The following is a 115,343-nucleotide window of genomic DNA, read 5'->3' on the forward strand; positions in this document are numbered from 1 at the left end:
GGCTGTGATAAATCCATCTAAAATTACAAAATTCTTAAAGAACGAAAGCAATTCACAACATCTGCACCAATATCGAAAGACGGTAAAAGGCTGTGATAAATCCATCTAAAATTACAAAATTCTTAAAGAACGAAAGCAATTCACAACACCGTTGTTGGTGTACCTATTGATTTTCAGGCTGTGATAAATCCATCTAAAATTACAAAATTCTTAAAGAACGAAAGCAATTCACAACATACACCGATGAAATCAGCCACCTTGTAGGGCTGTGATAAATCCATCTAAAATTACAAAATTCTTAAAGAACGAAAGCAATTCACAACTTGAAGTTAAGGTATCAAAAAAATCATTACGCTGTGATAAATCCATCTAAAATTACAAAATTCTTAAAGAACGAAAGCAATTCACAACGGGGTGTTTTTTTAAAATGACTTATAACTCGCTGTGATAAATCCATCTAAAATTACAAAATTCTTAAAGAACGAAAGCAATTCACAACTGCCGTGCAAGAGGTAAATAAAAGCAATATGCTGTGATAAATCCATCTAAAATTACAAAATCCTTAAAGAACGAAAGCAATTCACAACAGACTTTTTTAATGCCCACCCAGATGTTGAGCTGTGATAAATCCATCTAAAATTACAAAATCCTTAAAGAACGAAAGCAATTCACAACACATCTTTTCAACGTCAAGTTGACTCATGGGCTGTGATAAATCCATCTAAAATTACAAAATCCTTAAAGAACGAAAGCAATTCACAACTCGGGTTGCGAAATATCGGCAATGGATTTTGCTGTGATAAATCCATCTAAAATTACAAAATCCTTAAAGAACGAAAGCAATTCACAACTTTTGAAAAGCAACATTGGAAACAGTTACCGCTGTGATAAATCCATCTAAAATTACAAAATCCTTAAAGAACGAAAGCAATTCACAACTGTCAGCTGATGATAAAAAAAGATTATCGAGCTGTGATAAATCCATCTAAAATTACAAAATCCTTAAAGAACGAAAGCAATTCACAACAACTGTACGAGATGAAACTCCCCAAGTTTCGCTGTGATAAATCCATCTAAAATTACAAAATCCTTAAAGAACGAAAGCAATTCACAACTTTGTTTAGTTAGTTGATAATCCTCTGAATGCTGTGATAAATCCATCTAAAATTACAAAATTCTTAAAGAACGAAAGCAATTCACAACCTTGCTGATTTTTTTTTGACTGTTCAAATTGCTGTGATAAATCCATCTAAAATTACAAAATTCTTAAAGAACGAAAGCAATTCACAACGATCCTGCCCAGGTTTGTCCGAATGAGTTAGCTGTGATAAATCCATCTAAAATTACAAAATTCTTAAAGAACGAAAGCAATTCACAACATATGGATTCCTATAGTATTACTTGTGCTGGCTGTGATAAATCCATCTAAAATTACAAAATTCTTAAAGAACGAAAGCAATTCACAACAATTAAATCAGTCTTTACTATGCTATTCCCGCTGTGATAAATCCATCTAAAATTACAAAATTCTTAAAGAACGAAAGCAATTCACAACTTTATCGTAATGCGAATGAACAGTTTAACGCTGTGATAAATCCATCTAAAATTACAAAATTCTTAAAGAACGAAAGCAATTCACAACTAGCGGACCTTAAATTCGCAGTTGAATATTGCTGTGATAAATCCATCTAAAATTACAAAATTCTTAAAGAACGAAAGCAATTCACAACTTCTTTGTCTCTGCATAATCGTACCAGCTCGCTGTGATAAATCCATCTAAAATTACAAAATTCTTAAAGAACGAAAGCAATTCACAACAGAGGATTTGATAACAAAAGCACGGATGAAGCTGTGATAAATCCATCTAAAATTACAAAATTCTTAAAGAACGAAAGCAATTCACAACATTACGTAGAGCATTGATGGCGTTGCGAGTGCTGTGATAAATCCATCTAAAATTACAAAATTCTTAAAGAACGAAAGCAATTCACAACAAGCTACATCAACTTCAGTACGTGGTGGTAGCTGTGATAAATCCATCTAAAATTACAATCCCGAAAGCTTTCGGGACTTAAAGAACGAAAGCAATTCACAACGTATCAGCATTAAATGTTGGTGCAAATATAGCTGTGATAAATCCATCTAAAATTACAATCCCGAAAGCTTTCGGGACTTAAAGAACGAAAGCAATTCACAACAAATTAGTGCATTGGTAGAACATATTACGCGCTGTGATAAATCCATCTAAAATTACAATCCCGAAAGCTTTCGGGACTTAAAGAACGAAAGCAATTCACAACGCTAATTCTTTCTGTTCAAAAGCTAATGTAGCTGTGATAAATCCATCTAAAATTACAATCCCGAAAGCTTTCGGGACTTAAAGAACGAATTTTATTATGATTTTAGGCATAAAAAAACGCCCTAATTTCTTAGGACGTTTCTTGTAGCGGATATTGGATTTGAACCAATGTTCTCTTGGTTATGAGCCAAGCGAGATAGACCACTTCTCCAATCCGCAATATATCTTTAAATTAAACCTAGTTCTTTGGCTTTTTTCTTTTCTACTGGATCCATCATCATTAATTTAAAATAGGATTCGGCAGCATCTTCTTTTTCTGATGGAGAATATTCGTTATACTTTATGTGTAACTTAAATGAAGCGGGTATTTTACCCTTAAAGAGTTTTTTCAATTTTTCTAAATAACTATCTTTTTTCATCTTCTGTAACATGTTATGATATATGTAAATTTATTGCTTATTTCAATTATAACCAAAAAACGGAGATTAGTTTTTTTATCAATAACTAAGCTTTCATATCTGTTTTTAGTTTTTTTGGCTTTATTCCATTCCTTTACACTCTTGGCCAACTGCTGTATTCTTACATGCAATAAAGGATGAGAACTTTTATCTTTAATGTGTTCTTCCGCAATGTGTTGGGCGTGTTCTCCATCCCAAATAATGGGGATGTTTCTGCTCCGATGGCTGATGTAACCGCTTTTGTGTTCACTCATACTTCAAATATATCAAATTTACGAATTAACTTCCTTTTTCTACAATATAATATCCCCATCGAGGGTATTCATATCCTTCTGATCGTTTGCTTACGATTTTGAAGCCTAAGGTATGAAGTGCTTTTCCTATTCTGGATTCATGAGTTCGTTCCATCGGTGCTTTTTGTGATAAGATTAGCTTAACATCCGTTGCTGTTTTGAAATATATATCCTGTTCTGCGAATGTATTGTCTCTATAATTATTCATGTTTGGAGGGAAGAAGAAACGTTGAATGAGTTCCTGTTCTACTGAACGTACAGTAAATTTCTTGTTTCTACGTTCGTTTTCGGCTATTTCTGTAATGGTGATTGTTATTCCGTAGCGAACGGAATCTAACCCTATCCGTAACAGTGATTATTAATCCGTAGCGAACGGAATTTAAATCCTTCGTGAAACAGTGATTGAGAGGGAATATCGACTGGATCCTGAATTAGTATAAGTAAAGATTTAGACGGACATATTTTTTGTTTGAGAGATACTTTGTAAATTTATAAATTGAATAAATATACATTTTGTATAATACATTTTGTATAATACATTTTGTATAATACATTTTGTATAATACATTTTGTATAATGTGAATTATATATTATCTTTACGAAAAAAAAACAATGAATCCTTTTTTGATTAATAATTATGTGAGCCCTGATTACTTCTGTGACAGAGAGAAGGAAACAGAATTTCTTATACGAAACATTAATAATCAGACAAATACAACCTTATTAGCCCAACGTAGGACAGGAAAGTCTGCACTGATAAAACATATATTTTATAAACAAAAAAAATCATACAATTGCATTTATATTGATTTATTTCCCAGTCAAAATCTGTCCGACTTCGTAAATCTACTAGCTAATTCTATTTATCAATCGTATCAAAAGAAAAAAATAGGGCAAAGGTTTATTGATACAATAAAAATGCTACGCCCGGTTTTATCGGTAAATGAGTTGACAGGAAATTTTGAAGTTTCCATAGACTTGTCTGAAAGAGGAAACGCAGATAAAACGATAGCCCAGCTATTCACTTATTTAGATGCGCAAGGTGAAAAGTTTGTAATTGCTTTTGATGAGTTTCAACAAATTTTAAGCTATCCTGAAAAGAATATTGAGGCATTATTACGTACTAGTATTCAGAACATGAGCAATTGTTATTTTATTTTTTGTGGTAGCAATACTCATTTAATGAATGAACTCTTCACGAATAGTAAACGCCCTTTCTATTCAAGCACATCAAATATGACTCTACACAATATTTCTTCAGATAAATATATTCCTTTTTGTAAAACACATTTTAAACGCTCCAAACGTAGCATTGAAGAGGATGCCATAGTTTTTATTTTGGAAAGTGTCTCTAACCATACCTATTTTGTTCAGCGGATTTGTCATGAATTATATGCCGATGGGTATTCCAAGATTGGAATTGCTGAAGTTCAAAAAACGATTCAGGGAATTTTATTAAACAATGAAATGATTTTTTATCAATACAGAAGCTTATTGACTATGTATCAATGGAAACTGTTACAAGCAATTGCATTAGAAGGGAAATTGTTTCAACCGTATGGAAAAGAATTCTTGCAAAAGCATCAACTAACAGCTACACATGTAAAACGAGCATTAACTGCTCTTATAGGCAAAGATATGGTGTTTCATCACAATACGACTCAACTTCCTTTTTACGAAGTTCAAGATAAACTATTGGCTTTATGGTTTAAATATCATTAAAATATATTTTTTTTAATACACATCATAAAATGGTTGACATTCTGAATTAGATGTCCACTAATTCTTAATATTTCACTTATTCTTTGAATAAACCCTGTTTATTCCTCTTAAATTTTGTATTTTTGAACGCGAAAAAAGGAAAAATTATTAAATCATGAAAGAAGTATTTATTATATCAGCTGTTCGTACTCCAATTGGTAGCTTTATGGGGAGTTTATCCTCTGTTCCTGCTCCAAAATTAGGTGCTGCAGCTATTAAGGGTGCAATTGAGCGCGCTAACATCAAAGCAGAGAATATTGATGAGGTGTTTATGGGAAATGTGTTACAGGCAAATGTTGGACAAGCTCCAGCCCGTCAGGCTGCTTTATTTGCAGGGATTTCAAATCTAGTGCCTTGTACTACGGTAAACAAAGTGTGTGCATCAGGAATGAAAGCAATTGCATTAGGAACACAGAGTATTATTGCTGGAGATAACAGTATTGTTGTTGTAGGAGGGATGGAAAACATGAGTAGTGTGCCTCATTATTTAGATGGTAGAAATGGTGTGAAATTAGGAAACATGACTGTAGTTGACGGAATGGTGAAAGATGGTTTAACAGATGTTTACAATCAAGTACACATGGGAGTTTGTGCAGATGAATGTGCAACTGAATATAGCTTTTCCAGAGAAGATCAGGATAATTTTGCTATTACTTCTTACGAAAGAGCTGCAAAAGCATGGCAAGAGGGAAAATTCAATAATGAAATCGTTCCAGTGGAGGTTCCACAGAGAAAAGGAGATCCAATTATTGTAAATGAGGATGAGGAGTATAAAAACATTAAGATGGATAAAATTCCACAACTTCGTCCAGCATTTAGCAAAGAGGGAACTGTAACAGCAGCCAATGCTTCTACTTTAAATGACGGAGCTTCTGCATTAGTATTAGCATCTAAAGAAGCAGTTGAAAAATATGGATTAAAACCAATCGCAAAAATTATTGGATACGGTGACGCATCTCAAGATCCTAAGAAGTTTACAACAGCACCAGCTAAGGCTGTACCAGTTGCTTTAGCAAGAGCTGGAAAATCAGTAAGTGATGTTGATTTCTGGGAATTAAACCAAGCTTTCTCAGTTGTGGGATTAGCAAATACTAAAATTTTAGGATTAGATCCTGCAAAAGTAGATGTGAACGGTGGAGCTGTTGCTCTTGGTCACCCACTTGGAAATTCAGGTTCTAGAATCATTGTTACCTTAATCAATGTATTAAAACAAAATGGAGGTAAAATCGGAGCTGCTGGAATCTGTAATGGAGGAGGAGGAGCTTCAGCAATGGTGATTGAAAATATAGATTAATTTCTATTACTAAAATATGTAAAAAGGCTACCTAGGTAGCCTTTTTTATTTTGAACCTAATGTATTAGCCATCTGTTCCTTATCTAAATGTTTTTCCCAATTAGAAACTACAACGCAAGCGACTCCATTTCCAATGACATTAGTAAGTGCTCGAACTTCTGACATAAATTTATCTACACCTAAAATGAGCGTCATACCCGCTACTGGAATTTCTGGTACAACAGCAAGCGTGGCTGCTAAAATAATAAAACCAGAACCCGTTACACCAGCCGCTCCTTTGGATGAAAGCATAGCTACTAATAATAGTACCATCATGTGACTAAAAGAAAGTTCAATATTACAAGCTTGTGCAATAAAAAGAGCTGCCAGAGTCATATAGATATTGGTTCCATCTAGATTAAAAGAATATCCTGTAGGTACAACCAATCCAACAACTCCTTTATCGCACCCCATTTCTTCTAATTTTTTCATTAATCCAGGTAATGCAGGCTCAGAAGAACTTGTCCCTAGAACTAGTAGAATCTCTTCTCTGATATAATAAAGAAATTTGAAAATATTAAACCCATTGTACCAAGCAACGGAACCTAATATAAAGATGATAAAAGCAAAAGAGGTGAGATAAAAGGTAGCCACTAGTTTCCCTAAATAGAATAAGGAATCTAGTCCGTATGCTCCAATAGTGTATGCTATAGCTCCAAATGCACCTATTGGAGCTAATTTCATCAATAATTCTACAATCTTGAAAACAGGAATGGTTAATGTTTCTAGGAAATCTATAATGGGTCTACTTTTATCAGCAGTGAGTGCTAGCGCTACTCCAAAGAGAATGGCAACAAGTAAGACTTGTAGAATAATATCATCCGACATCGGACTAAAGAGAGATTGAGGAATAATATTAAAAACAAAATCAACGATAGAGTTTTCTTCTGCTCCTTTGATGTATTTACTGATTAATGAACTGTCCAAACTATCAGGATCAATGTTAAAGCCTGCACCTGGTTGCACAAAGTGACTAACAGTTATCCCGATAACTAAAGCTAAAGTGGAGAAGGTTAAAAAATAAACAAATGCTTTTAATGCAACTCTACCTACTTTTTTGAGGTCATTCATCCCCGCAATTCCAGTAGTAATTGTTAAGAAGATAACTGGAGCGATAATCATCTTTACCAACTTAATGAAACCATCTCCTAATGGTTGCATCTTTTTTCCAGAATCCGGGAAATAATAGCCTAATAACACCCCAATAATGATAGCAAAAATCACCTGAACATAAAGAATCTGGTAAAACTTCTTCTTTTTAGGAGTTTGGGCTTCTAACGGAACGTGCATGGGATTATATTATAAGAATAAAAAAGAACCAACAGAAAATTATTGGTTCTACCTTATGTTTAGTTATCTTTTTTGGTAAGACTCAGGTCCCTTTGTATAAAAGAAGCTTAGGTTCTTATATGTTTTAAAGAATTTATACATCGCATCCGAGGTGTCAAATGTTTCTTCAATATTATCAGTTACTTCTTGTAATTTGAAGGTATCTGTTGAAGTGAATTCTAATTTGTAGAAATAGTACGTGTCGTTTTGAAACAAATTCAAGAATTTAGTACCATCTATGGTTGTAAAATGTGCCTTATAAGAATCTGTTTTATCGTATTCGGCATCACTTTCATTGTATTCAAATTTCTTTACAGAAAAAGTTTTCCCATCAATATCAGCTAATTGATAATAATAAGGATGTTCCGAGTCATCTGAAACGCTATACCAGTTACCGAATAGACTAGCATCCACTGCCTCCTTTGCTTCTCCTAAAGATATCGAAGAGCTATATGGACAAGCTGTGAAAAGTAAGGTTAAAACAGCAAAAAATGCAGTAAGTAGAAAGGGTTTTCTTTTCATGATTTTAATTTTAGTTATTATCAAAGATATGGATTTATTGAGAAAAAATACTTTCGTGAATAGAAATATTAATTATAAATTCCGATTATCCCACGGCCACTATAACCATATCTTCCCAGTCTAAATATTTTTGGGCGAGTTGTTGAATTTCTTTGGCACTTATTTCATTAATTACTTTCATTAAGTCGTTGTAATATGATAAATTCATTCCAAAGAGTTGAACGGAAATGAATCTATCCATCATAGCTTGTGGTCCATCTGATTGTTCCAGGATTTCTCCAATGATATAATTTTTTACCAATGATAATTCGTCTTCTCCAACTAATTCATTCTGTAATTTCTTTATTTCCTCTTGAATTGCTTGAATTGTAGCATCTCTATACTTCTTATTTACTTCTGTAGCAATATAGAAATATCCCGATTGCAGATTTTGTGAAATGCCTGAATTAATACCATAGGTATAACCTTTATCTTCGCGGATAGAGCTCATTAGACGACTTCCAAAGTATCCTCCTAATATGGTGTTGAGTACCATAAACTGCTTATAATCTGGCTGGGTTTTATTGAAAAGTACACGCCCTATGCGTATCGCAGTTTGTACTGCACCTTCTTTTTCTTGTATAATCTGATTTGGACGATATTGGAAGTTGTAATTTTCAATAGGCTCTTTGTTTGATTTGAATTTTAATGCAAGCTCTTGAATCCTTTGAAGTTCGGAATCAGTTAACGCACCAACTATTGTTACGTAGTCTAACCCTTCTAAAATATATTTTTGGTGAAAGGAAATTAAATCTTCTCGTTTAACTCGATCAAAATCTTCAAGATAGGCTAATCTACCGTATGGATTGTGTTCATAAATGGTATGTATAAATTCTCGTTTTGCAACTGTAGAAACCTTTTCCAAACTTATTTGGAACTTTTTCTTTTTATCTTGGATGAGTTGTATGAGTTCTTTTGAATCGAAGTTAACATGTAGGATAGCATCTACCATCATCTCAGTAAGTTGGACAATATATTCTTTTAAGCCAACAATGCTAACTGACATTCGTTCGGACATCGCTCCAGTGTCAGTGTATCCACCTAAACTATCGATTTCCTCATTAATTTCTGTACTTGTTTTGGTATCTGTTCCAGAGAATAACATACTTGCTGTTAATCCAGCGATTAAAGTATTAGTTTGTAAACTACCGGCATTAAATACAAAATCAATCTTTGCTGTTTTTTCTTCCGTTTTACGAATAGCATATAAAGAAGCATTATTTTCTAAGTGAATTATTTCGGGTTCTTGAAATGAGATACTCGTAATATTCTTTATTTCTGGAGCAATAGTTCTATCCATTTTTTGAAGCTTTAATAATAAGTTGAGAACAGTTTTCTTTTTGGAAGATTTGTTTGGCAACACGTTGAATATCATCTGAATTAATCTTCTCATAAACCTCTGTTTCTGTATTGATAAGATCAATGTTTCCAATCCATTCATACATGCAGAGTGCCATCGCTTTATTTAAGATTCCTTCTTCTCCAAAAGTTTTAGCAGTTTTAAATTTGTTAATGATTTTTTTCAACTCTTTTTGTGGAACTAACTTTTCTTTTAATTCATTGAATACTTCCCAAAGAGCATCGTCAATTTGTTCTAAAGAGATGTCGTCTGAGGGATGAATGGTAACGATTAATAGTCCAGTATCCATAGATCCCATGATATAGGCATTGATATCGGTAACTAATTCTAATTCTTTTTTTAATCTCTTGACTAGTCGAGAGGCTTGTCCACGACTTAAAATATCTGAAATTAAATCGGCTTCATTATATCCTTCATCTGTTCGTCCCATCATTTTGAATGCATAGACATACAAATCAGATGGAACATCTTGCACGATTGTTTTGGTTCTAAACTCAGTTTGTTTTGGTTCTTGAGGAAGGTTTCTAACTTTTTTTTCTCTTGCAGGAATATCATCGTACCATTTTTTAACTAATCTTTTGACTTCATCTAATTCCAAATTCCCTGCGATACATAAAATAGCATTGCCTGGATGGTAATGTGTGTGAAAAAAGTCTTTTACTTCCTGCATGGAAGCTTCTTCAATGTGTTGGATGTTTTTACCAATTGTAGCCCATTGATATGGATGTGTAGTATATGCTAAAGGTCTTAATTCCAACCATAAATTCCCATAAGGTTGGTTCAAATAACGCTGTTTAAATTCTTCGATTACGACATTACGTTGCACTTCTAAACTCTTTTCTGTGAAGGCTAAAGACAGCATGCGGTCACTTTCTAACCATAGTGCTGTTTCTAAATTCTGAGAAGGAACTACGTCATAATAATTGGTGATATCATTATTAGTGAATGCATTATTACTACCACCAGCCTTTTGAAGTGGTCCATCAAAATCTGGGATATTTATAGAGCCGCCAAACATTAAATGTTCAAATAAATGGGCAAATCCAGTCCTCTCTGGATCTTCGTCACGTGCTCCTACATCGTATAGTGTGTTAACAACGGCTAATGGTGTGCTTGTGTCTTTGTGGAAAATGACGCGTAATCCGTTATTTAGAGTGAATTTCTCGTATGTTATCATTAAAAATTAAATTTGGAATGTGTGCTTTGATCGGCAAGGGCTTTTTTGTAGTCTGTAATAATATTTTCAACAATTTGAGCTGCTGGAAGAACTTCATCAATTAATCCTGAAATTTGTCCAATTTCTAGCTCTCCTTCTTCCAAATCACCTTCAAACATTCCTTTCTTGGCTCTTCCTCTGCCTAGGAGTTGTTCTAAATCTTCTTTGGTTTTACATTGGGCATACGCATCTTGCACCTCTTTGTAAAATTTATTTTTGATGAGACGAACAGGTACCAACTCTTTTAGCGTGAGTGCGGTATCTCCGTCTTGTGCTTCTACCACTACTTGTTTGAAATTTGGATGACCAGAACTTTCTATAGAAGCGACGAAACGACTTCCAATTTGAACTGCATCAGCGCCTAAATTCATAGCTGCAAGCATTCCAGCGCCTGTTCCAATTCCACCTGCTGCAATCAGAGGAATACTAATTTCCCTTGCTACCATAGGAATAAGACAGAAGGTAGTAGTTTCATCAATTCCGTTATGTCCCCCAGCTTCAAATCCTTCCGCAACAATAGCATCTACTCCAGCTGCTTCAGCTTTTTTTGCAAACTTCACTCCTGGAACGACATGTACTACTTTAATTCCATGATTATGTAGGTGTTCCGTCCAAGTTTTAGGATTCCCTGCAGAGGTAAAAACAATAGGAACCTTGTATTTGATAATTGTTTCTACATGCTTCTCAATATCTGGATATATTAATGGCAAGTTCACAGCAAAAGGTTTGTCTGTGGCAGCTTTGCATTTCTGAACATGTTCCTCTAACACCTCTGGATACATGCTTCCAGAGCCAATAATTCCTAATCCACCTGCATTTGAAACAGCAGCAGCCAATCTCCACCCCGAATTCCAAATCATACCTGCTTGAATCAACGGGTATTGAATCCCAAACAGCTCTGTTATTCTATTTTTAACCATGTTTTTATCTTAAAGATGCTAGTTTCAAAACTACTAATTTTTTGCAAATAGGGTAGGGATTGAATAGAAACAAATGATAAATTATCTTAACTTCGTTGCAATTTCATTTTGAGTGGGAAAAGGAATAAAGAAAATAGTCATTGATGTCGCAAAGATTGTATTGCCCTTAGGTGTTGGGGTGTATCTTACTTGGTATCTTTTTAGTTCAATGGATATAGCCACTAAAACAATCTTTTATGATGCTATAAAACATGCGAATTATTTTTGGATATTCCTAGCTTTGATATTTGCGTTAGCAAGTCATGTATTACGTGCATATCGTTGGAGATTCATGCTGGAGCCATTGGGTGTCAAACCTAATTTCTGGCATAGATATCATGCGGTTATGATAGGTTATTTGATGAATTTACTAATTCCTCGTGCTGGGGAAGCTTCTCGTGCTGCCATGTTATATCGTACAGATCGTATTCCTTTTGCAAAAAGTTTTGGAACTATCATTGCCGAGCGTGTATTTGATGTAGCAATGACTGGAATTATTTTTTTGTTTGCGATAACAGTTAGTATGGAGGATTTGCTTTCGATAAAGGAAACCGTTATTAAAAATTCTACCCGAGTGGAAGGTGAAACTGGCAACGGAATTCTCTTTATAATTGGGGGAGTGTTTCTACTTGGTCTGTTTATGCTCATTATCTTCTGGCTTAAGTCACCCACTTTTAAAGAAAAAATTATACAATTTGTACGTGGAATGTTCAATGGGATCTTTTCTATTTTTAAATCAAAACATCCATTTCAATTTCTATTTTACACCTTATTGATTTGGTTGTTTTATCTTATAAACTTCAGTTTATGTTTTAAAGCCTTTGAACAAACTCAAGATTTTCCATTGGAGGGCATTTTGGTTGGGTTTATAGCAGGAACTTTCGGTGTTGCATTTACTAATGGAGGAATTGGAGCTTATCCATACTTAGTTGGAATTGTGGTGATGTATTTTATTGGAACACAATATGACTCAAAAGAAATGGTAGAAGGTATTGGAAAAGCGTTAGGAATGATTATTTGGTCTTCGCAAACTATTCTACTCATTATTTTAGGAATAATTTCATTAATTTTCCTACCGCGAAATTATAATAAGGAGCAAGATGAGAAAATGGGATAAGCTACAACGTAAAATAGTTTCATTGGATGAAGCTAAAACAATTTTAACATCATGGAAAAACGATGAAAAAATAGTTGGCTTTACCAATGGTTGTTTTGATATCTTACATAGAGGGCATGTTGTGTATTTAGCTAAAGCTGCATCTCTTTCAGACTATTTAGTTGTTGCAGTAAATTCGGATGATAGCGTGCGTAGGCAAAATAAAGGACCGGAACGCCCCATCAACGATGAAAATTCAAGAGCTGTCGTTGTCGCTTCATTAGAGGTTGTAGATTTAGTTGTGATTTTTGATGATGACACACCTAAGGATGTTATTGAGTATTTGCTACCAACTATTTTAGTAAAGGGAGCCGATTACGATGCCCAAGAAACAAATGAAAATAGTAAAAAGTATATTGTTGGGTCTAAAGAAGTGAGAGCAAATGGAGGAGAGGTCTTTACGATTGACCTGGAAGAGGGGTATTCGACAACCAGTATTGTAGAAAAATTACGAACAAAGTAAGTCCTATTGAGTTAGTTCCTTACTCAATCGTTTAATCACAAACACTTGATAAATCAAAGTAACCCCAAAGAGAATTACAAATTGAATGAGAATTGCTTTAGAAAGATCTGAATATTTTATTTTGATAAATACAGTAAATGCAATGCAAGCAATGAGCTGTATGGTTGTAAAAACCATAAATGTTTGTACAAAATCTATTTTTAATTTTTTATTCTTTAGACTAGTAAATAGAGCGATACGTATTCCTTCTACAAAAAGCAATGTTGTATATGCTAAGATGAGTTCTTTTCCAAAATAAAGGTGAGAATTGATAGATGCAATTCCGTAATGAATTGCAATAATTCCTATAAAAAATAGAAAAGAAACCCAATTATTTTTTAGTATTGCTATCATCTTCCTTTCCTATTTTAATTACTAATCGTATAATTTGGAATAAAGATCCAAAAATAGCCAATAAGGTAAGCACAAGCGTCCAAACGGGAGTTTTATTTCCTTGTTTTTCATCTAACCAGCGACCGCCGAGTGCTGCGACAGTTATTAGAATTCCCATTTGGATAGCAATATTAGAAAATCTGAGATAATTAGAGATACGTTTTTTGTTCTCCTTATTTTCAGTTTCAGACATTCAGTTGCTTATATTAGGATGAGTGAACTTCTTCGTGAATTTGTTCATGAATTTCTTCATGAATAGGGATGTCTTTTGTTACTTCCTTTTTAGGAGAAGGTATTGCATTCTTTTTCTCTCCAGTGAAGATATTACCTTCCAATTTAGCACCATCATCTATTATTAATCGAGCTGTTATTATGTTTCCATAAACATTTGCAGTTTTATGAAGGGTAAGTACGGTAGAGGATTCAATATTTCCTGTTACTGTACCATTTATCTCAACCTCAATAGCTGTAATGTGCCCATCAATGAAGCCTTCTTCTCCTAAGACAAGTTTTCCTTCACACTGAACGTTTCCCTTAATTTTTCCATCTATTCTTAGACTACTCGCTGTAGAGATATCTCCAAAAATTTCTGTTCCTGAAACTAATCTATTTAACTTATCTGGATTTTCAGAATAATTTTTCTTGTTTTCACCTTTAAACATAGTCTCTATTTTTTATTACATAAAGTTTGACTGGAAGAATATACGGTACTCATCCAATTTTTGTTGCTGTAACATTATTTTAATATTCTCTTTTGATATAAAGAAAATCTCATTTGATTGATAATCTTTTACATGTTTAGGTGTTCTTTGGAGGTCTTTAATGTAGGATTCTGCTTCTCCGGAAGAGTTGAATGTCTTCACCAAGATATAGTTGAATTTATCATATATCTGAGGAGAAGTAGATAAATCTATCCTACTGAAATATTCTTTATTAAACATAGAAATGTTGTTGGCCGATGTGTTTACAGTTTGGTTTTCTTTTAAGAAGATAATCACATAGTATTCCTTGGAATCAAGGCTAAATAAATTGTCATTGGCTGATGCATTATCTTCGAACATAGGAATTCCATTAGTGATATAATCGATTAATTCCTTTGCCCTAGCAGCTGATTCAGACTCAGGGAATTCTTCAATAAGTTGATTCAGTACAGGGAGTAAGGTTGTTTTATCCGAATTTATTCTACCCATTGCCATTGCCTTTAGGAGCATGTATTGTTCACGGAATCTGTTGTCTAATTCTTCCTCAATTACTTTATCTGCTTTAATAATAACTGGATAGTATAAGCCTTGCTCATAACGGGTAACAGATCTCAAATAATCTTGTAAGGCTAATTCATCACGTTCTTTCTTCTTTATAAAGTAATCAGGGTCACGCAAGTAGTTAGCATAATCTGAATTTGGATAATTATTTAAAATATACTCTCTATAAGGCTGTTCTTTTCCAGTTCCTTCATAGATCTTATATAATTGGAAAGCAGAAACAACGTTATGTTTATTTTCAATATTTTTATCAATTACTCGTTGGAATTGTGTCGCAGCTAATTGATCTTCACTTAATTGATCTTTGTAGATCCTTCCAGCATTGAATAGTGCTGCTAATAACCGTTCATTACTTGCCACTAGCGCGGAGTCTGTTAAAGGAATATCGCCCATTAAATCACTTGGGGATAGTTCAGCTACAGGTATATTTTTTTGAGATTGAGAAACGACAATGTTTGCTGAATCTGATATGGATGCTGTATCAGCAATAGGAATATTGATATCGACACGATTCGGTTTATTAGTTAATCTCCAGTAATCTGTATTTTCACGTTGCCCCCATGAACGTTTAAAGTCTTCTAATCCCTCCTGCATGGTTTTAGTGTTACTAAAATAGAACTTACTACCTGTTTTGGAGTTTTGTTTTTCATAGGTTTGTTGAAGTTTTCTTAATTGTTCAGCTTTAGCAGCCTCTCTTTCTTTACGTTCTTGCTCATCTTTTTGAAGTTTTTTAATTACGTTTTTCAGGAAAACTTCTCTTTCTTTCTCTCCCAACCCTGCGATGTGTTGCACGCTGTCTTCAAACTCTACAATTTCTATATTTTTTACAAGTTCTGAAAGTTTCTCAGCTTTTTTCTTTATGATTTCGTAATTTACGTATGTTTCTGGAACTACTTGAGCAGAACTATCGTAATAACGCTGAGCTTCAACATAGTGTTTATCCTCCAAAGCCATATCACCTAACTTCTCATAACTAATACCTTTCTGACGTGGATTGTTGATGGAGTAGAATGCTGAGCGAGAAAGATAGTATTTAGCTTGTTTTCTATCAGGTCTTTTTAATTCCACCTGGGCCATTGAATAATAGATTTGATCTCTAAACTCGAAATAACGTTCCTCTTTGGATAAACTTATTAATTCTTTAATCATTTGATCACCTGCTAAATCGCTTACGATAGCACGATTAATCTTTGCATTAAACATCATTTCGAAAGGTGCATTTTTCTTTATAGCTGCAGTATAGTATTCTCTAGCTTCAGGATTGTCTTGTTGTTGTAATAATTGGGCGATGATAAAATTTAATCTCGCTTTGTCTCCTTTCTTTTTAGCTTTAGAAAGAGCAAATTTTAGCTGTTCTAAGGCTTCTTTATTATCATTCTTTTTAAAGGCTAACATTGCCTTAGTCTTTGCAAATTCAAAATCAAAATTCTTAGGGAAGTCTGGCGTTTTACCTGTTTTCTTTGAATTCTTTCCCTTTTTTGAACTTTTACTTTTTTTGGTATCTTTCTTATCCTTATCGTTTTCTACACTTAATTTAAGTTGTTCTATCTTCTGCATAGTTCGTGTAGCATTCGTTAAATCGTTTGTAACGATCTCTGTTTTCATCTTCCACAGTTCTCCCCAATACTTACTAGGCTTATCTGTATAGAATTTACCTACATATTCAAATGTTTTTAAAGCTTTCTCGTAATCTCTGCGTATATAATTAGCTTGCCCAATCATCAACCAGTTATAGTCAATCCATTTCGCATGTTCATCCTTCTTTAACATAGGTTGAGAGGAAGTAGGCATACTGTGTTTGGTGATTACTTTTTGACATTTTACTATAGCAGTATCTACGATAGGATAAATAGATGTTACATCTTCTTCATTTGGGTACAATTCTACAGGGAGTATTTCTGTAAAGTCTTCTCTAGCTTTTTCTCGGTATTCAATTAAACCGATTCGTATCAATTCTTTGGCATTAAAATATCCGTTGTATTTGGCTGTAGTACTGTGGTATGCACGATTTATGAAGGTGTTTTTCTCTGTCGAACACGCACTAAATACAAATAGGATTACGAGCATTAAATAAATGCTAATTCCAATTGATCTGAATTGAAGTTTATACATAAAAAAATTCTAATCCGTTGTAATAACTCGAATCTTACAAAAATATTATTTATTCTTGAATAAAATTGAATTTCTGAAGACATAAAAAAAAGAAGAAACTTTTGGCATCTTCTTTTTTTTATTTTTTTTTAGGTGTATTTTGTTTACTTTTCTGTTTTTACTAATTGCGTAGTAAAGGAAATTGTCACATCTGGCCATAACTTAGATTCATTATCTCCTTCTCCAGTGTGCAGAGCTTTACATTCATTATTTAAAGCTGTAATACCTGTAGTAGCATCCCAATCTTCCACATTAATTTCAGCATTGAATGTAAAAAAGCCATCTTCAGAAAATTCATAAGTACCTTCTACTTCTTTGGATATGTTATTCATGGTTATTGAGATAATTGCTTTTCCAGTTTCTTCATCAATACGAACTACATTTCCAGATATTTTTTCAGTATTAATTGTTCCAAAAAAGAATTCATTGATTTTAGCATCTCTACCAGCATCTTTTGTATCAAGGCTATTGATAGGGATTTCGAAATTTAAACTTCTAACTATTGCCAAAGGATCTTCGCTTACAGTTGTACCAGTCAGGTTGATTTGAGTAAATGCACCCCCAACTCCCTTCTTAGATAAGAATTTGTAAGCTGTAAATTCAACTTTGGCCGTGGCCGCATCCAAAGTATATTGAATTACGTCGTTTTTGATTTCTTCTTCTTTCTCATTAGAGTTGGTACAACTAACCAATATTAATCCACCTAAAATTAAGGCGAATAAGAATTTCATACTTTTTTTCATGACATCAATTTTTTTGTAAATTTATTAAGTCTTAACTTCATTTAAAAGGATTCTATCACTTTTTATTGAAAACAAACAAAGTTCACTTTAGTTTTTTAGAATAATCATTAATTTAGGTGCCAAAGATTTTTTTATGAAAACAACAAACAAACAAAAGGGTATTTACTTTGGTATATTTCTTTTAATCTTTTTTTTAGTAGCATGGATTTCTCAAACAAGTATCGGAGTTGCTGTAGATGAATTTGGACACGAGCTTGGTAATAGACCCCAGTCTGTTGTTTTTACCCAAATAATGGAATTAATCTCAAAAAGTGGCACACTTGCTATAGTAGGATTCTCATTGTTGTTTAGTATCATCTTCGCTTGGAAAAGAAAATGGGTAGATTTAATATTTTATTATTTTGTGCTTATAGGCGGGATTATTTTTAATCTTGTTTTAAAGGAAATTGCACGTCGCCCACGTCCAGAAGGGAGAGAGTTTTATGAATTATTTGGACACCAACTTGAATCTTTTAGTTTTCCAAGTGGACATACTATGCGGGCTACCATTTTATTTCTTGTGCTCGTAATCTTTGTCTTTAAATATGTAAAAAACCAGCATTATCAAAAATTAGCAGTCACATTTTGTTTGTTCTATATTTTGTTGATGGGTTTTAGTCGGATTATGCTTAATATGCATTTCATAACGGATGTTGTAGGTGCCATTGCTGCTTCTTTTGCTTGGGTGTTCTTATGTCTCATTTTGATGCATTTTGTAACTCGACGTTTCTTAGTGAAATAATCTTTATCGTTTCCCAAACCAACGTTTTACTTGGTTTGTGTATGTGATATATTCTTTTCCAAACCTATAACTTAAATAGTGTTCTTCACGTGGAATTACATAAAAATGGAGTATAGCAAAAAAGATAGGGGTTGAGATGATAGTCCACCAATTTCCCAATAAAATAGCAAAGGCTAGATATCCTGCTAACAAGCCTATATACATCGGATTCCTTGTTAACGAATATATGCCTGTAGTTTGAAGCGAGGAAGCTGACTTAAAGGTTTCAACAGTTGTTTTACCTATCCAGAAGATACGAATTCCTAATCCTCCCACAAAGAATGCAAGAATCATAAAAGACCACCCAATTAATTGCATGGGTATAGTGTCTAAATTAATTAGTTCTATAGGGAGAACATTATATAAGATGGCAGAAATTAGAAAGATAACTATACCAAAAATCGGGGGTTGTATATATACTCCTGGATGTTGCGGTTCTTTTTTCATTGTATTTTTTCCGAAGATAAAAAATGTTGAATAAGATAGCAAAAAAATAATGTATTTCATTGATTATGTGTGGCTATTCGTAAAATGAGTATTCATTTAAACTCAGGTAATGAGAGATTAGTTTGATTTTGTATAAATGAAAAAGGCTCCTCGAAAGGAGCCTTTTACTGTTAGAATCTTTCTTATTGGATAAAAATACCCGTCCTTTTTTTAGGAATATATTTGCTAGACATTATACCTCCTGCACTGGTAGTTTGTTGAGTTGCAGGTTGCCATACTCTCTCCATTACAATAGTTCCATAAGGTCCTACGCCTAACTGAGAAATCTGGTTAGCAGGGAAAATAATATTTGTAGCACCCACGTTGGCAGTAGTAAATAATCTTGCATCTCCTTCTATATTCGAATTAATCCAAACGTTAATTCTTTCATTATTTCCTAGAGCAGAACCCGTCCAGGTAAAAGTATATGGATTAGCTTTTGTGATTGTATCAATAACAGGAATATTGGATGTATCACACATACTTATATTATTTATAAAAGTATTATGATCTAAATCCTTGTATGTAAAACTTCCGCTTTGAACATAGCTTGGATATTGTTTTTCATAATATCCTAGAATTGCATTATATGTTAATGCATCTCCGTTGAATTTGATACTTGCTGAATCAGTTAGTTCAAGGAGAGTTCCTGTTGCATTACTAAACTTAAATACAGCTCGGGCAGAAGTTATTCCAGTTGCGTTGTTGTATTCTAGGTAATATTCTGTCCAGATTTTATCTTGGTTTACATTGTCAGCTGTTTCTTTTTTACAAGAAAACATTAAAATTGTTGTTAGTGCAAATAATGCAATTATTAGTTTTTTCATTTTAGATCAGTTTATAACATGATACTAAAATACGTAATACAATAATAATACACAAGAAAATTTAGTTTTTTTTTAATTGCTAAGAAGAAACGTAAAAATTGTAGAATGGATGAAGCAGCTGAGTTATATTCTAATTCCTATTACGCAAACATCGTCAATTTGCTCTTCTATGCCTTTCCATTGATTGAAGGTGTTTTCAATAATTATATGTTGTTCTCCCATTGATTTTGAAATATTCTCTATAAAAAGTTCTTTAAGCTGATTGTATTTGAACTTTTTGTTGTTAGGGCCACCAAATTGATCTGCATATCCATCGCTGAAAAGATAGATAGTATCACCTTTTTGCAATTCTTCTTGGTGAAGAGTAAATGGTAAATTTGTGCCAAAATGAACTCCAATAGGCATTTTATCAGGCTTGATTTCAATAAGATCTCCATTTTGTTTTATAATCCAGATAGGGTTGTTTGCACATGCAAATTGAATAGTATTTGATTTCTTATCAATTGCTAATAAAGTAGCATCCATCCCGTCTTTACTTTCTATACGACTCCCTTTAGGATTCAGAGCGTTAATGATTCCTTCTCTGATATTGTTGAATATCATATCGGGTCTTTCTATCTTACGTTCAATAATAGATTCGTTGAGTAGGGATATGTTTAATAATGACATAAATGCACCTGGAACTCCGTGTCCTGTACAATCACAACATGCTAGGAATGTTTTGTCTCCATTATTGTATGTCCAGTAGAAATCTCCCGAAACTATATCTCTGGGTTTGAAAAAAACAAATGAATCCTGAAATTGGCTTTTCATGATTTCTTCAGTTGATAGGAGTGCTTGTTGAATACGGGAAGCGTAGTGGATACTGTCAGTAATATCTTTATTTTTTTGCTCAACTAAGTTTTTCTGTTGTTCAATGAGAATGTTCTTTTCTTCTACATCTTTCTTTTGCCTAGAGATGATGAAGTTGACCTCTTTCTGTTTTCTATAGTTCTTGAAAATCAGGATAGCAAAGACAATAGCCAAAAGGAACCCTGCAATAAGCATATACTTTATCATTTGTTGCCTTTTCTTCTCTACTTCGGCGACGGCATCTAATTTGGCTTGTTTTGCTTTTTCTTCCGAGATTTGTTGTTGGAATTGGTAGTTCATTTGGGAAGCCACTATCTGTTTTGTGTTTTCCTCATTGAGATTTTTATCTCGATAGAGGATATACTGCTGGTAATTTATTAAGGCTGAATGGTAGTCAGCGCGCACACTATCTAATCTGTATTTTACTTGATAGTTATCTCTCATGTTGGAGTAGTTTCCTGATTTTTGAGCGAATGTATAAGCAGAATCTAAGTAGAGATCAGCCAGATTATATTGTTTAGTATTAAAATATGATTCACCAATATTATTATAGATCATAGAAAGATTACGGGAATCATTAAACATTTTAAAATAATATATAGCCATTCGATAATACTTCGCTGATAAATGATAATCCTTTAGTTTAGAGTAAACTATACCTAAATTATTATAGTTGAATCCAATGCTTGTATAGTCTTTTATCTGCTCATTAATTGCAATTGCATTAAAGAATTGTTCAATAGCTTTATCATTCTCATTTTGAGTTCGATACAGATTCCCTACGTTATTAAGAATTTTACCTATATATTGTTTATCATCCAATTCTTTAAAAATAGCTAAAGCTTCGTTGTAATATTCTAGAGCTTTATCAATATTGGCTTGATCACGATAAATTATACCAAGATTATTATATATAATAGCAATCATTTTTTTGTCACCCAATACCTTATAAATAGATAAGGCTCTGAAATAAGTGGAGACTGCTTCAGGGAGATTGTTTTGTACTCGAAATATAACGCCAATATTATTTAAATTTTTCCCTACTTGAGCGCTGTCACCTAATTCCATATTAATGGCCATGGATTTGTTAAAATTAGTAAGTGCTTCAAAATAATTTCCTTCAGAATAATAGATGGCTCCCATTGTATTGTATGCGGTGGAGACTCCTTTCTTAAAATCCAAACTTTTTCCTAAACGAATTGATTGATTTAAATAGTTGAGTCCTGATTTGATTTGATTATTTGTATGTAGTTGGTGAGCTAATTGGTTGAGTAGGTTTACTTTGTTGGTGTCATCTTGTGCTTTAGAAAGTAATGTCTTTAAAGAATCAATTGGATTTTGAGATGCCCATATTAGAGGGATGCTTATTGCAAGAATAATATAGGTAAGAAAAATTTTTTTCATAGACATAAATATTCCGTAAAATTAAAAAAAAAAATTGCACATAAAATAAAAAGTAACTACCTTTCGCATAATTTATTAAGGAGAGCTAATTTTACTACTATGACTTTCGATAAAATTATTTTATCGAATATTTTGTTGAGAGGTTATCTTCAATATAAATACACTTTTTTTATTTTAAACTGAATGTTTTTTAATCTTATAAGAAGAATACAATGAGAAATTTGAAAATTTTATTAGCAACTTTGATGTTAAACCTTAGTTCTTTTGGTCTTTGTCAATACTCGTTTATTCCTAGTACTGTGCCTTTTAAGGGGGTTAGTGGGGGTGACATCCAAGTAGGAGATTTGAATGATGATAATCTTCCGGATATATTAATTTGTGGAACAGATAATTCTTTTCAGCCTATTACATTATTATACTTAAATCAAGGGGGAGGGATGTTCTCCCCATCTCCTGTTCAACCTTTTGACGCATATAGCGACGGGTCTATAATGTTATTAGATATAGATGGAGATGGAGATTTGGATGTGTCTTTTTATGGAAGTGATGTGAATGAAGGGGCTGTTTTATATATGAATAATAGTAGCGGAGGCACAGTGAATTTCACTCAATCTTCTGGGTTCTCATCGTTATCAGATCAAGTTTTTAGTGCTTCTACAGCCTATGCCGATATGGATAATGATGGAATTATTGATATTGTTTACACAGGTTTCTCATATCTAGAAGGAGGTACATTTATTTATTTTAAGAAAGGTTTAGGGGGTGGAATTTTTGATTCGGAACAGAAATTAAAATATTTAAGTAATGATCTTTTAGATGGAGTGCAAGGAACTCTTATACTTGCTGATATGGATAATGATGGCGATATAGATATATTTGTAACAGGGGAAACTGGTATGAATTATACACCTCTTACAAAGATATACTCAAACATTTTGGAAGAGCAAGGGGTTTTTTCTTTTGACGAAACAGTAGTTCTCCCTTTCTCTGGATTAGTGTCAACTGAAGCAGCCATATTAGATGTCGATAATGATGGGGATTTTGATATTCTTATTTCGGGGGAAGATGGAGCCAACATGCCTCAAACTACTTTGTATTACAATCATGGAGGCTTTAATTTCACTACCACTAAGTCAAATGATTTGGAAAATGTTATGGGAGGTGTAATGGCATACGCAGATATTGATGGAGATGGTGATATTGATATCATAGTTTCAGGATATACTAAAGACAACAATAATAATGACACGATTGTGACGGTACTCCATATTAATGATGGAACAGGGTATTATAGTAAAATTACTGGACCTAATGTGCTATTTAATGGGGCTGGTGATGGAAATTTAAGTATGGCAGATATCGATGGTGATGGAGATATTGATATAATTGTCTCAGGATTTGATGTATTCGGTTCTACAGATGCATTAACTACTTTATATTTAAATCACACGCCTCAAGTTTCTAGTGTCACCTCATACGATGGAAGTGTATGGGTAATCTATCCGAATCCTTCTGATGGAATTTTTACTATTCATACTGCTGAGAATATGGATAATACTCCTATCGAGATATATTCCACTATAGGAGAGTTGCTTTATAGCACCCATGTTCTTGGAAGTACTGCTGAAATTAATTTGGAAAATTTCCCAAGTGGTGTTTATCTCGTGAAATTGAATAATCATGAAACAACACGTATAATAAAATATTAAAATTATGAAAACAATACTTATAAGTCTTTTGCTATTATCAACAGGGTACTATTCGTATGCCCAGTACACCTTTGTGCCTAGTACTTCTGTCTTTCAAGGATTATCTGGTGGTGATCTTCAAATGGGGGATTTGAATAACGATGGATTTCCCGATATTATCATGTCTGGATTTGATAATACTGGTAGTATGTTGACTGAAATCTATCTGAATGATGGTCAAGGCGATTTTATTTTATCTAGTAATCAGCCTTTTGTTGGATATGTTGATGTTACTATAATCTTGACAGATGTTAATGGGGACGGTAGTTTGGATGTGCTTTTTAACGGGGAAAAAGAGAATACAGGCCTAACCATGGAATATTATGAAAATCTAAATATCCCAAATACTGTTGATTTTCAATTTGTAGGAGGGTTTACAGGCGGACCTGCAGCTTTAAGGAGTTCTACTGTTTGGGCAGATCTTAATAACGATGGAAATATGGATATTGTTTATTCAGGTTATCAAATTGGAGTAGGGGTTTTTATATGGTATTTATTGGGAGATGGTTCTGGAAATTTTGCTAATGCTGTAATGGTTCCAGGAACTATGGGTGCATGTGCAGGTAGTTTAATTGCACAAGATATAGATGGAGATGGAGATATTGACTTATTTGTGGTAGGATTTGATAGTGATGATATGGTTGATCCTAAAACTAGAATGTACAAAAATAAGATAGCTGAAGGAGGAGGATTTAACTTTGAAGAGATAACAGGGCTTCCATTTATGGATATGAGTATAAGTTTAGCAAAGGCTGAAGATGTAGATGGAGATGGGCGATTGGATTTATTTCTATCGGGTAGAAATCAAATAGGTGAAATAGAGACACGTCTATATTACCAATCAAGCCCGTTCAACTTTGTTGAAGATAAGGCTGCTGGTGATTTTGATGGAATAGTTGATGGAGACATGGCTTTAGCTGATATAGATGGAGATGGAGATATCGATATTATTGTTTCAGGTTTTGCAACCGATAACAATGGAGATGATATTATTACAACTACTTTATATATAAATGATTTTAAAAATGGAGGAAGTGGAAATTATACTAAGGTTCCTGGACTTAATTTCCAAGGAGCTGGGACTGGAAATCTAGGTATGATGGATATAGATGGAGATGGAGATATTGATATTATTGTTTCGGGATTTGATGATTATAATTCAACTGATAGCTATACTACACTCTATTATAATAAAACTCCTCAAGTGTCAAGCATTACTTCTTATGAAGGTGCAACATGGGTAGTATATCCAAATCCGACAGATGGAGTATTTATGATTCATACCTCCGATTATTTAAATGATTCTAGTATTGAGGTGTATTCATTGTTGGGAGAAGCTATTACTAGCGCTAAGATAGTAAACAATGCTACATGTATTGATTTATCTAATTATCCAGCGGGTGTATATATATTAAATCTGAATAATCAGCAAACATATAAGATTGTAAAATATTAATTTTATTGGGGAAAAATTTAAATATTTCTCTATCCCCATTATAGGGGATTTTATATAATATGATTTTGTAAGAAGTTTTTTAAAGATATATTTGTGTAAATAATAAGAATAATTCTATTACAAATATTAAATCATATATTATGAAAAAAAGAGTACATTTTATAGTAGTTCTGGGGATCATTTTTTATTCATTTTTTTCCTTTGGACAAGTTAATTTTACTGAAAGTTCAAGTGCCTTCCAAGGGGTAGGATTTGGTAGTGTAGCCATGGGGGATTTGAATGGTGATGGGTTTCCTGATGTTGTAACAACTGGAGCCGATAGCGATGGGATACCATCCACTATCTTATACCTTAATGATGGTGCTGGAAATTATTATCCATATGCAAATGCAAATTTTGAGAATTTGCAGAGAAGTGCAGTAGCACTCGTAGATTTTGATAATGATGGAGACTTAGATGTTATCATTGCAGGTGTAGACGAGTTGTATTTTGATTTTCCTACAAGGGTTTATTTAAACAAATCAGAACTAGGTTACCTAGGCTTTGAGTCAGTTACGAATCTTGGGATTTACAATCCATTAATGGATGTTGTTATAGCTTTTGAGGATTTTGATAATGATGGTTATATAGATGTTATTTTGAGTGGAGAAGATAATAATTCAAGCTATTTTACAACTGTATATAGAAACAATGTAAATGGGTATTTAAATAATAGTCAACCTATGTTTCAATCCATCACCTATTCTTTAGATACCTATGATAATGGCGAACTAATAACGTATAGTGCAGTAAATGGTGATATTGCTATTGCTGATATAGATAATGATGGGGATAATGATATTATAATTACGGGCATAAAAGGACTTTATCCAATGAATGAACCTGGAACTGCTTTATTTCTAAATGAATTTTCTTCTACAGGTTTGGTTAACTTTACTTATGTGCCAGGAATGCCATTCCCTGACTTAATTGCTAGTTCCGTTACAGTAGAGGATGTAGATAGTGATGGGATATCAGATGTTTTCCTTACAGGAATCTCAAACACAGGAGATACGCTTAGTTTATTGTATTATAATAATGGAAATTATGGTTTTAGTACTACAAAGGCAAATGCTTTTGAAGGTATGAGTAGTGCAGCTGTTAATTTTGCAGATATTGATGGAGATGGAGATATAGATATAATTGTTTCGGGTTTCAGAACGGGTGATAACCCGGGAACTTCTGTCTTGAAGACAGATATGTATTTGAATGATGGAGATGGGGAATATACTATGGTCGCAGGAACTGGATTAGGTGGGGCTTCAGGAGCAGGTGGTACATCTATGGCTTGTGCTGATATAGATGGAGATGGAGATATAGATATTATTATTTCTGGAATTAAGACTGATGATGGTGATTATGAGACAACTCTATACCTTAATGAGACTCCTCAAACCTCAAATATTATTTCTTATGACAAAAGTGCTTGGCTAATTTATCCTAATCCTTCGACTGGTGTATTTACTGTTAATACCTCTGATAATCTAGACAACTCATTAATAGAAGTATATTCTGTTGTAGGAGAATTGGTTTATAGCACTAAAGTAAATGGTACAACAGCAACTATTGATTTGGAAGCATTTGCTAACGGAGTATATACAGTTAAGTTAAACCAACAAAAGACTACTAAGATTGTAAAGTATTAAATACAGTTTATGTAACTTTCTAATCGGTATTTCATTATTGGAATACCGATTTTTTTTAATATGAATACAATGAGATATATCTTTTTATTACTAGGTTGTTTGTTGTTTTCTTTCGTAAACCAAATAGACTTTCTTACCGAACAAAAGAAATATACAAGAGTAAGAACAGCTATTACAGAGAAAGAAATTCTTTTAAAAGACAAACTTAATACATGGGGACTAGAACCTAATAATTTACACATACTTTTTGTAGCATATAAAGATGATGACATATTAGAGGTGTATGGAAAAAGAAAATCAGAAGAAAATTATAAGAAATTATTTTCATACGCAATCTGCAGTAGATCGGGTAAATTAGGCCCTAAGAGAAAAGAAGGAGATGGTCAAGTTCCAGAAGGATTTTATCTGATCAATCGTTTTAATCCTGTTAGTAATTTCTATTTATCTTTAGGGTTGAATTATCCCAATTTATCAGATAAAAGAAAGAGCGTAGCCACAAAACTGGGGGGTGATATCTTTATTCACGGTGGATGCGTAACTATTGGTTGTTTGCCAATGACAGATGATAAGATAAAAGAAATTTATTTATTAGCGGCATATGCTAAAAACAATGGACAATCACAAATTCCTATATATATCTTTCCTTTTCAAATGACTGATAATATTATGCTTACATTTAGGAATCGATATGCAGATAATCCAAATCTTATTTCCTTTTGGGAAAATTTAAAAACAGGATATGATATCTTTCAAAGAGACAAGAAAGCACTTCGTATCCAAGTAAAAGAGAATGGGGATTATACCTTTTGAATTATTCGGTAATCTTCTTCCCTAGGGCAGTGTCATACACATTCTTTGCCTCTTGAATAAACCCGAAATGCTCGTCATCGACAACCATCTTACCTTTAGTTACATGACCTAATAAGGTGTAATCAACACCTGAATCCATCATGTATTCTAAGAAAGCATCTTCGTAATCTTCACTAACAGAAACCACTACACGACCTGCTGCCTCTCCAAATAAGAATGAGTCTTCTCGAACTTCAGCATCAGTTACAATGTCAAATCCGAGTTCTCTAGGCATAGACATTTCTACTAAGGAAACAAATAATCCCCCATCAGAACAGTCATGTGCTGCATTAATTAATCCACTTTGAATAATTTCTTTTAAGACTTGCTGCATTTTGTATTCTTCCTCTATGTTAAAATAAGGAGCAGGAGATGCTTTAATTCCATGATAGGAATATAAATACTCTGAACTTGCAATGTCCTCTACTGTTTTTCCGATAATAAAAATTAGATCCCCTTTATTTTTAAAATCTAAGGTCATCATCTTGGTTTTATCATTCAGAACACCAATCATTCCAATGGTTGGTGTAGGGAATACAGGATCTTCTTTCCCATCAATTACGGATTGGTTGTAAAAAGAAACGTTTCCACCCGTAACTGGAGTTTCAAACTTTAAACAAGCTTCCGACATGCCTTGAATAGCTCCTACAAATTGCCAGTATGATTCAGGATTGTATGGGTTTCCAAAGTTAAGACAATTAGAAATAGCACTTGGAATACCGCCGGTGCAAACAATATTTCTAGCAGCTTCAGCAACAGCCATAGATGTTCCTTGTTTTGGGTCTGCATGTACATAACGAGAATTGCAATCAACCGTCATAGCTACTGCTTTATTTGTACCCTTTATTTGTACAACACCTGCATCAGCTGGGTTATTAGTAGTCATAGTTCCTACTCCTACCATAGAATCATATTGTTCATATACCCATTTTTTAGAGGCAATATTCGGATGTTTCAATAGGAAATTTGCTACTTCTTTTAGGTCGTCAGGTTGTTTAACATCGTCTATATTAAATTTTTTGAATTCCTGGTAATAGTCAGGTTCTTTATATTCCCGAATATATACAGGAGCACCGCCTCCAAGTACAAGTGATTTGGCAGGTGCATCTACTACAAGTTCCCCGTGGAAATAATATCTCACATGCTCACTATCAGTTACCACACCAATCTCTTCTGCATGTAAATCCCATTTAGAGAATATATCTTTAACAATTTGTTCTTTTCCTTTCTCAATAACAACCAACATTCTTTCTTGAGATTCAGAAAGGAGGATTTCAAATGGAAGCATATCCTTTTGACGAGTAGGCACCCTATCTAACCATAAGTCCATACCCACATTTCCTGCGGCAGACATTTCACTAGAGGAACACGTAATTCCAGCAGCCCCCATATCTTGCATTCCTACAATCGCATCTGTTTCGGCTAATTCCAAAGTTGCTTCTAATAATAATTTCTCTTGGAAAGGGTCTCCTACCTGAACGGCTGGTAAATCTTTTGCTGATTCTTCTGTTATATCTTTAGATGCAAAAGAAGCGCCTGCGATACCATCTTTACCTGTAGCAGAACCTACAATATATACAGGATTTCCAGGGCCTTTTGCAGTTGCGGAAATAACTTTTTTAGAATCTATAATTCCAGCAGAGAACGCATTTACTAGAGGATTTGTATTGTAAGAATCATCAAAGAAAACTTCACCACCAACAGTTGGTACACCAAAAGCATTTCCATAATCACCAATTCCTTTTGTTACACCTTTTACTAACCATTTTGTCTTGGGTAGATCAATATTTCCAAAACGTAAAGAATTTAATTGGCCAATTGGGCGTGCCCCCATGGTAAAGATATCACGATTAATACCTCCCACACCTGTTGCAGCTCCTTGATAAGGTTCAATAGCACTAGGATGATTATGGGATTCGATTTTGAAAACACAACCAATACCGTCACCAAGGTCAACCATACCAGCATTTTCTTCTCCAGCTTTCACAAGCATTTGAGGGCCTTCTTTTGGTAGTTTCTTTAGCCAATGTATAGAGTTTTTGTATGAACAGTGTTCAGACCACATTACTCCATATACACTTGTCTCTGTAAAATTAGGTGTACGACCTAATATTTCTTTTATTTTTTCAAACTCCTCCGCCGTTAATCCTAGATTAAGAGCATCTTCTAATGTCGCTTCTGCAAGATTCTTTACTTCCATGATTTTCAAAATATGTTGCAAAAATAATGAAAATGTATGTATATCTACCCTTAAAAATAGAATGTTTATTAACAAATAAAAAAGCGAAACCTTTTTACAGAATACTCGTTCAATCTACTTCGATTAAGAAGGTGGAATAAAAAAAATCAGAATTTTTTTGTTTTGATAGAAAATAGTAATATCTTTTATTTTCCTTTGCAAAAAAAATAACATTATGTCAGAAGCTGTAAATGTAAAACCTACACTTATTGAGAAAGAATTGATTCCTCAGTTACATTTCTCAAAAACTGTTAAAATAAAACAGTCCGAAACTCTTATGAGTAAATTAATGGAGGCAACCAAATTAGGTAATCTACACCATGGGAAAGTGGCTGTAGTTTTTGAGGATGATGAAGGTTTAAAGAGGGTAGAAACTACTGTTTGGGCTACCGGATTAAAATATATTTGTCTGAAAGGAGGGATATGGCTTCCGATTGGCAGAATACATGAAGTGATTATTCTATAGGAATCCAAGAATATGTTTGATTAAGCATCGTTAATCTTTTTGGAATCATTATTTTTGTAGGTGTGGGCTTTGTTCACACTTTTTTTTGATTTATTTGTTAATAAAATGCAAAGCTCGAACAAATTTTATTTTGTTGCGTTTTCAAATGATATATGAATTATATAAATAGAACTGTTATGATGAGATATATGTTGAGTGTTTTGGTTGTATTGTTTTTGGGTTTAACTGGGTATGCACAAATGCAAATGCCCGAAGATCAGGTAGATTGGAAATTCACGGTGGAACAAAATGGATGTGATGCTGTTGTTGTTGCAACTCTTTCAATTAAAAAAGGATGGCATATTAATGCGCTTGTTTTACCCGAGGAAAGTTTTGGAATAGCAACTACGTTTAATGTGCAAAAATCGGCTAATTATAAAATAATCGGAAAACCAACAGAACCAAAACCTATTCGAAAATTTGATGCAGTAGCAGGAGAGGAATTAGATTATCATGAAGGAAAGATAGTTTTACGACAAAAAATTCGAGTTAACTCAGAGAAAGATTTTGATTTAAAACTTGATTTTGGTTTCCAACCATGCGATTCTGTAAAATGTTTATTTCCCTATGAAGAGTCTTTTACAGTGAAAGTGAAAGGGTGTTCATCAGAGGATGCTGGCAAGAATATTGAAAAGAGTAATTCTCCTGACGTAGCTGCAAGTGATGTTGAGATTGATAATGACTCTATTGATACAAATTCTATGGTTATTCAAGAAAATGTTTCTACGAAGATAGTTGAGAAGAATGTGGAAGGGGCAAAAGATGATATAGCGAATATGCCTATATGGTTATTGTTTTTTCTTTCATTTGGAAGTGGTTTATTGGCTTTAATAACTCCTTGTGTGTTTCCAATGATTCCAATGACAGTTAGTTATTTTACTAAAACTAGTAAGACTAAAGCTAAAGGGGTTAGTAATGCTATAAAATATGGTATATCTATTATTGTTATTTATATTTTATTAGGAACTCTAATAACAGCTATTTTTGGAGTGGATGCATTAAATAACATGTCAACGAATCCAACGTTTAATATTGTTTTCTTCTTTGTGCTCATAATTTTTGCCATTTCCTTTATGGGGGCATTTGAATTGCGTTTACCTAACTCATGGGCTAATAAAGCAGATGCTAAAGCAGATAAAGGAGGATTCATAGGTATTTTCTTTATGGCTCTTGCTTTGGCTATTGTATCTTTTTCTTGTACAGGTCCTATCGTGGGGTATTTGTTGTTTCAAGCGGCAACAATAGGGGGTGTTGCTCCTATCATTGGGATGCTTGGTTTTTCTTTAGCATTAGCATTGCCATTTGCCGTTTTTGCTGCAATACCAGGCTGGATGAATTCATTGCCAAAATCAGGTGGATGGTTAAATGTTGTAAAGGTTGTGCTAGGTTTATTAGAGTTAGCGCTTGCATTTAAATTCCTTTCGAATGCAGACTTAGCACTGCAAACACATTTATTAGAACGTGAGCTGTTTTTAGCTATATGGATTGGAATCTTCTTAGTTTTAGCTTTCTATTTATTTGGGTGGATCCGTTTCCCACACGATAGTAAGGTTGAAAATCTTTCGGTAGGTAGAGGGTTGTTTGGAACCTTTGTCCTCATATTTGTATTTTATATGATTCCTGGACTTTGGGGTGCGCCGTTAAAAATTATTAGTGCATTTCCTCCACCAATGAGTTATAGTGAATCTCCATTAGGAGTGGGTTATACAGGAGTTAGTGTGCAAAAGGAAAGTAGTCATACTTCAACGTATATTGATGGGATGCATTTAGGGCCTCAGAATATTATGACATTTAATGATTATGATAAGGCTTTGGCTTATTCTAAGAGTATAGGGAAGCCTTTAATGCTTGATTTTACAGGGCATAATTGTGTGAACTGCCGAAAAATGGAGCAAAGCGTTTGGGGAGAACCAGGTGTTATAAATATTCTTAGAGATTCAGTTGTGATTGCTTCTTTACATGTGGATGAACGTGTAGAGTTACCAAAATCCGAGCAATATGAAGCAACATTTCCTAATGGAAGAAAAAAGTTTATTAAAACTTACGGCGATAAGTGGACTTTTAAGCAAATTTCAGAATATGAGATAACAGCTCAACCGTTCTATGTCTTTCAAGATGGAAATGGTAATAACCTTTCTAATGGCTCTGCAGATTATCAGCATCACAGCAATCCAAAAGAATTCTTGAAATGGTTGCAAGATGGTTTAAAAGCGTACCGAGAAATTAATTAACAACTTGTTTATAAAAGAAGGGTAAGATTTTGTTTTTTTTGAGCGAAAGCCTAATTGAAAGTGTTATTTTTGTCAAAACAAAAAGATAATGAGTGAAAGATTAGATGCTGTTCTGCTTTTAGAAGATGGAACTGTTTTTCATGGAAAATCAGTTGGTGTTACTGGGAAAACTTTTGGAGAAATCGTATTTAACACTGCGATGGATGGATATCAGGAGGTATTCACGGACCCTGCTAATTTAGGGCAAATTATAGTGATGAGTACCTCTCATGTTGGGAATTACGGTACAACGCCAGAGGATGCATCTTCAGATCATGTACAGTGTGCGGGGATTGTTGTGAAGAAATTTTCAGAGGTTACCTCTCGAGATAGGGCTAACTTATCTTTAGAAGAGCTTTTTGTAAATGATCATAAAATGGGAATTTGTGATATAGATACTCGTGCTTTAGTAAGACACATCTGCAATCACGGTTCGATGAATGCTGTAATTTCTTCTGAAGAAAATGTGTCGATTGAAGGTTTACTTTCCGAATTGCAATCTTTTCCAAAAATGAAAGGAATGGAATTAGCTAGTAGGGTATCTACGCAAGAGTCATATATATCAAAATCACTTACTGATAAGGCGCTTTATAAGATTGCTCTGGTTGATTTTGGTTCAAAAAATGGAGTTGTTCATAGATTTAATTTGAATAACTGTGAAGTAAAGGTGTTTCCGATGAACTCTAAATTAGAAGAAATGTTGAATTATCTTCCAGATGGTTTTGTTTTATCAGCTGGACCTGGAGACCCTAGCGCAATGCCAACTGCTGTTGATTTAGTAAAGAATATTATTGAAACTAAGAAACCTGTTTTTGGAATTAATCTAGGACATCAATTAATCGCTTTGAGTCAAGGTGTTAGTATCGAGAAAATGCCTCATGGTCACAGAGGGGTTAATCATCCAATTATCAATCACCGAACTGGGAAAGGAGAGATGACTTGTCAAAATCATAGTTTTGTTGTAAATAGAGTGAGTGCAGAAGATAATTCAAATATTGAAATCACACATTCTCATTTAAATGACAATACAGTAGCAGGAATAGCATTGAAGGATCGACCTGTTTTTTCCGTTCAATATCATCCTGAAGGAGCAGTAGGACCACACGATTCCTTGTATCTTATCAGTGAGTTTTTAGAATTAATGCAAAAGAATAAATAGAACCTTATTATAGATTGTTATGAGTTATATTTCTGAAGTATTTGCCCGTCAAATTATGGATTCAAGAGGAAATCCAACAGTGGAAGTGGATGTATATTCAACAAGTGGGTTGAGAGGAAGAGCTGCGGTTCCTTCTGGAGCATCTACTGGAGTACATGAGGCAGTAGAGCTGCGTGATGGAGATAAAAAAGTATTCATGGGGAAAGGTGTTTTGAAGGCTGTAGAAAATGTGAATACAGAAATCAGTGATGCAATAGTTGGAATGTATCTTTTTGACCAAAAGGCGATTGACCTAAAGATGATAGAATTAGATGGAACTCCAAATAAAGGAAGGTTGGGAGCTAACGCTATTTTAGGAGTTTCTTTGGCAGTTGCAAAATTAGCGGCTAAAGAAGCAGGCTTGTCTTTATTTAAATATATAGGAGGTGTTGGCGCCACCACTATGCCTGTTCCTATGATGAATATCTTAAATGGAGGGGCACATGCTGATAATAAAATAGATTTTCAGGAATTTATGGTAATGCCTTTTGGAGCAAAATCTTTTTCAGAAGGATTACAGATGGGGACGGAGATTTTTCATCATCTAAAGAAGGTTCTACATGACAAAGGGCACTCTACTAACGTTGGAGATGAAGGTGGATTTGCACCTAACCTGGGTTCTAATGAAGAGGCTATTGAAGTTGTTATTGAAGCTATTCAAAAAGCTGGGTACAAACCTGGAAAGGATGTTTGGATTGCTATGGACGCAGCTAGTTCTGAATTTTACGATAAGAAGAGCGGTAAATACATTTTGAGTTCTACAGGTGAGAAACTAAGTTCTGAAGAAATGGTTTCGTATTGGGAGAAATGGGTGAAGAAATATCCTATAGCATCTATTGAAGATGGTATGGCAGAAGACGATTGGAAGGGTTGGAAATTACTTACAAAAAAAATTGGAGATAAGATTCAGTTAGTGGGAGATGATCTATTTGTTACCAATACTAAGCGTTTGGCTAGAGGAATTGAGGAGGATTCAGCTAATGCTATTTTAGTAAAGGTAAATCAGATTGGAACACTTACAGAAACTATTGAGGCTGTTCAAATGGCAACTCGTAATGGAATGAATTCTGTCATGAGTCATAGAAGTGGTGAGACAGAGGACAGTACGATCGCAGATTTAGCTGTGGCATTGAATTGCGGACAAATAAAGACAGGTTCTGCTTCTCGTAGTGATCGTATGGCAAAATATAATCAATTATTGCGTATAGAAGAAGAACTAGGAGAAACTGCATATTATCCTGGTATGAATTTTAAGTATTTGTAAATATTTTTTTCTAATTCATTCATTTACACTATCTTTGTAACCAATTGCACTTTTAAAAAAATAAGTGTAAAAGCAACCTATTTTCGGTTGTTAACGTTTAGATAATGTTGGTTATGAGTTTCTAGGAACAAGTTAAGGATTATTTAATGATGCAAATGAAAAGAATAAGTTTATATGTAATAATATTTGGGTTGTTTATCTGTTTTGTTGCTCCTGTTTTTGGCCAACAAATAACTGCTGCAAATCCTAATGTCACACCTAAACAGGCTGTTGAGAATGTACTTTTAGGAGGCGGGGTTAGCGCCTTCAATATCAAGTATAATGGTTCTACCGCTTTAGCAAATAACTTGCAAAATCCAGTTAAAAAGTTTCTATACGGAGGTTCTGTTTTTCCTCTTTCTGAAGGTGTGTTGCTGACCTCAACAAGTGCCTCTACTGTAACAGGTGATCCTGATTTATTTTCAATAGCTAATTATGGCAACCCTGCTGGGAATAAAACACCAACAAATGGAGTTATTATTGAATTCGATTTTATCCCAACCGGAGATACATTGTCTTTTAGTTATGTCTTTACTTCTTCTGAGTATACGTCTTATACTTGCTCTTCTTTTAATGATGTTTTTGGTTTCTTTATTTCAGGGCCAGGTATTTCGGGTCCTTATTCTAATAATTCCAAGAATATAGCTATCGTACCTAATTCAAATAATATTCCGGTAGGTATTAATACTGTAAATTCTGGAAATGCTGGGTTTAATAGCCCTTCTAATTGTTCGCAAGCAGATCCAAATTGGCAAGCTAATTCAATTTACTTTACAACGGGATATAATTCTGTCTATAATATGTCTAGTTCTCCTTTTTCTGGATATAATGGAAGTACAAAAGAATTGATTGCTGGTGTAAAAGTTATTTGTGGTCAAGTTTATCACATTAAATTAGCTATTTCTAATGTTACAGATACCGCATTAGATTCTGGAGTTTTCTTAAAGGCTGGATCCTTTGTATCCGCTTCTACTGTAGATATTAATGTGAGCAATTTAACCTCTACTATTATGGATACTGTGTTGGTGGAAGGATGCGACCAAGGACAAGTATGCTTTTCACGTGCAATTACGGATGCAACTGATGAACTCGTGACTCATTTTCAATTATCAGGAACTGCTACTCAAGGGCTAGATTATGCACAATTATCACCAGGTGATAGTATTGTGTTTGCACCTGGACAAACCGAGATATGTTTACCAATTATCCCTTACGATGATGGAATTCATGAGGGACTGGAACAATTAATTATTTCTGCATATTCCATAAATGCCTGTGGAGATACCTTGTTCTCTTCAGGGTCAGTGTGGTTCGCAGATAAACCTCAAACCCCTGCTCCAGATGCAGGCCCTGATATAGTTGTCTGTAATGGAGAAATGGGACAGTTGAATGGAACAGTTACAAGTGCTACTAATACGATAAAATGGACATATACAGGACCAGGAACAATTGTTTTTTCTCCTAATAATACCAGTTTAAATCCACAAATCTCAATGAGCACACCTGGAACATATCAATTATTTCTAAAAGAAACAAATGATACATGTAACCTAGTAGGTATTGATACAATGATCGTGATTTACGATGAAATTTATATCCAAGTATCAAATGATACAATTGTGTGTCAAAATGGAACTGCTAGTTTAAGTGCTTCTGCCCAAGGATATGGGAATATAGATTTTCATTGGAATCAAACTGCTGATTTAGGACCTAATCAAATGGTAAGCCCTCTAACTGCAACAGGTTATACAGTTTACGCTGAGAGTGAGAAGGGATGTAAATCTCAAACAAAGACCATTCAAGTTGACATGTATGCGCCGATTAGTGCAATAAGTTCGCCTTCACAGACGATATGCCCTGGAGATACGGTGAAAATAGAAGCATTTCCTAGTGGGGGTATTGGGGCACCCTATTCATATACATGGATAGATAGAAATGGGAATTTTGTAAGTAACAACAATCCAATTGATGTTTCACCAGTTGAAACTGGTAATTATTCTGTTACTATTACGGATGGCTGTGAATCCAGCCCTTTTGTTTCTATATCAGAAGTAATTGTAGGTATTATACCTGAGATTAAAATAAGTGTAGTAGATCCCGCTATTTGTCAACCAGCTGTGTTTGAATTGTATAATGAAACGGATGCGACTTCTTTGGATGAAACTTATTGGTTCATTTCAGATGGACAATCATTTATGAATAATGATAATATTGATGTAAAACTAGTAAATGCTGGATACTATGATGTTACTGTTAAGATTGTGACTCATGAAGGATGTACAGATTCAGCTACGGTTAAGAATATGCTAACAGTCTATCCAAAACCTGTAGCAGACTTTACGTATTATCCTAATCCGGTGACTAACCTTGATACCAAGGTGCATTTTCAAAATGGGACTAAAAATGGCGTGAGCTATGAGTGGTTTATGGATGATGCTTCACCAAATTATTCTACAGACATAGATCCTGAAGTTCAGTATCCTGAATATGTGGTAGGTGATTATTATGTCCAACTGATTGCAACTTCTGAACATGGTTGTAAAGATACAATTGACGGCATTGTTCGCATTTTCCCTGATGTAATTATATATGCTCCAAACACTTTCACGCCCGATGGTAATGAATTTAATCCTGTTTGGAATGTATATATGGATGGGGTAGATATTAATGATATTACAATTGAGATATACAACCGATGGGGAGAACAAGTGTGGGAGTCTCACGATTTATCTATTGGATGGGATGGTACATATAATCACCAATTGGTAAAGCAAGGAACGTATGTATGGAAGATTCGTGCTAAGAATCTAGTAACGGACGAAATTCACGAATGGGTAGGACATTTAAATGTCTTATATTAACAAGATATAAAAAGCATATTAAATCAAAAAGGGGTAGAATTAATTCTACCCCTTTTTGATTATTTTAAAATAGATTTAATCATTTATAGCCTTTATACCAGGTAATTCAATCCCTTCTAGATATTCCAACATGGCACCTCCACCAGTAGAAACGTAGCTTACTTGATCTGCTAAATGGAGTACGTTAATGGCAGCTACTGAATCTCCTCCTCCAACTAATGTGAATGCTCCATTATTAGTTGCTTTTACTAAAGAATTAGCAATAGCCTCTGTTCCTTTTTTAAAGGTTTCCATCTCAAAAACACCCATTGGGCCATTCCATAAAACAGTATTGGAATTTTCAATTATTTGACTAAACTTTTGTATTGTTTCAACGGCAATATCTAATCCCATCCAACCTGTAGGTATGGCATTAATTGCACATACTTGTGTGTTTGCATGATTGTCAAAAGCATCAGCTACAAGTGTGTCAATAGGTAAATAAATTTGAATATTCTTAGCTTTAGCAAGTGCTAATATCTCTTTTGCCGTATCTAAGAAATCATCTTCAACCAAAGAGTTTCCTACACTCCCTCCTTGTGCTTTAATAAATGTGTAAGCCATTCCACCACCAATAATAATATTGTCAACTGAATCCATTAGTTTAGTGATAATACTGATTTTTGAGCTCACTTTTGCTCCTCCAATAATGGCAGTTGTAGGATGCTTCGGCGTTTTTAGGACGGCATCAATACTTCGAATCTCATTCTCGAGTAATAAACCAAAATATTTATCATGGGGAAAGTATTTTGCTATAATAGCTGTGCTAGCATGCGCTCTATGAGCTGTGCCAAAAGCATCATTGATATAGATATCACCGTGCTGTGCTAGTTTTTTTGCAAAATCTTCATTTCCTTTCTTTTCTTCTACGTAAAATCGTAGGTTCTCTAATAGAACAATCTCACCATTTTGTAGATTTTTAGTGATTTCAAATGCACTTTCACTAATACAATCATCCACGAAGATGATATCTTTCTCTATTAATCTGGATACTTCTTTCACAATCTGACTGAGAGAGAATTTAGCGTCTGGGGCATCTTTTGGCCGGCCAAGATGTGACATTAGTATTACGCTTCCTCCATTACTTAAAACATGTTTAATAGTGGGAAGTGCAGCACGGATACGCGTGTTATCAGTCACATTTCCATGTTCATCAATAGGCACATTAAAATCAACTCTGATTAAGGCTCTTTTATTTTTGAAATCAACATTTGAAATAGTTCTCATTTTATTCATATTTGGAGCAAAAATAACATATCTTTTTAACTAATAGAATTTGAACAGCTGACAAAATCCATGTTCTTAATTTTTATATCTTCGCTCTATGGGAATTCGTATTGACAAATATGTATGGGCAGTTCGTTTGTGTAAAACACGTTCTCAAGCTACTGAGTTAATTCAAAAAAATAAGATTAAGTTAAATGCACAAGAAATTAAGCCTTCTCGTGAAGTAAATGTGGGTGATATCATACAGATAGTGAAGAATAATGCAATATTTTCCTATCAAATTAAGGCTATATTAGACAAAAGGGTAGGAGCTAAATTAGTTGAAGATTATTTAAGGGATATAACTCCAGAAGAGGAAATTACAAAATATAAGACTTATCAGATAGCGCAAAGTGTTTATCGCAATAATGGAACAGGAAAGCCATCTAAGAAAGATGTCCGTGATTTGAAAAAATTCTTGGGAATAGAGTAAAAAAAAATCCCAACAAACTTGCTGGGATTTTAAATAACTTGGTAAATAATCTATTATTTATCCACTACTACATGAGCCAATTCCTCAGATTTGTATTCTCCTTTGTCAAGTTTATCTTTCACTTTAATAAAGGTGTCAATAGTGTATTTCACATCCTCTAGTGTATGAACAGCAGTAGGGATTAATCTCAACATAATTACATCCTTTGGAACAACTGGATAGATAACGATTGAACAGAAGATATTATAATTTTCTCTCAAATCAAATGTTAGATTGGTAGCTTCAGCTAAATTACCTTTCATAAATACAGGTGTTACAGCTGTATTTGTATGACCAATATCAAAACCGGCTGCCTTTAATCCGCTTTGTAAATTATTAGCAATTTCCCAAAGATTATCTTTAAACTCAGGATGTTTTCTGATTAATTCTAAACGTTTTCTTGCCCCAACAACTATAGGCATAGGTAAGGATTTAGCAAACATTTGGGAACGCATGTTATAACGTAAATAATCAGTAATATATTCTTTAGCACAAATGAATCCACCAATAGATGCCATTGATTTTGCAAAGGTTCCAAACAAGACATCAATCTCATCATGTACTCCTTGCTCCATGGCAGTTCCAATACCTTTGTCGCCAACAGTACCAAATCCATGAGCGTCATCAACAAATAATCTAAAATTATATTTTCCTGATTTTCTAAAAGAAACAATTCCTTTTAAGTCACCTTGATCTCCAGCCATACCAAAAACACCTTCAGTAATAACCAAAATTCCACCATCAGTATCAGCTACTAATTTTGTAGCTCTTTCCATTTGTTTATCAAAGCTCTCCATATCGTTGTGCTGGAATACAAAGCGTTTTCCAGCATGTAATCTCATACCATCTAATATGCAGGCGTGGGATTCACTATCATATACGATAACATCGTTTCTTCCAACTAGGCTATCAATAGCTGAAACCATTCCTTGATAACCAAAATTTAAAAGAATAGCGTCTTCCTTTTGCATAAAGTCAGCTATCTCGTCTTCTAATGCCTCGTGCTCACTAGTTTGACCCGTCATCATTCTTGCTCCCATTGGGTATGCAAGTCCCCATTTTGCAGCAGAATCTGCATCTGCCTTTCTAACTTCTGGATGATTTGCTAATCCTAAATAGTTATTTACGGACCATACAAGACATTCCTTTCCTCTGAATGTCATTTTACGACCTATCTCTCCTTCTAGTTTTGGGAAGGTAAAATATCCGTGAACCCCTTTTTGATATTGTCCGATGGGGCCTCTGTCAGCTTTAATTTTTTCAAAAATGTCTCTAGCCATAAATATTTTATTTTTCTTATAATCTTAAATAATCAGATGCAAAGATATATGATTTTTAACTATTTCCCTATCTTTCTTATAGATTTAATAACTGGATGATAGTTAATAAGTTTTAGTTAAATTATATTTACTTCTCGTTCGAGTGTTATTCCGAATTTAGTTTGTATATCCGCTATTATGCTGCTTGATAAATCATAAATATCTTTTCCTGTAGCGCCTCCATGATTTACCAAAACTAGTGCTTGTTTGTTATGAACTCCACATGCTCCTATTTTCTTTCCTTTCCATCCAGATTGTTCTATAAGCCATCCGGCAGGCACTTTTATGTTGGATTTATCAATCGGATATGAAGGGACGGTTGGGTGTTTATCTTGTATCTTCTTGAATAATTCTATTGGAATTACAGGATTTTTGAAAAAACTACCTCCATTTCCTATTTCTTTAGGATCAGGAAGTTTAGATTGTCGAATAGCAATAACAGCATTGCTTACATCTTTAATGGTAGGAGATTGGATTTTTCTTCTGTCTAATTCATCCTGAATGGCTCCATATTGTGTATTTACTTTTGGATTCTTCGATAATTTGTATTGTACAGAAATTATGACATATTGGTTCTTTAGATCCTTCTTGAATACACTTTCACGATATCCAAACTTACATTCTTCCTTTGTAAACACTCGTTTATTTCCTGTCTTAATATTGATCGCTTGGAGAGAATGAAAAGTGTCTTTTATTTCTACACCATATGCACCGATGTTTTGCATAGGACTTGCACCGACTCTTCCAGGAATAAGAGAAAGATTTTCAAGTCCACCCCAATTTTGACTAATAGTATAAAGCACAAACTCATTCCAGATTTCACCAGCACCTGCTTCTACTATGACAGAATCATTATTTTCATTTATAACTTTTATTCCTAGAATTCTGTTAAGTAAAATAATTCCATCAAAATCTTTTAAAAATAGCACATTGCTTCCTCCTCCCAAGATGAGTAATTTCTCATCTTTATGCTCGGAAAGTAGCTCTTTTAATTCATCTTCTGTTTGGAAAGAAGTGAAATACTGAGTCATTACATCTATGCCAAAGGTGTTGTAATTTTTTAAATTTACGTTTTCTTGGAGCATTCTACGTTATTTTGCACGAATGTACTTATTTTTATCGGGCACAAAATGACTTTTAGATTGTTTTATTAAATGAGAATTGTAGATTTTAAAAAAAGAATATGTTAAAACAAGTAAGTTTAGATCAGATTAATGCATTTGCAAAAGATACTTTAATGGAAACATTAGGGATTAAATGTGTAGAATTAGGTAGGGATTATGTTGTCGCAACAATGCCTGTAAATTCAAAAACACATCAGCCCATGAAATTATTACATGGTGGCGCAAGTGCTGCGTTGATAGAGACTATTGGCTCCATCGGCTCTACTTTGTTAATCGATTTGGAAAAGGAAGTTCCAGTAGGATTAGAGATTAATGCGAATCATATAGGAGGAATGACATCGGGAATAGTAAGGGCTGTAGGTAAGATTGTTCATGCAGGTAGAAGAACACATGTTTGGCAAGTTGATTTAACAAATGAAGAAACAGGTTCTTTGATTTGTACGGGGCGTTTGACAGTTATGATTATTCCAAGGAAATAAAGTATGGGAATTTTAGCGTATCAGTTTCCAAATCAGACATTAAAGATATTTCAAGGTAATTGGAAAAGATCATCGTTGGATGAACTCCCTAAAGACACTTTCTTTGTAAGTTCATTTACGAAAGATGAAGTGTATTATTTCGAAATGACGGGAGAAATAGAAAGTATTCCTTCAAAAGAATTGACGCTTGGTTCCAAGAATGATATCTTTATAGTTAATGATAAATCTTATTTGTTTGGATTAGAACACTTTAAATTTGGATTTGAACCTGTGGGGATAAGCAAGGCTATTTATTCTCGCATTAAATTTAAGGAAGGGACAATTGATAAGTTAGAAGATATATTGAGAGTATTAGCATCTAAATATCAACAAGAAGCATTAGTTTATCTTATTAGTGATACTGAATTTGGGACTTGGATGGGAGCGACACCTGAAATTTTGTTAGAAGGAGACGAGGAAGAAATGAGGACAATTGCGCTTGCTGGTACAAAAGATACGGAAGAGAGGCGTTGGACCGTTAAAGAAGAGGAAGAGCATCAGTATGTAGTTAGTTATGTTGGAGATATTATCAGTAAGTATGCGCAACCTGAAATAAAACAATCATCCACAGAGACTGTAAAGAATGGGGCTGTATATCATTTAAAAACAAAATTTAGTTTTAAGGTTGCCTATCAAAATTGGAACGAGTTGCTAAAAGAATTGCATCCAACCCCAGCTGTTTGTGGAACCCCTAAAGAAATTGCTCAACGTTATATTTTAACCTATGAGCCTCATGAGCGTAAGTTTTATACGGGTCTGATTGGTATGAAACAATCTGATTCGCTCTCTGTTTTTGTGAATCTTCGTTGCATGCAGATATTACAAGAAGGATTTGGTTTATACGTAGGTGGTGGTATTACAAAAGATTCTCGTATTGAAGATGAATGGATGGAAACTGAGGCAAAAAGTAAAACATTGATTTCTGTTATTGAAGAAGTAAAAGAATAGAGAGGAAAACAGGCGTCTTCCTCTCTATAAAAACTAACACTACTACTTATGAAACTATTTAGCATATTGCGAATCTCGTGCCAAAAATTTCAGCGTATTATTTTAATTCCTAAGAAAAGTTAAAAACAAAAAAAAATCGCCTTCTAAAGAGAAAGCGATTTTCATATAATATTGTGAGAGATTAGAATTTTCTTTTCTCTTTAATTCTTGCAGATTTTCCAGTTCTATCACGGAAGTAGAAAATACGAGCTCTTCTAACTGAACCGTGTTTTAAAACTTTAATCTCATCGATGAAAGGAGTGTGAACAGGGAAAATACGTTCTACACCAATACCTCCTGAAGTCTTACGAACAGTAAAAGTTTCTGTAACACCAGAACCTCTTCTTTGGATAACTACTCCTTGAAATTGCTGAATACGCTCTTTCTCTCCTTCTCTAATTTTATATGAAACGACAATAGTATCTCCTGCTCCAAATTCTGGAACTTGGTTAACTGTTACAAACTCGTTTTGAACTTCTTTAATTAAATCCATGATATATAATTTTTTATCTTCTTAATGAATTGGGGTGCAATATTAAGGATTATTTATGAAATCCATACAGATAAATCAATTTATTTTTAAAATAATTTCTTTTTCTGCTTAAAATCACAAATCAATATCTAGTTTAAAGGTGTTTCTCAGATTGTTAAGGTCTGGATTTCGCTTAGCCATATCATCAAATTTGTCTTTGCTCGTAAAAAGTTTGCTTTCTGCAGTTTCTTCCACAAATATTTGAATCTCAATAGATGTATTTTTGAGTTCTTGCCTTAGAAAATGAAGAATATTATAGAGATTAGCTTCCAAAAATTCCTTCTGTACATTATTGTTTACCGTATGCTTAATAATATTCCCTTCTACTAATAGAGGATCATTCGCTAGCATGGAGGTGTATAAATTTCCCTGCCCTTCATCTTTTAGTTTATGTGCAAATTGCCTCCACCGCATGCGCATCTCATCTATAGTGAATGGTTGAGATTCCTCTTTCAATCCTTTGTTGTCTGGGGTGAGATTGGTACCTTTTTCGGTACGATTCATTAAATCTTGAATACCGAGCAATGTGCTTTGTCCCTGGTGTGTAGGTGTCGAAAGTTTTTTGACTTCTGGTCGGGTGGAGGAGATGCCTTGTGAATTATTCTCAGAAATTGTTGTTTGTTGTTGGGGAGAAATCTTTGTCTTTGGAAGGGCTTGACCTTTAAATGGAATAATGATTACTGGATCAGTTATTGCTTTTTTTTTTCTAACTCATTTTTAATTGAGCAAAGTTGCATTAAAGTTAATTCAACCAATAAACGTTGATTTTTTGAACTCTTATAGTTTGTGTCGGCACTGGTTAAAACACCTAAGGATCTTAATAAATAAGGAACCGATAAATCAGGTAAATTTGTTTGTTCTTTATATCTACTTTGAATAGTATCTCCTACTTCTAGTAATTCTAGTGTTTGAGGATCTTTTCCTACCATTAAATTTCGATAGTGCTCTGCAAGTCCAATTATAAATTGATGTCCGTCAAATCCGTAGTTGATAATTTCATTAAATAAAAGTAAACTACTGGAGATATCTTCATTTCGAGCAAAATCAACTAATTTAAAGTAGTAATCATAATCTAATACATTTAAATTCTCAATTACTGCTTTATAGGTGAGTGTTTTTCCTGAGAAACTTACAATTTGATCAAAGATAGAAAGTGCGTCTCTCATTGCGCCATCTGCTTTCTGTGCAATTAAATGTAATGCTTCACTTTCTGCATCAATCCCTTCACTAACTGCAATTCGTTGAAGGTGATTTACCATGTCTGATATTTTAATTCGGTTAAAATCAAAAATCTGACAACGAGAAAGTATGGTTGGGATAATCTTGTGTTTTTCAGTAGTTGCTAATATGAAGATGGCATGCTTGGGAGGCTCTTCTAAGGTTTTTAAAAAAGCATTAAAAGCTGCTGTCGATAACATATGCACCTCGTCTATTATATAAACTTTATAATTTCCTAATTGCGGTGCGATACGAACTTGATCAATTAAGCTACGAATATCATCAACACTATTATTTGAAGCAGCATCTAATTCATATACATTGAGTGATTGTCCTTCATCAAAAGATTTGCAGGATTCACATGTGCCACAAGCTTCAATATTTTCAGAGCGATTAGTACAATTGATTGTTTTGGCAAGAATACGGGCAGTAGAGGTTTTTCCTACGCCTCGTGAACCACAAAATAAGAATGCTTGAGCTAATTGGTTGTTTTTAATTGCATTTTTTAGGGTAACAGCAATGTTATTCTGACCAACTAGGGTGTCAAATGTTTGGGGTCTGTACTTTCTTGCGGAAACAATATAGTCACTCATACAACAAAAATAATAGAAATATTTTATTCGGCAATGAATCCGATAAAATATACCTGTTTTGCATTTGAATGGCTAGTTTGGAACTATCCTAAATACGTTCTTAGTAATTTACTTCTGGATGTATGACGTAATCGACGAACAGCCTTCTCTTTTATTTGGCGTACACGTTCTCTAGTTAAGTCAAAACGATATCCAATTTCATCTAAACTCATTTGGCGATTTCCATCTAGTCCAAAATATAATCTAAGAACATCTGCTTCACGTAAAGTTAAGGTATTTAATGAGCGGTTAATTTCCTTTTGAAGAGATTGGTGCAAAAGCACATCTTCTGGAGCAATTACACTGTCATTTTCTAATAAATCATACATATTGGAACTAGATTCATCTCCATCGACCAAAGGAGCATCCATGGAAATAGCCTTTCCATTGGATTCAAGAGCTCTGATAACATCCGTTACGGGTATATCTAAACGTTCAGCTACCTCTTCAAAGGTAGGTGCCCTTTCTAATTCTTGTTCTAGTTCAGAGAATGTTTTATTTACTTTCCCGATTGAACCAATTTTATTTAAAGGTAATCGTACAATTCTAGCATGTTCTGCTAATGCTTGCAAGATAGATTGTCGTATCCACCACACAGCGTAAGAAATAAATTTAAAACCTCTGGTTTCATCAAATCTTTTAGCAGCTTTGATGAGTCCTACGTTTCCTTCATTTATTAAATCTGGAAGCGTTAAACCTTGGTTCTGATATTGTTTTGCTACGGAAACAACAAATCGCAAGTTTGCACGAACAAGTCTATCTAAAGCACGTTGATCACCTGCTTTAATTCTTTGAGCTAGTTCTACCTCTTCTTGTGCAGTAATAAGGTCAACTCTACCAATCTCCACTAGATACTTATCTACGGATTCCGTTTCACGGTTGGTAACTTGTTTTGTGATTTTTAACTGTCTCATTCCGTTCTTTTTAATTTAAATTAGATTGCTATACTTTATAAACGTTTTAGAAAAGAAAAAGTTGGCTGATTTCTATATAATTGCTTAAAAAAATAGCGAGATAAAATTGAGCAAATTTCGTGCAAATTTTCTGTATACTTTTATTTTAAATGATTGTGTATCTTTGTTCATGAATTAAATATTTTTCATCGATGAAGGAAATAATTGAAAAAGCCTGGTTGGATAGATCTCTTTTAACTGACAAAGAGGTTATACATGTGATAGAATCTGTAATTTCAAAATTAGATAGTGGAGAATTACGTGTAGCAGAACCAAAAGATGGATCTTGGCAAGTGAATGAGTGGGTAAAAAAGGCAGTTGTGATGTATTTCCCTATTCGTAAGATGGAAACTATTGAGGTTGGACCTTTTGAATTTTACGATAAAATGGCACTTAAAAGAAATTATAAAGAATTAGGTGTGCGCGTAGTGCCTCATGCTATTGCTCGTTATGGTTCTTATATTTCTAAAGGTGTTATTTTGATGCCTTCTTATGTAAATATTGGGGCGTATGTTGACGAAGGGACAATGGTGGATACATGGGCAACAGTTGGGTCTTGCGCTCAAATTGGTAAACATGTTCATTTGAGTGGAGGTGTAGGTATTGGTGGTGTATTAGAACCTTTGCAAGCATCTCCAGTAATTATTGAAGATGGAGCCTTTATTGGTTCTCGTTGCATTGTTGTTGAAGGAGTTCGAGTGAGAAAAGAAGCAGTATTGGGAGCGAATGTAGTGTTAACGAAATCTACCAAAATTATTGATGTTACCGGTGCACAGCCTATTGAAATGAAAGGTGAAATCCCCGAGAGAAGTGTTGTAATACCAGGTTCTTACACCAAGAAATTTAATGCAGGAGAGTTCCAAGTGCCTTGTGCGTTAATTATTGGTAAACGCAAGGAAAGTACAGATTTAAAGACTTCTTTAAACGATGCTTTAAGAGAAAATGAAGTAGCTGTGTAAGGGTTGATTACATCCCCGGTATTCCTCCTCCTTTCATGTTTTTCATTAAACTCATCATATTTTTACGGTCGCTTACAAAGCGCATCATTTTCTTTGTGTCTTCAAACTGTTTGATTAATTTATTAACCTCTTGAATGTTTTGCCCACTTCCTGAGGCAATTCTTTTCTTTCTACTATTGTCGAGAATAGCAGGATTTTCCCTCTCCTGTGGAGTCATAGAATAAATAATGGCTTCAATAGGTTTGAATGCGTTGTCATCAATTTCTACATCTTTCATGGCTTTACCCATTCCAGGTAGCATCCCCATCAAATCCTTCATGCTTCCCATCTTTTTAACTTGTTGTAACTGAGAAAGGAAGTCGTTAAAATCAAATTGATTCTTTTTTATTTTCTTTTGAAGTTTTCTTGCTTCTTCTTCGTTGTATTGTTCTTGAGCTCGTTCAACTAAAGAAACGACATCTCCCATTCCCAAGATTCTATCGGCCATTCTTTTTGGATAGAATACGTCAAGCGCATCCATCTTTTCACCTGTACCTACAAACTTAATAGGTTTATTTACAACAGCCTTGATGGAAATTGCAGCACCACCACGTGTATCACCATCTAATTTAGTAAGAATAACTCCGTCAAAATCAATGGCGTCGTTGAATGCCTTAGCTGTATTTACAGCATCTTGACCTGTCATGGAGTCCACAACAAATAAGGTTTCCGATGGACGTATCGTATTCTTAAGTTCTGTAATCTCCGCCATCATTTGTGCGTCTACAGCCAAACGACCTGCGGTATCGATGATTACTACGTTAAATCCATTACTTTTTGCATATTGTAAAGCATCTTGTGCAATTTTAACTGGGTTCTTTTCTTCTTTATTTGAAAATACTTCTACACCTAGTTGCTCACCCAAAACATGTAATTGGTCGATAGCAGCAGGTCTGTAAACATCACCCGCAACTAATAGAGGTTTCTTCCCTTTTTTGTTCTTTAAATAATTTGCTAGTTTTCCAGAAAAAGTAGTCTTACCTGAACCTTGTAATCCAGACATTAAAATGATGCCTGGACTTCCTTGATAATTTAACTCTGACTCATCTGTTCCCATTAATTCAACGAGCTCTTCATGACAAATTTTGATCATCAATTGTCCTGGAGATACTGCTGTTAATACATCCCTACCTAATGCTTTTTCTTTTACACGTGTAGTAAATTCTTTGGCTGTTTTGAAATTAACGTCCGCATCCAATAAAGCACGACGTACTTCTTTCAATGTTTCTGCAACATTTATTTCTGTGATTTGCCCTTGGCCTTTTAATACTTTAAAGGCTCTCTCAAATTTGTCCGTTAAATTTTCAAACATGCAACTAATTTTTTAATTGTTTACAAAGCTAATAAATTCCTATAAATTTTATGAAAAATTTTGATGCAACACTTATTTTTCAGATGTTTGTGTCGAATTTTTTAAATTAATTAATCTATGAAACTAAATTTTAAATTACTGTCGTTATTATTAATGGTGTTTGTTGTGGTGAGTTGTAGTAAATACGAAGAGGGTGGAATCTCTATACTAACCAAAAAGGCAAGACTTTGTAAAACTTGGAAGCCTGTTCGATATATCTATAAGAATGGAACTTCTACAACAAACGTAGATAAGGGTTTGATTGAATTAAAGAAAGATCAAACTGCCAATTGGACAATTTATATGGGGTCAACTCCTGTTATTGCTACGGGAAATTGGAACTTTATAAATGATAAAGCAGGACTTAATATTAATGTTACTGCTTTTGGATTTAATTTGAATAATGACTATGAAATTGTTCGTCTAGAGGCTAAAGATTTGAGAGTGAGAGATAAGGATGGAACGGTTATTTGTTTAATTCCTGCATAGACTGAAAGAGAGTATAAAATGATTAGAAGGCTATCAATTTGATAGCCTTTTTTACTCTTTCTTAACTACATCTAAAACGAAAGTACTTTTAATTTGATTTACGTGACTTAAGGCTGCCAATTTTCCTGAAGCAAACTGGTGATAATTGTCTAGATTTTTAACCATCACCTTGAGTAAGAAATCATTGGCTCCTCCCATAAGGTAACATTCTAATACTTCTGGAAGTTTTTTAATTTCTTTTTTAAATTCTTCAATTTCTTTTAATTTCTGTACATCTAAAGATACCGAACAAAAAACAAACATAACTTCTTGTATCTTTCGCTCATTGATAATAGCAACATATTTTTCAATAACACCTGATTTTTCCATTTTCTTGATGCGTTCAAATGTGGGGGTGTTACTCAATCCTATTGCGTCTGATATTTCTTTAATGCTTAGTTTGGCATTTTTCTTTAGGAGTTTGATGATTTTAAAATCAATTTCATCTAGTTCTGGCATAGTGTAGCATTTTATTCTATTCTTAATTTTATTTTACAACAAATAAAGTGTATTATTCTATATTATACGGATTGTATAGAATATTTTTCCAAAAATATAAAATATTTAGATAAAATACTATTAAATATTAATTTTGCTTAGAATCAATAAATAGTAATTAAAATGGCAAAATCTACCAATTTTAAACCTGAAAGCTTAATGATGAGCTATGGTTATAAACCGGAATTATCAGAAGGATCTGTAAAGTGTCCACTTTTTCAAACTTCTACCTTTGTTTTCAAGACTGCAGAGGAAGGAAAAGCATTCTTTTCTTTAGCGTATGGATTAAGGGAAAAGGAGAAAGGAGAAGAATTAGGTCTTATTTATAGTAGAATTAATAATCCAAATTTGGAAATTCTGGAAAACCGTTTATCACTTTGGGATAAAGCAGATGATAGCGCAGTGTTTGAAAGTGGGATGGCGGCTATTAGTACTGTTTTATTAGAGTTCCTAAAGCCAGGTGATTTGCTTTTATATAGTTCACCTACATACGGTGGTACAGACCATTTTATCTGTGATTTCCTTCCAAAAATTGGTGTTGAAGCAATTGCTTTTTACCCAGAAAATACACGGGAAGAAATTGAAGCAATGATTCAGAAAACCGGTAAAGCTGATCGTTTAGGACTAATTTACATTGAAACGCCTGCTAATCCTACCAATACCATTATTGATATTAAAATGTGTGCGGAAATTGCTGCTAAACATAAAAATGGGAATGATAGAACCTATTTATGTGTAGATAATACCTATATGGGACCACTTTGGTCTAGACCTATGGAGTTAGGTGCTGATTTAGTTGTATATTCTGCTACCAAATATATTGGAGGCCATAGTGACTTAATTGCTGGTGCTGTATTGACAACCGCTCAAATTATGCCAAGAGTAAAAGCATTGAGGACTTTCTTAGGGAATATGGTAAGTCCACATACAGCTTGGTTGATGTTGAGAAGTATGGAGACACTAAAGATACGTATGGAGCGTCAAGCTACATCTGCTGAAAAGGTAGCAACTTACTTAAGTAAGCATCCAAAAGTGGATAAGGTTCACTATTTGGGACTGATAGAAGAAAATGATCCTCAATATACTTTATATAAACAACAATATGATTCTCCTGGAGCTATGATTTCTTTCAATATTAAAGGAGGAGAAAAAGAAGCTTTTCAGTTTTTAAATAATCTAAGCTTAATCCAATTAGCTGTGAGTTTGGGAAGTACAGAGAGTTTAGCGCAACATCCAGCCACTATGACGCACTGTGCAGTAGCAGAAAACGAAAGAGAAAAAATGGGGGTAACTTCAAGTTTGATCCGAGTTTCTATTGGCGTTGAAGATGCGGATGACTTAATTAAAGACGTAGAACAAGCATTAGCTTCTGTTAGATAGTTTCAAGAAATCTTAATGAAAACAAAAAAGTGGAGAACTCTCCACTTTTTTTATCACTTATATTCTTCAATTACTGTCCATTCAATTTTGTTAGATATTCCATCTAGATAGTCTTGGAATCTGAGTAACCCCGGTGGAATCTCAAATCGAGCCATAATTGATTTGGATTTATCACCTACTGTAATATGTGTGTATGTTGAAGGAACATCCATCACACGCGTATCATTGTACTCATCTTTAAAATCGAAATACCCTATCCCTAAAGCCTTCTCCTGGATGTCTTGCATGATTTCTTTAGAAACTGTAGCTTCATACTTTCCTAATTTATCTACATTTCCCAATCCTTCGTATGTTGCATGTCCATCCTTGTAGATGATCATTTCAAAGGTAGGGCATTTTCCAAAACAAGCTGTTCTTCGTATGGAAGCAAAAATTTCTCCGTCTGTGTTCATCTCCTCTTGTGCGTTATTGGATGTTGAATTACTATTATTGGAATTTGTGTTTTCCTTTACTTGAGTTTCGGTTTTGTTTGCATTGTTCTTTGATACCTCCTTTGAGTTGTTACAGGCAGAAAGAGCAACTGTAAAGATGCTTACGATGAAGATTATTTTTTTCATATCTAATTTTTTTTGAAGCGTTATTGCAAAAAGGATGCAATTTTTAAAATTACACTATTTAGAATGGTAAATCGTCATCCTCTTCATTGCTAACAAATGTTTCTACATCCGTAGCATCAATTTTAGCCGCTGGTTGTTGAGCCTGTGTGTTAGCAGGTGCAGCTCCTCCATTTTGAGTTTTCTCTACTCTCCATGCATTTAAAGAGTTGAAATATTTAACTTCTCCTTGTGGGCTTGTCCATTCTCTACCTCTAATATTGAAAGTTACCGTAACCAAATCGTTTAGATTGATATTATCTAATAAAGAAGTTTGGTCTTGAGTTAACTCAAACATAATGTCTTGCGGGTAATTCCCTGATCCATCTGTAACGACAAATTCTCTTTTTCTGAAAGAATCTGAAATTTGTTGTGTGTCTTTTTTTACTTTTAAAGTACCGTTCAAAGTATACATAATTTGTTGTTTTTATTGATTATTAAATGCGAGAAGCGTTTTCCATGCATCCTCTATATTGTTTCTTTCTAATAAATTTTTAGCTAGTTTGTGCAATTCAATTTCTAAATCTTTTGGATTTTCATTGAAAGATATAAAAATATCAGCTAATTCCAATAATTTATAGTCATTAACTTCTGTTTCATCAGGTAATGCTTCTATTCCTCCTAATTTCCCTAAGTCATTTCCACTTAAAATTGTACTCAAACGAATATCCTCAGGAATTGCATCATATCCAATTCCAATAGTGGTTATTGGTTTTGGAATTTCAAACATAGAGGCTGAATTTGAATGACAATACCAATTACCACCCATGCGAGATACCAAATCAATTTTGTGCTGGTCGATTAATCCATCTTCCCCTAATACATCTTCATTGATATGCATTTTAATTACTTCACAGATAATGAGATTACCAGCGGCTCCACCTGTTCCGGTTTCTCTTACTTCTAATACTTTGCACTCCATTTGAACGTGAGATTCTTTTACACGAAATGGCCTAACTAAGTCAGAAGGGATAGGGGTAAGTCCACTTTTCTGAAATTCATTTACTTCTGGTTGAAACGGGCAAGAAGCTAAACTGACTTGTTGTATAATATCATAGTTTACCGTATTGATGACTACTTCAGGAATTTTCTTAACATTATTGTAAGTGTCTTTAGTGTTTCCTGTTCTGCCACTTCGTGCGGGACTAAAAATGAGTATTGGGGGATTAGCACCAAAACAATTAAAAAAACTAAAAGGAGATAAATTGGGTACTCCATTTTCATCAACTGTTGAAGCAAATGCAATAGGGCGAGGGCCTATCGCTCCTAATAAATGTTTATGTAGCAATGGAATAGGAGTCTCTTTTGGATCAATAGTTAACATATTTGTTTCTTTAAATGTTATTATTGGCTATTAGTACTACCTTTTTTGCCAAAGAAATAGGAATATCCAAATCCAACAATAAAATAAGTGGTAATTTCATTTATTTTTGCATCATTAAAACCAGAGAATTGATCTATACCTGTTTGATGAGGCTGAAACTTAAATCCGTGAAAAGTATATCCTAATGTTAATCTAAAAGAAGAGTTTTCTGTACTTGTTAAACATAGTCCTAATACAGGCTCAACAAATCCACCATCATTCATGTAAGCTTTACCTAGAAGCAGTTTGTTTTTATTGGTGTTAAAAATATTTACAGAGTATCCCACGCGAACTCCATAGTCAATTCCAAATCTTCCAAAATACTTCTCTTGCCCAATTTTTACAAATGCACCAAGCACATGGAGGCCACCAGACAATCCGATATTATTTTTAAATTGATTCACATTAAAATATCCATAGCGAAGTCCTGCTCCAATAGAAAATGAGTTGTCAAGAGTATATTGAAAGTTGGGTGTTACAATTGCTAGTCCTTGCATTAACTCACGAAAGGCTCTGTTTGTAATATTGTTAGGCAATCCTAATTCGATATTAAAAGATGCATTTGGTGTAAACTCAGTCGTTTGCGCTTGTAGATAATATGTTGGTAAGAGTAATAGGAGTAAGATAAATCGTTTCATACTGTTTAATTTCTGTTCACTAATATAACGAATGTTTTTTATTTTTAGTAGCTTGTTAATTTAATATTTCAAACTTTTTCCTGGTCTTTTGAAGTTCAGATTTAGCTTGGTAGAAATACATTCCATTTTCAAATTGAGTGGTATCTACTTGGATGATATTTCCACCTTTTTGATACTCTTTCTTCTCAATTACTTTGTGAATACCTTTGTCTATTGAAAAGATAGTGATTTCAATCTCTTTTGGAAAATGCATTTCAATAAATATCTGAATTGTTCCTTTTGCAGGTTCGTTCTCTATAGGATGAAGAATAAAATAATTCTCACGATTAATCCTTCCTTCTTTAAATTTCTTAAGTAACAATCTGTATAAAATAATAAAGATAATGATGGAAAATGTTGTCCATGCTATATATCGGGTGATGATTACTATATCAATAGCTAATAACATATTATATTACAATTACGCCTTTTATTTTTTCAGTATCTTGATAGATTTTAATCACACTATCTGAATCAGTCATTACTTCTTTTATCGTAATACTAGTGTAATTCCCTTTCGCAGAAGGTCGCATAGATATTTCAGAAACTTGACTAAACATATTGGTAACACGAGCTATAAGTTGATTATCGCTTGGGACAATAAATTTAAACATATATACATTCGGCCATTCTAATAAGTCCAATTGTTCTTTTAATTTTAGGTATTTTTCCTCCATAACTATTTTTTCGCCAGCAAAGTTAGCCTTTTTACCTCTTTTTTTACACCCTCTGGAAGAATATTATAATTTTCTTTTAAACAATGGATCGAAGTTGATTTTAATATGATTTCTGCTTGTGATAGGTCTGCGATTATTGTCATGGGGTCAGGTTCTTGACTTTGAGCGACTTTTATGTCATTTTCTAAACAAATTGGATGTGACCAATATGTAGCATAGTCTGTTTCAACTTTAAGCCATTGTTCAATAATGTTTGTTAATTCATGTGGATTCTGAGTTTTAATGACTTGTCTCTTTTGTTGGGAACGTTCTGTTTGAAACACATGAAATGCTTCTAAAAAGTTTTCAGGATATTGAATAGCTTGAGAAAAAATAGAAGTAATCTCTTCTTGTATTGCTGTTTGATCCGTTAAAGTCAAATAGGCTGTATATTCATTATTTAATTTCTTTAACTTAGATTGCCATACCAATGGAATAGGGGCGTGAGTTAGAAAATAGTTTATTTGTTTAAAAAAAATAACCTCCCAGATTTCATCTAGGTCATCATCCTCATTGTGAGGTAATATAAGTTTTGCATATTCCTTAGTCATTTTAACAAAATTAAACCTTTAATCTTTCTATCTCCCTTATTTTTTTATAAATTTGCGTATATGTTCAAAAATGTACGTTTCCATATTGTTGCATTGTTGGTGCTTTTTGTGATTAGCACTTCTGGACTAACAGTGTATAAACATTTCTGCGCATTCAAAGGAGTTTCGTACAATATCTCATTATTGTCTAGTGATGATAGTTGTAAAAAATCGAATTCGAAACAAGTAACACACACATGTTGCGTATCTACTCCTTCTCAAGATTTAAAATTTGAAAAAAATTGTTGTAATGAAGAAGTGGATATTTTCCAAATCCATACGGATTTAAATACATTTCATCAGTTAGACTTTATAACTAATTTTGTAAATACTTACCCAATTGAAATTCACATTCCTGTTGAAAAAAGCATACAGTCTTTCTTGGCAGAAACAGTCCCTATCCCTATTCCTTTATATAAGCGCTTATCTTTAGTGCAATCCTATTTGATATGATAAACTGTTTTTTTTTGTGAGTCTAAGATAGCAGACTTGCAAGCAGTTTTAATATTAATCAAATAGTGAAAAATGAAATATATACTAATTATTATAAGTTTATTATGGAGTTTTGGGTTGTTTTCCCAAAAAATCAAATTACAAGGAACTATCAATACCTATATTGATGGTAAGAGTACCTCTCCTTTATTAGGTGCTGAGATATTCTTTAGGAATGCCAGAATTGGAGATGTGACAAATGAAAAAGGAGAATTTACCATTTCTGGAACTGTATCTTTCCCAGATACGCTTATTGTGAGAGCTGCCGACTATTATAATGACACTATTCCTATACATCATTGGGAGGATAAACAACTTCGAATTGTACTTTTCCCAGAATTCGTAGCCGAAGAGGTGGTCATTCGTGCAAAGCGAGATAATTCTAATATTTTGCGCCTAGATCCTCGTCACGTGGAGCAATTAACGCAGGGAGAGTTGAAAAAGGCAGCTTGTTGCAATTTAGCAGAATCTTTCGAAACCAATGCCACTGTGGATGTAAGTATGTCTGATGGGGTGTCGGGTTCTAAACGTATCCAAATGATGGGGTTGAGTGGACGTTATACACAGCTTCAGTTTGAAAATATTCCATTTATGCATAATGTCGATCAAGCATTTGGATTAGCAACTGTTCCGGGTACGTGGATTAATTCCATTCAAATTACGAAAGGAACTGGAACGGTTGTAAACGGCTATGAATCTATGAATGGATTAATCAATCTCGAATATCATAAGCCGATGGATATGGACCCTCTTTTCGTGAATGGATATTTTAGTATTCAAGGTAGATCTGAGTTAAATTTACATGGTGGCTATAAATTAAAAAACGATAATTGGAGTACGGGTTGGTTTATACATGGCTCTTCTTTATTTGTTGAAAATGATCGAAATAAGGATGGTTTTCGAGATATGCCTTTGGGGAATACTATTATAGGTATGAATCGATGGAGTTATGTGTCTGACCATTTCGTTGGGCAAATCGGTGTAAAAGTGAACTATACTGATCAGCAAGGTGGGCAAATTGGATTTAAGCGATATGAAAAGAATCAAGGGTTGTATGGCGTTGGAATTCGGAATTTTAATGCAGAGCTTTTTGGAAAAACAGGATTTATCTTTGAAGACAAAGTGCATAGTTCACTTGGCATTATCTATTATGCAAAATATGATGAGTTGAGTACTTTGTATGGAAATAGAACGTTAGATGCCATTGAAAAACGTGGCTATATTAACATGGTATATGAACGTATTTTAGGAAATACAAATCATAACCTTAAAACAGGCTTGAGCTTTGTATATGATGATTTGCGTCAGAAAATGGAAGATAAATTACCAACAGACACAACGCTTCGAAGGTTGGATAGAACAGAGTTGGTTCCTGGTGCTTTTGCGGAATACACGTATTTAGGAAGGCTATCTACTTTAGTAATAGGAGTTAGAGGAGATTATCACAATCTATTCGGGTTTCAATTTACACCAAGAGTTAATTATAAGTTAAACATTACCGAAAATATGGACTTTCGTGTGACAGCAGGTAGAGGTTTCCGCGTTTCAAACTATGCGATAGATAATTTATCTTTAATGGCTACCAATTTACCGTGGCTTGTTGAGACTAATTTACGACCTGAAATTTCTTGGAATTTTGGCGGTAGTTATGTGTGGAATTTTAAAATGTTTGATCATGCTGCAACCTGGTCTGCCGATTTCTATCATACTTTATTTGAAAATCAGTTAATAGCAGATAGAGACGAGTCGTTTAACTACATCCGTATGCGCAATTTAAATGGACAATCTTTTTCCAACGCATTCCAAACCGACTTTAAATTTGCACCATTTCACCAATTTACCATCAAATTGGCATATAAATGGTTAGAGGTTCGATCAACAATGGGAGGGAGTTTAAAATCAGAAATCATGGTTCCATCACATAGAGGATTTATTAATTTTGAATACGAAACACGTAATAAAAAATGGAGTTACGATTTAACGTTTTCAATTTATAGCCAACAAAGATTAGCTGAGGTAAGGCGTCCTGATGGAAGTTTAACAACAGATAATATGAGTGGAGTTATTCCCATGTTAAATGCACAGGTGACATATCGATTTAAAAAGTTTGAAATATATTTAGGAGGTGAAAATCTCTTAGATCATAGATTAAAAAATCCATTAATAGATGCAGAGAATCCATTTAGTTCAACTTTTGATGCAACACGCGTTTATACATCTATTTTTGGGGTGAATGTTTATGGAGGTTTTAGGTTTAATTTAGAAAAGAAAAAGCAATGAAAAATGTAAAAAAATTAATAGTATTAACTATTCTTATGGCTGTGTTTACTGGGTATTCATTTAGTCAGGATTCGAAAAATGTGGTACAAATTCAAACCAATGCACAATGCACTGATTGCAAACAACGCCTTGAAAAAGAATTGAACTACACCAAGGGGATTTCTTATGCAGAGCTAAATATGGCAACAAAACAATTGGAAATTAAATACAATCCAAAGAAAATATCAGTTGATGATATACGAAAAACGATATCTGAAATTGGATATGATGCAGATAGTATTAAAGCGAATCCAGTCAAACAAGCAGCACTTCCTAGTTGTTGTCAACCAGGGGGAGGACATTAGGAGTTATGTGCTTGATTCTTCAATAATTAAGGAGGTAATCAGGAAAATATCACGCTTAATTTTTATTTGAATTATAGGGTGATAAGTATGGTCTTAGTAAAAGGGGGAGTAGTGACTTTGTAGATACTCCCCTTTTTAATGTTTTTTAAACATGAATGAAATAAGCAGAATTGATTTATAAATCATGATTATAGTAGTCTATTAATCAGTGAATTAACAATTGTTGAAAATAAAAAACCTTTTTATCGCCTTTAAACAAAATATATACACTATATTTGCGCAAAATTTTAATTAAAAAAAGACAGAAAATGTCCGGAATTAAAGGAGAAGTATTACAGGTTATCGGTCCTGTTGTTGACGTAAGCTTTAACAAAGAAGCTGAATTACCAAAGATTTATGATGCACTATACGTTCAGAAAGCTGACGGTAGTAAGGTAGTGCTAGAAGTTCAATCTCATGTTGGAGAAAATACAGTTAGAACCATTTCGATGGACTCTACAGACGGATTTACTCGTGGAATGGAAGTTGTTGCAACAGGAAAAGCTATTGCAATGCCTTCAGGAGAACAAGTGAAAGGTCGTGTGTTTAACGTAGTAGGAGATACTATTGATGGAGTTGGTCAAATGGAGGAATCCAGAGGATTACCAATCCACAGAGAAGCTCCTGAGTTTGAAGAACTATCTACAGCATCAGAAGTGCTTTTTACAGGAATTAAAGTAATCGACTTAATTGAACCTTATGCAAAAGGAGGTAAAATTGGTTTATTCGGTGGAGCTGGTGTTGGTAAAACCGTATTAATTCAAGAGTTGATTAACAACATCGCAAAAGCTTATGATGGATTATCCGTATTCGCTGGAGTAGGTGAGCGTACCCGTGAAGGTAATGACTTACTTCGTGAGATGTTGGAGTCTGGAATTATTCAATATGGAGAAGAGTTCATGCATTCTATGGAAGAAGGTAAATGGGATCTTACTAAAGTGGATAAATCTAAATTGAAAGATTCTAAGGCAGCATTCGTATTTGGACAGATGAATGAGCCTCCAGGAGCTCGTGCTCGTGTGGCATTATCTGGATTGACTTTAGCTGAATTCTTTAGAGATGGAGATGGAGAAGGACAAGGTAGAGATATCTTATTCTTCGTAGATAATATCTTCCGTTTCACACAAGCTGGTTCTGAAGTATCTGCTCTTCTTGGTCGTATGCCATCTGCGGTAGGATATCAACCTACATTAGCAACTGAGATGGGTGCCATGCAGGAACGTATTACTTCAACTAAAAATGGATCAATTACATCTGTTCAGGCGGTTTATGTGCCTGCGGATGACTTAACTGACCCGGCTCCAGCTAACACATTCGCTCACTTGGATGCTACCACTGTATTGTCAAGAAAGATTGCAGAGCAAGGAATTTACCCTGCTGTGGATCCATTAGACTCTACATCAAGAATCCTTTCTCCAAATATCGTAGGAAGAGAGCATTACGATTGTGCTCGTAGAGTTCAGTCAACCTTACAACGTTATAAAGAATTACAAGATATTATTGCAATTCTTGGTATGGATGAATTGTCAGAAGAAGATAAATTAGTTGTACACCGAGCTAGACGTGTTCAGCGTTTCTTATCTCAACCATTCCACGTTGCTGAGCAGTTTACAGGATTAAAAGGAGTACTTGTAGATATTCAAGATACTATCAAAGGATTTAATATGATTCTAGATGGCGAATTAGATAAGTATCCAGAGGCTGCGTTTAACTTGAAAGGGGATATCAATGACGTGATTGAAGCTGGAGAGAAAATGATAGCTGAAGCATAAAAATCTAAAACATGAAATTAGAAGTAATAACACCTGAGAAAAAATTGTTTAATGGAGAAGTGGACGCAGTTCAATTTCCCGGAGTGGATGGTTCTTTTCAGGTTTTAAATGGCCACGCTCCTATTATTTCTGCATTAAAGGAAGGTAAAATCAAAGCTCAATTGGCAAATGATGATATCGATTTTGATGATATTACTGGAGTTTTCGAAAGAGATACATCTAATGATAAAGTAATCCACATGCAGATTAAAGGTGGTGTAGTAGAAATGCAAAATGATAAAATCATTGTTCTTGCAGAATAATATATGAAATAATTTATGAAAAAGGGAGTTGTAATTTACAATTCCCTTTTTCTGTTAAACAACGTTAAGGAAATTAAAATTTAATTAGAGTTAGTATTTTCTTTTTAAATTCGTTCCCAATAAGTAAAAATGAGTCTTTTAAATCAAATAAATCTTGAAAAATGCCCAAAGCATATTGCTATCATTATGGATGGTAATGGGAGATGGGCTAAAATGCAAGGTCAATCAAGATTATTTGGACATTTACACGGTGTTGAATCTGTGCGAGAAGTGTTAAAAGCATGTGTAGAATTAGGCGTAAGGTATTTAACATTATATGCTTTTTCTACAGAAAATTGGAATAGACCAAAAGAGGAAGTTGATGGGCTTATGAATTTGATGGTTGAAACTTTAGCAAAAGAAATTCAAGAGCTTGGAGAAAACAACGTACGCGTTCGTAGTATGGGTGAGCAATTAGGACTGCCTCAAGCTTGCCAAAATGAATTAGACAAAGCTTCTCAATCTACTCAATCCAATTCGAAAATAGATTTAATTCTTGCTTTGAATTATAGTTCCAGATGGGAAATTGTTGAAGCAACTAAAAAAATAGCCCAAAAAGTTAAAGCAGGTGAATTAACCATAGATGATATTACCACTGACACTTTTTCACAATCTTTAAATTTAAACGATGTCCCAGATCCAGAATTATTAATCAGAACTTCAGGTGAATTCAGAATTAGTAACTTTATGCTGTGGCAAATTGCTTATTCTGAATTATATTTCTCTGAGAAGTTGTGGCCCGACTTTAAAAAAGAAGATTTATACCAAGCAGTAGTGAATTATCAAAATAGAGAACGTAGATTTGGGAAAATTTCCGAACAACTAAATAGTTAATATGAAATTCTGGAGTATCATCATAGTAGTATTCACGTTTGTTTCCTTTACTTGGGGACAAAAGATTGATTATACTTCACCTAAGGAATATGAACTTGGGCCTATCACTATTAACGGTGCAGATAACTTTGATCACCAAGCAATTAAATTAATCGCTGGTTTAAAACAAGGAAATAAAATTACTATTCCGGGAGAAGATGTTACAAAAGCTATCAAGAAATTATGGGATGAGGGATTGTTTTCGGATGTTCAAATTCGATTAACCCAAGTAGTCGGAAATATAGCCTATTTAGAAATAGACTTAACTCCACGTCCAAAGCTGTCTCGTTTCAAATTCACTAATGTAAAGAAAAAGGATGCAGATAAGATTCGTGAAAAAATAAATCTTTTTGCAGGAAAAAATATCACAGAAGATCTGGTGTATGTGACACAAACCATCATTGAAGATTTTTATAAAGAAAAAGGATTTAACAATGTTCAAGTAGATATTAGACGTATTACAGATACTCTAATGAATAATGCTGAGGTTTTTGATATTGTTGTCGAAAAAGGATACCATGTGAAAATTAAAAAAATCAATTTCTATGGAGCCGAATCTGTAAAGCATGGGAAACTACGTCGTAAGATGAAAGATACCAAGCAACGAGCAATTTGGAGGGTATTTAAAGCCTCAAAATACAATGAGGTAGCTTACGAACGCGATAAGAAAACGATGTTAGATCAGTTTAAAAAGATTGGTTTGCGTGATGCGCGTATCCTGCGTGACTCTGTGTATGATATTAATGCAAAAAACATTATGATTGACCTGTTCATAGATGAAGGAGAAATATATTATTTTGGAAAAATTAATTGGGTAGGTAATGCTAAATATTCTTCTGGATTCTTGGATACAATCTTAGGAATTAAATATGGTGATATTTATAATAAAGAACTGTTAGAAACTCGTTTGTATCAGAGTCAGGATGGTAGAGATATTACCTCCTTATACATGGATAGAGGTCACCTGTTCTTCCAAGTGATTCCTGTAGAAACAAAAGTAGAGAATCATCATATTGACTATGAAATCAGAATCATAGAAGGAAAAGAAGCAAGAATTCGTGATATCCTTATTAAAGGAAATCAAAAAACCAATGATTATGTAATTCGCCGTGAAATACGTACACGCCCAGGTGACTTATTTAATCGAAATGATATTATACGTACGCAACGAGAATTAGCTCAATTGGGATATTTTGACGAACAAGGTTTTCAAATAAACCCAATCCCAAACCCTGCGGATGGAACTGTTGATATTGAATACGTAGTAAAAGAAAAATCTTCTGACCAAATTGAATTGTCTGGTGGATATGGATTAGGTCGTTTAATTGGAACCTTAGGGTTAACCTTTAATAATTTCTCTATCCAAAATATGTTTAACAAATCAGCTTGGCAGCCTCTTCCAACTGGTGATGGTCAAACATTATCTATCCGTGCTCAAACTAATGGTAGATATTATCAATCATATAATTTATCTTTTACTGAGCCATGGTTAGGAGGTAGAAAGCCAAATGCATTAACGGTTTGGTTGACTTATTCTCAATTTGGAAATAATTTTAGTAGAAAAAATCCAAATTACAATGGAATTTCTATTTCGGGTACTGGTGTTGGTCTGCAGCGAAGAAAGAAAATTCCGGATGATTATTTTAGCGCATATTATGAGATAGGGTATAACTACTATGACGTTATTAAATACGATAATATTTTTGTATTTAATAACGGATATTCTAATGATATTTCTTTTAAATATATATTAGCTAGAAATTCAGTGGATGCTCCAATTTTCCCAAGAACTGGGTCAAATATAAAGTTTACAGCTAAAGCTACATTGCCTTATTCACTCTTTGATGGAGTAGATGATTATTCTAAACTGACTAGCCAAGAGAGATATAAATTTGTAGAATACTATAAATTTAAATTAACTGGAGAATGGTATTTCCCTTTAACACCAGATAAGAAATTGATTTTGATGCCTAAATTTGGATTTGGATTTATGGGTAGTTATTCCAAAGCAAAAGGATTATCTCCATTTGAACGTTTCTATTTAGGTGGTAACGCACTTTCTGGATACGCACAATTAGATGGTAGAGAGTTAATTTCTTTAAGAGGTTACGATGATCAAGTAGTTTCATCTACTTATGGAGATCCTATTATTACTCGATATACACTAGAGTTACGCTACCCTATATCCTTAAATCCTTCTGCTACTTTCTTTGCACTAGCTTTTGTTGAAGCAGGTAATACTTATCCAGGGTTTAAAGATTTTAATCCTTTCAATGTAAAACGAAGTGCAGGAGTAGGTGTGAGAATTTTCTTACCTATGTTTGGTTTACTTGGATTTGATTATGGATGGGGATTTGATCCGCTAGATCAGCATAGTAGAGGTGCAGGTGCAGGTGCTGATTTAAAAAGAAGAATGGGTAAACCAACAGGAGCTTTCCAATTTATTATTGGAGCAAATTTGGGTGATTTATAATAAGAAAAGAAAATTAGAGTTATTATTGATTATTTTTGAAATCTAAAATTAGTAATATGAAAAAGATTATCGTAGTTTTCCTTGTTTGCCTTTTTGGTACAGCATTTGTTTCTATGGGACAGAAATATGCGTATATCGATTCTGAGTTTATTTTGGAAAGTATGCCTGAATATACTGAAGCAAAAGAAGAATTGAACAAATTAGCAGTTAGATGGCAAGCAGAAATTCAAGAAAGATATAAGCAAATTGAAGATAAGAAAACAGAATTTGTAAGAGTAGAAGCTATCCTGCCAGACGAGGAAAGAGATAGAAGAAAACTAGAAATTGAAAAGTTAGAATCTGATGCAAGGGAAATGCAACAAGTAAGATTCGGTGTGAGTGGAGATTTATTTGCAAAAAGAAAAGAATTAATCGAACCTATCCAAGATAAAGTATTCGAAGCAATTGGAGAAGTAGCAAGTAGTCGAAACTTTAGCTTTGTTTTTGATAAAGCAAACCAATCTAATCTTATATTTGCCGACCCTAAGATGGATATAAGTAAGCAAGTTTTACAAAAATTAGGAATAAAAGGAAAATAAATAATAATAAATTGAAATAAAAATCATGAGAAATTTAATGTTAATAGCACTAGTAGTTTTAGGATCTTTAGGAACTACATTTGGTCAAACTACAATCGCACACGTTGATTCACAAAAGGTCTTAGATACAATGCCTTCACGTAAACAGGCTATGCAAGAGTTAGATAATTTTGAAGATAAGGCAGTAAAAGAATTACAAGAAACTCAACAAAAGCTGCAAGATGATTATAATAAATTGCAACAAGAAAAGAATACAATGAGTCCTACAGCTGCTCGTTTTGAAGAAGAAAGATTGATGAGAAAATCTCAAGAATTTCAAATGAGACAAGAGGAATTGGATAGACAAATGAAGGTGTTAGGACAAGAGTTAAATGCTCCTATTCTAGAAAGAATTCAATCTGCTGTTGAGAAAGTTAGCAAAAGTTTAAAGATTGACTATGTATTAGATACATCTTCTCTTTTATATAGCGCTGGAAAAGATATTACTGATTTAGTTATAAAAGAGGTATTAAAGATGGAGCAGGAAGCTACTGTTAAAACAGAAAAATAAAATTGATAAATATATTTGAGGCCCTGATAAATTTTATCAGGGCTTTTTTGTATTTTTAGGCATGCTAAAACACGGATTGATTGGATTTTTTGATTCAGGTTACGGTGGACTTACTGTACTGAAAGAAGTACAGGCACTTTTACCTCAGTATGATTATTTATATTTAGGGGATAATAAACGTGCGCCTTATGGAGAAAAAACGCAACAAGAAGTGTATGAATATACATGGGAATCTATTCAATATTTGTTTTCACAAGGGTGTGAACTCGTGATACTCGCTTGCAATACAGCTTCTGCTAAAGCATTAAGAAGAATTCAACAAAATGATTTATTGGCTTTTCCTGATAAGAGAGTATTGGGAGTGATACGTCCTAGTGCGGAAATAGTTGGAACCTATAGTCAAACAAATCAATTGGTTGTGCTGGGAACAAGAGGTACTATTTTATCCAATACTTATTTAGATGAATTCAATAACCATAGTCCACAAACCATTGTGCATCAATATGCTTGCCCAAGTTGGGTACCTATTATTGAATCAGGAAAACATGCCTCCAAAGAAGGATTGAATTTGATTAAAGAGGATTTGGATGCTATTATAAAATTATATCCGCAAGCAGATGTAATTTTATTAGGTTGTACACATTACCCGATTATTCAAGATTTTATACAAACATATTTGCCTTCAAAGATAAAAGTTGTTAGCCAAGGTGAAATTGTAGCCGCATCATTAAAAGATTATTTGAATAGGCATGATTGGCTACAGAAAAAATTAACTCAGCATGCATCTAGTAAGTATCTCACGACTGGAAATCCAGCTGATTTTGAGAAACAAGCAAAAGATATATTGCGTTTAAATATTAAGGTTGAACAAATTAAATTATAAAAATGGCTCTTATTAAAGAATGTAGAGGACATACTCCTTCTTACGGAAAAGCATGTTGGTTTGCTGAAAATGCTACCATTTTAGGAAATGTAAAGATGGGAGATCACTGCTCCGTATGGTATAATGCTGTGGTTAGGGGAGATGTGAATAGCATTGAAATGGGTGATTATTGTAATGTACAAGATGGAGCTGTGATACATTGCACGTATGAGCGTTCTAAAACCATTTTAGGACACTATGTTTCTATAGGTCATAATGCAATTGTGCATGGATGTGTTGTGGAAGATAATGTGTTGATAGGAATGGGGGCTATTGTAATGGATAATGCTAAAGTTGGCTCAAATGTCATTATAGCTGCTGGTGCTGTAGTTTTAGCAGATACAATTATCGAGTCAAATAGCATTTATGCAGGTGTTCCAGCAAAAAAAATAAAAACATTATCGAAAGAAGCTTTTGAAGGAGAGGTGAGGAGGATTGCAGAGGCTTATGTAATGTACTCAACTTGGCAATAATTTAGTAAATGATTCAGATTTTAAAAGAATTTTGTTAAACAATTATGTATATAATTTTCACTTGTTATATTTGTGCAGATTAAAAAATATTTTTTTATTTTAGAAGAAGTGTTAAATATTCATAAAGAAATTATGTATATTTACCGCTTACAATTTATTTAGATAGTAATTAATATTTAAACTTATGATACGAAAGCTCTACTTTGTGTTTCTAAGCATCACATTATCAGTAGGAATATCCTTTGGACAAGCTGGTAGTGGATCTATTAAAGGATCTGTTATTGATAGTAAGTCAAATAAGCCTATAGAAATGGTTAAGGTTGTTTTATACCAAGGAGGTATTATAAAAGGAGGAACAGATACAGATGAAAATGGAAAATTTGAATTCCCATCTATTACTGCAGGTTCCTATGATGTTGAATTTAGATCTTCTGAACATCAGCCATTAAAATTATCTGGTGTAGGTGTGTCTTCTGATCAAATCACATTCTTAGATAAAACCAAATTATCGAAACCAGATGATGTATTAAATCTAGAAGAGGTAGAGGTTGTAGCATATAAAGTCCCTTTGATTAAAAAAGATGGTGCTGCACAAGGTTCTACGGTAACTAGAGAAGATATCGCAAAACTTCCTATTCGTACTGCTGCTGGTGTAGCTGCTACAGTTGGAGGGGTTAACGAAACAGATAATGGAGAAATATCAGTGAGAGGTTCTCGAGAAGGAGCAACTTACTATTATATTGATGGTATCAAAGTAAGAGGTTCTTCTAACTTACCAAAATCTGCATTAGAGGAAGTTCAGGTAATTACTGGGGGGGTTCCTGCTAGTTATGGTGACGTAACAGGTGGTATTATTGCAGTAACTACAAGAGGTCCTTCTTCCGTTTATTTTGGAAGTATTGAAGGAGTTACTTCAGGTTTTTATTTTAAAGGAAAAGACCCAATCGGATATGATGGTAAAGTTTATGGTTTAGATAACTATGCATATAATCTTGTAGAAGGTATGGTTTCTGGTCCACTATGGATGAGAAAAGATAAAGATGGTAATAAGACAGAACCTATTTTAGGATTTTTATTATCTGCCACTTATAATTATCAAAAAGACCCAAGACCATTAGCTGGTGGTTCTTGGAGAATTAAGAAAGAAGCAAGAGAAGCTTTATTAAATGAACCTTTACGTCCGTCTTCTAGTGGTTCTGGTAATTTTGATAACTCTAACTTCTTAAGAATGGATGATTTTGAAAAGACAAAATTCAAAATGAATTCTCAGCGTACAGTTATTTCTGCTGCTGGTAAGATTGATGTAAATACAGGACCAACTGTAAACTTGACATTCGGAGGATCTTTGAACTATAACTATGGTAAAGTTTATAGCTACTATAATTCACTTTTCAACTTTGAAAATTTTGGTAATCAAGATGTGCTAGACTGGAGAGTTTATGGTCGTTTTAGACAAAGTTTTAAAAATACAACTGAAGGTTCTAGCTCAAAAGTAAAAAGCTTCTATTATAACTTAATGGTTGACTATTCTAAGTCTTATAATAAGTTATATGATGACAAACATGGGTATGATATATTTAATTATGGACATGTTGGATACTATAATACTACATGGGAACCAACTTTCTCATTTAATTCTTCTGGTGATAGTTTAGTGCAAGATGGTTTTAAATCTGTTATTGTAGATTATACACCTTCTGATATAAATCCAACATTTGCTGCTATTACTAGTCAGTATTATAAAATGAATCCAGATCCAATTGGAAAATATGAAAACTTACAGCAGATTAACCAAAATGGAGCGTTGAGAAATGGAGATAGATTGTCTGATGTGTATGGTCTATGGTATAGTTTAGGTACTCCTTATGGAGATCTTTATAAATCAGAAAATGATCAGTTAAGAGTAACAGGTTCTGCCTCAATTGTTGTAGGAGGACACAACATCTCTTTGGGAGTAGAATATGAACAGAGATGGGATAGAGGATGGGGGTCAGGAAGAAACTTCTCTTCATCAGGACAAGACCCAATAGGAATTTGGACTATTGCACGTCAGTATATGAATAGCCATATTTCTGAGTTAGATCTAGATAATCCTATTCTTTTAGGTAGTGTGGGTGGTTATCCAAAAATTGGTTATAACAGATTGAATACAGGATATGCAGCAAATGCTGGTAATGGTAATTATGGAGGTGCTGCTCACAATGATGAGCAATATTTCTTTGATTATAATTTCAGAAAAGAAATTGGTTTAAATCCTGCCGGTAATGACTTCGTAGATATCGATGAATATGACCCAAATGTTTTTAGTCTAGATATGTTCTCAGCTGATGAGTTATTTAATCAAGGGCAAAACTTTATCGGATATTACGGATACGATAAAAATGGTAAGAAAGTAAAAGGAGTAACTGATATTAATAAGTATTTCAATGACTTTGATGAGAATGGTAACTATAAGAGATTTGTAGGTGCATTCCAGCCAACTTATATTGCGGGATACATTATGGATAAATTCTCTTTTGATAATATCGTATTTAACGTAGGTGTACGTGTGGACGTATTTGATGCAAATCAACCAAAATTGAAAGACCCATTCTTATTCTTCAATGCAAGAGACGTTAGAGAGGCTAAGAAAGTAAAATCACAAGATCCATCTAACTATGACTGGGTAAATATTCCAGGAAGTATGGGAGAAGATTATGTAGTGTACGTGAACGATGTTACAAATCCAACTCAAATCAATGGATTTAGAAGTGGAGAAACTTGGTATGATGCAAATGGAGATCAAGTGCAAGACCCTTCTGTTATCAGAGGTAGTGCAGGTATTGCTCCTTGGCTAACTAATCCAAGTCAAACAACACCAACTGCTGATGCATTTGAAGATTATAAAGTAGCTATAAACGTAATGCCTCGAATAGCTTTCTCTTTCCCTATTTCGGATGAGGCTAACTTCTTTGCTAACTATGATATCTTGACAAGAAGACCAAATACAGGAATACGTTTTGATCCAATCGATTATCAATTTATCACTACAAGAAGTGGATCTATTATTAATAATGCAAACTTACGACCTGAAAAAACTATTGATTACTCTTTCGGTTTCCAACAAGTTGTAACAAGAACTTCTTCTATTAAAGTAAGTGCATTCTATCGTGAACAAAGAGATATGATTCAGATTAGAAACTTATTTGAAGCATATCCTTCTACATATAAAACTTATGGTAACAGAGACTTCGGTACTGTAAAAGGTGTTACTATAGAATATGATTTAAGAAGAACAGGCAATATCCGTTTGACTGCAAACTATACCCTACAGTTTGCTGATGGTACAGGGTCTGATGCTAATTCAGCATTATCTTTTGTTAACTCAAACCAGCCTGACTTAAGAACTATTTATCCTCTTTCTTATGATCAAAGACACTCTTTTGCATTTACAATTGACTATCGTTATGGTGATGGTGCTGACTATAATGGTCCTTCGATTAAAGGTGTAAAATTATTTGAGAATATGGGACTTAATATCGTAACCTTAATTAATTCAGGTTCACCTTATTCTAAGCAAAAGAATATTAACTCTGCTGCTATGATTAGTCCTAGCTCTAGTCAAATGACAGGAACTTTAAATGGTTCTAGAAAACCTTGGACGTATAGTTTAGATTTACAAATTGATAGAACTTGGGAGTTACAATTTGGTAAAGATGAAAATAAGAAAAAATACGCTTATTTGAATGTTTATTTAAGAATCACCAACCTTTTAAATCATAAAAACGTAATCAATGTGTATAGAGCAACAGGTACTCCAAATGATGATGGATACTTAGCTGCAGCTGAATGGCAAAACTCTATCCAAAGTAAATTGGATGAGCAGTCTTTCAGAGATTTATATAAAATGTCTGTAGAAAACCCATACAATTATAGTATGCCTAGAACTATCAGATTAGGAGTTAAATTTGATTTTTAAGTATTGAGATAAAATAAGAAACATAAAATTATGATTATGAAAGTTTTTTTAGCAACGTTTTTCTTTTTAGGCTTATCAATCGGTATATATGCCGAACAAGATCCTACGAGTATAGGAAATAAGAATGGTACGAAGCCAACTGGAAATATATACGATAAAGCAAATTGTCCACCTTCTAATGCTAGACTCTTTATGGACTTCAATGATGTTAAAGCACTTGTAGAAGTTGGGGGGTCTCTTTGGCAAAATAGACAGACTAATTCGGCTTCTTATGAAGTTCCTGCAGGAAGTGGTAATAGAGTTTTATATTCTGGATCTATCTGGATGGGAGGTACAGACGTTAATAACCAATTAAAGTTGGCTGCAATCTTATTTAGACAGGGTGAAGAATTTTGGGCTGGACCTCTTTCTCAAAATGTGGGCTCTGGTAACTATGACCCTATGCAACCTGTGGGATTTGATGCAATCCGTGATTATGGTGCGGCCACTATCGATCCAGATGTTTGTATGCAATATGATAAATTCTTTACTATTGCTAAACAAGAAGTAATCAACTATACATTAGCATTCCAATGTAATCAAAATCCGGATTGTGATGATGAATTCCCACTTTCTAATGATGCATTAAATAGAATTAATAATTGGCCAGCACACGGAGATGTAAGTAGAGGGCAAGATTTTTACTTAGCTCCTTTTTATGATGCGGCAATTGGTGGCGGTACAGGTGATGGTATATATGATCCTACTCAAGGAGATACTCCTTGGTTTGATGATATTTTAGGAAGAGATGATGTTGAATGTGGTATTGATAGACGTGTTACATTATTCGGTGACGTTACGAATTGGTGGGTATTTAATGATAAAGGAAATATTCATACTGAGACAGGAGCAGATCCTATTGGTATGGAAATTCACGCACAAGCATTCTCATTTGCCACAAATGATGAGGTGAATCGTATGACTTTCTATAATTATGAAATGATTAACCGTAGTACACAGACTTTATACAATACTTACTTCACACAATATGCTGACCCAGATGTTGGTTTCTCTGAGGATGACTATATTGCTTGTGATGTATCTAGAGGTCTTGGTATTGCTTATAATGGTGATAATTTTGATGAAGGACAAAGCGGTGCTCCTGGATATGGTGATAACCCTCCTGCGGTAGGTATTGATTTCTTTGAAGGACCTTATCAGGATGCTGATGGAAAAGATAACTTAGGACCACATAGAATTACAAATCCTGATGGCACTAAAACTTATGTTGTACCTACTGTTGCTGATGCTATTGCAGACAAAGGTATTGTGTACGAGGGAATTGGTATTGGTTATTCAGATGGTATTATTGATAATGAGCGTTTCGGTATGCGTCGTTTCAATTACTTTAGTCGTCCAGACCTTGCCCCATCTTCTGCAGAGGATGATCCTAAAACTGCAGGAGACTTCTACAACTATATGACAGGAAAATGGAAAGATAATTCCAAAATTTACTATGGAGGTACAGGATATACAGGAAGTAATGGGGTAACTTCTATTGAATCTAGATATACTTATCCTGGTGATTCTGACCCACTTCATTGGGGAACAGATGGTGTTGATCCTGGATTTAAATGGTCAGAAATCAATATCGATGGAAATAATGCTTCGAATACGAAGAATGACCGTCGTTTCTTACAAACAGCTGGACCATTTACTCTAACTCCTGGTGCGGTAAATAACTTAACAGTTGGAGTTGTTTATGGACGTGCATTTGAAGGGGATGCTTCAAAATCTATTGATGTGGTTAGAAAGAATGATACTAAAGCGCAAGCTTTATTTGATAATTGTTTCAAAATTATGGATCCTCCTACAGCTCCAGTTTTGAAAATTGTTGAGTTGGAAAATGAGTTAGTTCTTTTATTGGATAACCCTTATGGAAATAATGTTAATGAAACTTTTGCTGAAGAAGATAATATTAATATTCCTGATCCAGTTGACGGCTCTTCAATAGATAAAGTATATACGTTTGAAGGATATCAGATTTACCAAATGAAAGATCTTGAATCAGGCGTTTCTGATATTGGAGATGTAGATAAGGCTCGTCTAGTTGCACAATGTGATATTGAGAATGATATTAAGCGAATCATTAATTTTGAATACAATGAAAGTCTCGGATTTTCTGTGCCTGTTGAAAAGGTGAATGGAGAAAATCGTGGCATCAGACACTCATTTAGTATCACACAAGATGCGTTTACTAATAAGAAATTAGTAAATCATAAGACATACTATTATATTGCTATAGCTTATGCTCATAATGAGTTTAAGCCTTATAGCCCAACTGACCCTGATTTAGTTGATGGACAGCAAATTCCATATATCAGTTCTCGTTTAGGTTCTGACGGAAAAGCTATTAAAGCAAAAGCAGGTATTCCACATTCTCCTAAGCCAAATAATGATGGTACAATTGCTGGTTTGCCTTATGGCTCTTCTCCTCAAATTACAACTCTTGATGGTAGAGGAAATGGTGGTCGCGCAATTGATTTAACAAAAGCGTCTGAAGACTTTATTGTAAAAAATGGTTCCATAGATACTCCTACTTATCAAGTTGGTAAAGGACCTATTGATGTTAAAGTAATAGATCCAATTAATCTAGTTGGTGGTTATTTCTTGTTAACTTTTGATAACTACACAAAAATTGATACTGCTAGTTGGACACTTTCTAGATATTCTTCTAAAGGAGGTGAACTTCTGGGTTCTATTAAATCTCAACGTTCTATTAGTTATAAAAATGAGCAATTGATTCCTGAATGGGGTATATCTGTAGCTATAAATCAAGATTTCTATCCTTGTGCAGATGGTAGCCCAAATTGTAATTTTAGAGCACGTTTAGCTATTCCAATTGAATCTTCTATTTCTTTTGCTGACTCTTCAAAGAGATGGTTGTCTGGAGTTCCAGATGTTACATCTTTTGATCCTAGAAACTGGATTATGTCTGGTAGCTATAATGAAACTTCTGCATGTAATCCTGATGCTGGCATTTATAACCCTTGTTGCTATAATGATTTAGTTGGTGCCGATCCACAAAGATTATTTGCAAAATTAATTAATGGTACTGTAACGCTAGGACAGGTTGCTCGAAGAAATGATTGTGGATATACTCCTATTGGTTTACCGACTACTGCAGGAATAACTAATTCAACTTTCAGTTCTTTATCTTCTCTCGAGATGCCTTCAGTTTATCAAACGAGTGTGGATATTGTATATACCTCTGATAAATCTAAATGGACACGATGCCCTGTTATAGAATTAGGTATAGATCCAAACTTAAACTTAAATGGAGGTAAACCTGGTTTATTGCGTAAGAGCCCTTCTGTAGATAAGAATGGTAAAAAAGTTGGTGATGCAGGATATAATGCTTCTGAGGCTGACCCTGATGGAACAACTCCTACAGGTATGGGTTGGTTCCCTGGATATGCTATCGATGTTGAAACTGGTAGAAGATTGAATATGGCTTTTGGAGAAAATTCCTTCTTATCCGGACAAAACGGTGCTGATATGATTTGGAATCCTACCACTGATATATTTAATCAAGATGGATTCCCTGTATTAGGAGGACAACATATTGTATATGTATTTGGTAAAATTAATGGTACAATGCCTGTGTATGATGAGGGTGTATTTGTACATACAAATCTAAAAGCTGAGAATTCAACTGGATACAAAGAAGTATATAAAAATTTATCTTGGGTTGTGAATCCATTATTGGCTACTGGACAAAAGTTATTATCTACTGATGTTAGAATGAGAATTCGAATTAATCAACAGTATGATAATTATTCAATGACTGGTGCTTTTGGAGGTAAGCCAACTTATGAGTGGAATATGAATAAATTCCAAACTATTAAGAATGATAAGGAAACCCTAGCTGATGTATTAGATATGATTAATGTAGTTCCAAACCCTTATTATGCTTATTCCGAGTATGAAAGAGGTCGTTTGGATACAAGAGTGAAAATTACAAACTTACCTGAAAGATGTAAAGTGAGAATCTATAACACTTCTGGTAAATTAATTAGAGCTTTTGATAAAGATAGCCCAATAACTTCTATTGATTGGGATTTGAAAAATGGAGATAATATTCCTGTAGCTGGTGGTGTATATATCATTCATGTTACTGTGGAAGGTGTGGGAGAGAAGGTTGTTAAATTCTTTGGTGGAATGAGAGCACCAGATTTGGAAAACTTATAATAATTAGAAACTGATACTAAATTTTGTAAATAATGAAAATAACAAAATCGATAATTAGTAGTTCCTTAATTCTTGGATCATTCTTGTTGAATTTGAATCTTTATGCGGGAAATGAAGACCGAATTGGTTCGGCAGGTGCTAGTGAAATTTTAGTAAACCCTTGGGCACGTTCATCTGCTTTTGGTTCAGCAGGTGTTGCTAGCACAGAAGGAATTGAAGCTCAATTCTCTAATATTGCAGGACTAGCCTTTGTGGATAAAACTCAAATTAAGTTTAATTATACAAATTGGTTGGGGAGTGCTGGTATTTCTTTAAATTCTGCCGGTATAGCACAGCGTGTTGGAGCACAAACTGTTATAGGTGTTTCATTTCAAGCTTTTGGCTACGGGGCAATTGATATAACAACAGTTGATTTGCCAGAAGGAGGTATTGGACAATTTACACCTAGAAAAAATATAATCAATGTTGGTGTAGCACATACTTTCTCTAATTCTATCTATGCAGGTTTGAACATGAAGATTGTTACTGAAAATATAGCGAACCTTCGTACTTCTGGAGTGGCTTTTGATGCAGGTGTTCGTTATATTACAGGTAAAGAAGAGCAAGTTAAGTTTGGTATTACATTACGTAACGTTGGAACTCCGATGACCTATAAAGGTGACGGACTTTCTAAAGAAATTATGTATCAATCAACTAGTGGTGTTGCTACTATGGTTCAAAGATCTGCTTCTTTTGAAATGCCTTCTTCTTTAGCTCTTGGTTTTGCTTATGATTTTAATTTCAATGAAAATAATAAGTTGACATTAGGACTTGCTTTTGTGGCTAATTCATTTACTAATGACCAATTAAATGTTGGTTTAGATTATGGTTTGTCTTTTGGTAAAGCCGCATTAAATATTCGTGCTGGTTATGTAGGTGAAAAGACAATCTTTAGTAAAGATAAAAGATCTACTAGTCTAACTGGATTTACAGCAGGTGTATCTGTAGATGCTCTTTTAGGAGAAAAGAAAATGCCGCTTGGATTTGAATATGCAATGCGCTTATCTAATCCATTTGGTGTTATTCACTCTTTTGGAGTTTCTTTTAGTCTAAAATAAATTCGTCAAAAAAAATTAAAGTAATTAATATGTTTTATTGCGAGAGAGTCATTGGCTCTCTTGCTTTTTGTTTTATAAACTTGAAAATATGGCACAAGTAAATTATTATACAAAAGAAGGCCTAAATAAATTAAAGGAACAATTAGTGGATATGGAAAGTGTTCAGCGGCCAAGAATATCCCAACAAATAGCGGAAGCAAGGGATAAAGGAGATTTGTCTGAAAACGCTGAATATGATGCTGCTAAAGAGGCGCAAGGACTCCTTGAAATGCAAATTGCTAAGTTAAAAGAGGTAATTGCTAATGCACGTTTGGTTGATGAATCAGATATTGATGCTTCAAAGGCACTTATTCTATCTACTGTCCGTATTAAAAATATGACTAATAAAGCAGAAATGACATATACCTTAGTTGCTGAGAATGAGGCTAATTTACAAGAGAAGAAAATTTCAGTAGAATCACCTATTGGAAAAGGCTTGCTCGGTAAATCTGTGGGTGAAATTGCAGATGTTGAAACTCCACGCGGTATTATTCAGTTTGAAATTATGGAAATTACCAGATAATGGCAACAATCTTTTCAAAAATTGTAAGTGGTGAAATTCCTTGTTATAAGATAGCAGAGAATGATGAATTCTTAGCCTTTTTAGATATTCAACCTCTTGTAAAAGGGCATACACTTGTTATTCCTAAAATCGAAATTGATTATATTTTTGATATCGATGATGCACTCCTAGGTAGGTATATCAATTTCTCTAAAGAGGTTGCTAAAAAGATGAAACGTGTCCTTGAGTGTAAAAAGATTGGGATGACTGTCATTGGTCTTGAAGTTCCTCATGCACATATACATTTAATGCCAATTAATGGGATTGCTGATATGGATTTCAACCAGCCTAAACTAAATCTTGCTGCTTCAGAAATGGAAATCATTGCTAAGATGATTCGAGAAGCTTAGACTTATTTTGGGGTTTTATCTCTTTTAGGATTTTCTGAAATGAAGGCTTCCCAATTGGAAGTCTTATTTTTGTTGTTTTCTCCTACTCCTTTTGAGTTATAATGGCATATTGCGGCAGCTAACCCATCAGTTGCATCTAAATACTCAGGGAGTTCTTTCATGCCTAATAAACGTTGAATCATGGCAGCAACCTGTTCTTTACTGGCAGCTCCTTGCCCTGTAACTGATTGTTTGATACGTCGTGGAGTATATTCTTCATAGGGAACATTGTGACTCAGAGAGGCTGCTATACAAACTCCTTGTGCTCTTCCTAACTTCAACATAGATTGCACATTGTTACCAAAAAATGGAGCCTCAATAGCCATCTCGTCCGGTCTAAATTCTTTAATTAAACTATCAATGCGATCATATATTTTTTTGAGCTTATCTGGTTGATTGGACAATTTCTTTAGTTGTATGACTCCATAGGTAAGTAAGGTCATCTTGGTGGCCTGAATATGAATGATACCATATCCCAAGACAGTCGTGCCCGGGTCAATTCCAAGTATTATCCTATCTTCTTTCATACAAGTATCTTGTTTAAACAAATGTACAAAGACTTTGACTCTTTTCTCCTTATAAACTGAATAAATAATCTCCATATCTTAATTTAGAGATAATTAACTATCTTTGATTGAGTTATTGTATGCTGTATTTTTCATTTATTTATATTCTTTTTGTTTCTTTTTGCCTCCTCTTTTTAAGCGGATTGTATTTTATTTCAAAAAGACGAAAAATTCAAAGATATAGCCTGAAATTAGATGATATTACTTTACTAATTCCATTCAAAAATGAAGAATCTAATTTACCTCAATTATTATCTGCTTTAAGTAAACAAAGTGAACATCCAAGTCAAATTATTTTTGTTGATGATCATTCTTCAGATGCTTCTGTAGAGTTAATTTCCAAATTTATTGAAGGAAAAGACCATTTCCAGCTCTTGTCCTTGCCAACTTTTCTTGAAGGGAAGAAAGCGGCTTTGAATTATGCAATACAGTCAATTGAAACGGAATATATTTATACAATAGATGCTGATGTTAGTTTTGAAGCTATGTTGTTTTCTTCACTTGCTACACTTCCTTCAGTAGATTTGATATCTCTGCCTGTTAAAATGAATGGTAGTTCATGGATTGGGAAATTGGCAGCCCTAGAATATCATCAATTTAATGCTTTAAATTATCTTTTATCTGCTGTTTATCCAATTTCTATAAGCGGAGCAAATCTTCTAGCGAAAGTAAATAAAAAAGAATATCAAATTCAACTTGAAAATCATAAGCATATCGCATCTGGTGATGATTATTTCCTATTGAAAGATATGCGTATGAAAAGGAAAGATATTATGTATGTAAATTCATCTCAAATGTTGGTTGAAACCCCATCTCCTAATACATTCAAAAAATATCTTATACAAAGAGTGCGATGGTTATCCAAAACAAAATCAACTATGGAATGGGGAGAAGCAATTATTGGATTTAATATTACCTTTTACTTTTTAGGAGGTTTCTTTGCATTAATTATTTCAGGTTTAAACCAAGCATGGGATACTTTATTTCTTATTTTTTGTTTACGATTTCTAATAGATGGAATGGTGTATGTACATTATACTCATGTTTGGAAGCATAAGAAAGAAATATTTTTACTTCCATCTATGCAATTCGTGTATCCAATTCTGTTTTTAGTTGTATTTATATTATCACTTTTTTATATTCCTTCGTGGAAGGTGAAATCAATCAAGTCTTGATGAATAATCTTTCTTAAAAAATTGTGAAAATAAAATAACTGTTATGGAACCTACAAGGAGTAAGCTTGCTAAAAATAAGGATACATTAAATATTTGAAAAGGAATAACATACAAGCCAAAAATAACAGAGGCAGGTTTATAGAAAATAAGTATTTCTGTTAAGCTAAACCCCAGAACATAAGCGATAAGATATTTTTTAGATAGATATATAAATTTAAAATGTTTAAGTAATACTAATAGAGGCATTGTAATAACTCCTAAAAATACCCAATGTATAAATCCAATAGTTAAGAACTTGTTTTTTACAATTAGAGCAGCAATATCTGGAAAAGCTCCAATGAGTTGCATGAATAACTTAATGCTGGCTAGTACAAACCCCCATTTTAAAACAATAATAATGCGTTTATCAATAAATTGATAAGCTTTTTTAATTCCATCTCGTAAGGTATGATATAGATATACGAATGAGCCAATTTGGATGGCAGCACCAACAATAGCTAATATATAAATAATAGAAGGGGGTTCAACGAATAGTATAGATAATAAATAAGTAATATTCACACCTATATTAAAAGAGATAAGGAATTTCCTAAATAGATTCTTATCAATTTCTATGTGATTGTCTTCAAGTAATTTTACAACAATACCAATAACTCCAAGTAGCATCCATGCATTATATTGATAGTGTAAATATAAATAGATGGTTGAATGATAAAGGGGAGAAGAAGAACCTAAAGTTCCCATTACCGCTCCAATACCCCAAGGTCCAATACTTGAAATAATCAAGTATATGACAGCATATTTTATAAGCTTATAGGAATTTGTGCTTTTAATTTCCTTGGGGGTATATTTAAAGAATGCCCAAGCATAAAAGTAACTTGCAATTAAATATAGAGTGGAAAATATGATTGAGATAAGTGCATATCCCTGAAAAGGAAAGCTTGCTAACATTCCTACAATTGAGACAAGCGTATTGCCAAATATAAATCGATATGTTTTTTTTGGAATGGAATTATTAAGATATAATTTGGTGATTATAGTGATTAAGGCTAAATAAACCCATCCAGACATAGCTATATGTGAATGTGTATGTACAACGTATTTATATACAAAATTCAAATTTTCAACTGCAGTATATCTTAACATTAATCCTAACATGATAGCTGCTAAAAATGAACTTAGAGCTATTTGAATATGTTTGTCATATCTTATCATCTGTTATTAATCTAAATTGTTGTATCAATATAAGTTATTTTGGGTAGGTTACAGTATGAAAGTTTAAAAAGAGAAAGAGATAAAACGTAGTGTAACATGTAAACCTCGCTCTATCTCTTTCTTAAAAATCAATCGCTAAATTCGATTAATTCATATTTATACGTCTATTTCTTAATTTTCAGTTCTTATTATAAAGTTCTGAAGTATTCAAGAATAGCGCGAGCTTCTTCCTCGTCAATTCCTTGGTTAGACATAGGAGAACCGTTAAATTCTTCTAATAGTTCTTTAGCCAAAGCATTTTCTTGAAGCATTTTATCAGGATTGATAATCATGTTCATAACCCATTCAGGAGATCTACGCTCTAAGATTCCTTTTGGAGCTGGACCAATGAATTTTTCAGCTGGCTTATGGCAAGAAGTACAGTGAGATTCGTAAATTTCTTGACCTTCAGCAGCCATTGCTTGATCAATGTCATCAGAAATTGTTAAGCTAGTAACTGGACCTACACCTTTGTCGTCTAATACAACTCTGTGAGAAGGAAGGTCGCTATTAGCATCACTACCACCTGTAGATTCAGTTGCAGATGCATTAGGATTTGCAGGTGTGTTTCCACCGTCATTGTTAGCCTCGCTTCCGCCTCCACAGCTATAAAGAGAGATTGCTAGTAAAACTAATCCAAGTTTAAAATAATTTTTCATAATACTTTTTTTGTTTTGATTAAAATATAACACTTGCACAAAATAGACGTATTTATCTTGCACGGCCGAAATTTACTAAATTTATAGGAGAAAATCTGCAACTTTCATAAAAAGATATGTGAATCTTCTATCAAGAAAATTTCATAGAAGATTATCTGTCGTATGTTGTGCAAAAACAGGTGTTTACCGAAAGGACAAAATAAGGTGTAATGAAAAAAACTGTTTAAAAGTCCTTTTTATTACATTTTCGAGTTATTACAAATAAGGGAATAATGCACCAAGCCAATAAAGTAGAGAAAGCTGCAATAAAACCTAAGGATGATCCAAAGAATTTATTAAAGACAGCACCAGTATATCCTAATAAAGCAGAAATATCAAGCTTTAGTATAATTAAGATACGTGATAAATCAATGGGGTTGAACAACGTAGCAAATAAGGTGAATTTATCTAAAGGATATTCTTCAAACATAACTAAGAACATTAGAAAAATACCGTCGTATATAACTGAAAAGAATAACCATGCTAAGATGGCATAGCTAAATCCTTTTATTTTGTTTTCATTGTAAAGTGCTATAATAAACGAAATGGCAGTAAATATAAATGTCAATATGGAACCTGTCACTAATAAAAGAATAAAATTCCAGATTGCTGTTGATTCAAATAACCCATAGATAATAAATGGAATTCCTATTCCTAAGATAAGACTCATAATAAGAGAAAAAGCAATTCCTAAGAACTGCCCTAAGAAAATGGAAGATCTCTTGATGGGTTGTGCTAATAGCAATTCAGTAAATTCTTTGGCATTATAGTAATACATTACTCCAAAGATTGTCCCAATTAGTGGAACCAAAATAGTAATCACATTCATTAAGGTGATAACTGCCTTGCTAATATCATTATTTAAGAATAATAAAGTGATACTAAGAAGGAAATAAAAAATGAGGTAAACGTAACTCCATCTACTTCTCATTAAATCGTAAAAACTATATTTTAATATCTTAAGCATGATTGTGATTTAAAATTTTTGCAATTGCATGTTCAAAGTCAATCTCGTTCGTCTTTTCTCGTAAATCATTCGCTGTTCCTTGGAAGTAGATAACTCCATCCAAAATAAAAATAATTTCGTCAGAAATCTCTTCTACAAAACTCATAATATGAGAGGTTACCAAAATGATTTTTCCTTTTTCTCTTTCTTGAAAAATAAGTTTTTTTAAACTCAACATAGCCACAGGATCTAATCCGGTTGTAGGCTCGTCTAAAATTAGAATGGGGCTGTCAAACATAAATGTGAGTACAATATTTACCTTTTGCTTAGTTCCCCCAGAAAGATTGGCTAATTTTTTATCTAAAAATGGTTGAAGAAGAAATAATTGTATAAGTTCTTCTTCTCTAGAAGGAGTACCTCTTAAATCTTTGATCATTTTAATCAATTCCTTGACAGTAAGTTGATTTGGAAAATTTGCAATTTGTGGCAGGTAATCAATATCTCGTCTATAAACTCCTTTCTTGTCTATTGGTTTTCCATTAAGTGATATCATTCCCGTGTCTGGCACGACCATACCCAGGATGCATTTAATAAGTGTAGTTTTCCCAGATCCATTTGGACCAAGAATAGTGAAAATCCCACTATCAGGAGTTTTAAGGTTCACCCCTTTGAGCACTTCATTTTTTCTAAATTTCTTGTATAAATTTTCAACTTTTACCATTTGTTTTGTTTCATTAAGGGTTGATCATCAAATAGGTTGTCGGGTGTATATGTGGGAGATACATTTTCAGAAAATTCGATAATATCGATAAATAGACTACGTAACAATATGATAGATTGAGGTACTCTGTCAACCACATAATTAAATAGTTTCACCGGTCTATACGGCACATCTCCCAAGCCATTTTTATCTAAATCGTATCCTGTATATTTGCTCCAATAGTTCTTGGTAAATACATTGTCATTTAATCGCCCAGTATAGCTAATGTCAAATGAATTATTAATAAAGTTATTTCCTGAAAAGACATTCTTATAACATGCACCATTTACTTTAGCCGCCCAGCCATTTCCTATGAAATTATTATTTGTATAGGTTATTCTATTACAATTCTCCACATTAATTCCAGTTGTATTTTCTTCGAAAGTATTATTTTCTATTTTGGAATCATGAAGTTCTTTGAGTAATAAGCCGTATGCTGCAGCACCCCAATTTTTCTTAAATCTATTCCGAATCATTGTTACATTCTTTGAAAACATGACGGCTACACCAGCCCCACTACTTTCAAAAGTGTTTCCAATGTATATGTTATCATTGGCAAACATAAAATGTAATCCATAGCGAAGATTCCCTTTACTTCGATTGTAGGTTATTCTGCAACTATCAGAAAACTCAAGATAAATTCCATCTCTTGCTTGATTGATAAGATTGTTGTTTATATTAATTTTTTTTGCATACCAAAGGTGAATGCCATTTCCGGAGTTATATTCATTCTCAGCATTTGCGTGAATTACATTATTTCGGACAATTCCATTTCTAGACTTTGCAAGATAAATCCCAAAGAAAATATCTTTTAAATCTAAATTCTGAATAATGAAATTTTGATACTTATTTACTCGAATGGCAGCATAGTCATTTGTATAACTAGAGCCTACATTGATAAGTTTAAAACCATCAACGGTTACATTGTCTGAATTAATAATGATTATATCTCCTTTCTTTTTTCCGTCTATTGTTGCTTTTTCTTCAGTAATTAACTTAATAGGTTTATCTATGCTTATAAAATTTTCATAGTAGATACCAGCCTTAACAATTACTTTTTGATATGGCTTGGCTTTCTTTATTCCTTCAGTGATTGTCTTGGTCTCGCATGTCTTACACACTATGATCTCTGCATGAGTATAGAAACCATAAAAAAGTATTAAAATAAAAAAGTATATCCGAAATAAATTAGCCATTATTTAGAAGATAGATGATGAATCAGCTCTTGCCATGAATATACTTGACCTTCATATTTCTGTAATTCTTCCTGACCTTTTTCTGTATTAGGAAATGCGGTAATATTTTCTCCCATAGGACTTGGTAACTCCTCACTTACAAGAAAAGATACTTCATTTACAGAGGTTAACTCTTTTGGATTTGAAATATGATTGGTAAGAAAGATTTCAGGCTTTTCCTTCTCCATTGCATTTGTAAAATGCACAAGACATTCAGTAGCATCAAATTTATATATCTTACCAGTTGTAGTAATTAACTCTGCACCATGTATAGGATCAACAATGGTCATCTTGCAAAAATTACAAGCATCCTTACCGTAGTCTATTGGTTGAGGCTCCTTACTACAAGCAAATAAGAAAGCAATCACAAGAATTAAACTTATCTTTTTCATACTTTCAAAATTAATGAAAAGCAAGTGATAAATTCTCTTTTTTAGCTGCTTTTCGTCCAATAAAGAAGGAGATAAAGATTAAAAACATACCTGCACCCATTAAATATCCACCTACGCCAGGTAAAGATATAGCAGTAAAGTTTAGGATATCTTTAGTGCCTAATAAAGGTGGTTTGTAAGACATTGGATTTCCAAAATCATCAACTACTTTAATAATAGCATGAGGATCTAGATTTGAACCGTAATCTACTAACCATTGATTGAAATCATACATACCTAAGATTCCTAAAACACTCATTACTACAAACCACCCCATGAACCATTTATAAGTCGAATGCTTGAAGAATCCAACAATTCCAATTAAAATACCTATTAAAGCCATAATAGCGATAATAATTGGGAAAGTGGTAAATTCCCACATATCTCCTTTTTCTGGTAATGTTTGCATACCAATGTAGTGGTTTAATCCATCTATATTCATTAAATCGTGCTCAGTATATCCTTCCAATCCATCGATAAATATATGCATACCTAAACCTTTTGGATACTGAGGCGCAAGTAATTCGATATTCCAAAGAGGAAAGATAAATAGACTTAGTAGTAGAGTTGATCCGATTATCATTAAAACACTTGCTTTTTTCATGGCTCTTATTTTTTGTAAAAGGAGGACGGATGTTATTCCATCCTCCTTTTGATTATTTCAATCTAGTTCTTTATTTTATTTGTTCACCAACTGACCATTTTAAATCTATATTTGAGTTTTCTGGGGATACTCTGATATATCCTTGCATCTCTTGGTGTAGGGCAGAGCAGAAGTCAGTACAATAGAATGGCCATACTCCCACTTTTTTAGGATACCATACTGAAGTTCTAGTTTGGCCTGGCATGATTAATAATTCTGCTGTATTTTGACCTATCATGGAGAATCCATGAGGTACGTCAAAGTCTTGTTCCATGTTTGTAATATGGAAGTAAACTTTATCTCCTACTTTAACTCCTTCGATATTATCAGGTGTAAAGTGACTTCGGATAGTTGTCATATAAATATGTACTTCTTTACCGTTTCTCTCTACACGAGCTTCGTTGTTCTTATTTACTCTGTATGGATGCTTATTATCCTTCAACTGGTAAATCTCACGAGGTTTATTGTTTATCACAATATCGGCTCTGATGGCAGCAGCATAGTGAGGCTCTCCGTGAGTTGGGAAGTCAAGTAATAACTCCATTTTTTCTCCAGAGATGTCATATAATTGTGCAGAATGCTCCAATTCAGGTCCAACAGGTAAGTATCGATCTTTTGTAATCTTATTCATCGCAAACATGTATTTACCGAAAGGCTTACCAGAATTACCACCAGGGATAGTTAAGTGTCCAACTGAGTAATAAGTAGGTTGTCTATCCACAACTTCCCAAGTACCTAATTTCCATTTTACAACTTCAGAAGAGATAAAGAAAGAAGTATATGCATATCCTTTATCATCAAATTCTGTATGCAATGGACCTAATCCTGGCTTCTGAACAACTCCGCCTAAAGTAGCATCGAAATTTAAGATTGGAATACCATAAGCATCACCAGTAAAGTTCTTTTCTTCAATCGCTTTAATCATTTTAGAGAAAGAGTGAACAGTTAAGTCAGCAGATAATTTACCATTACCAATGATATATTCACCATCAGGAGACACGTCGCATCCGTGAGGTGATTTTGGAGTTGGCATTAAATAAACAGCACCTGGAACTTCAGAAGGATCAACTACTAATACTTCTTTATTCATAGTTGTTGTTGTAGAATGTGTTTCATGATTATATACGTTATGCGCATATTCTGCAGGTATTTTTGTTCCTCCGCCATTCCTTACATACTCTTGGATCTTCATCCAGTTAATAGCTGCGATAAAGTCTTTGTCATTTTGAGAAGCATTCACTTCTAATAAAGTGTTTGCTTCTTCAGAATTATATGTAGAGAAGAAGAACCATCCATGAGATTTTCCACGCCCTGGATGTGCTAGGTCATAGTTGAATCCAGGCATTAATACTTGGAAATCCATATTCATTCGTCCACTTTCAGGATCTACTGCGATAAAAGATAGAGCCCCTTTAAAATTCCCTTTGTATTCGCTGATACTCATGTCTCTTTGGGGTACGGGTACTCCAAAACGAGTTCCAGCTACTACATATTCTGTATTCTCAGTTACAAATGAAGAACTGTGGTTACCTGCACTATTAGGTACTTCGATGATTTCAGTTGTTTCAAATGTTTGAAGATCAATACGAGCAATACGTGGTGTATTGTTCTCATTCACAAACAACCATCTTCCATCTAATTCTCCTTTTGTTTGAGAAACATCAGGATGGTGAAGGTCACCCCATGGAATTTCTCCGTATGAAGTCATCAACATTCCTTTTGTTTCTTCTGAATATCCATAACCATTCGTTGGAAACTGACTAAATACGGGAACTTCTTTAAATAATCGACCAGATGGAAGACCATAAACAAGTAAATTTCCAGAGTATCCTCCTGAGATGAATGCATAATATTCATCATGTTCACCTGGAGCGATGTAAACCTTTTCTGCGGCATTCTTACTCAGGGCTCCTTTTCGTTCGCCTTGACCACCAGAACAACTAGCAAGCAATATTACTGCTCCTAGAAATGCTCCTAAAAATAACTTCGTTCTTTTCATGACTTAAATTTTAGTTTTATTCTTATTTCTTTTGACAAAGGTAGCGTGTCAAAATCCTCAATTTTATGAGTTTTATCATGTTTGAGAGAAACATGATATAAATCATGTGGAGACCTGATTTTTGCTTGTTTAAATAGCCTGATTTGCAATTCTATTTAAAGAAAAATAGGAATAAAAGGAAAGCATTCTAAAATGAATAATTAGTAAATTTTTATCTTATCCCCCATTCTGGGGATTGTAGATAAACCCTAACTATCCTAGGTTTGTATCATAAATTCTAAAGAAGAAATGATATGAAGAAAAAATTACTAATAGGTTCATTATTATTTACTACTACTTTATTTGGCCAATTATCTATGGAGTGGAGCAAATCAACTAATCCTGGAAGTGGGGATGTGAATTTTAATGACGTGGCTGAAATGGCAGATGGAGGAAGTATAGCTGTTGGCTGGGCATACCATGATGTATATTCTGATGATTTGCCAGCTACAGGTTACCAAGGGGGAAAGGATATCTTAATACAAATAAGAGATGCGGATGGAAACATCGATTATGAAGATAATACAAAAAATTATTATTGGGGAGGTACAAAGAATGAAGAAGCATATCGTGTCAAAAAAACTTCAGATGGAGGTTTCATTATTTGTGGGTATTCTATATCAGTTATAGATGGACAAGGAGATGGTAGTCACAAATGTGGTTTAGTAATTAAATTAGACAATCAAGGCCAGCAAGAGTGGTTTAAACTTCGTAAAATAGGATCTAACGATTTTGAAATTCGAGATATTATAGAAAACATGGATGGTTCTTTTACGTATGTTGGCTATGTTCAATCAGGAACAACTCCACGGCTTTATGTTGCGAAGTTAGATACAGATGGGTCTATTATTTGGAGTAATACCTATTTTGATGGGCCACAATATTATAGGGTCAAAGGACATTCTATCGCAGAAACCTCAGATGGCGATTTTATTGTTTTAGGGTCTTCTGATGATATGATTAGTTATTCAGGTAAAGTATCTGGAGACTATGATCTCTGCCTTATACATCTAAGTTCAAGTGGTGCTGTTATTTCTAAGAAAGGATTTGGAGGTTCTGGGGTAGAGAAGTTTGCACAGATTCAACGTACTTCAGATAATAATTTCGTTATTATAGGTACCACGACTTCAAATAATGAAGCTTTCTCAATGAACACAGCTGGAAATATGCAGGTGTATGTGTTAAAGGTAGATGCAGACTTAACCAAATTATCTCTAAAAACATTTGGAGGTTCATTGGAAGAATATGTTTGGGATACGATGAGTTTTGTGGAAGAAGCAGATGGAAAACTTACTATTTGTGCAGATACAAAATCAAATAATGGGAATGTTGTAGGATCACAAGGAGAAAGAAATATATGGATATTTCGTATATCAGCAAATGGTAATGTATTATATTCAAGTAATTGTTTTGGAGGAAGTAATCTTCTATATGCCAGAGGATTTACAAACTTGTCTACTGGGGGCTATCTAATTGTGGGTGCAGATGGAACAAATGATAATTATTGGCAAGGATATACTATGAAAATTAATGAAAACACTTCTGGATTTGATATTAATATGGATAATGCAATTAGTATTTATCCGAACCCAACTAGAAATATACTGCATGTAGAAGGTCTAGAGAAGAGTGAAAAGTTTGTTTTGACCAATATGCTTGGACAAGAAATGATGCGTATTAGTTTGGATGAAAATAATTCTAAATTCTCAATGGAAACTCTTCCGAATGGTATTTATTTCTTGAGAAATTCAGACTTATCTATCTCAAAGAAAATTATAAAAGAATAAAACTTAACCATTAAGTAGCATGACAATATTGTCATGCTACTTTAACAATTAGCAGTATGAAAACACGGTTACTTATACTATTACTTTTTATAGGGACATCTTTTATCAATGCACAGAATTATTCCATACAATTGTTGAAGAATATTAATCCGAATGGTAGTTCTAGCCCGAATTCATTTTTTGAATTCAATGATAAAGTATATTTTGCAGCAGATGATGGCATAAATGGATCAGAATTATGGGTAACTGATGGTACTGCGTTAGGTACTAAGATGGTTAAAGATTTAAACCCTTCTGAGAGCAGCAATCCGCATAATTTTTTTGTATTTAATAATAAACTCTACTTCATCGCATCTAATCACACGAATACCAACCCAGAATTTATTAATGATGAGATATGGATGACGGATGGTACGGCTTCTGGGACTCAAATGTTGAAGGATATAAAACCAGGTATCTTTTCCAGTGACCCACAAATCTTATATGTAGATCAGGATATCTTCTATTTTTCTGCAGATGATGGAGTAAACGGTGTTGAACTGTGGGTGTCTGATGGAACACCACTAGGTACAAAGTTGTTAAAGAATATAAATCCAGGTAGTGGAGGTAGTAATCCACGTTCATTTATTTTATTTGAGAATAATTTATTCTTTGTAGCTACTAATGGTATAAATGGTTATGAAATTTGGCAAACAGATGGAACAATGTCAGGGACACAGCTTTTAAAAGATATAAACCCAGGCAATGCAAGTTCTAACCCCAACAATTTTACCATTTTGAATAATAAACTCTATTTTTCTGCAAATGATGATATGAATGGTATGGAATTATGGGTTACTGATGGTACTTATACTGGAACAACTTTAGTTAAAGATATTCGTGTTGGTGGAGATGGTAGTAATCCTTCTAATCTTGCTGTTTGGAATAATAAAATCTATTTTGCAGCAGATGATGGTGCAAATGGAGTAGAGTTGTGGGTGACAGATGGTACGGCATTAGGTACAAATATGGTTAAAGATTTAAACTCTTCTCAGAGCAGCAATCCACATAATTTTTTTGTATTTAATAATAAACTTTATTTCATCGCTTCTAACCATACGAATACCAACCCAGATTTTATTAATGATGAGATATGGATGACGGATGGTACGGCTACTGGGACTCAAATGTTGAAGGATATAAGACCAGGTATCTTTTCTAGTAACCCACAAATCATATACGTAGATCAGGATATCTTCTATTTTTCTGCAGATGATGGAATGAATGGAGTTGAATTATGGAAGTCAGATGGGACTACAATTGGGACTCAAATGTTAAAAGATATAAATGGTCCTGGTGGTAGTAACCCAATGGGAATGCTTGTATGGAATGGAAATTTTTTCTTTACTGCAGATGGAGGTAGTTCTTTTAGCGATATTCAATTATGGAGGACAGATGGAACCTATTCTGGTACAGAGATGCTCCTTCCTAGCTTCAATCCTAAATATAATTCATTAGCGACAACAAACTATTTTGTTTATCAAGGGGACTTCTATTTTACTGCAAATTATAATAATACTATTGGACTTGAATTGTATAAGTTTACGGATTTAACATTAGACATATCAGATGATACAGCAATAGGAACGATTGCGATATATCCAAATCCAACTCAAGATATATTGACTGTGGAAGGATTAACTAAAGTAGAGATATTTAGTATCACAAATGATCTTGGTCAGGAGGTATGGAGATCTATATTAGGAAAAGATAAAAATACTTTCTCTATTGAGAATTTACCAAATGGAATCTACCTATTACATAACCGAGATTATACTATCCAGAAAAAGGTGATTAAAGAATAGAATCATAACTATTTAAGTATGTGATAACCCAGGGGATTCCTCTGGGTTATTTTTCTAAACTATTTCTTTGTTTTTAAATAAAAGGATACTACTATCTTAAATTTATTGAATATTTCTTTTATTTATAAGTAGATTTATTACATTTGAAACTTTACTAAAAATAAACTGATGTTTTCTAAATCGTGTGAATACGGAATAAAAGCTACATTATATCTTGCAAAACATTCTTTGAATAGTGAAGATAAAGTAGGAGTTAAGGATATTGCTAAAGAGATTGAATCTCCTGAAGCATTTACAGCAAAAATTTTACAGATTCTTTCACGTGCTAAGGTAGTTCATTCTCTAAAAGGCCCTACAGGTGGTTTTTATATTCCTAAGGATAAGTTAAAAGAAATAAAATTAGTTGATATTGTAAATGCAATCGATGGAGATACTATCTATGAAGGATGTGGCTTAGGTTTATCAGATTGTAACGATGAAACTCCTTGCCCTGTTCATAATCAGTTTAAAATTATAAAGGAAAAACTAAAGCGTATGTTAGTTAAAACTTCCTTATATGAATTAGCTACAGACCTTGATTCTGGATTCACATTCTTAAAAAGATAGTTATTTATTTGTATCTTTTAAACTTATTTGCTTTATTTGTTCTGAAAAAACTGATTTATCAAAACAAATAACAATTAATTTATGGAGTGGTTCGTAAAACAAGAAGCGACTTTTGAAAAGTATAGATTTGGTCTAATGATAGCTATGCTTTTATTTCAAAGTTGTATAGGGTCTATCGCAGCTATGTATGCTATTAATCATGAAATTTGGCCATTAATGAGCTTATCAGCAGCTTTGTCAATGGGCTCAAACGCAATGTTTATCGCACAAGCCAAAGCAAATGTATGTCTAATTACCTTTTATTTAAGTGTTGTGATTAACTCAATCATAATGTTTGCTTTAATGATGATGTAAGATATTTATTCCAAATAAAAAGGAAGTCCACTCTTAATTAAAGAGTGGATTTTTTATTTTAAAAAATCAATAATACTGTACTAAATATAAGCACTCCAACAAGCATTAAGAGAAAGGTGTAGGGGAGTAATTGTTGAGGTTTTAATTTAGTTATTCCTAAAAGGGGAAGTGCCCAAAAAGGTTGCATCATATTCGTTAACTGATCCCCATAAGCCATTGCTAAAATAGATTTTGGTAAGCTCGCATTTAATTGTTGTCCAGTTTCAATGATAATTGGACCTTGAATAGCCCATTGCCCACCACCACTTGGGACAAAGAAATTTACAATTCCAGCACTATAAAATGTAAATAAGGGTAGCGTATAATCAGTAGCAATAGAGGTAATACTATTTGATAAGATAGCGATTAATCCACTATTACTCATTATTGCCAAAATACCAAAATAGAGCGGGAATTGGATTAGAATCCCGGAAACATCTTCAATTGAAGTTTGCAGCGCCTTTGAAAAATTAGTAATGTTTTTATGTAGCGTCAGTGATAGCCCTAAAAAGATAAGGTTAATGAAATTGAGCTGGATAAAACCTAAGGAGCTTTGTCCTTGATAGCTTATAGCTTTATAAATTCCTATAAGCAAGATGCCTATTCCAAGAGCTATTCCAAAGATTTTACTATAGTCTAATTTTTCAGCGCCTCTTACAAGATTCTCCTCTTCCAATAGAGATTCTTCTTTATTGTTTTCTTGTTGGAAAATAGTAATCTTTTCTTCTTTTGCTTTCTTTGAGATAAAGTAAATTGCCAAAGGAATTAAGATTAAGCAAGCAAGAGTTGCAGAAATATTCATGAGTGAGCCAATGGTTTCTTCAAAAGGAACATTATCTGGGTAATTACCCTCAATCCCCATTTGCTTCATCATAGCTGGAATATAGCCTTCTTCCATACATTTTGTTGTGGCACTGCCAGATAAGCCTCCGTGCCAAACCATCATGGTAACATAGCCTGCAGCTCCTACTAAACCATAGTTTAGTGGCTTGTCCTCGAGTGCGAATTTTTCTCCTACCTTTCGGGCGATGATTGCACCAAATATTAACCCTAAACCCCAATTAATTAATCCTAAAACCATTGCACCTAATGCAACGGTAATAGCACTAGAAGCCGTAGTATTGCAATATTTTAAAAGCGATTGTATGAGTTTGTCGACAATAGGGGTAAGTGCAAGAATATGACCCAATACGAGTATTAACATCATTTGAAAGGCAAAATATAATCCACCTCCTGAACTATCCCATAATCCACCTTCCCAAGAAGTTACTAGCTTTAAGAAATAAGCGCCGTGTGAAACATCTGTTGGTTTGGTTAAAAATTGAGCTAATAGTAATGTAAATAAAGTTAATAGTATTGCAATCGTAAAAGGACTAGGAAGTATTGATTTAAAAATTTGAATAATTCGAGTAGAACGTTGATTTATTTCTTTCATTAAATTATAGTTTGATCATGTGCAAATTTACTGTTATTTTATTTGTGGTGCAATACTAGTTTAACCGTGATAGACCCTTGATGCTATAATCTTTCCATTCTCAATTTCTAAAACTTCTGCAACTATTAAGTCTTCTTCGTTATTAACTTGACGAATATATTCCATAAATACACGTGTATCATTTGCTGTAATGGTTAATACAGTATAAGTTAAATCTGGTAGTCGATCAAAAGCATCTTGCCACCAAGTATGTAATGCTTCTTTTCCTTGTATGATTCCTTTTGTTTCGGGTTGTCGTATTTTTAGTTTTGGACTAAAATGTTGAGCATTGTCATCGTATAAGGATAACAAATTATCTAAATGATGTTCATTAAATGCCTTAAACCAATTAGCTGCTATTTGCTCATTATTTTTAGAATTATCCATTGCGTTATAATTTAAACCGAAATTAAGTATAATTTGAATAAAATATAGAATGGAACCTCATATTTCAACTGTAAATAAAAGTAATCTACTATATTTGTTGCAAACATGCTTTTATGAAACTATTTACAACCTTTATTTTTATACTCATTTATTTTTGTTCTTATACACAGATTGAAGGTGTCTGGAAAACTGTAGATGATGAAACAGGAGAGAAGAAAGCTGTTGTAAAAATTTACAAGAAGAAGGACGGGAAATATTACGGAAAAATTTTAGAAATTTTAAAAGATTTACCATTTGATTCTTGTGATAAATGCGAAGGAGAGTTAAAAGGTAAGCCTCTTATTGGTCTTGAATTTGTTCAGAGATTAGAAAAAAAAGGAACTGTTTGGGTTAATGGAACTATTACAGAACCTAAATCAGGAAAATCATACGATTGTAAGGCAGAAATCAATAATAAAGGTCAATTAGAAATTAGGGCATATATTGGTATTCCTTTTATTGGACGAACCCAAACCTGGATTCGGATGAATTAATCTATTATATATTTTCCAAAAATTCTGATTTTTTTAGTTTATTTATTTGCTGATACTTGTCTGCATGAATCTATCCTTTATCTTTGTGAAAATTCAATTTCGTGGAAGAGACAGTTTTTGATATCGCAATAATTGGTGGTGGAATCGTTGGAGCCGCTACTTTCTATAAATTACAAAAGAGAAATCCTCAATTAAAGATTGTAATTATTGAAAAAGAAAAGCATTTTGCAGATCATCAAACAGGAAATAATTCGGGCGTTATTCACTCGGGATTATATTACAAACCAGGATCTCTAAAAGCTAAAAATTGTGTAGAAGGAAGACATGAATTGGTTGCTTTTGCAAAAGAAAACCACGTTCCTCATGATGTGTGTGGAAAAGTAGTAGTTGCTAAAAATGAATCGGAACTACCTTATTTAGAAAAAATATTTGGAATTGGTCAACAGAACAATATTGAAGGAATTGAAAAAATTAACGCACAACAAATCAAAGATATTGAACCTTTTGTAGAAGGAGTTTCAGGAATATGGGTTCCTTGTACTGGGATTATTGATTATCGATGTGCCACAGAGAAAATGGTGGAGAATGCATTAGGTGCTAACCCTGATTCCAAAACTGTTCTCGGAGAGGAAGTGGTAGCTATTGAAAAAGATGGTAACGTCAATACAGTTGTGTGCGCTACTCAAAGATTTAAGGCAAAATATTTAGTATTTTGTGGTGGACTTCAGGCAGATCGATTAGCTAAAAAAGATGGAGTTAGTATTAAAGAAAAGGTAGTTGGCTTTAGAGGGGATTATTATGAACTGACTGAACAAGGTAAGCATAAAGTAAAAAATCTAATTTACCCTGTGCCAAACCCTGACTTCCCTTTCTTGGGAGTGCATTTTACTCGTATGACCAATGGTGAAATTGAATGCGGACCAAATGCAGTTTTTACGTTTAAGAGAGAGGGATATAACAAAACAGATTTTAACCTAAAGGATACTTTGGATGCTTTAAGTTATAAAGGAACGTGGAAGCTGTTTTTTAACAACATGTCATTTGGCATCAATGAATATAGGAGAGCATTTTCTAAAAAACTATTCTTAAAAACACTACAAGGACTAATACCTTCGTTAACGATGGATGATTTAAAACCTGGTAGATCTGGAGTAAGAGCCTTATTATTGTCACAAGATGGAGATACGCGTGATGACTTTAGAATTGAATATCACGGACACTCGATTCATGTGCTAAACGCTCCATCCCCCGCAGCAACAGCTTCATTGGCTATTGGAGGATATATTGCAGAGGAAGCAGAAAAACATTTTAGTCTAAAATAAAAAGAACGCAATTTACTGCGTTTTTTTTATTGAATGCTATCAGTTTATTTCTTCATGTTTTTTAAACATTGCTTTACCTTTTTCTCATGCTTTAGGCGTTCTTCCGGAGTGGAATTTGGTTGTATCAGCATGGTTTTACATTTACTATCAATAAATTCCGAGCGAGCCATAACTTTATCAAACTCATCATCATTCGCTGCCATTAAAGCATTATTAACAGAATCACTTTTCTGAATACAAGTACAAAAATCCCATTGCTCACCATATTTCTTTTCGATTTCCTTTTGAGCTTCCTTTACATCAGCATTATCTGATGTATTTTTTGTTACTCCAGCAGTTGTAACAGTAGTCTCATCTTCATTGTTTTCATCTTCTAAAGAAGTGTGATCTTCTTGAATAGTGTCGTTTAGATTGTTTGCATCTTCGATAGAATTACTTTTACATGATGTAAAAAATAATATACTCAAAATAAAAAATAAGCAAGAAATAAGTGTAATTGGTCTCATGGTGTAATATTTGTATAAAAAAACTCGTTAACAGGTTATGCTAATATAATGATAAAACAAATGAAATATCTATTTTTTTTATTTTTTATTTTATTGCACGGAGTTTTTTTTGCCCAAAATGAGGAGGATACTACTATTAGACGTATCCAAGTATATGATGGCTTTAGCATCTCGAATCGTTTTCATAGCGAGTATAGAAATTTACTTCCTAAAGTACAGAAAGTATATCCTTTGGCATTAGAAGCAGCTAAAATTATAGATTCTTTGAATCAAGAATTAGGAGAATCAAAGAATAAAAGACAACAAAAAAAGATTAAGACTCAAACAAAAAAAGATTTAAAAGAGAATTTTAAATTCTTAGTGAAAGATTTATATGTTTCAGAAGGTCAGGTGTTAATGAAATTAATCTATCGAGAAACTGGTATGTCTGTCAATGAAATAATACGAAAATATGGAAGTGGAGCTCAAGCTGCTTTCTATTCAGGTATGGCTTATTTCTTTGAACAAGATTTAGATGCTGTTTATCACCCTAACGATGAAGATTTTGTTATAGAATGTATAGTTCAAGATATTAAATCAGGAAAAGTTTATTGTAATAAGGTGATTAAAACAATTAATAAACAGGAATATAAAGAAAACATGAAAGAGTATAGGATACAACGCAAGAAAACGAGTAAAGTGGTTAAAGACCAAAAGAAAAAGGATAAATCTTCTAAAAAGAAGAAATAAAATGTGTATCCGTTTGTTTACCCCAAAAAACAGGTTATAAAGTAAAGATGCTGGAAGTTTTGCCTTAAAGTTAAATACCGTTATTGACCTTCAACTTTAAGGCAGTCTTCCAATGAATCTCTTACTTGTCTGTGCTAGCTAATTGCTGCTCGTCAATTCCTGTTGAGATAGCGCTTTTTTCTACTCGAATTTTAGAGCTTCCTTCGCAACTCAACAATACGTTTGTATCACCGATTTCCAAAATTTTCCCATGTAAACCGCCAATAGTCACAACTTTATCACCGACAGCTAACCCTTCTCTAAATTTCTTTAATTCTTTTTGTTTTTTCATCTGTGGGCGTATCATTAAGAAATAAAATACTCCTAAGATTAAAACTAACATTATTAATTGTGATCCTCCTTGTCCCATGTTTTTCTTTTTTATATAATTATTAATTAATTTACTGTTGCTTTGATGGTTACAGTTGTAGTAGAAGGGCGTGTATTTGCCGTAATATTGATAGGCTTCATAATTTTCCCTTTTCCAGTTTTATCCGTATCTACTTCTGTTTTGATAATACTTGTTTTTCCTGGATCAATTGGATCTTCATCATATTCAGAAACCGTACAACTGCATGCGGGCTCAATATTTGCGATAACCAATGGATATTTCCCAGTATTCTTAATTATAATATCTGCTTTAATAATTTCTCCCTTTGCAACGGTTCCTGCATCATAAACTTCCTCTACCTCTATGGTAGTATATTGCCCTACTTGCATTTCGTTGTCTCCTTTTCCGGAGCAAGAAACAAGCGCAATAAGAAACAAACAAATTAATATTTTCTTCATAGCTTATTCTTTGATTAAACCTCTTCCTGTTTTTTTGATTCTCCCTTCTTTCTCTAATAATTCAATCGCTTTATCAAGAATACCATTGATAAATACATTACTTTTTGGAGTACTATAATATTTAGAAATATCAATGTATTCATTCAGGGTAACCTTTGTTGGGATATTGTTAAAGTGAATCAATTCAGTAATGGCTAATTCCATTAATAAAACATCCATTTTAGCAATACGCTCAAGTTCCCAGTTCTTAGTAAGTTGATCAATTATCCGTAGATTATCTTCTCTGTTCTGGATAGCTTCCCGTAATAATGTAACAATGAATTCTTGCTCGTCATCATCTGCTTTGTATAAAGGAAGAATTTCATTTCTATTTTCTTTATTTTCCTCAAATGATTTAATCGTTTTCAAGACCATGGAGCAAGTTAAATCTATATCATCCATCCAATACACACTTTGTTCCTCAAAAAAATCATAAAGGAGTTCAAAATTGGCTATTTCAGTTTTGAATAATTGCACCATAAATTCTTTGTCCTCTTCAAATCCTTCTTTGTTGTTGTTCATGAATTCGAAATAGGTTTCAGACTGTAGAATTTGCATAAATAATTTGCGCATCAATTCTTGCTTTTCAGCCCCCATCCAATTAGCCTTGATGATTTCGGTCTGACGGCGTAACTCCGTGTTTCCCTCAATAAGTTGAATGACTTTGTTATTTACAAACTTTTCATTGGGATGCAAATCTTCTTCTGATGGCAGATACTTATTTTTGTTGTCATCAATTCTTCTTTCAGCTTTTACTTTTAATTCCGGGAAAATCTGAAGCAATGAGATGTATAAAACATACATCTGATCTATTGCTTTCAGCAATTCTTTTTTAGCCCATAGAAACTCTACGCCTTCAGTTTGCGTGAAGGCGTAGAGAGTTTGTAAGACTTTAATACGTAAATGTCTTCTGTTTAGCATTGATATTAATAAGGTAATTTTAATTTTCCAACTGCCTCTATTCTTTCTTCTGCTACCTTATTTGCAATAGCATAAGTTGGGATCTTTTCTTTTGCCGAACGGTCAATAATTTGGTAGATAGTATCGTAGATACCTTCAGCTTTTCTTAGTGCCCATTCAGAAGAAACTCCTACTACTTCTGCATATACGTTGATAACACCTCCTGCATTGATAGCAAAGTCAGGTGCATAAATGATTCCTTTATCTAAGATATCATTTCCTTGTTTTACTTCGTTGGCCAATTGGTTGTTTGCAGAACCAGCGATAATAGAACATTTTAGACGAGAAAGTGTATCATCATTTACAGTAGCTCCTAATGCACAAGGTGCATAGATGTCCATGTCAATATCATAAATTTCGTCTATTCCAACTACTTTTGCTCCATATGTGTTAGCTACTCTTTTTAAAGCATCTTGATTAATATCAGTGATAAATACTTCTGCATTTTCATCTCTTAAGTGCTTTACTAAATATTCACCAACATGACCAATACCTTGAACAGCAACTTTCTTTCCTGCCAAACTATCATTTCCAGTTTGCTTTTTAACACAAGCTTTCATCCCAACATATACTCCCAATGCTGTAATTGGAGATGGATCACCACTTTTTCCTGGTAAACCAACTACGTGATTTGTTTCCATATTCACATAAGACATATCGTTTGGATTGATACCTACGTCTTCAGCTGTGATATATTTCCCTCCTAAACTGTTAACGAATTGTCCAAAACGTCTAAATAATGCTTCAGATTTCATAGTTTTAGAATCTCCAATGATAACTGCTTTACCTCCTCCAAGGTTTAATCCGGAGATAGAATTCTTGTAAGTCATACCTCTTGAAAGACGTAATACATCGTTTAAAGCTTCTAACTCGTTGTTATACATCCACATACGAGTTCCTCCTAATGCAGGTCCCAATGTGGTGTTATGAACTGCTATAATTGCTTTTAAACCTGTAGCATTATCATTACAAAATAAAAGTTGTTCGTGATTGTACTCACTCATTGCAGCAATAACAGGATTATCTTTCAAATCCTCTTTGCTAATTTTTCTAGTTTCTATCATTCTGTCTTGTTTTATAATCAAACATTCAATGCAATTGACTATTTTTGTACGCTAGAAATTGCATTTTCCATGCAAAAATAACAAATTATAGATGAAGTCTCTTAGTTATTTAAACAAATATTTTTTAAAATATAAATGGTATCTTTTATTAGGAACGCTATTTATTATTGGGACAAATTATCTATATGTTGAAATGCCTTTGATTGTCAAGGATGCAGTGAATAAGTTTCAGGAAGGATTTGATGTGGAGAATTGGTTAAGTATTACACTTAGACTGGGTGGAATCTATATTCTTTTATCTATTGGGAAAGGTGTTTTTCTCTTTTTTACTCGACAAACAATTATTATCATGTCGCGGTATATCGAGTATGATCTAAAGAATGAAATTTATACACATTATCAAAAACTTAACTTTAATTTTTATAAGAAAAATAGCACAGGAGACTTGTTAAATCGTATCTCGGAGGATGTAACCTTAGTAAGACAATACCTAGGACCGGGTGTAATGTACACGATTAACTTATTAGTACTATTTGGGTTTACTTTAGCATTTATGTTACGAATAAGTGTGGAGCTTACTATTTATACGCTACTTCCACTACCTATTATGTCTATTCTTATTTATAAAGTTTCTAGCATAGTTAATAGGTTGAGTGATAAGGTGCAAAGTCAGCAATCCAAGATTTCTACTATTGTTCAAGAAACTTTTTCAGGAATTTCGGTTCTTAAGACTTATAGCGGAGAGAAGAAGGTACAAAGTGCTTTTGAAAAAGAATCAGATGAATATTTGGGTCGTCACATGAGTTTGGTAAAGGTAGATGCTTTCTTTATGCCTACGATTACCTTCTTGATAGGTTTGAGTACAATTTTAACTATCTATTATGGAGGTATCTTAACTTTTGATACGCAAGAGGCAATCACCTCAGGAGATATTGTTGCATTTATTTTTTATGTAAATATGTTAACCTGGCCGTTTGCAAGTATTGGCTGGGTAACCTCAGTTGTGCAACGTGCTGCGGCTAGTCAAGAACGTATCAACGAGTTTTTAAGAGAGGAGCCAGAAGTGAAGAACTCAACGAATGATATATTTGATTTTCAAGGTGGAATTTCATTTAAAAATGTAAGCTATACTTTTCCGAATTCAGGAATTCAAGCAATAAAAAATGTAAGTTTTGATATTCAAAAAGGAGAGACTTTAGCTATTCTAGGGAGAACTGGTTCAGGGAAAAGCACCATCTTGAATTTATTGATGCGTCATTTTGACCCAGTGGAAGGAAGTATAGAGCTTGATGGTAAAAATTTGAGAGATATTAATCTCTATGATTATCGCAAACAGGTCGGGATTGTGCCGCAAGAAGTATTGCTATTTTCTGACTCCATCCGAAATAATGTGAGTTTTGGTTTATTAGACGATGAACATGTAAGTGAAACTGAAATTATTGAAGCTCTAACACATAGTCATGTATGGCATAATATAGAAGAATTCAGAGATGGTTTAGATACCTTGTTAGGGGAAAGAGGGGTTAATTTGAGTGGGGGACAAAAACAACGTATTAGTATTGCTCGAGCACTCATTCGTAAGCCGAAATTACTCATCCTAGACGACTGTCTATCAGCTGTGGATACAGAAACAGAAGAAATTATCTTGAAAAATCTGGATACATTTTCAAAAGATTCTACTAAGCTCATTGTGAGTCATAGAGTATCTTCTATACGCAATGCTCATCGTATTTTAGTGCTTGAAAATGGAGAAAAAATAGAGGAAGGAACACATGATGAACTTTTGGCTTTAAATGGTGTTTATGCTGATGTATATCATAAGCAATTATTAGAAGAACAAAAAGAAGTATAAGTGAAAGAGGTATTCATTCATATAAAAGGCGCTCGAGAGCATAACCTGAAGAATATTGATGTCAAAATCCCACATGGAAAGATGACAGTTATCACTGGACTTTCAGGTTCAGGTAAATCCTCACTTGCTTTTGATACTTTATATGCAGAAGGTCAACGAAGATATATTGAAAGTTTGTCGGCTTATGCGCGCCAATTCCTAGGGAAATTAGACAAGCCAAAAGTAGATTTTATTAAGGGGATTTCTCCTGCCATTGCTATACAACAAAAGGTGAGTTCTACGAACCCTCGCTCTACCGTCGGAACTGTTACCGAGGTTTATGATTATCTCAAGGTTTTATATGCGAGAATCGGGAAAACTTATTCCCCTGTTAGTGGAGAAGAAGTAAAAAAACATACGGTAGAAGATGTAGTTAATTTTATCAAAAAACATAAACAAGGGGAGAAATTCATGGTGCTTGCACCAAATACGAATTTTCAGCGTTATGGTTTAAAACATCAGTTAGAAGTATATAAAGATCAAGGGTATGTACGTGTCAAAATAGATAAGACGATATATACAATTGAGGAAGCTCTAGCAAATATGCCTGAAAAAATTAAGCATTTTTATTTGGTAATTGATCGATTGAGTGTTCCTGTGGATGATACATACTACGCGCGTATCGCAGATTCAATTCAGTTGAGTTTTGCTGAAGGTAGTGGAGAAAGTATCATTTATTTTCCAGATACAGATAAAGCACATAGTTTTTCTAATCGTTTTGAATTAGATGGAATGGTTTTCGTGGAACCAAACTTACATTTTTTTACATTCAATAACCCGTATGGGGCTTGCCCTACCTGTGAAGGTTTTGGTTCTGTTTTAGGAATTGATGAGAATTTAGTTATTCCTGATAAGTCAAAATCTGTTTATGAAGAAGCAGTAGTTCCTTGGCGGGGAGAGAAGATGAAGAAATATTTAAAGAAATTTATAACTGCTGCTGTAGATGTTGATTTCCCAGTACATCGACCTATTGATAAACTTTCTGAAGAAGAATATGATATTCTTTGGAATGGAAAAGGGAAAGTGTTTGGTATCAATCATTTTTTTGATTATCTAAATACAAAGAAATATAAGATTCATGTGCGTGTAATGCTTGCACGTTATCGTGGAAAAACCAAATGCCCTGACTGTAAGGGTACTCGCCTACGAAAAGATGCCAATTACGTAAAAGTCGGTGGAAAGTCTATCAAGGAAATTATGCTATCGTCTATCGAGGATAATTTGGATTTTTTTAATCATATTCAATTATCCAAGCATGATTTGGAAATCGGAAAACGAATTTTAACTGAGATTCGCAATCGTTTAAATTGGTTGAATGAAGTAGGTTTAGGCTATCTTACCTTAAATCGACAAGCTAATACACTCTCAGGGGGAGAATCTCAACGTATTAATTTGGCAACATCACTAGGAAGTAGTTTGGTAGGATCTATGTATATTTTAGATGAGCCAAGTATAGGTTTGCACCCAAAGGATACGCAGCGACTCCTCAAGGTATTACATGAATTACGCGATTTGGGAAATACAGTTATTGTAGTAGAACATGAAGAGGCAATCATGCGAGCAGCAGATGGGATTTTGGATATTGGACCTTTAGCTGGAATAAATGGAGGGGAAGTTGTTTTCCAAGGCACACATAACCAGTTAATTTTATCAAAAAATAGTCTGACTGCTGATTATTTAACGGGAAGAAAGCGTATTGAAGTTCCTGCCAAACGTAGAAACTTAAAAAATGCTATTCACATTATTGGGGCAACTGAAAATAATTTAAAAAATATCAATGTACGGATTCCTTTAGAAGGAATGGTTTGCATTACAGGAGTGAGTGGTTCAGGTAAATCTACTTTAGTCCGCAATATTTTATATCCATCCATCGAAAAACACTTGGATATCCATACACATACACCAGGGAAATTCCAAGAATTAACAGGGGATTTATCATTGGTGGAAGCAGTAGAGTTTGTAGATCAAAATCCGATTGGCCGCTCTTCTCGTAGTAACCCGGTTACTTATGTAAAAGCCTTTGATGATATCCGCAACCTATTTGCCAATCAACATGCTGCCAAAATTAATAATCTAAAAGCAGGTTACTTTAGTTTTAATGTACCAGGCGGGAGGTGTGAAGTATGTGAAGGAGAGGGAGTTATTACGGTTCCCATGCAATTTATGGCTGATGTAGAACTAAAATGTGATACTTGTCATGGAACACGATACAAGACAGAAACTTTAGAGATTAAATACAATGGGAAATCAATCTCGGATATCTTAGAAATGGATATCGATGAAGCATTAACTTTTTTCTCATCAGGGAAAGGGAATTTGGAGTCAAAAATTGTGGAGAAACTCCAACCTTTAATAGATGTGGGCTTAGGATATTTAAAATTAGGGCAATCTTCTTCTACATTATCTGGTGGAGAAGCTCAACGTGTAAAATTGGCTTCCTTCTTAATTAAGGGGAAAAACCCAAAAAAGACATTGTTTATTTTTGATGAACCCACAACTGGATTGCATTTTGATGATGTGAATAAATTATTGATTTCCTTAAATAGACTCATTGAGATTGGACATTCTATAGTGATCATAGAACATGATTTAGATGTTGTTAAGAATGCAGATTGGGTAATAGATTTGGGACCAGAGGGTGGTGAGAAAGGGGGGGGGCTAGTTGCTCAGGGAACACCCGAACAAGTTGCTACTTGCAAAGAGAGTTATACAGGGAACTATTTAGCAGAAAAACTGACCTAACCCCAATCAATTCATAGTTCAAAAGAGAAGGCCGATGCAACTAAAATGAAGCTTTGTCTTTTTTTTTAAAAGAAATACACTTTATATTTTTTTTTCTATAGTTTTTTTGTAACTTTAGATTGCTTAAACAATAAAACTATTCATTATGAAACTGATGTTCTATACTCTTGTATTCCTATTTTTTGGATTTCTAACAACAAGCATTTACGCTGATTCGTATGTTTTAACTGGAGAGGATGCCTCTAAAAGAATTGAAAATACTCAAGTTATTCGATACAATGATCGAAGTCCATTACCCAATTATATTCAGTTTAAAGTTGGGTATTATTTACCAAAACAAAATTTTAATACTTGGACAGCTCAATTCTTTCGAGGAAGTGGGGGTAATACAACATTTCAATATGTAAATCAAGTAAATGATCAAATAGGATATACACATGATGTATATCAACAGATGATTTATGGAATTCCTGTTCAGTTTGGTGTTATTAAAACACATGCTAGAGGGAATGATATCTATTCTATTAGTGGGGAAATGTATCCTGCTACTGTGAATGTATCTATAGCTGCTATAAGTGAGCAAGCAGCTTTAAATAAAGCACTAACGTTTATTGGAGCTCAAAAATATATGTGGCAAGATGCAGATCAAGAGAAACATTTTAAGTGGGAACAAGAAAATCCGGATACAACATATTTTCCCACAGGAAGTCTTACCTATATATATAAAGATAATGAACCATCCAATCTTATGCGTTTAGCATATAAGTTTGACGTGTATGCCGAAATTCCTTTGAGTAGAAGATATATTTGGGTAGATGCAGTTACAGGTGAGATTTTATATGAGAATAATATATTATGTCATGCAAACGCTACGGGTACAGCTCAAACACAATACAGTGGAACTCAAACAATCACAACAGATAAGGTAAATAACAACCAATATCGTTTGAGAGAAACTGGGAGAGGAGCGGGAAATACGGATGTTCAAACCTTTAATATGAAGAAAGGAACCAATTATGGAAATTCTGTGGATTTTACCGATACAGATAATAATTGGAACAATGTAAATGCAAATAAGGATCAATACGCTACGGATGCACATTGGGGGCAAGAGATGACAGTTGATTATTTTTGGTTAAAACATAACAGAAATAGTATCAATGGGAATGGTATGGCAGTTAAAGGCTATGTTCATTACAGTACTAACTATTTGAATGCCTTCTGGGATGGGTCAAGAATGACCTATGGAGATGGATCTCAAGGATATAATCCATTAACATCTATTGATATCGCTGCACATGAAATTACACACGGGGTGACTCAATATACAGCGGGATTAAATTACCAAAACCAATCTGGGGCATTGAATGAATCATTTAGTGATATTTTTGGAAATAGTATTGAATATTTTGCAAAACCAGGTGGGGCTAGCTGGCAAGTCGGAGAAGGTTTGGGTGGAGCTGCTTTTAGAAGTATGTCTAATCCTAAAAGTTTTGGAGATCCCAATTGCTATCAGGGGCAATATTGGTACACAGGTACGGGAGATAATGGAGGTGTTCATCAAAATAGTGGTGTTCAAAATTTTTGGTATTATTTGATGGTCCAAGGAGGTGCTGCAACCAATGATTTGGGAAATGCTTACAATGTTACAGGAATTGGTTGGACTTCTGCTTCTGAGATTGCTTATAGAAATCTAGCACATTATTTAAGTGCAAATAGTACCTATGCTGATGCAAGATTCTATGCAATACAATCTGCAGAGGATTTGTTTGGACCATGCTCTCAAGAATATGTTACCACTACCAATGCATGGTATGCGGTTGGAGTTGGAAGTGCATATTCTGGATCAGCTGTTAACGCGAGTTTTGCAGGAACTCAAACTACTTGGTGCTCAGTGCCTCATCAAGTAGATTTTGCTAATACGGGTTCTTCGGGTAGTGGAATTACTTATTTATGGGACTTTGGTGACGGAACAACTTCAACGAACCAAAATCCGTCACACACCTATACAAGCTTTGGACAATATGATGTAACACTTACAGTTACATCTACCTCTTGTGGTTCAGATGTAGAAACTATAACAAATTTTATTAATATTGACCCAAACAATGATTGTTATAGTTGTGATACCTTAAATTTACCACCTCCAGGCACCTTAACAGTATATGGTACTCAGCAAGGAGGTTATATAACAGGATGGAATGGTTATCATGATAAATGTATTACCAATAAATTTACCAATTTCACACCTTATTCTCAGGTTACGGGAGCCTTTATCTATTTCTATTATTTGTATGATGGAGGCAACAATGCGCAAGTTGAGATTAATATATGGGATAATACAGGTACAGGAGGAAATCCTGGAAACATCATAGGTACAGAAACAATTTCTCTCTTAAATTTAGCGAATATATTAAATGGACATGGAATTTTGTACATTGATTATCCATCTCCAATAACTGTGACACCAGAATATTACCTTGGTGTAAGAATGCTAGGTTTTGGTGCAACAGATTCACTTGCCATTGTGTCTAATAAAGATGGAGACTCACCAGTGGATATGGTATGGATCCAGGAGAGTAATAATACATGGGGTAGTTTTTCTAGTCAGTGGGGTGGGACTTCCTTAGATTGTTATATTTCACCAATAATGACAGAAACTCCTCCACAGGCTATTATAACTCCAAGCGCACTTACTATTTGTACAGGTTCTTCTATTCATTTTGATGGAACGGGTTCTCTGAATGTGGGTAGCTATTCTTGGAATTTCCCCAATGGAAGTGTTACCAACTCTACAGATGGTGAAATAGATGTTTCTTATGCTACACCAGGAACTTATAAGGCTTATTTACATGTAGTTGGTGGTTGTTCAGGGGTTGATGTTGACTCTGTTACCATCACAGTAACGAATGGATCTAATATAAACATTGCAGCTTCTCAGACAACGATTTGTGAAGGCGAAAGTGTAACCTTAGTAGCAAGTGGAGGATCAAATTATTCTTGGGATAATGGGTTGGGGAATGGATCAACAAAGACTGTATCTCCGACTTCAACGACAACTTATACAGTTTCTTCAAGTGTAGGTGGATGTACCTCAGTAAAAACAATTCAAATTACTGTGAATTCCATCCCTGATGTCATAATTAACGCATCTCAAACTTCTATTTGTGAAGGTGAGAGTGTTACGCTGGAGGCTAGTGGAGCTTCCACATATTCATGGAGTAACGGTCTAGGTAATGGTGCAAATAAAACTGTTACACCAACTCAAACTACAAGTTATACTGTAACTGGAACTACTGGATCTTGCTTTGATACTGAAACAATACAAATTCTAGTTAATCCTACTCCTATTGTTTCAATCACTGCTTCACAAGCAGTTATTTGTGCAGGTGATGATGTTACTCTGGAAGCTAGTGGCGCATCTATATATACATGGGACAATGGTTTAGGTGGTGGATTTTCACACGTAGTTTCTCCAACATCAACTACAACATATGTAGTAACAGGAACTATGGGAGGATGCTCAGCAACCGCTTCGATAGAAATAACTGTTGTTCCAGCTATCGATGTAAATATTGCTGCATCTCAAACGACAATTTGTCCAGGTGATGATGTAACGCTAACTGCTAGTGGTGCATCTAATTATGCCTGGGCTGATGGTTTGGGTACTGGATCTAGTATTGTTGTGACTCCTACTCAAACTACAACTTATGAGGTAACTGGTACTTCCGGCGGTTGTGTTGATACAGAGACAATTGAAATTGTTGTTGCACCATCCATAGATATTCAAGTTGTAGCATCCCAGACAACTATTTGCTCTGGAGAAGATGTTACTTTAACGGCTAGTGGAGCTTCTAGTTATTCGTGGGATAATGGTTTAGGCTCTGGAGCAGTTCAAGTTGTGTCTCCAACCCAAACTACAACTTATGAGGTGACTGGTACTTCAGGAAACTGTGTTGATACTGAGACGATTGAAATTATAGTTGAGCCTGGTGTTAATTTAAGTATCACCGCTTCTCAATTGACTATTTGCACAGGTGATGATGTTGTGCTTACTGCTAGTGGAGCAGCTTCATATTCATGGGATAATGGATTGGGTACAAATAGCTCCATTACTGTTTCACCTACTTCAACTACAACGTATAGTGTAACAGGTACTTCTGGAAATTGTTCTGATAGTGAAACGATTGAAATTATTGTAGTTCCTGGAGTTGCTGTTTCTATTTCTTCTTCTCAGCCTGCCGCATGTATGGGTGATACAATTACTTTAACGGCAAGTGGAGCTGGTACTTATACATGGTCGAATGGTTACGGAACGGGCACATCTATTCAAGTAACTCCTTCTCAAACAACAACCTATGAGGTGACTGGAGTTGCTGGTTCATGTAGCGGATCTGAAACCATAGAAATTGTGGTAAATCCATTACCGACTGTTAATTTATCAGCATCTGAAACTAGTATATGTAACAATGAAGATGTTACTTTAATGGCTAGTGGAGCTGATAGTTATGTTTGGAATAATGGTTTGGGAAATGGTTCTATTCAAATTGTTTCACCAACTCAAACTACAGTTTATACTGTATATGGAGCGGATAACTCGACAGGATGTGAAAATTCGGCATCTGTTACAATTTATGTGGGAGAAGGACAGGTTGTTTCGGCAACTGCTTCTACTCTATCTATTTGTGCTGGTGATACTGTTTATATGAATGCTTCAGGAGCTAATAATTATTCTTGGACACCTTCAGGTGATATTGTTGAAACTTCAGTTGATGGTTCTAATATTACTGCAGTTCCTAGTCAATCTACTGATTATACGGTCATAGGTAGTGGAAATTGTGGAGCTGGTTTTCAAACTATTCATATTACTGTCTATGATTATCCAAATCCAAGCATTACCCAATATGGAAATACTTTGGTGGTGAATCTTCAAATTGGCGAGTCTGCTGAATGGTTCTTAAATGGTGTGTCTATAGGAAATGAGCCTAGTATAAATATTACTGAAGATGGCGATTATACAGTGATAGTTAATAATGGTGGTTCATGCTCTTCTACTCTTAGTGGTCATTTTATCTACGATACAACTAGCTTACTAGAAGAAATAGCAAATAATCTTAAGATTTATCCTAATCCAACAAATGGTAAGTTTATTGTCGAATGGAGTACTTCTATTCACATGAAAGATATTATTGTAATGGATGTAATTGGTCGGGTTATTATGAATCTCCAAACAGATAATTCAACTACTCAATCGATTGATTTAACTGAATTTGAAACTGGAGTATATGTGTTACAAATGATTACTGAGAATGGAGCAATCAATAGAAAAGTAACGAAAAGATAAAATTGATTAAGATAAAAGGGAAGAGGCTGTTTCGAAATTAAATTTGAACAGCCTCTTTTATTATTTTGCTAGTTCTTTATCGAGTAAATCATGAATATCTTGGCTATCCCAATTTTTGGTACCAACCTCTTTGATGATAATTTTTCCTTGTTTGTCTACTACAAAGGAAGTGGGTAATAAGTCTGATTCTAATTCTTTTGGAGGATTATTTACTTGAAAATAAATGGGTAAATCATATTCGTTTTTTATCATAAATTGCGAAACTTTGGAAGGGTCATCACTAGCTACAAAATAAAAATCTACTTTGTCTTTATAGCTATTATATAATTTCTGAAAGGAAGGCATTTCCGCCACACAAGGGGGACACCAAGTAGCCCATGAATTAATGATAATAACTTTCCCTTCAGAGATAGAAAGATTAGTTTGTTTCCCTTTTAAATCAACGAGTATCCAATTATAAGAATTCAAAGATTCTCGCTTATCTTCAGCTATTTCAGACGGAGAAAATGCAATCATACGCTGTACGAATGCCACTACAGGAATACGGACAGATGGAATGAGTAATAAGCCAAGCAACAAGGCAAAAAAGATGTCCCATTTTCGTTTCCAAATCCATTTTTTGTAATCCATTAGTATGATTTTGTGGTTAATAAAACTAAAGTACAAGCAATCTCTGTCTCAATTCCATTGTCTTTAAGCATTTTCTGGAATTCTGCATTTTCGGTTCCAGGATTAAAGATTACACGCTTTGGATGTAGCTTTATGATTTGCTCATAATAAGGCTCCTGATTACTCGCAGAAAGATAGAGAGTAACCGTATCAAAGTCGGGATCTGTTGGGAAATTAGTTTTAATTTCTACTCCATTAATCTTACCCATTTTATTGCCGTATGCCACGACAGGCATTCTATTTTCTTGTAACATACGGACAGCTTTGTTAGAATATCGTTCTTCTTTCACGCTTGCCCCTATGACCAATGTCTTTTTCTTTTCCATGTTACAAAGATAGGGAAAGTATTTGAGTCAACTTTTTAAGAATTTTGTATCTTTGAGATTCTTGCTAAATTTTATTAAAAATATGAGATTCCTTATACTGTTATTTTCCTTTCTATTTTTATTTTCTTGTACTAATCATTCAGAAAATAAACCAATAGATAAAAGACAATTATTACTTCAGGGAGAATGGCGTTTGGTGCAATCCGATAAGCCTTTTAAAATTTTTAGAGTTGGAATGAAATTCTCTGAAGATAGTCATGTCTTTGCCATTGATTCTCAAGGACATACTATTCCTCCAACACATGAGATAGAATATTCTATCCAAGAGGATACTTTAAAAATTGTTGATTACAAATATGATGTAAATACGATCTTTGAAAAAGGGACGATTATATTCATTATCAAGGAAATTTCGCAAGATAAGTTAGTGTTAGAGATGCTACATCCAGATACTCCTAATCAATTAATTTTTGAAGATTTGAAATAATGGTATTTAATTATCAAGCATTATTGTTTGTAAATGTTTTCAGTAGCTTTCCAATGATTTTTATCATTTAACCAAAGAATTTATTAATTTTGTTGAAATTTAAAGAGATAAAAAAACTCAAATCTATGGAGCATATTGTTTTTGAGAAAATTAACGCTGAAAAATCACTTTTAAAATACCACAAAGGAGAATTTATTTTTAAGGAAGGAACAAATACCTATGGTGTTTATTGCCTACTTAAAGGAAAGGTAAAATTAGTGAAAAGGGGTGAGGATGGTAGAGACCATATTTTAAGATTATATCGTACAGGAGATATATTAGGATATCGTTCCTTTTTTGGAACAAGCGGATACAATGCCAGTGCGGTTGCTATTGAGGACTGTGAAGTAAGTTTTATAGATAGAGAAGTTTTCTTACAAAATTTGGAGGACAACTATTTTTTAACTTTTGAGATGCTCAAGATTTTTGCAAAGGAATTAAAAAGAACAGATATTCATCTAACTAATTTAGCCCAGAAGCCTGTTAGAGAAAGAGCTGCAGAAGCTTTATTATTTATACACCAAACGTATGGCTTTACTGAAGATGGAAAAACGCTAAATGCCTCTTTTAGTAGAGAGGAAATTGCAACAATTGTGGGAACAGCAACGGAATCTATAATTCGTGTGCTTTCTGACTTTAATAAAGATGGTTTAATTGAATTGAATGGAAAGGAAATTGCTATTCCAAATATTGCTAAACTGGAAAAAGTAGCAACTTTGTAATAGAATTCAAAATATAGTATATGAATGAAAAAGCCCAGCTATTAGCTGGGCTTTCTTGTTTGTTAAATATTATTTAATAATAAACTTCTTGTTTTGACTTTGACCTTCTGGAGTCACAATATGAAGTAAGTAAATTCCGCTAGCTAAATCTAATTGCATTTTAAATTGATTGTTCTTGGCAAAATCCTGTTTAAATACTTGTTTCCCTTGTGTGTCCAATATGATTGCTGAAATTTCAGAAGATGTAGGTAAAGCGATGTTTAGTAATCCTTCAGAAACAGTTGGGTAAATATCAAAATCTATGACTTGTTCATGACTTAAACCTAAACTACAATCTTGAACTTGAGGGTTGAATCCACTAGGGAATGCAGCCTCAAAATTTGCTACGCTACTCACAGGCCAGATATCTCCGTTGATTAACTTATTGTCTGGACCAATTAGGCAGTATGTAGGATATGCAGCTATGCCAAACTGATTATCAACAGCTAGGGCATTTCCCTCTGAGCTAATTGCTGGGCAATGATTTGTCGAACCTCCATAATTAGCTTCAAATTGGTCAACTATTGTGTTTATATCACTTGATAGACTGGTTACTGAAAGAGAAAATAAATCTCCACCATTACATCCATACTTATCATATACTTGATTGAAAATTGGAGTGGTTGCTTGACAAGGAGGGCATGAGGAAAAGAAAAAATCTATAAGAACATATTTTCCTGATGCAGTAATATCATATAGTGAATAGCTATTTCCTTTTGTATCTGTTACAGTAAAGTTAGCAACGGTGCTACCTACACTGTATGTAGTAACTTGAGAATATCCAAATGCAGTAAATAAAATGGATAGAGCTAAAAGTAAATTTTTTTTCATAAGGTTTTAGTTTAAAATTATATTGCAATGTAATTGAAAATATGTGGATTAGCAAATTTAATTTAAATTATTATAGATAATTAGTTGTTTGAATTTGCCGTAATTTAATAAGACTTACAGTTGTTTTAAAGGAGTTCAATTTCTGATGTCAAATTAATTTAAATATCTTCTTTTCAAAGAAAAAACTGACAAACATCATGTTTTTATCCTATTAATGTCATTTTTCAAATATGGAGAATGTATGAACTTTGTAAATATTATGAATGAATTGATTCTGGAAAATAAAATAAATGCTCTAATGGTGAAAGATTTAATGGATGATATTATTGAAAGTGCTTATCCTGATTTCTTTGCTACGTGTGATAGAATGAGTAGTGAAATAGCGTTGAGTATTGATAGTATGGAAACAGAAATGTTGCTGAATGCTATTGAGTCAATTAAAGGGGAAGTTGAACGTATTTTTTACCGTGAAAAGTTAGTAGTATATCCTTTCATTCAAACAAGCATCTTAAATAAACAAGAAATTAATCTATCTACTCTTCAAAAGGTTGATTCTGAAATGAATAAGGTGAGTAAAAATATTCAAAATCTTATTGAAAAAATACGAACTTTTGAAATGGCTGATAAAGAGAAAGATTCAAAATCTATCTTGATTATGCTTTCTAATATGGTAAACAATAGTTGGCAAGTACTTTCTAGTAAGAGATTACGTTTAAATTCCAGTATTTCTTCCGATATTACCAAAAAATAAATAAATGACCGAAAGGGGTGCCTGCTTTCATTGTGGAGATGTCTGTGATTCTCATGCATTTGAGTTAGGAGATAAGAAATTTTGTTGCCAAGGCTGCCTACAAGTATATCAATTACTAAATACTAATGAACTAGATAATTATTATTGTCTCAATGAAAAACCGGGGCAAAAAATCAAAGTAATCCCAAAAGAAAAATTTTCCTTTCTAGATGAAGAAAGCATTGTTCAACAATTGCTCTCTTTTCGCAATAAAGAACAAGCCCAAGTTTCTCTCTACTTACCGCAAATGCATTGTAGTTCTTGCTTATGGCTTTTGGAGAATTTATCACAAATAAATGATAATATCCTTTCCTCGCAGGTTAACTTTAATCAAAAAATAGTAAAAATTGTATTTAAAATTGATCAATTTAGTTTAAGACAATTAGCCGAATTACTTGCACATATTGGATATGAACCTGTGATTGATTTACATGGAGAAAAAGAGAACGCTAAAAAATATAGCTCAAAAAGAGCTTATTTAAAACTTGGAATAACTGGTTTTTGCATGGGAAACATTATGTTAATTGCTTTTCCCGAGTATGTAGGTCTAGATCCTGCTGAAAACCCTGATTTAAACTTGTTCTTTAATGCAACAAATGTTCTCTTATCTATTCCTGTTGTTTTTTATGGGGCTCAGGAATTCTTTATCAATGCTTGGTATAGTTTTCGACAGAAATATATTAATATCGATGCACCTATCGCTTTGGCTATTGCTGTAACTTATCTACGTAGTTTATATGAAGTGTTTTCTGGAACAGGTGGTGGTTTTTTTGACAGCCTAGCAAGTATTACTTTTTTTATGTTGCTCGGAAGAACCCTACAAAATCGAAGTAATGCTTCGTTGAAATTTAACCGAGATTATAAGTCGTATTTTCCAATAGCAGTCACTAAAATCACGGAAGGTATTCAATCTATGGTCAAACTTGAAGATATTCAGGAAAGCGACATACTATTTATTCATCACCAAGAAGTAGTACCAACGGATTGTTTGCTTTCTAAAGGGAATGCAAAAATTGATTATAGTTTTGTGACTGGAGAAGATAAAGCAGAAACAATAGAAAAGGGAGAGATTATTTATGCTGGAGGAAGGAATATAGGTGAAACAGTAGAGGTAGTTGCTGTCAAATCTTTTAACCAAAATAGTTTTACGACTCTATGGAATAATGAAGCTTTTCAACGGAATGAAAATGATAGAAAAAGCCGTATTACTGTAATAGGAAGATTCTTTGCCTTCGTAACGATTATTACTTCATTGAGTGCATTTATTTACTGGACTATACAAGGAGATTCACAAATTGCGTGGCAGGCTGCAACAGCTGTTTTGATTATTGCTTGCCCTTGTTCTTTACTGCTTACAGCTTCCTTCACGAATGGGTATGTTTTGCAATTATTTTCAAAATTTGGTTGTTATTTGAAGAATGCTCTTGTTCTCGAAAATATGGGAAGTATAGATTATATTGCTTTTGATAAAACAGGGACGCTAACCGAACCAAGTGAAGCAGACGTTGCAGTCGAAATAAATACCCTAAACGAAGAGGAATTATCTAAAGTAATTAGCATTACCTCCCAAAGTTTGCATCCTCTTAGCAGAGCCATTACACGTTACTTTGGTGACACTAAATTGTATAAACACAACAATATTGTACTTCAGGAAATTACAGGTAAGGGAATTGAAGCTAATATAAATGGGGATACATATAGGATAGGGAGTGCTACATTTACAAATTCATTACTTGCTAC

General features: G+C 33.8%; 101 protein-coding genes, 1 tRNA gene and 3 pseudogenes (1 of these 105 running past the window's edge). 53 read left to right on the forward strand and 52 right to left on the reverse strand.

The genetic code is table 11. The features are described from left to right. Positions 1-2,444 precede the first annotated feature (2,444 nt). From M9897_03515 to M9897_03525, 3 genes are all read right to left on the reverse strand, one after another. Positions 2,445-2,518 (reverse strand) — tRNA-Met (locus M9897_03515). 8 nt (positions 2,519-2,526) lie between these two features. Beyond that, positions 2,527-2,718: a hypothetical protein gene (locus M9897_03520; GenBank protein ID MCO5267947.1), complete on the reverse strand. Its 192-nt coding sequence runs from the start codon at positions 2,716-2,718 to the stop codon at positions 2,527-2,529. Positions 2,719-3,036: 318 nt separating this feature from the next. After that, positions 3,037-3,258 (reverse strand): hypothetical protein, encoded by a 222-nt coding sequence (locus tag M9897_03525; protein MCO5267948.1) that lies wholly within the window; start codon positions 3,256-3,258, stop codon positions 3,037-3,039. A gap of 404 nt (positions 3,259-3,662) precedes the next feature. Here M9897_03525 and M9897_03530 point away from each other — a divergent pair, with 404 nt between their 5' ends. Both M9897_03530 and M9897_03535 read left to right on the forward strand, forming a co-directional pair. Beyond that, positions 3,663-4,772 carry an ATP-binding protein gene (locus M9897_03530; protein ID MCO5267949.1) on the forward strand — a complete coding sequence of 370 codons (1,110 nt, stop codon included), beginning with the start codon at positions 3,663-3,665 and terminating at the stop codon, positions 4,770-4,772. Between the two features lie 154 nt (positions 4,773-4,926). Then, positions 4,927-6,105, forward strand: a complete 1,179-nt coding sequence (locus M9897_03535) for an acetyl-CoA C-acyltransferase (protein ID MCO5267950.1) — start codon at positions 4,927-4,929, stop codon at positions 6,103-6,105. A gap of 45 nt (positions 6,106-6,150) precedes the next feature. Here the strand turns inward: M9897_03535 and M9897_03540 are convergent, their stop codons facing one another. The 5 genes from M9897_03540 to M9897_03560 all read right to left on the reverse strand — a co-directional run bounded on the left by M9897_03540 (position 6,151) and on the right by M9897_03560 (position 11,530). Further along, a complete protein-coding gene (locus tag M9897_03540; protein ID MCO5267951.1) occupies positions 6,151-7,434 on the reverse strand; it encodes a dicarboxylate/amino acid:cation symporter in 1,284 nt (427 codons plus the stop codon). A 63-nt stretch (positions 7,435-7,497) separates the two neighbouring features. Next, positions 7,498-7,995: a hypothetical protein gene (locus tag M9897_03545; protein ID MCO5267952.1), complete on the reverse strand. Its 498-nt coding sequence runs from the start codon at positions 7,993-7,995 to the stop codon at positions 7,498-7,500. Between the two features lie 85 nt (positions 7,996-8,080). Beyond that, positions 8,081-9,334 carry an insulinase family protein gene (locus tag M9897_03550; GenBank protein MCO5267953.1) on the reverse strand — a complete coding sequence of 418 codons (1,254 nt, stop codon included), beginning with the start codon at positions 9,332-9,334 and terminating at the stop codon, positions 8,081-8,083. Then, a complete protein-coding gene (locus M9897_03555; protein ID MCO5267954.1) occupies positions 9,327-10,571 on the reverse strand; it encodes an insulinase family protein in 1,245 nt (414 codons plus the stop codon). The genes M9897_03550 and M9897_03555 overlap by 8 nt, the downstream gene beginning before the upstream one ends. Then, positions 10,571-11,530: a nitronate monooxygenase gene (locus M9897_03560; GenBank protein MCO5267955.1), complete on the reverse strand. Its 960-nt coding sequence runs from the start codon at positions 11,528-11,530 to the stop codon at positions 10,571-10,573. Before M9897_03560 ends, M9897_03555 begins: the two co-directional genes overlap by 1 nt. 112 nt (positions 11,531-11,642) lie before the next feature. Here M9897_03560 and M9897_03565 point away from each other — a divergent pair, with 112 nt between their 5' ends. Next, the gene (locus M9897_03565; GenBank protein ID MCO5267956.1) at positions 11,643-12,686 is read left to right on the forward strand and encodes a flippase-like domain-containing protein; all 1,044 of its coding nucleotides are present in this window, start codon (positions 11,643-11,645) and stop codon (positions 12,684-12,686) included. Next, complete coding sequence (locus M9897_03570) at positions 12,670-13,188, forward strand: adenylyltransferase/cytidyltransferase family protein (GenBank protein MCO5267957.1); 519 nt, start codon at positions 12,670-12,672, stop codon at positions 13,186-13,188. Before M9897_03565 ends, M9897_03570 begins: the two co-directional genes overlap by 17 nt. A gap of 3 nt (positions 13,189-13,191) precedes the next feature. Here M9897_03570 and M9897_03575 read toward each other — a convergent pair whose 3' ends face one another. The 5 genes from M9897_03575 to M9897_03595 form a co-directional block, all read right to left on the reverse strand. Continuing rightward, entirely contained in the window at positions 13,192-13,581 is a 390-nt protein-coding gene (locus M9897_03575) for a hypothetical protein (GenBank protein ID MCO5267958.1), read from the reverse strand. Then, positions 13,559-13,813 carry an AtpZ/AtpI family protein gene (locus tag M9897_03580; protein MCO5267959.1) on the reverse strand — a complete coding sequence of 85 codons (255 nt, stop codon included), beginning with the start codon at positions 13,811-13,813 and terminating at the stop codon, positions 13,559-13,561. The genes M9897_03575 and M9897_03580 overlap by 23 nt, the downstream gene beginning before the upstream one ends. Positions 13,814-13,826: 13 nt before the next feature. Beyond that, positions 13,827-14,282 (reverse strand): polymer-forming cytoskeletal protein, encoded by a 456-nt coding sequence (locus M9897_03585; GenBank protein MCO5267960.1) that lies wholly within the window; start codon positions 14,280-14,282, stop codon positions 13,827-13,829. Between the two features lie 15 nt (positions 14,283-14,297). Next, entirely contained in the window at positions 14,298-16,949 is a 2,652-nt protein-coding gene (locus tag M9897_03590; GenBank protein MCO5267961.1) for a hypothetical protein, read from the reverse strand. Positions 16,950-17,137: 188 nt separating this feature from the next. Continuing rightward, positions 17,138-17,764: a YceI family protein gene (locus M9897_03595; protein ID MCO5267962.1), complete on the reverse strand. Its 627-nt coding sequence runs from the start codon at positions 17,762-17,764 to the stop codon at positions 17,138-17,140. A 145-nt stretch (positions 17,765-17,909) separates the two neighbouring features. Between M9897_03595 and M9897_03600 the strand changes: the two genes are divergently transcribed. After that, positions 17,910-18,557 (forward strand): phosphatase PAP2 family protein, encoded by a 648-nt coding sequence (locus M9897_03600; GenBank protein MCO5267963.1) that lies wholly within the window; start codon positions 17,910-17,912, stop codon positions 18,555-18,557. A 3-nt stretch (positions 18,558-18,560) separates the two neighbouring features. On the opposite strand, the gene M9897_03605 is transcribed toward M9897_03600, so the two are convergent. The 3 genes from M9897_03605 to M9897_03615 all read right to left on the reverse strand — a co-directional run bounded on the left by M9897_03605 (position 18,561) and on the right by M9897_03615 (position 22,165). Further along, on the reverse strand, positions 18,561-19,043 hold the full coding sequence (locus M9897_03605; GenBank protein ID MCO5267964.1) for an isoprenylcysteine carboxylmethyltransferase family protein: 483 nt from the start codon (positions 19,041-19,043) through the stop codon (positions 18,561-18,563). A 182-nt stretch (positions 19,044-19,225) separates the two neighbouring features. Beyond that, positions 19,226-19,909, reverse strand: coding sequence for a hypothetical protein (locus tag M9897_03610; protein MCO5267965.1), 684 nt, complete (start codon positions 19,907-19,909; stop codon positions 19,226-19,228). Between the two features lie 123 nt (positions 19,910-20,032). Further along, the gene (locus M9897_03615) at positions 20,033-22,165 is read right to left on the reverse strand and encodes a tetratricopeptide repeat protein (GenBank protein MCO5267966.1); all 2,133 of its coding nucleotides are present in this window, start codon (positions 22,163-22,165) and stop codon (positions 20,033-20,035) included. A gap of 212 nt (positions 22,166-22,377) precedes the next feature. Between M9897_03615 and M9897_03620 the strand changes: the two genes are divergently transcribed. From M9897_03620 to M9897_03635, 4 genes are all read left to right on the forward strand, one after another. Further along, positions 22,378-23,874 carry a T9SS type A sorting domain-containing protein gene (locus M9897_03620; protein ID MCO5267967.1) on the forward strand — a complete coding sequence of 499 codons (1,497 nt, stop codon included), beginning with the start codon at positions 22,378-22,380 and terminating at the stop codon, positions 23,872-23,874. Between the two features lie 4 nt (positions 23,875-23,878). Next, the gene (locus M9897_03625) at positions 23,879-25,369 is read left to right on the forward strand and encodes a T9SS type A sorting domain-containing protein (GenBank protein ID MCO5267968.1); all 1,491 of its coding nucleotides are present in this window, start codon (positions 23,879-23,881) and stop codon (positions 25,367-25,369) included. Between the two features lie 140 nt (positions 25,370-25,509). Beyond that, positions 25,510-27,054 carry a T9SS type A sorting domain-containing protein gene (locus M9897_03630; protein ID MCO5267969.1) on the forward strand — a complete coding sequence of 515 codons (1,545 nt, stop codon included), beginning with the start codon at positions 25,510-25,512 and terminating at the stop codon, positions 27,052-27,054. Between the two features lie 69 nt (positions 27,055-27,123). Next, positions 27,124-27,864 (forward strand): L,D-transpeptidase family protein, encoded by a 741-nt coding sequence (locus M9897_03635; protein ID MCO5267970.1) that lies wholly within the window; start codon positions 27,124-27,126, stop codon positions 27,862-27,864. 1 nt (position 27,865) lies between these two features. Here M9897_03635 and purL read toward each other — a convergent pair whose 3' ends face one another. Beyond that, the gene (gene purL / locus M9897_03640; protein ID MCO5267971.1) at positions 27,866-30,103 is read right to left on the reverse strand and encodes a phosphoribosylformylglycinamidine synthase subunit PurL; all 2,238 of its coding nucleotides are present in this window, start codon (positions 30,101-30,103) and stop codon (positions 27,866-27,868) included. Between the two features lie 214 nt (positions 30,104-30,317). On the opposite strand from purL, the gene M9897_03645 reads away from it, so the two are divergent. From M9897_03645 to M9897_03665, 5 genes are all read left to right on the forward strand, one after another. Continuing rightward, complete coding sequence (locus M9897_03645) at positions 30,318-30,608, forward strand: hypothetical protein (GenBank protein MCO5267972.1); 291 nt, start codon at positions 30,318-30,320, stop codon at positions 30,606-30,608. Positions 30,609-30,796: 188 nt separating this feature from the next. Then, positions 30,797-32,878 carry a thioredoxin family protein gene (locus M9897_03650; GenBank protein MCO5267973.1) on the forward strand — a complete coding sequence of 694 codons (2,082 nt, stop codon included), beginning with the start codon at positions 30,797-30,799 and terminating at the stop codon, positions 32,876-32,878. A gap of 88 nt (positions 32,879-32,966) precedes the next feature. Beyond that, complete coding sequence (carA, locus tag M9897_03655) at positions 32,967-34,076, forward strand: glutamine-hydrolyzing carbamoyl-phosphate synthase small subunit (GenBank protein ID MCO5267974.1); 1,110 nt, start codon at positions 32,967-32,969, stop codon at positions 34,074-34,076. A gap of 19 nt (positions 34,077-34,095) precedes the next feature. After that, positions 34,096-35,379: a phosphopyruvate hydratase gene (gene eno, locus M9897_03660; GenBank protein MCO5267975.1), complete on the forward strand. Its 1,284-nt coding sequence runs from the start codon at positions 34,096-34,098 to the stop codon at positions 35,377-35,379. A gap of 155 nt (positions 35,380-35,534) precedes the next feature. Continuing rightward, on the forward strand, positions 35,535-38,279 hold the full coding sequence (locus M9897_03665; protein MCO5267976.1) for a choice-of-anchor L domain-containing protein: 2,745 nt from the start codon (positions 35,535-35,537) through the stop codon (positions 38,277-38,279). Between the two features lie 75 nt (positions 38,280-38,354). Here the strand turns inward: M9897_03665 and M9897_03670 are convergent, their stop codons facing one another. Next, positions 38,355-39,545 (reverse strand): phosphoglycerate kinase, encoded by a 1,191-nt coding sequence (locus tag M9897_03670; protein ID MCO5267977.1) that lies wholly within the window; start codon positions 39,543-39,545, stop codon positions 38,355-38,357. 97 nt (positions 39,546-39,642) lie between these two features. Here M9897_03670 and M9897_03675 point away from each other — a divergent pair, with 97 nt between their 5' ends. Then, the gene (locus M9897_03675) at positions 39,643-40,017 is read left to right on the forward strand and encodes a S4 domain-containing protein (protein ID MCO5267978.1); all 375 of its coding nucleotides are present in this window, start codon (positions 39,643-39,645) and stop codon (positions 40,015-40,017) included. Between the two features lie 53 nt (positions 40,018-40,070). Here the strand turns inward: M9897_03675 and M9897_03680 are convergent, their stop codons facing one another. Further along, positions 40,071-41,336 (reverse strand): aminotransferase class I/II-fold pyridoxal phosphate-dependent enzyme, encoded by a 1,266-nt coding sequence (locus tag M9897_03680; GenBank protein ID MCO5267979.1) that lies wholly within the window; start codon positions 41,334-41,336, stop codon positions 40,071-40,073. A 116-nt stretch (positions 41,337-41,452) separates the two neighbouring features. Continuing rightward, a complete protein-coding gene (murB, locus tag M9897_03685) occupies positions 41,453-42,460 on the reverse strand; it encodes a UDP-N-acetylmuramate dehydrogenase (protein MCO5267980.1) in 1,008 nt (335 codons plus the stop codon). Positions 42,461-42,558: 98 nt separating this feature from the next. Between murB and M9897_03690 the strand changes: the two genes are divergently transcribed. Both M9897_03690 and M9897_03695 read left to right on the forward strand, forming a co-directional pair. Next, positions 42,559-42,978: a PaaI family thioesterase gene (locus M9897_03690; protein MCO5267981.1), complete on the forward strand. Its 420-nt coding sequence runs from the start codon at positions 42,559-42,561 to the stop codon at positions 42,976-42,978. A gap of 3 nt (positions 42,979-42,981) precedes the next feature. After that, positions 42,982-43,965 carry a chorismate-binding protein gene (locus M9897_03695; GenBank protein ID MCO5267982.1) on the forward strand — a complete coding sequence of 328 codons (984 nt, stop codon included), beginning with the start codon at positions 42,982-42,984 and terminating at the stop codon, positions 43,963-43,965. Positions 43,966-44,146: 181 nt separating this feature from the next. Here the strand turns inward: M9897_03695 and rplS are convergent, their stop codons facing one another. The 4 genes and pseudogenes from rplS to M9897_03715 form a co-directional block, all read right to left on the reverse strand. Continuing rightward, positions 44,147-44,497 carry a 50S ribosomal protein L19 gene (gene rplS, locus M9897_03700; GenBank protein ID MCO5267983.1) on the reverse strand — a complete coding sequence of 117 codons (351 nt, stop codon included), beginning with the start codon at positions 44,495-44,497 and terminating at the stop codon, positions 44,147-44,149. A 114-nt stretch (positions 44,498-44,611) separates the two neighbouring features. Then, entirely contained in the window at positions 44,612-45,040 is a 429-nt protein-coding gene (locus tag M9897_03705; protein MCO5267984.1) for a hypothetical protein, read from the reverse strand. A gap of 194 nt (positions 45,041-45,234) precedes the next feature. Continuing rightward, positions 45,235-46,347 (reverse strand): annotated as a pseudogene (locus M9897_03710) (DNA polymerase III subunit gamma/tau). 83 nt (positions 46,348-46,430) lie between these two features. Beyond that, positions 46,431-47,300: a sigma-70 family RNA polymerase sigma factor gene (locus tag M9897_03715; GenBank protein MCO5267985.1), complete on the reverse strand. Its 870-nt coding sequence runs from the start codon at positions 47,298-47,300 to the stop codon at positions 46,431-46,433. A gap of 191 nt (positions 47,301-47,491) precedes the next feature. On the opposite strand from M9897_03715, the gene M9897_03720 reads away from it, so the two are divergent. Continuing rightward, complete coding sequence (locus M9897_03720) at positions 47,492-48,298, forward strand: 2,3,4,5-tetrahydropyridine-2,6-dicarboxylate N-succinyltransferase (GenBank protein ID MCO5267986.1); 807 nt, start codon at positions 47,492-47,494, stop codon at positions 48,296-48,298. A 7-nt stretch (positions 48,299-48,305) separates the two neighbouring features. On the opposite strand, the gene ffh is transcribed toward M9897_03720, so the two are convergent. After that, positions 48,306-49,649 carry a signal recognition particle protein gene (gene ffh, locus M9897_03725; GenBank protein ID MCO5267987.1) on the reverse strand — a complete coding sequence of 448 codons (1,344 nt, stop codon included), beginning with the start codon at positions 49,647-49,649 and terminating at the stop codon, positions 48,306-48,308. Positions 49,650-49,766: 117 nt separating this feature from the next. On the opposite strand from ffh, the gene M9897_03730 reads away from it, so the two are divergent. After that, on the forward strand, positions 49,767-50,177 hold the full coding sequence (locus M9897_03730) for a hypothetical protein (protein MCO5267988.1): 411 nt from the start codon (positions 49,767-49,769) through the stop codon (positions 50,175-50,177). A 51-nt stretch (positions 50,178-50,228) separates the two neighbouring features. Here M9897_03730 and M9897_03735 read toward each other — a convergent pair whose 3' ends face one another. Beyond that, positions 50,229-50,675, reverse strand: coding sequence for an Lrp/AsnC family transcriptional regulator (locus M9897_03735; GenBank protein ID MCO5267989.1), 447 nt, complete (start codon positions 50,673-50,675; stop codon positions 50,229-50,231). A gap of 162 nt (positions 50,676-50,837) precedes the next feature. Here M9897_03735 and M9897_03740 point away from each other — a divergent pair, with 162 nt between their 5' ends. Next, positions 50,838-52,094, forward strand: a complete 1,257-nt coding sequence (locus M9897_03740; GenBank protein MCO5267990.1) for a cystathionine gamma-synthase family protein — start codon at positions 50,838-50,840, stop codon at positions 52,092-52,094. Positions 52,095-52,147: 53 nt separating this feature from the next. Here the strand turns inward: M9897_03740 and M9897_03745 are convergent, their stop codons facing one another. The 7 genes from M9897_03745 to M9897_03775 are packed head-to-tail and all read right to left on the reverse strand — an operon-like array spanning position 52,148 to position 56,054. Next, complete coding sequence (locus M9897_03745; protein ID MCO5267991.1) at positions 52,148-52,711, reverse strand: DUF6438 domain-containing protein; 564 nt, start codon at positions 52,709-52,711, stop codon at positions 52,148-52,150. A gap of 58 nt (positions 52,712-52,769) precedes the next feature. Next, complete coding sequence (locus tag M9897_03750; protein MCO5267992.1) at positions 52,770-53,162, reverse strand: DUF3127 domain-containing protein; 393 nt, start codon at positions 53,160-53,162, stop codon at positions 52,770-52,772. A gap of 12 nt (positions 53,163-53,174) precedes the next feature. Beyond that, positions 53,175-54,071: a flavin reductase family protein gene (locus M9897_03755; protein ID MCO5267993.1), complete on the reverse strand. Its 897-nt coding sequence runs from the start codon at positions 54,069-54,071 to the stop codon at positions 53,175-53,177. A gap of 20 nt (positions 54,072-54,091) precedes the next feature. After that, positions 54,092-54,748 (reverse strand): hypothetical protein, encoded by a 657-nt coding sequence (locus M9897_03760; GenBank protein MCO5267994.1) that lies wholly within the window; start codon positions 54,746-54,748, stop codon positions 54,092-54,094. Between the two features lie 55 nt (positions 54,749-54,803). Continuing rightward, positions 54,804-55,196 carry a T9SS type A sorting domain-containing protein gene (locus tag M9897_03765; protein ID MCO5267995.1) on the reverse strand — a complete coding sequence of 131 codons (393 nt, stop codon included), beginning with the start codon at positions 55,194-55,196 and terminating at the stop codon, positions 54,804-54,806. Between the two features lies 1 nt (position 55,197). After that, entirely contained in the window at positions 55,198-55,464 is a 267-nt protein-coding gene (locus M9897_03770; protein MCO5267996.1) for a DUF493 domain-containing protein, read from the reverse strand. Between the two features lie 2 nt (positions 55,465-55,466). After that, positions 55,467-56,054 carry a hypothetical protein gene (locus tag M9897_03775; protein MCO5267997.1) on the reverse strand — a complete coding sequence of 196 codons (588 nt, stop codon included), beginning with the start codon at positions 56,052-56,054 and terminating at the stop codon, positions 55,467-55,469. A gap of 60 nt (positions 56,055-56,114) precedes the next feature. Between M9897_03775 and M9897_03780 the strand changes: the two genes are divergently transcribed. The 16 genes from M9897_03780 to M9897_03855 all read left to right on the forward strand — a co-directional run bounded on the left by M9897_03780 (position 56,115) and on the right by M9897_03855 (position 77,466). Next, complete coding sequence (locus tag M9897_03780; GenBank protein ID MCO5267998.1) at positions 56,115-56,546, forward strand: hypothetical protein; 432 nt, start codon at positions 56,115-56,117, stop codon at positions 56,544-56,546. A 72-nt stretch (positions 56,547-56,618) separates the two neighbouring features. Further along, positions 56,619-58,865, forward strand: a complete 2,247-nt coding sequence (locus tag M9897_03785; protein MCO5267999.1) for a TonB-dependent receptor plug domain-containing protein — start codon at positions 56,619-56,621, stop codon at positions 58,863-58,865. Then, complete coding sequence (locus tag M9897_03790) at positions 58,862-59,209, forward strand: cation transporter (GenBank protein ID MCO5268000.1); 348 nt, start codon at positions 58,862-58,864, stop codon at positions 59,207-59,209. Before M9897_03785 ends, M9897_03790 begins: the two co-directional genes overlap by 4 nt. Before the next feature lie 308 nt (positions 59,210-59,517). After that, entirely contained in the window at positions 59,518-61,020 is a 1,503-nt protein-coding gene (atpD, locus tag M9897_03795) for a F0F1 ATP synthase subunit beta (GenBank protein MCO5268001.1), read from the forward strand. A gap of 11 nt (positions 61,021-61,031) precedes the next feature. After that, the gene (locus tag M9897_03800) at positions 61,032-61,322 is read left to right on the forward strand and encodes a F0F1 ATP synthase subunit epsilon (GenBank protein MCO5268002.1); all 291 of its coding nucleotides are present in this window, start codon (positions 61,032-61,034) and stop codon (positions 61,320-61,322) included. A 129-nt stretch (positions 61,323-61,451) separates the two neighbouring features. After that, positions 61,452-62,195 (forward strand): isoprenyl transferase, encoded by a 744-nt coding sequence (locus M9897_03805; protein ID MCO5268003.1) that lies wholly within the window; start codon positions 61,452-61,454, stop codon positions 62,193-62,195. A 1-nt stretch (position 62,196) separates the two neighbouring features. After that, positions 62,197-64,707, forward strand: coding sequence for an outer membrane protein assembly factor BamA (gene bamA / locus M9897_03810; protein ID MCO5268004.1), 2,511 nt, complete (start codon positions 62,197-62,199; stop codon positions 64,705-64,707). 56 nt (positions 64,708-64,763) lie between these two features. Beyond that, positions 64,764-65,285, forward strand: a complete 522-nt coding sequence (locus M9897_03815) for an OmpH family outer membrane protein (GenBank protein ID MCO5268005.1) — start codon at positions 64,764-64,766, stop codon at positions 65,283-65,285. Positions 65,286-65,310: 25 nt separating this feature from the next. After that, positions 65,311-65,835, forward strand: coding sequence for an OmpH family outer membrane protein (locus M9897_03820; protein MCO5268006.1), 525 nt, complete (start codon positions 65,311-65,313; stop codon positions 65,833-65,835). 61 nt (positions 65,836-65,896) lie between these two features. Beyond that, complete coding sequence (murI, locus tag M9897_03825; protein ID MCO5268007.1) at positions 65,897-66,718, forward strand: glutamate racemase; 822 nt, start codon at positions 65,897-65,899, stop codon at positions 66,716-66,718. A 2-nt stretch (positions 66,719-66,720) separates the two neighbouring features. Then, a complete protein-coding gene (locus M9897_03830; GenBank protein ID MCO5268008.1) occupies positions 66,721-67,230 on the forward strand; it encodes a gamma carbonic anhydrase family protein in 510 nt (169 codons plus the stop codon). A 184-nt stretch (positions 67,231-67,414) separates the two neighbouring features. After that, on the forward strand, positions 67,415-71,188 hold the full coding sequence (locus tag M9897_03835) for a carboxypeptidase regulatory-like domain-containing protein (GenBank protein MCO5268009.1): 3,774 nt from the start codon (positions 67,415-67,417) through the stop codon (positions 71,186-71,188). A 36-nt stretch (positions 71,189-71,224) separates the two neighbouring features. Further along, on the forward strand, positions 71,225-75,418 hold the full coding sequence (locus M9897_03840; protein ID MCO5268010.1) for a T9SS type A sorting domain-containing protein: 4,194 nt from the start codon (positions 71,225-71,227) through the stop codon (positions 75,416-75,418). 32 nt (positions 75,419-75,450) lie between these two features. Next, positions 75,451-76,515, forward strand: coding sequence for a PorV/PorQ family protein (locus tag M9897_03845; GenBank protein ID MCO5268011.1), 1,065 nt, complete (start codon positions 75,451-75,453; stop codon positions 76,513-76,515). Positions 76,516-76,603: 88 nt separating this feature from the next. Further along, positions 76,604-77,077 carry a transcription elongation factor GreA gene (gene greA, locus M9897_03850; GenBank protein MCO5268012.1) on the forward strand — a complete coding sequence of 158 codons (474 nt, stop codon included), beginning with the start codon at positions 76,604-76,606 and terminating at the stop codon, positions 77,075-77,077. Next, positions 77,077-77,466 carry an HIT family protein gene (locus M9897_03855; protein ID MCO5268013.1) on the forward strand — a complete coding sequence of 130 codons (390 nt, stop codon included), beginning with the start codon at positions 77,077-77,079 and terminating at the stop codon, positions 77,464-77,466. Before greA ends, M9897_03855 begins: the two co-directional genes overlap by 1 nt. 2 nt (positions 77,467-77,468) lie before the next feature. Here the strand turns inward: M9897_03855 and ruvC are convergent, their stop codons facing one another. Next, entirely contained in the window at positions 77,469-78,032 is a 564-nt protein-coding gene (gene ruvC, locus M9897_03860; GenBank protein ID MCO5268014.1) for a crossover junction endodeoxyribonuclease RuvC, read from the reverse strand. Between the two features lie 182 nt (positions 78,033-78,214). Between ruvC and M9897_03865 the strand changes: the two genes are divergently transcribed. Beyond that, positions 78,215-79,246, forward strand: a complete 1,032-nt coding sequence (locus M9897_03865; GenBank protein ID MCO5268015.1) for a glycosyltransferase — start codon at positions 78,215-78,217, stop codon at positions 79,244-79,246. On the opposite strand, the gene M9897_03870 is transcribed toward M9897_03865, so the two are convergent. The 8 genes from M9897_03870 to nosZ form a co-directional block, all read right to left on the reverse strand. Continuing rightward, complete coding sequence (locus tag M9897_03870) at positions 79,232-80,461, reverse strand: hypothetical protein (protein MCO5268016.1); 1,230 nt, start codon at positions 80,459-80,461, stop codon at positions 79,232-79,234. The genes M9897_03865 and M9897_03870 overlap by 15 nt on opposite strands. 188 nt (positions 80,462-80,649) lie before the next feature. Continuing rightward, positions 80,650-81,159: a cytochrome c gene (locus M9897_03875; GenBank protein ID MCO5268017.1), complete on the reverse strand. Its 510-nt coding sequence runs from the start codon at positions 81,157-81,159 to the stop codon at positions 80,650-80,652. 223 nt (positions 81,160-81,382) lie between these two features. Continuing rightward, a complete protein-coding gene (locus M9897_03880) occupies positions 81,383-82,165 on the reverse strand; it encodes an ABC transporter permease (protein MCO5268018.1) in 783 nt (260 codons plus the stop codon). Further along, entirely contained in the window at positions 82,158-82,865 is a 708-nt protein-coding gene (locus M9897_03885; GenBank protein MCO5268019.1) for an ABC transporter ATP-binding protein, read from the reverse strand. The genes M9897_03880 and M9897_03885 overlap by 8 nt, the downstream gene beginning before the upstream one ends. Further along, entirely contained in the window at positions 82,859-84,100 is a 1,242-nt protein-coding gene (gene nosD / locus M9897_03890; protein MCO5268020.1) for a nitrous oxide reductase family maturation protein NosD, read from the reverse strand. Before nosD ends, M9897_03885 begins: the two co-directional genes overlap by 7 nt. Continuing rightward, positions 84,100-84,531, reverse strand: a complete 432-nt coding sequence (locus tag M9897_03895; protein ID MCO5268021.1) for a nitrous oxide reductase accessory protein NosL — start codon at positions 84,529-84,531, stop codon at positions 84,100-84,102. The genes nosD and M9897_03895 overlap by 1 nt, the downstream gene beginning before the upstream one ends. Positions 84,532-84,541: 10 nt before the next feature. Further along, positions 84,542-85,174, reverse strand: coding sequence for a hypothetical protein (locus tag M9897_03900; protein ID MCO5268022.1), 633 nt, complete (start codon positions 85,172-85,174; stop codon positions 84,542-84,544). 70 nt (positions 85,175-85,244) lie between these two features. After that, positions 85,245-87,212: a Sec-dependent nitrous-oxide reductase gene (gene nosZ, locus M9897_03905; GenBank protein MCO5268023.1), complete on the reverse strand. Its 1,968-nt coding sequence runs from the start codon at positions 87,210-87,212 to the stop codon at positions 85,245-85,247. Between the two features lie 293 nt (positions 87,213-87,505). Between nosZ and M9897_03910 the strand changes: the two genes are divergently transcribed. From M9897_03910 to M9897_03925, 4 genes are all read left to right on the forward strand, one after another. Beyond that, positions 87,506-89,038: a T9SS type A sorting domain-containing protein gene (locus M9897_03910; GenBank protein ID MCO5268024.1), complete on the forward strand. Its 1,533-nt coding sequence runs from the start codon at positions 87,506-87,508 to the stop codon at positions 89,036-89,038. A gap of 56 nt (positions 89,039-89,094) precedes the next feature. Further along, positions 89,095-90,882 (forward strand): T9SS type A sorting domain-containing protein, encoded by a 1,788-nt coding sequence (locus tag M9897_03915; protein MCO5268025.1) that lies wholly within the window; start codon positions 89,095-89,097, stop codon positions 90,880-90,882. A 168-nt stretch (positions 90,883-91,050) separates the two neighbouring features. Continuing rightward, positions 91,051-91,488: an Rrf2 family transcriptional regulator gene (locus tag M9897_03920; protein ID MCO5268026.1), complete on the forward strand. Its 438-nt coding sequence runs from the start codon at positions 91,051-91,053 to the stop codon at positions 91,486-91,488. A gap of 81 nt (positions 91,489-91,569) precedes the next feature. Continuing rightward, complete coding sequence (locus M9897_03925) at positions 91,570-91,842, forward strand: hypothetical protein (protein MCO5268027.1); 273 nt, start codon at positions 91,570-91,572, stop codon at positions 91,840-91,842. 58 nt (positions 91,843-91,900) lie between these two features. On the opposite strand, the gene M9897_03930 is transcribed toward M9897_03925, so the two are convergent. Next, a complete protein-coding gene (locus M9897_03930) occupies positions 91,901-93,316 on the reverse strand; it encodes a TIGR00366 family protein (protein ID MCO5268028.1) in 1,416 nt (471 codons plus the stop codon). Between the two features lie 60 nt (positions 93,317-93,376). Beyond that, positions 93,377-93,742 (reverse strand): nuclear transport factor 2 family protein, encoded by a 366-nt coding sequence (locus tag M9897_03935; GenBank protein MCO5268029.1) that lies wholly within the window; start codon positions 93,740-93,742, stop codon positions 93,377-93,379. Between the two features lie 113 nt (positions 93,743-93,855). On the opposite strand from M9897_03935, the gene M9897_03940 reads away from it, so the two are divergent. Then, entirely contained in the window at positions 93,856-94,275 is a 420-nt protein-coding gene (locus M9897_03940) for a DUF2147 domain-containing protein (protein MCO5268030.1), read from the forward strand. A gap of 101 nt (positions 94,276-94,376) precedes the next feature. Beyond that, positions 94,377-95,597 carry an L-2-hydroxyglutarate oxidase gene (gene lhgO / locus M9897_03945; GenBank protein MCO5268031.1) on the forward strand — a complete coding sequence of 407 codons (1,221 nt, stop codon included), beginning with the start codon at positions 94,377-94,379 and terminating at the stop codon, positions 95,595-95,597. Between the two features lie 44 nt (positions 95,598-95,641). Here the strand turns inward: lhgO and M9897_03950 are convergent, their stop codons facing one another. Then, positions 95,642-96,103 (reverse strand): hypothetical protein, encoded by a 462-nt coding sequence (locus M9897_03950; GenBank protein MCO5268032.1) that lies wholly within the window; start codon positions 96,101-96,103, stop codon positions 95,642-95,644. Between the two features lie 60 nt (positions 96,104-96,163). On the opposite strand from M9897_03950, the gene M9897_03955 reads away from it, so the two are divergent. After that, positions 96,164-96,832, forward strand: coding sequence for a DUF4294 domain-containing protein (locus M9897_03955; protein MCO5268033.1), 669 nt, complete (start codon positions 96,164-96,166; stop codon positions 96,830-96,832). A 121-nt stretch (positions 96,833-96,953) separates the two neighbouring features. On the opposite strand, the gene yajC is transcribed toward M9897_03955, so the two are convergent. From yajC to M9897_03975, 4 genes are read right to left on the reverse strand one after another with little or no spacing between them, the layout of a single operon-like run. Beyond that, positions 96,954-97,241, reverse strand: a complete 288-nt coding sequence (gene yajC / locus M9897_03960) for a preprotein translocase subunit YajC (protein MCO5268034.1) — start codon at positions 97,239-97,241, stop codon at positions 96,954-96,956. A gap of 26 nt (positions 97,242-97,267) precedes the next feature. Continuing rightward, on the reverse strand, positions 97,268-97,660 hold the full coding sequence (locus tag M9897_03965; GenBank protein MCO5268035.1) for a DUF1573 domain-containing protein: 393 nt from the start codon (positions 97,658-97,660) through the stop codon (positions 97,268-97,270). A gap of 3 nt (positions 97,661-97,663) precedes the next feature. Further along, positions 97,664-98,620 (reverse strand): transcription antitermination factor NusB, encoded by a 957-nt coding sequence (nusB, locus tag M9897_03970; protein MCO5268036.1) that lies wholly within the window; start codon positions 98,618-98,620, stop codon positions 97,664-97,666. A gap of 5 nt (positions 98,621-98,625) precedes the next feature. Continuing rightward, positions 98,626-99,663: a leucine dehydrogenase gene (locus M9897_03975; GenBank protein ID MCO5268037.1), complete on the reverse strand. Its 1,038-nt coding sequence runs from the start codon at positions 99,661-99,663 to the stop codon at positions 98,626-98,628. A 151-nt stretch (positions 99,664-99,814) separates the two neighbouring features. Here M9897_03975 and M9897_03980 point away from each other — a divergent pair, with 151 nt between their 5' ends. The 5 genes and pseudogenes from M9897_03980 to M9897_04000 all read left to right on the forward strand — a co-directional run bounded on the left by M9897_03980 (position 99,815) and on the right by M9897_04000 (position 109,700). Continuing rightward, complete coding sequence (locus tag M9897_03980) at positions 99,815-101,575, forward strand: ABC transporter ATP-binding protein/permease (GenBank protein MCO5268038.1); 1,761 nt, start codon at positions 99,815-99,817, stop codon at positions 101,573-101,575. Then, entirely contained in the window at positions 101,576-104,356 is a 2,781-nt protein-coding gene (uvrA, locus tag M9897_03985; protein ID MCO5268039.1) for an excinuclease ABC subunit UvrA, read from the forward strand. 154 nt (positions 104,357-104,510) lie between these two features. Then, positions 104,511-106,124, forward strand: a pseudogene (locus M9897_03990) (M4 family metallopeptidase). 126 nt (positions 106,125-106,250) lie between these two features. Next, positions 106,251-106,403, forward strand: a pseudogene (locus M9897_03995) (PKD domain-containing protein). A 3,129-nt stretch (positions 106,404-109,532) separates the two neighbouring features. Further along, positions 109,533-109,700 (forward strand): T9SS type A sorting domain-containing protein, encoded by a 168-nt coding sequence (locus tag M9897_04000; GenBank protein ID MCO5268040.1) that lies wholly within the window; start codon positions 109,533-109,535, stop codon positions 109,698-109,700. A gap of 60 nt (positions 109,701-109,760) precedes the next feature. Here M9897_04000 and M9897_04005 read toward each other — a convergent pair whose 3' ends face one another. Continuing rightward, the gene (locus M9897_04005) at positions 109,761-110,330 is read right to left on the reverse strand and encodes a TlpA family protein disulfide reductase (protein ID MCO5268041.1); all 570 of its coding nucleotides are present in this window, start codon (positions 110,328-110,330) and stop codon (positions 109,761-109,763) included. After that, complete coding sequence (locus M9897_04010) at positions 110,330-110,695, reverse strand: CoA-binding protein (protein ID MCO5268042.1); 366 nt, start codon at positions 110,693-110,695, stop codon at positions 110,330-110,332. Before M9897_04010 ends, M9897_04005 begins: the two co-directional genes overlap by 1 nt. 82 nt (positions 110,696-110,777) lie before the next feature. Between M9897_04010 and M9897_04015 the strand changes: the two genes are divergently transcribed. Further along, complete coding sequence (locus tag M9897_04015) at positions 110,778-111,182, forward strand: hypothetical protein (protein ID MCO5268043.1); 405 nt, start codon at positions 110,778-110,780, stop codon at positions 111,180-111,182. Positions 111,183-111,307: 125 nt separating this feature from the next. Beyond that, a complete protein-coding gene (locus tag M9897_04020; GenBank protein ID MCO5268044.1) occupies positions 111,308-111,943 on the forward strand; it encodes a Crp/Fnr family transcriptional regulator in 636 nt (211 codons plus the stop codon). Positions 111,944-112,012: 69 nt separating this feature from the next. Here the strand turns inward: M9897_04020 and M9897_04025 are convergent, their stop codons facing one another. Further along, positions 112,013-112,813, reverse strand: coding sequence for a redoxin domain-containing protein (locus M9897_04025; GenBank protein ID MCO5268045.1), 801 nt, complete (start codon positions 112,811-112,813; stop codon positions 112,013-112,015). Positions 112,814-113,072: 259 nt separating this feature from the next. On the opposite strand from M9897_04025, the gene M9897_04030 reads away from it, so the two are divergent. Both M9897_04030 and M9897_04035 read left to right on the forward strand, forming a co-directional pair. Beyond that, entirely contained in the window at positions 113,073-113,564 is a 492-nt protein-coding gene (locus M9897_04030; protein ID MCO5268046.1) for a hypothetical protein, read from the forward strand. 4 nt (positions 113,565-113,568) lie between these two features. Next, positions 113,569-115,343: the 5' portion of a heavy metal translocating P-type ATPase metal-binding domain-containing protein gene (locus M9897_04035; GenBank protein ID MCO5268047.1), read on the forward strand. Its footprint extends 607 nt past the window's final position; only the first 1,775 of its 2,382 coding nucleotides appear in the window; its start codon is at positions 113,569-113,571; its stop codon lies beyond the right edge, outside the window.

This window comes from Brumimicrobium sp. (genome assembly GCA_023957385.1).
In the GTDB taxonomy this organism is placed as follows: domain Bacteria; phylum Bacteroidota; class Bacteroidia; order Flavobacteriales_D; family Crocinitomicaceae; genus Brumimicrobium.

Bases quoted from the DNA above. Each gene is read 5' to 3' on its own strand.
- M9897_03520 (MCO5267947.1), bottom strand. From the start codon at position 2,718: ATGAAAAAAGATAGTTATTTAGAAAAATTGAAAAAACTCTTTAAGGGT.
- M9897_03525 (MCO5267948.1), bottom strand. From the start codon at position 3,258: ATGAATAATTATAGAGACAATACATTCGCAGAACAGGATATATATTTC.
- M9897_03530 (MCO5267949.1), top strand. From the start codon at position 3,663: ATGAATCCTTTTTTGATTAATAATTATGTGAGCCCTGATTACTTCTGT.
- M9897_03535 (MCO5267950.1), top strand. From the start codon at position 4,927: ATGAAAGAAGTATTTATTATATCAGCTGTTCGTACTCCAATTGGTAGC.
- M9897_03540 (MCO5267951.1), bottom strand. From the start codon at position 7,434: ATGCACGTTCCGTTAGAAGCCCAAACTCCTAAAAAGAAGAAGTTTTAC.
- M9897_03545 (MCO5267952.1), bottom strand. From the start codon at position 7,995: ATGAAAAGAAAACCCTTTCTACTTACTGCATTTTTTGCTGTTTTAACC.
- M9897_03550 (MCO5267953.1), bottom strand. From the start codon at position 9,334: ATGGATAGAACTATTGCTCCAGAAATAAAGAATATTACGAGTATCTCA.
- M9897_03555 (MCO5267954.1), bottom strand. From the start codon at position 10,571: ATGATAACATACGAGAAATTCACTCTAAATAACGGATTACGCGTCATT.
- M9897_03560 (MCO5267955.1), bottom strand. From the start codon at position 11,530: ATGGTTAAAAATAGAATAACAGAGCTGTTTGGGATTCAATACCCGTTG.
- M9897_03570 (MCO5267957.1), top strand. From the start codon at position 12,670: ATGAGAAAATGGGATAAGCTACAACGTAAAATAGTTTCATTGGATGAA.
- M9897_03575 (MCO5267958.1), bottom strand. From the start codon at position 13,581: ATGATAGCAATACTAAAAAATAATTGGGTTTCTTTTCTATTTTTTATA.
- M9897_03580 (MCO5267959.1), bottom strand. From the start codon at position 13,813: ATGTCTGAAACTGAAAATAAGGAGAACAAAAAACGTATCTCTAATTAT.
- M9897_03585 (MCO5267960.1), bottom strand. From the start codon at position 14,282: ATGTTTAAAGGTGAAAACAAGAAAAATTATTCTGAAAATCCAGATAAG.
- M9897_03590 (MCO5267961.1), bottom strand. From the start codon at position 16,949: ATGCTCGTAATCCTATTTGTATTTAGTGCGTGTTCGACAGAGAAAAAC.
- M9897_03595 (MCO5267962.1), bottom strand. From the start codon at position 17,764: ATGAAATTCTTATTCGCCTTAATTTTAGGTGGATTAATATTGGTTAGT.
- M9897_03600 (MCO5267963.1), top strand. From the start codon at position 17,910: ATGAAAACAACAAACAAACAAAAGGGTATTTACTTTGGTATATTTCTT.
- M9897_03605 (MCO5267964.1), bottom strand. From the start codon at position 19,043: ATGAAAAAAGAACCGCAACATCCAGGAGTATATATACAACCCCCGATT.
- M9897_03610 (MCO5267965.1), bottom strand. From the start codon at position 19,909: ATGAAAAAACTAATAATTGCATTATTTGCACTAACAACAATTTTAATG.
- M9897_03615 (MCO5267966.1), bottom strand. From the start codon at position 22,165: ATGAAAAAAATTTTTCTTACCTATATTATTCTTGCAATAAGCATCCCT.
- M9897_03620 (MCO5267967.1), top strand. From the start codon at position 22,378: ATGAGAAATTTGAAAATTTTATTAGCAACTTTGATGTTAAACCTTAGT.
- M9897_03625 (MCO5267968.1), top strand. From the start codon at position 23,879: ATGAAAACAATACTTATAAGTCTTTTGCTATTATCAACAGGGTACTAT.
- M9897_03630 (MCO5267969.1), top strand. From the start codon at position 25,510: ATGAAAAAAAGAGTACATTTTATAGTAGTTCTGGGGATCATTTTTTAT.
- M9897_03635 (MCO5267970.1), top strand. From the start codon at position 27,124: ATGAGATATATCTTTTTATTACTAGGTTGTTTGTTGTTTTCTTTCGTA.
- purL (MCO5267971.1), bottom strand. From the start codon at position 30,103: ATGGAAGTAAAGAATCTTGCAGAAGCGACATTAGAAGATGCTCTTAAT.
- M9897_03645 (MCO5267972.1), top strand. From the start codon at position 30,318: ATGTCAGAAGCTGTAAATGTAAAACCTACACTTATTGAGAAAGAATTG.
- M9897_03650 (MCO5267973.1), top strand. From the start codon at position 30,797: ATGTTGAGTGTTTTGGTTGTATTGTTTTTGGGTTTAACTGGGTATGCA.
- carA (MCO5267974.1), top strand. From the start codon at position 32,967: ATGAGTGAAAGATTAGATGCTGTTCTGCTTTTAGAAGATGGAACTGTT.
- eno (MCO5267975.1), top strand. From the start codon at position 34,096: ATGAGTTATATTTCTGAAGTATTTGCCCGTCAAATTATGGATTCAAGA.
- M9897_03665 (MCO5267976.1), top strand. From the start codon at position 35,535: ATGAAAAGAATAAGTTTATATGTAATAATATTTGGGTTGTTTATCTGT.
- M9897_03670 (MCO5267977.1), bottom strand. From the start codon at position 39,545: ATGAGAACTATTTCAAATGTTGATTTCAAAAATAAAAGAGCCTTAATC.
- M9897_03675 (MCO5267978.1), top strand. From the start codon at position 39,643: ATGGGAATTCGTATTGACAAATATGTATGGGCAGTTCGTTTGTGTAAA.
- M9897_03680 (MCO5267979.1), bottom strand. From the start codon at position 41,336: ATGGCTAGAGACATTTTTGAAAAAATTAAAGCTGACAGAGGCCCCATC.
- murB (MCO5267980.1), bottom strand. From the start codon at position 42,460: ATGCTCCAAGAAAACGTAAATTTAAAAAATTACAACACCTTTGGCATA.
- M9897_03690 (MCO5267981.1), top strand. From the start codon at position 42,559: ATGTTAAAACAAGTAAGTTTAGATCAGATTAATGCATTTGCAAAAGAT.
- M9897_03695 (MCO5267982.1), top strand. From the start codon at position 42,982: ATGGGAATTTTAGCGTATCAGTTTCCAAATCAGACATTAAAGATATTT.
- rplS (MCO5267983.1), bottom strand. From the start codon at position 44,497: ATGGATTTAATTAAAGAAGTTCAAAACGAGTTTGTAACAGTTAACCAA.
- M9897_03705 (MCO5267984.1), bottom strand. From the start codon at position 45,040: ATGAATCGTACCGAAAAAGGTACCAATCTCACCCCAGACAACAAAGGA.
- M9897_03715 (MCO5267985.1), bottom strand. From the start codon at position 47,300: ATGAGACAGTTAAAAATCACAAAACAAGTTACCAACCGTGAAACGGAA.
- M9897_03720 (MCO5267986.1), top strand. From the start codon at position 47,492: ATGAAGGAAATAATTGAAAAAGCCTGGTTGGATAGATCTCTTTTAACT.
- ffh (MCO5267987.1), bottom strand. From the start codon at position 49,649: ATGTTTGAAAATTTAACGGACAAATTTGAGAGAGCCTTTAAAGTATTA.
- M9897_03730 (MCO5267988.1), top strand. From the start codon at position 49,767: ATGAAACTAAATTTTAAATTACTGTCGTTATTATTAATGGTGTTTGTT.
- M9897_03735 (MCO5267989.1), bottom strand. From the start codon at position 50,675: ATGCCAGAACTAGATGAAATTGATTTTAAAATCATCAAACTCCTAAAG.
- M9897_03740 (MCO5267990.1), top strand. From the start codon at position 50,838: ATGGCAAAATCTACCAATTTTAAACCTGAAAGCTTAATGATGAGCTAT.
- M9897_03745 (MCO5267991.1), bottom strand. From the start codon at position 52,711: ATGAAAAAAATAATCTTCATCGTAAGCATCTTTACAGTTGCTCTTTCT.
- M9897_03750 (MCO5267992.1), bottom strand. From the start codon at position 53,162: ATGTATACTTTGAACGGTACTTTAAAAGTAAAAAAAGACACACAACAA.
- M9897_03755 (MCO5267993.1), bottom strand. From the start codon at position 54,071: ATGTTAACTATTGATCCAAAAGAGACTCCTATTCCATTGCTACATAAA.
- M9897_03760 (MCO5267994.1), bottom strand. From the start codon at position 54,748: ATGAAACGATTTATCTTACTCCTATTACTCTTACCAACATATTATCTA.
- M9897_03765 (MCO5267995.1), bottom strand. From the start codon at position 55,196: ATGTTATTAGCTATTGATATAGTAATCATCACCCGATATATAGCATGG.
- M9897_03770 (MCO5267996.1), bottom strand. From the start codon at position 55,464: ATGGAGGAAAAATACCTAAAATTAAAAGAACAATTGGACTTATTAGAA.
- M9897_03775 (MCO5267997.1), bottom strand. From the start codon at position 56,054: ATGACTAAGGAATATGCAAAACTTATATTACCTCACAATGAGGATGAT.
- M9897_03780 (MCO5267998.1), top strand. From the start codon at position 56,115: ATGTTCAAAAATGTACGTTTCCATATTGTTGCATTGTTGGTGCTTTTT.
- M9897_03785 (MCO5267999.1), top strand. From the start codon at position 56,619: ATGAAATATATACTAATTATTATAAGTTTATTATGGAGTTTTGGGTTG.
- M9897_03790 (MCO5268000.1), top strand. From the start codon at position 58,862: ATGAAAAATGTAAAAAAATTAATAGTATTAACTATTCTTATGGCTGTG.
- atpD (MCO5268001.1), top strand. From the start codon at position 59,518: ATGTCCGGAATTAAAGGAGAAGTATTACAGGTTATCGGTCCTGTTGTT.
- M9897_03800 (MCO5268002.1), top strand. From the start codon at position 61,032: ATGAAATTAGAAGTAATAACACCTGAGAAAAAATTGTTTAATGGAGAA.
- M9897_03805 (MCO5268003.1), top strand. From the start codon at position 61,452: ATGAGTCTTTTAAATCAAATAAATCTTGAAAAATGCCCAAAGCATATT.
- bamA (MCO5268004.1), top strand. From the start codon at position 62,197: ATGAAATTCTGGAGTATCATCATAGTAGTATTCACGTTTGTTTCCTTT.
- M9897_03815 (MCO5268005.1), top strand. From the start codon at position 64,764: ATGAAAAAGATTATCGTAGTTTTCCTTGTTTGCCTTTTTGGTACAGCA.
- M9897_03820 (MCO5268006.1), top strand. From the start codon at position 65,311: ATGAGAAATTTAATGTTAATAGCACTAGTAGTTTTAGGATCTTTAGGA.
- murI (MCO5268007.1), top strand. From the start codon at position 65,897: ATGCTAAAACACGGATTGATTGGATTTTTTGATTCAGGTTACGGTGGA.
- M9897_03830 (MCO5268008.1), top strand. From the start codon at position 66,721: ATGGCTCTTATTAAAGAATGTAGAGGACATACTCCTTCTTACGGAAAA.
- M9897_03835 (MCO5268009.1), top strand. From the start codon at position 67,415: ATGATACGAAAGCTCTACTTTGTGTTTCTAAGCATCACATTATCAGTA.
- M9897_03840 (MCO5268010.1), top strand. From the start codon at position 71,225: ATGAAAGTTTTTTTAGCAACGTTTTTCTTTTTAGGCTTATCAATCGGT.
- M9897_03845 (MCO5268011.1), top strand. From the start codon at position 75,451: ATGAAAATAACAAAATCGATAATTAGTAGTTCCTTAATTCTTGGATCA.
- greA (MCO5268012.1), top strand. From the start codon at position 76,604: ATGGCACAAGTAAATTATTATACAAAAGAAGGCCTAAATAAATTAAAG.
- M9897_03855 (MCO5268013.1), top strand. From the start codon at position 77,077: ATGGCAACAATCTTTTCAAAAATTGTAAGTGGTGAAATTCCTTGTTAT.
- ruvC (MCO5268014.1), bottom strand. From the start codon at position 78,032: ATGAAAGAAGATAGGATAATACTTGGAATTGACCCGGGCACGACTGTC.
- M9897_03870 (MCO5268016.1), bottom strand. From the start codon at position 80,461: ATGATAAGATATGACAAACATATTCAAATAGCTCTAAGTTCATTTTTA.
- M9897_03875 (MCO5268017.1), bottom strand. From the start codon at position 81,159: ATGAAAAATTATTTTAAACTTGGATTAGTTTTACTAGCAATCTCTCTT.
- M9897_03880 (MCO5268018.1), bottom strand. From the start codon at position 82,165: ATGCTTAAGATATTAAAATATAGTTTTTACGATTTAATGAGAAGTAGA.
- M9897_03885 (MCO5268019.1), bottom strand. From the start codon at position 82,865: ATGGTAAAAGTTGAAAATTTATACAAGAAATTTAGAAAAAATGAAGTG.
- nosD (MCO5268020.1), bottom strand. From the start codon at position 84,100: ATGGCTAATTTATTTCGGATATACTTTTTTATTTTAATACTTTTTTAT.
- M9897_03895 (MCO5268021.1), bottom strand. From the start codon at position 84,531: ATGAAAAAGATAAGTTTAATTCTTGTGATTGCTTTCTTATTTGCTTGT.
- M9897_03900 (MCO5268022.1), bottom strand. From the start codon at position 85,174: ATGAAAAAAGCAAGTGTTTTAATGATAATCGGATCAACTCTACTACTA.
- nosZ (MCO5268023.1), bottom strand. From the start codon at position 87,212: ATGAAAAGAACGAAGTTATTTTTAGGAGCATTTCTAGGAGCAGTAATA.
- M9897_03910 (MCO5268024.1), top strand. From the start codon at position 87,506: ATGAAGAAAAAATTACTAATAGGTTCATTATTATTTACTACTACTTTA.
- M9897_03915 (MCO5268025.1), top strand. From the start codon at position 89,095: ATGAAAACACGGTTACTTATACTATTACTTTTTATAGGGACATCTTTT.
- M9897_03920 (MCO5268026.1), top strand. From the start codon at position 91,051: ATGTTTTCTAAATCGTGTGAATACGGAATAAAAGCTACATTATATCTT.
- M9897_03925 (MCO5268027.1), top strand. From the start codon at position 91,570: ATGGAGTGGTTCGTAAAACAAGAAGCGACTTTTGAAAAGTATAGATTT.
- M9897_03930 (MCO5268028.1), bottom strand. From the start codon at position 93,316: ATGAAAGAAATAAATCAACGTTCTACTCGAATTATTCAAATTTTTAAA.
- M9897_03935 (MCO5268029.1), bottom strand. From the start codon at position 93,742: ATGGATAATTCTAAAAATAATGAGCAAATAGCAGCTAATTGGTTTAAG.
- M9897_03940 (MCO5268030.1), top strand. From the start codon at position 93,856: ATGAAACTATTTACAACCTTTATTTTTATACTCATTTATTTTTGTTCT.
- M9897_03950 (MCO5268032.1), bottom strand. From the start codon at position 96,103: ATGAGACCAATTACACTTATTTCTTGCTTATTTTTTATTTTGAGTATA.
- M9897_03955 (MCO5268033.1), top strand. From the start codon at position 96,164: ATGAAATATCTATTTTTTTTATTTTTTATTTTATTGCACGGAGTTTTT.
- yajC (MCO5268034.1), bottom strand. From the start codon at position 97,241: ATGGGACAAGGAGGATCACAATTAATAATGTTAGTTTTAATCTTAGGA.
- M9897_03965 (MCO5268035.1), bottom strand. From the start codon at position 97,660: ATGAAGAAAATATTAATTTGTTTGTTTCTTATTGCGCTTGTTTCTTGC.
- nusB (MCO5268036.1), bottom strand. From the start codon at position 98,620: ATGCTAAACAGAAGACATTTACGTATTAAAGTCTTACAAACTCTCTAC.
- M9897_03975 (MCO5268037.1), bottom strand. From the start codon at position 99,663: ATGAGTGAGTACAATCACGAACAACTTTTATTTTGTAATGATAATGCT.
- M9897_03980 (MCO5268038.1), top strand. From the start codon at position 99,815: ATGAAGTCTCTTAGTTATTTAAACAAATATTTTTTAAAATATAAATGG.
- M9897_04000 (MCO5268040.1), top strand. From the start codon at position 109,533: ATGAAAGATATTATTGTAATGGATGTAATTGGTCGGGTTATTATGAAT.
- M9897_04005 (MCO5268041.1), bottom strand. From the start codon at position 110,330: ATGGATTACAAAAAATGGATTTGGAAACGAAAATGGGACATCTTTTTT.
- M9897_04010 (MCO5268042.1), bottom strand. From the start codon at position 110,695: ATGGAAAAGAAAAAGACATTGGTCATAGGGGCAAGCGTGAAAGAAGAA.
- M9897_04015 (MCO5268043.1), top strand. From the start codon at position 110,778: ATGAGATTCCTTATACTGTTATTTTCCTTTCTATTTTTATTTTCTTGT.
- M9897_04020 (MCO5268044.1), top strand. From the start codon at position 111,308: ATGGAGCATATTGTTTTTGAGAAAATTAACGCTGAAAAATCACTTTTA.
- M9897_04025 (MCO5268045.1), bottom strand. From the start codon at position 112,813: ATGAAAAAAAATTTACTTTTAGCTCTATCCATTTTATTTACTGCATTT.
- M9897_04030 (MCO5268046.1), top strand. From the start codon at position 113,073: ATGAATGAATTGATTCTGGAAAATAAAATAAATGCTCTAATGGTGAAA.